This window comes from Rhizobium sp. NLR8a, assembly GCF_019685235.1.
GTDB lineage: Bacteria > Pseudomonadota > Alphaproteobacteria > Rhizobiales > Rhizobiaceae > Rhizobium.
Window position 1 is genome coordinate 1 of record NZ_JABDWI010000014.1, and the last position, 115343, is coordinate 115343.

The 115343-nt window shown below is 62.0% G+C and carries 100 protein-coding genes and 6 pseudogenes (1 of these 106 running past the window's edge); 56 read left to right on the top strand and 50 right to left on the bottom strand.

What is annotated here, in order from left to right:
- From HJC04_RS24645 to HJC04_RS32280, 5 genes and pseudogenes are all read left to right on the top strand, one after another.
- Positions 1–161, top strand: a pseudogene (locus HJC04_RS24645) (S-(hydroxymethyl)glutathione dehydrogenase); the annotation flags it as partial.
- Between the two features lie 2 nt (positions 162–163).
- Entirely contained in the window at positions 164–1000 is an 837-nt protein-coding gene (fghA, locus tag HJC04_RS24650) for an S-formylglutathione hydrolase (RefSeq protein ID WP_210631733.1), read from the top strand.
- Positions 1001–1055: 55 nt separating this feature from the next.
- Positions 1056–1628, top strand: a complete 573-nt coding sequence (gfa, locus tag HJC04_RS24655; RefSeq protein WP_221123450.1) for an S-(hydroxymethyl)glutathione synthase — start codon at positions 1056–1058, stop codon at positions 1626–1628.
- A gap of 444 nt (positions 1629–2072) precedes the next feature.
- Positions 2073–3086, top strand: coding sequence for a GlxA family transcriptional regulator (locus HJC04_RS24665; RefSeq protein WP_221147421.1), 1014 nt, complete (start codon positions 2073–2075; stop codon positions 3084–3086).
- 131 nt (positions 3087–3217) lie between these two features.
- A pseudogene (locus tag HJC04_RS32280) lies at positions 3218–3318 on the top strand (LysR family transcriptional regulator); the annotation flags it as partial.
- A gap of 136 nt (positions 3319–3454) precedes the next feature.
- On the opposite strand, the pseudogene HJC04_RS24675 reads toward HJC04_RS32280, so the two are convergent.
- Positions 3455–5100: pseudogene (locus HJC04_RS24675) on the bottom strand (acyltransferase).
- Between the two features lie 301 nt (positions 5101–5401).
- Positions 5402–5896 carry an Lrp/AsnC family transcriptional regulator gene (locus HJC04_RS24680; RefSeq protein WP_221123449.1) on the bottom strand — a complete coding sequence of 165 codons (495 nt, stop codon included), beginning with the start codon at positions 5894–5896 and terminating at the stop codon, positions 5402–5404.
- A 172-nt stretch (positions 5897–6068) separates the two neighbouring features.
- Between HJC04_RS24680 and HJC04_RS24685 the strand changes: the two genes are divergently transcribed.
- A complete protein-coding gene (locus HJC04_RS24685; RefSeq protein WP_221147342.1) occupies positions 6069–6275 on the top strand; it encodes a hypothetical protein in 207 nt (68 codons plus the stop codon).
- A gap of 27 nt (positions 6276–6302) precedes the next feature.
- A complete protein-coding gene (putA, locus tag HJC04_RS24690) occupies positions 6303–10010 on the top strand; it encodes a trifunctional transcriptional regulator/proline dehydrogenase/L-glutamate gamma-semialdehyde dehydrogenase (protein WP_221147343.1) in 3708 nt (1235 codons plus the stop codon).
- Between the two features lie 167 nt (positions 10011–10177).
- On the opposite strand, the gene HJC04_RS24695 is transcribed toward putA, so the two are convergent.
- Positions 10178–11029, bottom strand: coding sequence for a sugar phosphate isomerase/epimerase (locus tag HJC04_RS24695; protein WP_221147344.1), 852 nt, complete (start codon positions 11027–11029; stop codon positions 10178–10180).
- On the opposite strand from HJC04_RS24695, the gene HJC04_RS24700 reads away from it, so the two are divergent.
- The 5 genes from HJC04_RS24700 (at position 11016) to HJC04_RS24720 (ending at position 15176) form a co-directional block, all read left to right on the top strand.
- Positions 11016–11213 (top strand): hypothetical protein, encoded by a 198-nt coding sequence (locus tag HJC04_RS24700; protein ID WP_221147345.1) that lies wholly within the window; start codon positions 11016–11018, stop codon positions 11211–11213. The genes HJC04_RS24695 and HJC04_RS24700 overlap by 14 nt on opposite strands.
- Positions 11214–11370: 157 nt before the next feature.
- Positions 11371–12258 carry a sugar phosphate isomerase/epimerase gene (locus tag HJC04_RS24705; protein ID WP_210631739.1) on the top strand — a complete coding sequence of 296 codons (888 nt, stop codon included), beginning with the start codon at positions 11371–11373 and terminating at the stop codon, positions 12256–12258.
- Positions 12259–12315: 57 nt separating this feature from the next.
- Positions 12316–13485, top strand: coding sequence for a mandelate racemase/muconate lactonizing enzyme family protein (locus tag HJC04_RS24710; RefSeq protein ID WP_210631740.1), 1170 nt, complete (start codon positions 12316–12318; stop codon positions 13483–13485).
- Positions 13486–13487: 2 nt separating this feature from the next.
- Positions 13488–14180, top strand: coding sequence for a FadR/GntR family transcriptional regulator (locus HJC04_RS24715; RefSeq protein ID WP_210631741.1), 693 nt, complete (start codon positions 13488–13490; stop codon positions 14178–14180).
- A gap of 21 nt (positions 14181–14201) precedes the next feature.
- Complete coding sequence (locus tag HJC04_RS24720; RefSeq protein ID WP_221147346.1) at positions 14202–15176, top strand: NAD(P)-dependent oxidoreductase; 975 nt, start codon at positions 14202–14204, stop codon at positions 15174–15176.
- Between the two features lie 66 nt (positions 15177–15242).
- On the opposite strand, the gene HJC04_RS24725 is transcribed toward HJC04_RS24720, so the two are convergent.
- The 7 genes from HJC04_RS24725 to HJC04_RS24755 all read right to left on the bottom strand — a co-directional run bounded on the left by HJC04_RS24725 (position 15243) and on the right by HJC04_RS24755 (position 21949).
- Complete coding sequence (locus HJC04_RS24725) at positions 15243–16319, bottom strand: ABC transporter ATP-binding protein (RefSeq protein ID WP_210631743.1); 1077 nt, start codon at positions 16317–16319, stop codon at positions 15243–15245.
- Positions 16319–17428 (bottom strand): ABC transporter ATP-binding protein, encoded by a 1110-nt coding sequence (locus HJC04_RS24730; RefSeq protein ID WP_210631744.1) that lies wholly within the window; start codon positions 17426–17428, stop codon positions 16319–16321. Before HJC04_RS24730 ends, HJC04_RS24725 begins: the two co-directional genes overlap by 1 nt.
- Positions 17425–17628: a hypothetical protein gene (locus tag HJC04_RS24735; RefSeq protein WP_210631745.1), complete on the bottom strand. Its 204-nt coding sequence runs from the start codon at positions 17626–17628 to the stop codon at positions 17425–17427. The genes HJC04_RS24730 and HJC04_RS24735 overlap by 4 nt, the downstream gene beginning before the upstream one ends.
- Entirely contained in the window at positions 17625–18584 is a 960-nt protein-coding gene (locus tag HJC04_RS24740) for a carbohydrate ABC transporter permease (protein WP_003572879.1), read from the bottom strand. The genes HJC04_RS24735 and HJC04_RS24740 overlap by 4 nt, the downstream gene beginning before the upstream one ends.
- A 1-nt stretch (position 18585) precedes the next feature.
- Positions 18586–19476, bottom strand: coding sequence for a carbohydrate ABC transporter permease (locus HJC04_RS24745; RefSeq protein ID WP_405047677.1), 891 nt, complete (start codon positions 19474–19476; stop codon positions 18586–18588).
- Positions 19477–19647: 171 nt separating this feature from the next.
- Positions 19648–20958 carry an ABC transporter substrate-binding protein gene (locus HJC04_RS24750; protein WP_210631747.1) on the bottom strand — a complete coding sequence of 437 codons (1311 nt, stop codon included), beginning with the start codon at positions 20956–20958 and terminating at the stop codon, positions 19648–19650.
- A gap of 352 nt (positions 20959–21310) precedes the next feature.
- Positions 21311–21949 carry a TetR/AcrR family transcriptional regulator gene (locus HJC04_RS24755; protein WP_210631748.1) on the bottom strand — a complete coding sequence of 213 codons (639 nt, stop codon included), beginning with the start codon at positions 21947–21949 and terminating at the stop codon, positions 21311–21313.
- A gap of 98 nt (positions 21950–22047) precedes the next feature.
- Here HJC04_RS24755 and HJC04_RS24760 point away from each other — a divergent pair, with 98 nt between their 5' ends.
- Genes HJC04_RS24760 through HJC04_RS24775 form a run of 4 tightly spaced genes read left to right on the top strand, consistent with a single transcriptional unit; the run spans position 22048 to position 25760 of the window.
- Complete coding sequence (locus HJC04_RS24760) at positions 22048–23244, top strand: Tm-1-like ATP-binding domain-containing protein (protein WP_221147347.1); 1197 nt, start codon at positions 22048–22050, stop codon at positions 23242–23244.
- Positions 23245–23256: 12 nt separating this feature from the next.
- On the top strand, positions 23257–24099 hold the full coding sequence (locus HJC04_RS24765; RefSeq protein ID WP_210631750.1) for a phosphoenolpyruvate hydrolase family protein: 843 nt from the start codon (positions 23257–23259) through the stop codon (positions 24097–24099).
- 25 nt (positions 24100–24124) lie between these two features.
- Positions 24125–24538 carry a cupin domain-containing protein gene (locus HJC04_RS24770; RefSeq protein ID WP_210631751.1) on the top strand — a complete coding sequence of 138 codons (414 nt, stop codon included), beginning with the start codon at positions 24125–24127 and terminating at the stop codon, positions 24536–24538.
- 31 nt (positions 24539–24569) lie between these two features.
- A complete protein-coding gene (locus HJC04_RS24775; protein WP_210631752.1) occupies positions 24570–25760 on the top strand; it encodes a Xaa-Pro peptidase family protein in 1191 nt (396 codons plus the stop codon).
- Positions 25761–25828: 68 nt separating this feature from the next.
- On the opposite strand, the gene HJC04_RS24780 is transcribed toward HJC04_RS24775, so the two are convergent.
- The gene (locus HJC04_RS24780) at positions 25829–26422 is read right to left on the bottom strand and encodes a DJ-1/PfpI family protein (protein ID WP_221147348.1); all 594 of its coding nucleotides are present in this window, start codon (positions 26420–26422) and stop codon (positions 25829–25831) included.
- A gap of 48 nt (positions 26423–26470) precedes the next feature.
- Positions 26471–27169 (bottom strand): GntR family transcriptional regulator, encoded by a 699-nt coding sequence (locus tag HJC04_RS24785; RefSeq protein WP_210631754.1) that lies wholly within the window; start codon positions 27167–27169, stop codon positions 26471–26473.
- Between the two features lie 94 nt (positions 27170–27263).
- Here HJC04_RS24785 and HJC04_RS24790 point away from each other — a divergent pair, with 94 nt between their 5' ends.
- From HJC04_RS24790 to HJC04_RS24810, 5 genes and pseudogenes are all read left to right on the top strand, one after another.
- Positions 27264–28298, top strand: a complete 1035-nt coding sequence (locus HJC04_RS24790) for an Ldh family oxidoreductase (RefSeq protein WP_221147349.1) — start codon at positions 27264–27266, stop codon at positions 28296–28298.
- Positions 28295–29524 (top strand): iron-containing alcohol dehydrogenase, encoded by a 1230-nt coding sequence (locus HJC04_RS24795; protein ID WP_210631756.1) that lies wholly within the window; start codon positions 28295–28297, stop codon positions 29522–29524. The genes HJC04_RS24790 and HJC04_RS24795 overlap by 4 nt, the downstream gene beginning before the upstream one ends.
- A gap of 14 nt (positions 29525–29538) precedes the next feature.
- Positions 29539–31026 carry an NAD-dependent succinate-semialdehyde dehydrogenase gene (locus HJC04_RS24800; protein ID WP_210631757.1) on the top strand — a complete coding sequence of 496 codons (1488 nt, stop codon included), beginning with the start codon at positions 29539–29541 and terminating at the stop codon, positions 31024–31026.
- Between the two features lie 10 nt (positions 31027–31036).
- A pseudogene (locus HJC04_RS24805) lies at positions 31037–31950 on the top strand (alpha/beta hydrolase).
- A 222-nt stretch (positions 31951–32172) separates the two neighbouring features.
- Complete coding sequence (locus tag HJC04_RS24810) at positions 32173–34713, top strand: methyl-accepting chemotaxis protein (protein WP_221147350.1); 2541 nt, start codon at positions 32173–32175, stop codon at positions 34711–34713.
- 29 nt (positions 34714–34742) lie between these two features.
- Here the strand turns inward: HJC04_RS24810 and HJC04_RS24815 are convergent, their stop codons facing one another.
- Positions 34743–36068, bottom strand: a complete 1326-nt coding sequence (locus tag HJC04_RS24815; RefSeq protein ID WP_221098914.1) for an FAD-binding oxidoreductase — start codon at positions 36066–36068, stop codon at positions 34743–34745.
- A gap of 236 nt (positions 36069–36304) precedes the next feature.
- Here HJC04_RS24815 and HJC04_RS24820 point away from each other — a divergent pair, with 236 nt between their 5' ends.
- Positions 36305–36781: an Lrp/AsnC family transcriptional regulator gene (locus HJC04_RS24820; protein WP_210632195.1), complete on the top strand. Its 477-nt coding sequence runs from the start codon at positions 36305–36307 to the stop codon at positions 36779–36781.
- Between the two features lie 336 nt (positions 36782–37117).
- Here the strand turns inward: HJC04_RS24820 and HJC04_RS24825 are convergent, their stop codons facing one another.
- From HJC04_RS24825 to ltnD, 10 genes are all read right to left on the bottom strand, one after another.
- Entirely contained in the window at positions 37118–38773 is a 1656-nt protein-coding gene (locus tag HJC04_RS24825) for an ABC transporter ATP-binding protein (RefSeq protein ID WP_210631762.1), read from the bottom strand.
- Positions 38770–39636 (bottom strand): ABC transporter permease, encoded by an 867-nt coding sequence (locus HJC04_RS24830; protein ID WP_210631763.1) that lies wholly within the window; start codon positions 39634–39636, stop codon positions 38770–38772. Before HJC04_RS24830 ends, HJC04_RS24825 begins: the two co-directional genes overlap by 4 nt.
- Positions 39633–40583, bottom strand: a complete 951-nt coding sequence (locus tag HJC04_RS24835) for an ABC transporter permease (protein ID WP_210631764.1) — start codon at positions 40581–40583, stop codon at positions 39633–39635. The genes HJC04_RS24830 and HJC04_RS24835 overlap by 4 nt, the downstream gene beginning before the upstream one ends.
- A gap of 73 nt (positions 40584–40656) precedes the next feature.
- A complete protein-coding gene (locus HJC04_RS24840; protein WP_210631765.1) occupies positions 40657–42267 on the bottom strand; it encodes an ABC transporter substrate-binding protein in 1611 nt (536 codons plus the stop codon).
- A gap of 62 nt (positions 42268–42329) precedes the next feature.
- Positions 42330–43043 (bottom strand): HAD-IA family hydrolase, encoded by a 714-nt coding sequence (locus tag HJC04_RS24845; RefSeq protein WP_210631766.1) that lies wholly within the window; start codon positions 43041–43043, stop codon positions 42330–42332.
- A 221-nt stretch (positions 43044–43264) separates the two neighbouring features.
- Complete coding sequence (locus tag HJC04_RS24850) at positions 43265–44641, bottom strand: aspartate aminotransferase family protein (RefSeq protein ID WP_221147351.1); 1377 nt, start codon at positions 44639–44641, stop codon at positions 43265–43267.
- Between the two features lie 12 nt (positions 44642–44653).
- Entirely contained in the window at positions 44654–45490 is an 837-nt protein-coding gene (locus HJC04_RS24855) for a GNAT family N-acetyltransferase (RefSeq protein WP_221147352.1), read from the bottom strand.
- A gap of 167 nt (positions 45491–45657) precedes the next feature.
- Positions 45658–46935 carry a 3-oxo-tetronate kinase gene (gene otnK / locus HJC04_RS24860; RefSeq protein WP_221147353.1) on the bottom strand — a complete coding sequence of 426 codons (1278 nt, stop codon included), beginning with the start codon at positions 46933–46935 and terminating at the stop codon, positions 45658–45660.
- A 3-nt stretch (positions 46936–46938) separates the two neighbouring features.
- A complete protein-coding gene (otnI, locus tag HJC04_RS24865; protein WP_210631770.1) occupies positions 46939–47715 on the bottom strand; it encodes a 2-oxo-tetronate isomerase in 777 nt (258 codons plus the stop codon).
- Positions 47716–47730: 15 nt separating this feature from the next.
- A complete protein-coding gene (ltnD, locus tag HJC04_RS24870) occupies positions 47731–48675 on the bottom strand; it encodes an L-threonate dehydrogenase (RefSeq protein ID WP_221147354.1) in 945 nt (314 codons plus the stop codon).
- A gap of 228 nt (positions 48676–48903) precedes the next feature.
- Here ltnD and HJC04_RS24875 point away from each other — a divergent pair, with 228 nt between their 5' ends.
- From HJC04_RS24875 to HJC04_RS24890, 4 genes are all read left to right on the top strand, one after another.
- Positions 48904–49902: a LacI family DNA-binding transcriptional regulator gene (locus HJC04_RS24875; protein ID WP_210632196.1), complete on the top strand. Its 999-nt coding sequence runs from the start codon at positions 48904–48906 to the stop codon at positions 49900–49902.
- Positions 49903–49918: 16 nt separating this feature from the next.
- Complete coding sequence (locus HJC04_RS24880) at positions 49919–50587, top strand: aldolase (protein WP_210631772.1); 669 nt, start codon at positions 49919–49921, stop codon at positions 50585–50587.
- A gap of 158 nt (positions 50588–50745) precedes the next feature.
- Complete coding sequence (locus HJC04_RS24885; protein WP_221147355.1) at positions 50746–51414, top strand: haloacid dehalogenase type II; 669 nt, start codon at positions 50746–50748, stop codon at positions 51412–51414.
- Between the two features lie 13 nt (positions 51415–51427).
- Positions 51428–52702 (top strand): FAD-binding oxidoreductase, encoded by a 1275-nt coding sequence (locus HJC04_RS24890; RefSeq protein WP_210631774.1) that lies wholly within the window; start codon positions 51428–51430, stop codon positions 52700–52702.
- Between the two features lie 129 nt (positions 52703–52831).
- On the opposite strand, the gene HJC04_RS24895 is transcribed toward HJC04_RS24890, so the two are convergent.
- From HJC04_RS24895 to argE, 6 genes are all read right to left on the bottom strand, one after another.
- A complete protein-coding gene (locus HJC04_RS24895; protein ID WP_210632197.1) occupies positions 52832–54289 on the bottom strand; it encodes an NAD-dependent succinate-semialdehyde dehydrogenase in 1458 nt (485 codons plus the stop codon).
- Positions 54290–54363: 74 nt separating this feature from the next.
- Positions 54364–55407: a tartrate dehydrogenase gene (locus HJC04_RS24900; protein WP_210631775.1), complete on the bottom strand. Its 1044-nt coding sequence runs from the start codon at positions 55405–55407 to the stop codon at positions 54364–54366.
- Positions 55408–55416: 9 nt separating this feature from the next.
- Positions 55417–56880 (bottom strand): aldehyde dehydrogenase, encoded by a 1464-nt coding sequence (locus HJC04_RS24905; protein WP_221147356.1) that lies wholly within the window; start codon positions 56878–56880, stop codon positions 55417–55419.
- A gap of 179 nt (positions 56881–57059) precedes the next feature.
- A complete protein-coding gene (locus tag HJC04_RS24910; RefSeq protein ID WP_210631777.1) occupies positions 57060–57413 on the bottom strand; it encodes a cupin domain-containing protein in 354 nt (117 codons plus the stop codon).
- Positions 57414–57454: 41 nt separating this feature from the next.
- Positions 57455–58378, bottom strand: coding sequence for a glyoxylate/hydroxypyruvate reductase A (locus HJC04_RS24915; RefSeq protein ID WP_221147357.1), 924 nt, complete (start codon positions 58376–58378; stop codon positions 57455–57457).
- Positions 58379–58402: 24 nt separating this feature from the next.
- Complete coding sequence (argE, locus tag HJC04_RS24920) at positions 58403–59527, bottom strand: acetylornithine deacetylase (protein ID WP_221147358.1); 1125 nt, start codon at positions 59525–59527, stop codon at positions 58403–58405.
- A gap of 261 nt (positions 59528–59788) precedes the next feature.
- Here argE and HJC04_RS24925 point away from each other — a divergent pair, with 261 nt between their 5' ends.
- Positions 59789–60691 carry a GNAT family N-acetyltransferase gene (locus HJC04_RS24925; RefSeq protein ID WP_210631780.1) on the top strand — a complete coding sequence of 301 codons (903 nt, stop codon included), beginning with the start codon at positions 59789–59791 and terminating at the stop codon, positions 60689–60691.
- 7 nt (positions 60692–60698) lie between these two features.
- On the opposite strand, the gene HJC04_RS31940 is transcribed toward HJC04_RS24925, so the two are convergent.
- Both HJC04_RS31940 and HJC04_RS24930 read right to left on the bottom strand, forming a co-directional pair.
- Positions 60699–60896: a hypothetical protein gene (locus HJC04_RS31940; protein ID WP_311044472.1), complete on the bottom strand. Its 198-nt coding sequence runs from the start codon at positions 60894–60896 to the stop codon at positions 60699–60701.
- A gap of 154 nt (positions 60897–61050) precedes the next feature.
- Complete coding sequence (locus HJC04_RS24930; RefSeq protein ID WP_210632198.1) at positions 61051–61362, bottom strand: hypothetical protein; 312 nt, start codon at positions 61360–61362, stop codon at positions 61051–61053.
- A 314-nt stretch (positions 61363–61676) separates the two neighbouring features.
- On the opposite strand from HJC04_RS24930, the gene HJC04_RS24935 reads away from it, so the two are divergent.
- Positions 61677–62582 (top strand): LysR substrate-binding domain-containing protein, encoded by a 906-nt coding sequence (locus HJC04_RS24935; protein WP_210631782.1) that lies wholly within the window; start codon positions 61677–61679, stop codon positions 62580–62582.
- A 56-nt stretch (positions 62583–62638) separates the two neighbouring features.
- Positions 62639–63769 (top strand): HPP family protein, encoded by a 1131-nt coding sequence (locus HJC04_RS24940; protein ID WP_221147359.1) that lies wholly within the window; start codon positions 62639–62641, stop codon positions 63767–63769.
- An 83-nt stretch (positions 63770–63852) separates the two neighbouring features.
- Here the strand turns inward: HJC04_RS24940 and HJC04_RS24945 are convergent, their stop codons facing one another.
- From HJC04_RS24945 to HJC04_RS24960, 4 genes are all read right to left on the bottom strand, one after another.
- Entirely contained in the window at positions 63853–66900 is a 3048-nt protein-coding gene (locus HJC04_RS24945; protein WP_221123434.1) for an FAD-binding and (Fe-S)-binding domain-containing protein, read from the bottom strand.
- A 232-nt stretch (positions 66901–67132) separates the two neighbouring features.
- Positions 67133–67384 carry a hypothetical protein gene (locus HJC04_RS24950; protein WP_210631785.1) on the bottom strand — a complete coding sequence of 84 codons (252 nt, stop codon included), beginning with the start codon at positions 67382–67384 and terminating at the stop codon, positions 67133–67135.
- Positions 67385–67441: 57 nt separating this feature from the next.
- Positions 67442–69070 carry a chaperonin GroEL gene (gene groL / locus HJC04_RS24955; protein ID WP_210631786.1) on the bottom strand — a complete coding sequence of 543 codons (1629 nt, stop codon included), beginning with the start codon at positions 69068–69070 and terminating at the stop codon, positions 67442–67444.
- A 150-nt stretch (positions 69071–69220) separates the two neighbouring features.
- On the bottom strand, positions 69221–69535 hold the full coding sequence (locus HJC04_RS24960; RefSeq protein ID WP_210631787.1) for a co-chaperone GroES: 315 nt from the start codon (positions 69533–69535) through the stop codon (positions 69221–69223).
- Positions 69536–69886: 351 nt separating this feature from the next.
- On the opposite strand from HJC04_RS24960, the gene HJC04_RS24965 reads away from it, so the two are divergent.
- The 6 genes from HJC04_RS24965 (at position 69887) to HJC04_RS24990 (ending at position 74619) form a co-directional block, all read left to right on the top strand.
- A complete protein-coding gene (locus HJC04_RS24965) occupies positions 69887–70177 on the top strand; it encodes a hypothetical protein (RefSeq protein ID WP_210631788.1) in 291 nt (96 codons plus the stop codon).
- 107 nt (positions 70178–70284) lie between these two features.
- A complete protein-coding gene (locus HJC04_RS24970; protein ID WP_210631789.1) occupies positions 70285–70641 on the top strand; it encodes a hypothetical protein in 357 nt (118 codons plus the stop codon).
- Between the two features lie 69 nt (positions 70642–70710).
- Positions 70711–71034 (top strand): DUF2934 domain-containing protein, encoded by a 324-nt coding sequence (locus HJC04_RS24975; protein ID WP_210631790.1) that lies wholly within the window; start codon positions 70711–70713, stop codon positions 71032–71034.
- Positions 71035–71039: 5 nt separating this feature from the next.
- Positions 71040–71459 (top strand): HD domain-containing protein, encoded by a 420-nt coding sequence (locus HJC04_RS24980; RefSeq protein WP_210631791.1) that lies wholly within the window; start codon positions 71040–71042, stop codon positions 71457–71459.
- A 198-nt stretch (positions 71460–71657) separates the two neighbouring features.
- Positions 71658–74024, top strand: a complete 2367-nt coding sequence (locus tag HJC04_RS24985) for a PAS-domain containing protein (RefSeq protein ID WP_409078121.1) — start codon at positions 71658–71660, stop codon at positions 74022–74024.
- Between the two features lie 85 nt (positions 74025–74109).
- The gene (locus HJC04_RS24990; protein ID WP_221147361.1) at positions 74110–74619 is read left to right on the top strand and encodes an HIT family protein; all 510 of its coding nucleotides are present in this window, start codon (positions 74110–74112) and stop codon (positions 74617–74619) included.
- Here the strand turns inward: HJC04_RS24990 and HJC04_RS24995 are convergent.
- From HJC04_RS24995 to HJC04_RS25005, 3 genes and pseudogenes are all read right to left on the bottom strand, one after another.
- Complete coding sequence (locus HJC04_RS24995; protein WP_221147362.1) at positions 74616–75038, bottom strand: type II toxin-antitoxin system VapC family toxin; 423 nt, start codon at positions 75036–75038, stop codon at positions 74616–74618. The two genes, HJC04_RS24990 and HJC04_RS24995, sit on opposite strands and share 4 nt — an antisense overlap.
- Entirely contained in the window at positions 75038–75280 is a 243-nt protein-coding gene (locus HJC04_RS25000) for a type II toxin-antitoxin system Phd/YefM family antitoxin (protein ID WP_210631794.1), read from the bottom strand. Before HJC04_RS25000 ends, HJC04_RS24995 begins: the two co-directional genes overlap by 1 nt.
- A gap of 164 nt (positions 75281–75444) precedes the next feature.
- Positions 75445–75798 (bottom strand): annotated as a pseudogene (locus HJC04_RS25005) (hypothetical protein); the annotation flags it as partial.
- Here HJC04_RS25005 and HJC04_RS25010 point away from each other — a divergent pair.
- Positions 75798–76109: pseudogene (locus HJC04_RS25010) on the top strand (carbohydrate-binding protein); the annotation flags it as partial. The pseudogenes HJC04_RS25005 and HJC04_RS25010 sit on opposite strands and share 1 nt — an antisense overlap.
- Here HJC04_RS25010 and HJC04_RS25015 read toward each other — a convergent pair.
- Entirely contained in the window at positions 76104–77114 is a 1011-nt protein-coding gene (locus tag HJC04_RS25015) for a GlxA family transcriptional regulator (RefSeq protein ID WP_210631795.1), read from the bottom strand. The pseudogene HJC04_RS25010 and the gene HJC04_RS25015 sit on opposite strands and share 6 nt — an antisense overlap.
- Entirely contained in the window at positions 77111–77689 is a 579-nt protein-coding gene (locus tag HJC04_RS25020) for an isochorismatase family protein (protein ID WP_221147363.1), read from the bottom strand. The genes HJC04_RS25015 and HJC04_RS25020 overlap by 4 nt, the downstream gene beginning before the upstream one ends.
- 182 nt (positions 77690–77871) lie before the next feature.
- Between HJC04_RS25020 and HJC04_RS25025 the strand changes: the two genes are divergently transcribed.
- Positions 77872–78540, top strand: a complete 669-nt coding sequence (locus HJC04_RS25025; protein ID WP_210631797.1) for a response regulator — start codon at positions 77872–77874, stop codon at positions 78538–78540.
- On the top strand, positions 78530–79930 hold the full coding sequence (locus tag HJC04_RS25030; RefSeq protein ID WP_221147364.1) for a sensor histidine kinase: 1401 nt from the start codon (positions 78530–78532) through the stop codon (positions 79928–79930). The genes HJC04_RS25025 and HJC04_RS25030 overlap by 11 nt, the downstream gene beginning before the upstream one ends.
- Positions 79931–80011: 81 nt before the next feature.
- Here the strand turns inward: HJC04_RS25030 and HJC04_RS25035 are convergent, their stop codons facing one another.
- The 5 genes from HJC04_RS25035 to HJC04_RS25055 form a co-directional block, all read right to left on the bottom strand.
- Positions 80012–80893: an ABC transporter permease gene (locus HJC04_RS25035; protein WP_210631799.1), complete on the bottom strand. Its 882-nt coding sequence runs from the start codon at positions 80891–80893 to the stop codon at positions 80012–80014.
- Positions 80894–80904: 11 nt separating this feature from the next.
- Positions 80905–81723 carry an ABC transporter ATP-binding protein gene (locus tag HJC04_RS25040; RefSeq protein ID WP_221147365.1) on the bottom strand — a complete coding sequence of 273 codons (819 nt, stop codon included), beginning with the start codon at positions 81721–81723 and terminating at the stop codon, positions 80905–80907.
- Between the two features lie 94 nt (positions 81724–81817).
- Positions 81818–82831, bottom strand: a complete 1014-nt coding sequence (locus tag HJC04_RS25045) for an ABC transporter substrate-binding protein (protein WP_221147366.1) — start codon at positions 82829–82831, stop codon at positions 81818–81820.
- A gap of 268 nt (positions 82832–83099) precedes the next feature.
- Positions 83100–83828: a FadR/GntR family transcriptional regulator gene (locus tag HJC04_RS25050; RefSeq protein WP_221147422.1), complete on the bottom strand. Its 729-nt coding sequence runs from the start codon at positions 83826–83828 to the stop codon at positions 83100–83102.
- Positions 83829–84232: 404 nt separating this feature from the next.
- On the bottom strand, positions 84233–85240 hold the full coding sequence (locus tag HJC04_RS25055; protein WP_221147367.1) for a LacI family DNA-binding transcriptional regulator: 1008 nt from the start codon (positions 85238–85240) through the stop codon (positions 84233–84235).
- Between the two features lie 207 nt (positions 85241–85447).
- Between HJC04_RS25055 and HJC04_RS25060 the strand changes: the two genes are divergently transcribed.
- The 6 genes from HJC04_RS25060 (at position 85448) to HJC04_RS25085 (ending at position 93176) form a co-directional block, all read left to right on the top strand.
- The gene (locus tag HJC04_RS25060; RefSeq protein WP_221147368.1) at positions 85448–86767 is read left to right on the top strand and encodes an alpha-L-fucosidase; all 1320 of its coding nucleotides are present in this window, start codon (positions 85448–85450) and stop codon (positions 86765–86767) included.
- 47 nt (positions 86768–86814) lie between these two features.
- Entirely contained in the window at positions 86815–88035 is a 1221-nt protein-coding gene (locus HJC04_RS25065) for a sugar ABC transporter substrate-binding protein (RefSeq protein WP_221147369.1), read from the top strand.
- 52 nt (positions 88036–88087) lie between these two features.
- Positions 88088–89014: a carbohydrate ABC transporter permease gene (locus HJC04_RS25070; RefSeq protein ID WP_221147370.1), complete on the top strand. Its 927-nt coding sequence runs from the start codon at positions 88088–88090 to the stop codon at positions 89012–89014.
- Positions 89004–89888, top strand: coding sequence for a carbohydrate ABC transporter permease (locus tag HJC04_RS25075; protein ID WP_210631806.1), 885 nt, complete (start codon positions 89004–89006; stop codon positions 89886–89888). Before HJC04_RS25070 ends, HJC04_RS25075 begins: the two co-directional genes overlap by 11 nt.
- A 197-nt stretch (positions 89889–90085) precedes the next feature.
- On the top strand, positions 90086–91015 hold the full coding sequence (locus tag HJC04_RS25080) for a substrate-binding domain-containing protein (RefSeq protein ID WP_210631807.1): 930 nt from the start codon (positions 90086–90088) through the stop codon (positions 91013–91015).
- A gap of 16 nt (positions 91016–91031) precedes the next feature.
- Positions 91032–93176, top strand: coding sequence for a methyl-accepting chemotaxis protein (locus HJC04_RS25085; protein ID WP_221123431.1), 2145 nt, complete (start codon positions 91032–91034; stop codon positions 93174–93176).
- 96 nt (positions 93177–93272) lie between these two features.
- On the opposite strand, the gene HJC04_RS25090 is transcribed toward HJC04_RS25085, so the two are convergent.
- Positions 93273–93641 (bottom strand): antibiotic biosynthesis monooxygenase, encoded by a 369-nt coding sequence (locus HJC04_RS25090; RefSeq protein ID WP_259668942.1) that lies wholly within the window; start codon positions 93639–93641, stop codon positions 93273–93275.
- Between the two features lie 97 nt (positions 93642–93738).
- Between HJC04_RS25090 and HJC04_RS25095 the strand changes: the two genes are divergently transcribed.
- On the top strand, positions 93739–94215 hold the full coding sequence (locus HJC04_RS25095) for a MarR family winged helix-turn-helix transcriptional regulator (protein ID WP_221147372.1): 477 nt from the start codon (positions 93739–93741) through the stop codon (positions 94213–94215).
- Positions 94216–94349: 134 nt separating this feature from the next.
- Here HJC04_RS25095 and HJC04_RS25100 read toward each other — a convergent pair whose 3' ends face one another.
- On the bottom strand, positions 94350–95636 hold the full coding sequence (locus HJC04_RS25100; protein WP_210631811.1) for an ABC transporter substrate-binding protein: 1287 nt from the start codon (positions 95634–95636) through the stop codon (positions 94350–94352).
- A gap of 190 nt (positions 95637–95826) precedes the next feature.
- Here HJC04_RS25100 and HJC04_RS25105 point away from each other — a divergent pair, with 190 nt between their 5' ends.
- Genes HJC04_RS25105 through HJC04_RS25130 form a run of 6 tightly spaced genes read left to right on the top strand, consistent with a single transcriptional unit; the run spans position 95827 to position 103961 of the window.
- Complete coding sequence (locus tag HJC04_RS25105) at positions 95827–98349, top strand: hypothetical protein (protein ID WP_221147373.1); 2523 nt, start codon at positions 95827–95829, stop codon at positions 98347–98349.
- 17 nt (positions 98350–98366) lie between these two features.
- Positions 98367–99461 (top strand): glycoside hydrolase family 105 protein, encoded by a 1095-nt coding sequence (locus HJC04_RS25110; protein WP_221147374.1) that lies wholly within the window; start codon positions 98367–98369, stop codon positions 99459–99461.
- Positions 99458–100822: a glycoside hydrolase family 28 protein gene (locus HJC04_RS25115; protein ID WP_221147375.1), complete on the top strand. Its 1365-nt coding sequence runs from the start codon at positions 99458–99460 to the stop codon at positions 100820–100822. Before HJC04_RS25110 ends, HJC04_RS25115 begins: the two co-directional genes overlap by 4 nt.
- A complete protein-coding gene (locus HJC04_RS25120) occupies positions 100810–101916 on the top strand; it encodes an ABC transporter ATP-binding protein (protein WP_221147376.1) in 1107 nt (368 codons plus the stop codon). Before HJC04_RS25115 ends, HJC04_RS25120 begins: the two co-directional genes overlap by 13 nt.
- 1 nt (position 101917) lies before the next feature.
- A complete protein-coding gene (locus tag HJC04_RS25125) occupies positions 101918–102913 on the top strand; it encodes a carbohydrate ABC transporter permease (protein WP_210631816.1) in 996 nt (331 codons plus the stop codon).
- A gap of 1 nt (position 102914) precedes the next feature.
- Positions 102915–103961 carry a carbohydrate ABC transporter permease gene (locus tag HJC04_RS25130; RefSeq protein WP_210631817.1) on the top strand — a complete coding sequence of 349 codons (1047 nt, stop codon included), beginning with the start codon at positions 102915–102917 and terminating at the stop codon, positions 103959–103961.
- A gap of 137 nt (positions 103962–104098) precedes the next feature.
- Here HJC04_RS25130 and HJC04_RS25135 read toward each other — a convergent pair whose 3' ends face one another.
- Entirely contained in the window at positions 104099–105250 is a 1152-nt protein-coding gene (locus HJC04_RS25135; RefSeq protein ID WP_221147377.1) for an ROK family transcriptional regulator, read from the bottom strand.
- A gap of 168 nt (positions 105251–105418) precedes the next feature.
- On the opposite strand from HJC04_RS25135, the gene HJC04_RS25140 reads away from it, so the two are divergent.
- The gene (locus HJC04_RS25140; protein WP_221147423.1) at positions 105419–106447 is read left to right on the top strand and encodes a helix-turn-helix domain-containing protein; all 1029 of its coding nucleotides are present in this window, start codon (positions 105419–105421) and stop codon (positions 106445–106447) included.
- Between the two features lie 161 nt (positions 106448–106608).
- Here HJC04_RS25140 and HJC04_RS25145 read toward each other — a convergent pair whose 3' ends face one another.
- Positions 106609–107646, bottom strand: a complete 1038-nt coding sequence (locus HJC04_RS25145; RefSeq protein ID WP_221147378.1) for a LacI family DNA-binding transcriptional regulator — start codon at positions 107644–107646, stop codon at positions 106609–106611.
- A 113-nt stretch (positions 107647–107759) separates the two neighbouring features.
- Positions 107760–108392: a TetR/AcrR family transcriptional regulator gene (locus tag HJC04_RS25150; protein WP_210631820.1), complete on the bottom strand. Its 633-nt coding sequence runs from the start codon at positions 108390–108392 to the stop codon at positions 107760–107762.
- Positions 108393–108500: 108 nt separating this feature from the next.
- Between HJC04_RS25150 and HJC04_RS25155 the strand changes: the two genes are divergently transcribed.
- The 4 genes from HJC04_RS25155 to HJC04_RS25170 all read left to right on the top strand — a co-directional run.
- A complete protein-coding gene (locus HJC04_RS25155) occupies positions 108501–109574 on the top strand; it encodes an efflux RND transporter periplasmic adaptor subunit (protein WP_210631821.1) in 1074 nt (357 codons plus the stop codon).
- A complete protein-coding gene (locus HJC04_RS25160; RefSeq protein WP_221147379.1) occupies positions 109571–110656 on the top strand; it encodes an efflux RND transporter periplasmic adaptor subunit in 1086 nt (361 codons plus the stop codon). Before HJC04_RS25155 ends, HJC04_RS25160 begins: the two co-directional genes overlap by 4 nt.
- Positions 110653–113724, top strand: coding sequence for an efflux RND transporter permease subunit (locus HJC04_RS25165; RefSeq protein ID WP_210631823.1), 3072 nt, complete (start codon positions 110653–110655; stop codon positions 113722–113724). Before HJC04_RS25160 ends, HJC04_RS25165 begins: the two co-directional genes overlap by 4 nt.
- Positions 113725–113958: 234 nt before the next feature.
- On the top strand, positions 113959–115343 hold the 5' portion of the coding sequence (locus HJC04_RS25170) for an NCS1 family nucleobase:cation symporter-1 (RefSeq protein ID WP_221147380.1). 67 nt of this gene lie beyond the right edge of the window; 1385 of the gene's 1452 nt are visible here — the first part of the coding sequence; it begins with the start codon at positions 113959–113961; the stop codon falls past the right edge of the window.

Sequence of the window (115343 nt, forward strand, 5' to 3'; positions counted from 1 at the left end):
CGCGCGGCCGCACCGACGTGCCGAAGATCGTCGACTGGTACATGCAGGGCAAGATCCAGATCGATCCGATGATCACCCACACGATGCCGCTCGAAGACATCAACAAGGGCTTCGACTTGATGCACAAAGGCGAAAGCATCCGCGGCGTGGTGGTGTACTGAGAATGAAGACGATATCGGCTGATAAGTCTCACGGCGGCACACAGGGCGTCTATGTCGAACGTTCCGAGGCCTGCGATTGCGACATGACCTTCGCGGTGTTCCTGCCGCCGCAGGCGGCCGAGGGCAAGCTGCCGGTCCTATGGTATCTGTCCGGCCTGACATGCACGCATGCCAACGTCATGGACAAGGGCGAGTATCGGCGGCTTGCCGCCGAACTCGGTCTCGTCATTGTCTGCCCGGATACCAGCCCCCGCGGTGACCACGTTCCCGATGAGGCCGACAACTGGCAGTTCGGCAAGGGTGCGGGCTTTTATGTCGACGCCACCCAGCCGCCCTATTCGGCGAATTATCGCATGTACAGCTATATCGTCGACGAGCTGCCGCGGCTCCTTGCTGCGGAATTTCCGGTCGACATGGAGCGCCAGGGGATCTTCGGTCACTCGATGGGCGGACATGGCGCGATCACGATCGCGCTCAAGAACCCCGACCGTTTCCGCAGCTGCTCGGCCTTCGCGCCGATCAGCCATCCTTCGGTTTCCGGCTGGTCGAGACCGGCCTTCCGAAAATATCTCGGCGCCGATGAAAAGACCTGGCGGGCCTATGACGCCTGCTCGCTGATCGAGGACGGGCATCGGATCCCCGAACTGCTCGTCGACCAGGGAACGGCGGATAGCTTCCTGGAGGACGGTTTGCGCCCCGACGAACTCAGGCAAGCCTGCGAGGCGGCTGATATCGACCTCAGGCTTCGCATGCAGGAAGGCTACGGCCATTCCTACTTCTTCATTTCCACATTCATGGAGGACCATCTGCGCTGGCACGCGCAGAGGCTGGCAAAGTAGTTGCAGAGCTCGGCCGGGCATAATGCAAACGGCCAGGGAGGGAAGGAGAAAAGCAATGACCAGCATAGCCATACATCCCGCAGTGGATTCAGGCTTTCGAGCGACTGACGCTGCTTTCGCAGGCGGAACGCTCGTGTGCAACTGCGCGAGCAACCCGGTCAAGGTGAGGATCAAGGGTGACATCGCCCACAACCACGTCTGCGGCTGCACCAAGTGCTGGAAGCCGAAAGGCGCCGTCTTCTCGGTTGTGGCTGTAGCGCCGACCGAAAGCGTCGAGGTGCTGGAAAACGGCGACAAGCTCGCAGTCGTCGATTCCGCAGCCTTGATCCAGCGGCATGCCTGCAAGGAATGTGGCGTGCATATGTACGGGCCGGTCGAGCGCGAACATCCTTTCCAGGGACTGTCCTTCGTCCACCCGGAGCGCTTCCAGGAGGGCGGCTGGGCAAGGCCGACTTTTGCGGCGTTCGTATCGTCGATCATCGAAAGCGGCTTCGATCCTTCGAAGATGGACGCCGTTAGGGCGCAGCTGAAAGCGTTGGGCCTCGAGCCCTATGATTGTCTCTCGCCCGGCCTGATGGACTATATCGCAACTTGGACCGCCAAGAAGAGCGGCGTCCTGGCTGCCTGAACCTTCCGGGGAGCGCTGGCGTGCCGGCGCTCCCCGATCGAGTTCGGCATCTATTGATCGAGGGCGGCTCTCAATTCGCGGCTTACGGCTCCGGCAATTCGCCTCGACGTCGGCCACAAGCAGTGACCCCGCGATAGTATCAATCGCCGCGGCGGGACCATTGATGTCCCTCGGCCCAGTTCGAGGCATTCGGAATGACATCGGCAAAATGTCTGAATATCTGGGGAGAAATGATCTACGGCGCGATCAGGATGATCGATATCGCGGCTTCGATCAATGCGTCGATCGCTTCGTGGTATTGATTATCGTGATGAACTCTTGGTTCACTTGCGGAGGCTGGGCGCGCGTCATCGGCCACAACACCATTTGTGTTGACGATCGGCACCCGCTGGCGCACGGTTTTCAGATTAGATGAGCGCATTCAGAAACGGTGATGAGATGAATATCCGACCTGGGCAGCATCGGCAGGCAGACGGCGCTGCGAAACCCGCCGCCCGTCTCAAGGTTGGGTTTGTCTTGTCGCGGTCGTTCACGTTGTCCGCCTTTGCGCTGTTCGTGGATACGCTGCGGCTTGCCAGCGACGAGCAGGACCGTTCCGGACGGGTGCTTGCCGACTGGCAGGTGATCGGCAGCACGCGGCACCTGATCACCTCGAGCTGCGGCGTCCAGGTCGCTCCGACGTCGGACTTCGTCGATCCCACGCGCTTCGACTATATCGCCGTCGTCGGCGGCCTTCTGAGCGTGGAGAACCCCGTCGATCAGCAGACCATCACCTTCCTCAAGCAGGCGGATGCCAAGAAGGTGCCGCTGATCGGCGTGTGCACCGGTACCTTCATCCTTGCCGCGGCGGGCCTGATGAAGCGGCATGAATCCTGCGTCAGCTGGCTGCATTATAAGGAGTTCCGCGAGCGGTTCCCCGACCTCAGCGTTCGCTCCGACCGGCTCTTCAATCTCGATCGCCAGCGTGGGTCCTGCGCCGGCGGCAGCAGCAGTGCCGATATGGCGGCGCTGCTGGTCAGGAAATACATCAGCCGCGATGCCGAACGGAATGCGCTTGAAGTGCTGCAGATCGAGAAGGCCCGCGCTCCGGCCGACATTCAGCCCAGGCGTCCGCTCTACGACGATTATGACGACGCCCGCGTCAAGGCGGCGATGATTACCATGGAGCAGTTCGTCGATGGCAGCATGCCGATCGAGAAGCTTGCCGCCATGGTCGGGCTATCCAGGCGGCAGCTGGAGAGGATCTTCATCGAGAAGACCGGAATGTCTCCCGCCAAGGCCTATAATCGAGTCCGCATGGAACGGGCAAAATCGATCCTTGCCCAGTCGAAGGCGCCGCTGATCGAGATCGCGCTCGATGTCGGCTTCGAAAACGCATCGCAATTCACGAGGACGTTCAAGCGCACATTCGGGCAGACACCCTCGCAGCATCGCGCGGCGGCTTTGAGAGCGCACTGAACACGAGACCGTTTCAGATATCCTCCCAGGGAAGCTGTCCAGCCGCTCCGCGCCCTTCGTCGTGACCCTGGGTTTCCAGATTGATGCTCCCGGAGCCGGCTCGTCGATCAGGCTTTCGACATTGAGCATGCGTCACCCAGTCAAGCGTCAGCCGGCAGGTCGCTGCCCTCGAGGAGGAGCTCGGCCAGCCGCTGGTCCTGCGTATCACCGGGCGATCGAGCCGACGGCTGCCTGATCGGCACTTTCCCGAGGACGGAGCCCTGGTGCGCTTCGAGACAAACGAGCTTGCCGCCGAAGATCGCTACAAAGTGATCGTGCGGTCGAGGCCAGGTGCAGCAATGCCCGCAAACTCGCCGCCGCCTGGTTGATTACAGGCCGAGCCCGGGCGTTGCCGTCCGGTGTACGCCCTTGGGAATGAAGGCGAAACGATCCGCAAGGCCGAGGAAATCAGCCGACAGGTGGATGACCGAAAGCCACATCTCCGTTCCCTGCAGGCTCGGCTCGGTACCATCGGCGAACGGGAATCCCTCGCCGTCCCGCCATCTGTCCAGCGCCCTTGCAATGAGATCACGGGCAATCGCCTCACCATCTGCCCGCCGATAATCGGTCTGTCGGGCAATCAGCAGCAGGGGACGATCGTGTCGAGCAGGTTGCAGGCATTATGCTTCGCGCCGACGAAGCCCTTGTGGTTGCGGTAGTTGAGGTGAACCGTTTCGAGGGCGGCGTGGGGGTGCGGAAGCGGAACGCCGAACTGGGCGTAAGTGCCGCGTGTCAGGCGATAAAAACCGTTCACCGGCTGGAGCCATCCCTCCAGCGCCGTCGGCTCGCCCCATAGGCCGGAGACGCTGTTGGCATTGCGGTTCAGCCACTCGAACAGCGGTTGGCGCGATTGCCGGAGGCCGAAATACCGGGCGTTGAAATACATGGCCGTGCCGATGGCGTCGACCGCGCTGCCGGCGTGCCATGCCCTGCTTTGCCAGGGCAGCGCACTCAGCCATTCGTCCAGCTCTCCGGCATCGAGATCGACCGCCCCGACAGGATGCCGCGGATTCGAGCCGAGCAGTTCAAGCGCGTAGCCGACCGAAAGAACATTGTAGAGCGCTTTCGGATCATCCCTCAGCGACGTTCCGTGCACGCCCGTACGGTCTTCAGGAAAAAGGCCTGTGTCGCGATCCTGGAGGCCTTGTAGCCGCTCGATTGTCTCGGACGGATCGAGGCCGGGCGGCAGCTGGCCAAAACCGGCTGCGATCTCGATCGCATCACAGAGATGCCGGATCGCCGGCCTTTTGACGCCATCCGCCTCGAGCGATTCATAGGAAACCTCGGTTTTCCAGCGCGCAAGAATCTCCGGCCATTGCTCCTTCGCCTTCTGTCCGAGCCTGACCAACTGGTCTTCAATGTTTCTCGCTGTGGATTTCGGGGGCGCGCTGCCCCGACGCCGCAGCACCCGCGCAGGGACGCCGCCGGCGATCGCCATGGGGGGAATATCCCCCGTAACGACTGCCCCGGCGGCAATGACGGCGCCTTTGCCGATTGTGACGCCGTCGAGGATCACGCAATTGGCGCCGATCCAGACGTCGTCACCGATGGCGATGCCGAGGCTGATGACGCCCTGGCGGTGTATGGGGCGATCAGGATCGTCGAAGCCATGATTGAAGCCGACGATCGATGCATGCGAGGCAATGCGGACCCCATTGCCGCACGTCACCTTTCCGGAAACGCAGGCATAGGGATTGACGGAACAATCGTCGCCGAGGATGACATCGCCGCGCACGAGAGCGTGCCCCGCAATCCACGACCGCTCGCCCATCGTCAGGCTTTCGGTGAAGATCGCGGCGTTCTCCGCGACATAGGAGGTCTCTGCCAGTTCCGCGCCGCAGGACCGCCTGAGCGCGGCTTTGCGGGCGAGGTGAGTGGGATGGTCGAGGTCCGACGCGATGCGTTCCCAGGGGAGATATCGCAGCCGGCGTGGTTCGTTCTCTTCGCTCGCCGATACTTGCGGGCTGTGATCCATCGTGCTCCTCATTCTCAGATTCCGCCGCCGGCTGTTCGTCTGCCTTGGCGGTCTTGCCTGACTACATCAGATGGCGTGCTTTGTGTGAAAGCAAGACCGTCGAAGGCGCGTTCTGGGGATGTCAGCGCGTCGCCCAGGCATAAGGGGAGGGTGTATCACGGGCGTCGTTCTGCAGCACGAATGAGGTGGTCAGCAGCGCCAGGCCGATCGATGCCGATGAAACCAAGCGCACGCGGCAGGAAACCGAGACACGGCTGCGCGGCCCGCGAGGCAACTGCCCCAACGGCTTAGACGTTCATGATCACGAAAGACTCGAACCGAATTTGTCCCAGCCTTCCTTGATCGTTTCCATCGCGACATTTGTCGAAGTGTTGGCAACATGCGGCAGGGTCGAGATGCGTTCGCCGAGAACGCGGCGGTAGCGGCCGATATCGCGGGTGCGGATCTTCAGGAGATAGTCGAACCGGCCGGCGATCATGTGGCACTCTTCGACCTCCCTGATCTTCTTGATGGCCTCGTTGAAGCTTTTGAGCGCAGCCTCGCGGGTGTCGGAAAGTTTCACCTCGACGAAGGCAATATGGTCGAGCTGCATTTTCGCGGGGTTGAGGACGGCTTTGAAGCCTTCGATATAGCCGTCGTTGATCAGCCGCTTGAAGCGGATCTGGCAAGGCGTCTTCGAAAGCCCGACGCGCGCCGCGAGATCGGTGATCGACAGCCTGCCATCCTCGGCCAGCGCCGCGAGGATCTTTCTGTCGAACTGGTCCAAATCACTAAATGTGTCGGTTTCTGTGGCCATATGAACTCTTGGCGATCGGTTTATAAGTTCATACAGCTTGAAAATGGCTAAAATCAAGTGAGATCGCGATTTGCGGCTGTGATAGATTATGCGTCGGCAAATGGGAGGACGGCGTGAGCGTCTGGCGCATTGCCGGGATCGGCAGCGCCGCCGCACCACAGGGGGATCATGGATGCACGGGAAACAAATCGATGACGATCAGAAGCCGGACTTGCTCGTCCACTACAGGCCGGTGGCGATAAGAGCGGTTGCGGCCGCATTCACCCTCAAGCGCGACAAGCCGGAGGCGCGCCCGCTTCGCGAGACGGAATATTCCGGTCCGGCTTTTCTGGATGATGCACTCTGGGATGACGAGCCAGGTGTTCCATTTATCCGCTAAACAGATTTTGATTGAACAGGGACTCCCATGTTGAACGCAGCGATCGACCCCGCCTCCTCCATTGATCCCGCTGAGGGCGCGCCATTCGCCGCCTTCGCGCCGCCGATCCGGCCGCAATCCGAGCTTCGCCAGGCAATCACGGCCGCCTATCGCCGCCCGGAAACCGAATGCCTGCCGCCGCTCGTTGCCGCCGCACGCGTTTCCGAGGCGAAGCGTTATGATATCCGCAACACGGCCCGCACTCTGATCGAGGCGCTGCGTGCCAAGCACAAGGGCACCGGCGTCGAAGGGCTGGTTCAGGAATATTCGCTTTCCAGCCAGGAAGGCGTGGCGCTCATGTGCCTTGCCGAAGCACTGCTGCGCATTCCCGATACGGACACCCGCGATGCGCTGATCCGCGACAAGATCGCCGAGGGCAACTGGACCTCGCATATCGGCGGCGGCAAATCCATGTTCGTCAACGCCGCCACCTGGGGTCTCGTCGTCACCGGCAAGCTCACCTCGACGGTCAACGACCGCAGCCTGTCGGCGGCGCTGACGCGGCTGATCGCGCGTGCCGGCGAGCCGGTCATCCGCCGCGGCGTCGATATGGCGATGCGCATGATGGGCGAGCAGTTCGTCACCGGCGAAACGATCGAGGAGGCGCTGAAGCGCGCCCGGCCGCTCGAAGCGCGCGGCTTCCGCTATTCCTACGACATGCTGGGCGAGGCGGCGACAACCGCAGCAGACGCCGAGCGCTATTTCAAGGATTACGAGAAGGCGATTCATGCCATTGGCAAGGCAGCGGATGGGCGCGGCATTTATGACGGCCCCGGGATTTCGATCAAGCTTTCGGCCCTGCATCCTCGCTATGTGAGAGCGCAAGCCGGCCGGGTGATGGGCGAGTTGCTGCCGAAGGTCAAGGCGCTCGCCGCTCTCGCCAAGTCCTATGATATCGGCCTCAATATCGATGCCGAGGAAGCCGACCGGCTGGAGCTTTCGCTCGATCTTGTCGAAGAACTCTGCTTTGCTCCGGAGCTTGCCGGATGGAACGGGCTCGGCTTCGTCGTGCAGGCCTATGGCAAGCGCTGCCCCTTCGTGCTCGATTACATCATCGATCTCGCCCGCCGCTCCGGGCGCCGGATGATGGTCCGGCTCGTCAAGGGCGCCTATTGGGATGCGGAGATCAAGCGCGCTCAGCTGGATGGTCTCGACGATTTTCCGGTCTATACCCGCAAGATCTATACGGACGTCGCCTACATCGCCTGCGCGCGCAAGCTGCTTGCCGCCGCCGATGCCGTCTTCTCGCAATTCGCCACCCACAATGCGCAGACGCTCGCCACGATCTATCATCTGGCAGGGCCCGACTTCGCAGTCGGCAAATACGAGTTCCAGTGCCTGCACGGCATGGGCGAACCGCTCTATGACGAGGTGGTCGGCAAGGATAAGCTCGACCGGCCCTGCCGCATCTATGCCCCCGTCGGGACGCATGAGACGCTGCTAGCCTATCTCGTCCGCCGCCTGCTCGAAAACGGCGCCAACTCCTCTTTCGTGCATCGCATTTCCGATCCCAATGTTTCGGTCGAGGCGCTGATCGCCGATCCGGCCGAGACCGTCGCGGCCATGCCCGTCGTCGGCGCCCCGCATGTGCAGATTGCCGCGCCCCAGGCGCTTTACGGCAGCGCCCGGACCAATTCGAGCGGCCTCGATCTCTCGAGCGAAGCCACGCTTTCGGATCTGGCGGAGACGCTGGCTTCCACGGCTGCGATGCCCTGGCATGCGGTTCCGATTCTCGCCGATGGCTCCACGGATGGCGTGACGCGCGATGTCCCCAATCCTGCCGATCACAGCGATGTCGTCGGCACAGTGACCGAGCTGAAGGTCGAGGAAGCCGCCCGCGTTGTTGCGATGGCAGCCGAGTATGCGCCGCAATGGGCGGCCGTGCCGCCGGCAGAGCGTGCCGCATGTCTCGATCGGGCCGCCGACATTATGCAGGCCCGTATCAAGGTGCTGATGGGCATCGTCATGCGCGAAGCCGGCAAATCCGCCGCCAACGCCGTCGGCGAAGTGCGCGAGGCGGTCGATTTCCTGCGCTATTATGCTGATCAGGCGCGCAAGACCCTCGGGCCGTCGCATCTGCCGCTCGGCCCGATCGTCTGCATCAGCCCGTGGAACTTCCCGCTGGCGATTTTCACCGGCCAGGTTGCCGCAGCCCTCGTCGCCGGCAATCCCGTGTTGGCGAAACCTGCCGGTGTGACGCCGATCATCGCTTCGGAGAGCGTCAAGATTCTCCACGAGGCCGGTGTGCCCGTCGGCGCCCTGCAATTCGTGCCCGGCAGCGGCCGCCTTGGCGCCGGCATGGTCGGGGCTCGGGAAACGGCAGGTGTCATGTTTACCGGCTCGACCGAAGTTGCCCGCATGATCCAGGCGCAGCTCGCCGAGCGCCTGTCAGCGACCGGCAAGCCGATCCCGCTGATTGCCGAAACCGGCGGCCAGAACGGCATGATCGTCGATTCGTCCGCCCTGGCCGAACAGGTCGTGGCCGACGTCGTGACATCGGCTTTCGACAGCGCCGGCCAGCGCTGCTCGGCGTTGCGCGTCCTCTGCCTGCAGGACGACGTCGCCGACCGGACGCTCGCTATGCTGAAGGGGGCTTTTCGTGAATTGACCATCGGCCGCACCGATCGCCTGAGTATCGATGTCGGGCCTGTCATCAACGACGGCGCGAAGGCGGAGATCGACCAGCATATCGAAGCGATGCGGGCCGCCGGCCGCAAGGTGGAGCAGCTGCCGCTGCCGCAAAGCGCAGCAAAAGGCACCTTCGTTCCACCGACGATCATCGAGATCAAGTCGCTGTCTGACCTGACGAGGGAGATCTTCGGTCCGGTCCTGCATGTCGTCCGCTTCAAGCGAAACGGCCTCGATCGGCTGATCGACGACATCAACGCCTCGGGTTACGGCCTGACATTCGGCCTTCACACCCGGCTTGACGAAACGATCGCCCATGTGACGAGCCGCATCAAGGCCGGCAACCTCTACGTCAACCGCAACATCATCGGCGCTGTCGTCGGCGTGCAGCCTTTCGGCGGCCGTGGCCTGTCGGGAACCGGTCCGAAGGCCGGCGGCCCGCTCTATATCGGCCGGCTGGTGCAGCGCGCCCCGGTGCCGCCGCAGCAGGATTCCGTTCATACCGACCTCGCCCTTCGCGATTACATCGTCTGGCTCGACAAGAAGGGCCTGACGGTCGAAGGGGAAGCGGCGCGCGGCTATGCGAGCCGATCGGCGCTCGGGCTCGAACGTGAGCTCACCGGCCCTGTCGGCGAGCGCAATCTCTATGCGCTCCATCCGCGCGGCCGTATCCTGCTCGTGCCGCAGACCGAAACCGGACTGCACCGCCAGATCGCCGCGGCCCTTTCCACCGGTAACCACGTCGTCATCGACGCGGGTTCGATATCGAAGCCTGTCCTGGCGGACCTTCCGGCAGCTGTGGCCGGGCGTCTTTCCTGGACATCGGATTGGGAAAAGGACGGGCCTTTCTCCGGTGCGCTCGTCGAAGGGGACCGCGACAGGGTTCTTGCCGTCAACCGGAAGATCGCCGCGCTGCCCGGCCCGCTTCTGCTGGTCCAGGCCGCGACAAGCGAGGAACTGGCGAGCGATCCCGAAGCCTACTGCCTCAACTGGCTGCTGGAAGAAGTGTCGACTTCGATCAACACAGCGGCGGCCGGCGGCAATGCGAGCCTGATGGCCATCGGCTGAGGCACGAGACGGACGCGCTGAAAACGCACCTCTTGCCGGCAAGGGTGAGAAACCGGCGGTCTGCGTGAGCAGCGCGCCCCCCGCATTCCTTCTGGCAGCTCGGCCGTGTCCGCCGTCTGCCGTGCTGTGCAGCCCTGCCGGCACCGAAACCTTTGGTCGGTTGGCGGTTATGCCGCCGCCTCCCATCCGTCGCGGATATGACGGTACCCTTCACGATAAACCGATTCCGGTGTCTCGAAAAAGTCGCGCCAGACCTTCGTTGCGGCGGCGAGCTCCTCGAGCGCCCGACCAAAGGCTTCGATTGTCAGCCATCCGTCGTAGCCACTCGCGCGCAGTGCCCTGAACGTCTCCGCCCAGGGAATGTTGCCACGCCCTGGAACGCCGCGGTCGTTCTCCGAAATGTGGACATGCACGATGCGGTCACTGTTGCGCGTAAAAGCGCCGACAGGATCGGTTTCTTCGATATTGCTGTGAAACGTGTCGTACATGGCACGGATATTCGGATGTCCGACCGCGTCGATATGGGCCGCAAGGTCGTCCATCGTGTTGAACAGGTAACATTCGAAACGGTTCAGCGCCTCAAGTCCTATCGTAACGCCGTGCTTTGCTGCATGATCGCCAATCGCCAATTGCGAGGAAACCGAGCGCTTGAGTTCCGCCGCGCTTGGCCCGCTTCCGGAAAATTTGCCGAGCGTCGAATGCAGCGGCCCGCTCAGCATAGTCGCGCCAAGCGCATTGCTGCAGTCGATTGCCCATTTCACGTAGTCAATGCCGCGTCTGCGGATTGCCGCGTCGGAAGCGATCAGGTTCATCCGGAGGTCGCCCATGGCGGAAACGGCGGTCCGTTCCAGACCGATCCGGTCGAGCAACGCCGCCAGCCGTCGGTAGTCGTCGGGTTTGCCCGAAAAGATCGGGATCTCGACGCCATCAAAACCCGTCTCCTTGATATCGCGTAACAGTGCCTCGTGTTTTGGGCCGACAGCTGTCGTCCAGAGGAACATGCACATGCCGATCTTCATCTCTCCCCCTTGGCACTTCGCCACTGCGTTGCGGCGTCCGCGCTTATCACTTCCCAAATCTGGTCATACCAAAATGGCGGCTCTGGTCAAGCCGCTGCGCTCACCACTGGGAGCGGGGATTCCGCGCATGAGCGGGAAATACAGCGACAAACAACCGAATACGCCGACTTTCTCGACATCTTGAGGCCGTCTTGCGGACGCTCGGGAATTGGGTTAGAGCTTTCAGATAACTAAAATTGGCCAAACCAGATTGCCGCCGGTAATGAGATTGGCCATCATAAGGTGACGTTTCGATGCCAAGCTGCTGTCGAGCTTGGCCGCAACAGTCTAGGAGGAACCTCATGCATCTTTCTACGCACAACTGGATGCGGGCTGAACCGCTCGCCGTCACGCTGAAACGCATCAAAAAATATGGCTACGAGAGTATCGAGATATCCGGCGAGCCGGCACAGTACGACGTGAAGGAGACGCGTGCGCTGCTGAAAGAGCATGGCATCCGCTGCTGGGGCGCTGTTACCCTGACGCTCGGCGAGCGAAATCTTGCCGCCAGGGATGAGGGCCAGCGCGCCCGGTCCGTGGACTATGTCAAGAGCGTCATCACCATGGTCAGCGAACTCGAGGGCGAGATCCTCACACTCGTACCGGCAACGGTCGGCAAGGTGGTGCCGGATGGGACCGAGGAGGAAGAGTGGACATGGGTGGTGGACGCCACCAGGGAGTGTTTTGCTCACGCTCAAAAGAGGGGGGTGCGGATTGCCGTCGAGCCGCTCAACCGTTTCGAGACCTATTTCTTCAACCGTGCCGCCCAAGCGCTGGCGCTCGCCGATGCCGTCAGCCCTGAATGCGGAGTCTGCCTGGATGCCTTCCACCTGAACATCGAAGAGGAAGACATCTATGAGGCGATCCGGCTCGCCGGGAAACGCCTGTTCGACTTCCACGTCGCCGATAATAATCGTTTCGCCGCCGGCCTCGGCCACCTCGACTGGCCGAAGATCATCGGCACGCTGAAGGAGATCGGTTACGACGGCGCCGTCACCAACGAATTCGTCGCTCCGGTTGACCGGACGCCTGCCACCAAATATCCCGACATGGTCGAGCGCAACCCCGTCGACATCCCCCCGGAACAGCTGAAATTTATCCAGGATCACGGCTCGAGCCTGCTCACCGAGAAATTCTACGACGATCAGATGCGGATCACCGCCGAGACGATCCTGCCGCTGATCAAGTAACGAATGGAAGATATCTCCCGCGGCCCACCGCGGGCCTTGAGGAGCGGGGGCAGAGACATGCGTATCAAAAGCGTCGAGGCCTGGTGGGTCAAGATTCCCATCGAGGCGAGCCGTCAGCACCGCAGCGACTTCGGCCGCCTGATGACCTTCGACAGTGCGATCCTGCGTATCGAGACGAACGACGGCATTGTGGGCTGGGGGGAAGGTAAGAATGCCGCGGGCAGTGCCGGCAGCTATGGCACGCTGGTGCACATGATCAATCACGAGGTAGGGCCCAAGCTCATCGGCCGCGATCCTGGCGACATCTTCACCATATGGGAAATGCTCTACAACGGTGTACGCCACGAGACGGCGGCGAGTTCGGGTCACGCCATGCCCGAGATCGCGCGGCGCGGCCTTTCGGTCGCTGCGATCAGTGCGGTCGACATAGCGCTCTGGGACATCCTCGGCAAGTCGCTCGGCGTCCCAGTCTGGAAGCTGCTGGGTGGCCGCAAGGCGGACCGCTTGCCTGCCTATGCCTCGGGCGGTTGGGAGAGCACGGACCGGATCGGCGAGCAGCTCCGGTCCTATATCGCGGCAGGCGGTTTCAAGTCAGTCAAGATGCGCGTCGGCGCGATGGACGGTGCGCCGCATGTCTCGGCAGCGCGCGTGCGTGCCGCTCGCAAAGCTGTCGGCCCCGACGTCGATCTAATGGTCGATGCGCATGGCACATATACTGTTGGCGAAGCGAAGCGCTTTATCCAGATGGTTGCGGACTGCGACCTCGCCTGGTTCGAGGAGCCTGTCATAGCCGATGACAAGCCGGGCATGGCGGAGGTGCGCGCGGCCGGGAACGTGCCGATCGCTGCCGGCGAGAGCGAGGCGACGCGTTTCGCCTTCCGAGATCTTGCGATGCTCCGGGCCGCAGACATATTCCAGCCCGATCCGGCTTTCTGCGGTGGCATTACGGAAGCGATGCGCATCAGTTCGCTCGCCAGCGCCTTCAACCTCCGTTTCGCACCGCATCTTTGGGCTGGGGCGCCCTGCTTCTTTTCCGGTCTGCACGTGTGCGCGGCCTCTCCGGCAAGCTTCGTCATCGAATATTCCCTCGGCGCAAATCCGATGATCCACGATCTTGTCGAGGACGCTGTGTCTGTAAAGGACGGTATGATAGAGATCCCGGACCGACCTGGCCTGGGCTTCACGATCAATCAGAGGGTCCTGGAGACTCACGCGCAAAGACAGTGACGATGAAAGAAAACTCCCTCCTCTCCGATCTCGCAGCTTATCTTTTCTCAAACTCGAGCGACACCGGCCGCACGCCATCGGAGCGCGAGCTTGCAGAACATTTCACCGTCAGCCGGGGCCAAATTCGCGAGGCATTGGCGATCCTGGAGGCAATGCGCATCGTAGAGCGTCGAGCCAAGTCGGGCATCTATTTGACGACCACGGAGGCGAGCGTGGAGGCAATGGCGCTTTTTGCCCGCGCCGGCGTTCCCCTAGACCCCATTCTGATCTACGAGACCGTGGAGCTTCGCAAGATCCATGAGATCAAGGCCGCGGAACTCGCCTGCGGCCGGGCGACGGAGGAGAATTACAAGCGCTTGCGCGATATACTCGCTGCGTCCGAGGCGAAGCTTGCCGCGGGCGAGGGGCTGGCGCGCGAAGACCGGGATTTCCATCTGGAGATCGTTCGAGCCACCAAGAACAGCGTCTTCTATCGGGTGTGCAGCGTCTACTACGTCATGGGCGAACACCGGCTGCCTATCTATTTTGCCGATGCCGCCCGAAGCCGGCGCTCGCATGAGGAGCATATCCGCATTTACGAAGCGCTGCTTGCCCGAGACGGCAATCTCGCCCAGGCGCTGATGAGCGCGCATCTTCAAGGTGCGGAAAGCTATTGGAAGGGTCTTATCGGCGGTCCAGCGACGGCGGCCGGATAGGCGTAACCGGCGGGGAGGCCGATGAGCTTCATCTTTTCCACACATCCCCTGCACCCCGCGGCCAAGGCCGTGCTTGAGGGGGCGGGTGATCTGCGCGTAGCTTCCGCGCCCGATCCGGAAACCTTGCTGCGAGAAGGACGCGGCGCGGGTATTGTCGTCGTGCGCGCGCCGATCCCGCCGGCCTTCTTCGAGGATGCGCCAGCGCTTCGCGCGGCGATCCGCCATGGTGCGGGCCTCGACATGGTTCCAATGGAGGCGGCGACCCGCGCCGGCGTGCTTGTCGCAAACGTCCCCGCTGTCAATGCGTCGACTGTCGCCGAGCACGTATTCTTGGTGACATTGGCCCTGCTGAGACGCTTCCGCCAAATGGACCGGGAACTGCGTCAGGACGGCTGGGCGGCGGGCCGCGCCCAGTCGGATGCGGCCGTCGACCTCGGCGGCCGCACTATGGGCATCGTCGGTATGGGCAATGTCGGCAAGGCGATCTTCAAGATCGCGAAGTTCGGCTTTGGCCTGGAGGTGGTCGCAACGAGCCGGTCGCCGGAAAGCGTGCCTGCGGGCGCGCGCTTCCTGGCGATCGATGAGCTTGTTGAGCGGGCCGACATCGTCGTGCTCTGCTGCCCGTTGACGCCGGAGACGACTGGCTTGCTCAATGCCGGGCGCATCGGTCGGCTGAAGCCAGGAGCAATCCTGATCAACGTGTCACGCGGTCCCGTCATCGATGATGCGGCGCTGATCCAGGCGCTAGGCGATGGCCGAATTCGCGGAGCAGCGCTTGATGTCTTTGCAACGCAGCCATTGCCGCTCGACCATCCCTATTTCGGCTTCGCCAACGTCATCGTCACTCCGCATCTGGCTGGTCTGACGGAAGAGAGCATGATGCGCATGGGGACAGGTGCGGCCAGCGAAGCGCTGCGCGTCATCAGAGGCGACTTGCCCGTCAATTTGCGCAATCCCGAAGTGGTAGAACACTACCGCCGGCGCTTTCCGGCATAGGCCGTCCGACCGGGAACGTTGGTTGCCTGCCGCGCCACCGAGACCATTTGTATTGGGTGGATCAGGTCAGCCTGCGTGCCGCAGGCTGACCCCGCTTCCGGCGTCAAACAGGACGACCTTCTCCGGATTCCACGAAAAGCGAACCGTATCCTCGATCCGCAGCGCCGTTTGCGTCGGCACGGTCGCGTGGATAAACTTCTCGCCGGTGCGCAGTGTCACGATCTTTTCGACGCCATGGTTTTCCACGTCGTGCACCCGTGCTTCCCCCGGCGCGCCACTGTCGAGGAAGATGTCCTCCGGGCGAATGCCGAAGGTGAGCGGGCGGCCGTCCGTCGCAATTGCGTGGTCGCTGCCCAACGGCAGCCGATAGCCCTCGCTGGCCACCGCCTCGCTGCCGGCGAGCGTGCCGTTGATCAGGTTCATCGGCGGTGAACCAACGGCGCGCGCGACGAAGGTGTTGACCGGATTCCGGTAGATCTCCTGCGGTGTCCCGGTCTGCACCAGTTGACCGTTGTTCAGGACGCCGATCTTGTCGCCCATCGACATGGCCTCGATCTGGTCATGAGTGACGAAGAGGAAGGTCGCGCCGAGGTTCATCTGCAGGTTCTTCAACTCCGTGCGGAGTGCTTCGCGAAGCTTCGCGTCGAGCGCCGAAAGCGGCTCGTCCATCAGGAACACGCGCGGCTTGCGCACGATGGCACGGCCGATAGATACGCGCTGCATCTCGCCTCCCGACAGCCGGTCCGTCTTGCGGTCGAGCAGATGCTCGATGCGCAGGGTCTTCGCAACCCGAGCGACGCGTTCCTTGATTTCCTCTGGCTCAATGCGGCGGATGCGGGATTTTAATGGAAATTCCAGGTTCTCTCGGACCGTGTAGCGCGGGTAAAGCGAGTACTGCTGGAGCACCAGGGCCACGTCCCGCTCGGCGGCGCCCCAGTCGGCGACGTCGTGCCCGTCGATGTAGATCTGGCCTGCGGTGGGCTTTTCGAGCCCGGCGATCAGGCGAAGCGTCGTTGTCTTGCCGGCGCCGGTCTGCCCGAGCAGCACGAAGAACTCGCCGTCAGCGATGTCGATGTTCAGGTTTTTCAGTGCCGTGTGGCTGCCGAAAGTCTTGGTAATGCCCTTAAGTTCGATATGCGCCATCAGAGTCTGATCCCGAGCGATGAACCGGTTGCCGTATTGAAGAAATGAGCCTGGGCGGGGTCGATGCGTGCCCAGACGGCTTCGCCTGGACCGGGTACGAAACCGCTTTTGGTTCGCGCCCTGATCATTTGCTGGCCGACCTTCAGGTCAACGATATCGTGTGAGCCGAGCGGCTCGATAATATGCGCCTCGACCGGCACGAAGCCCTCACGTGCTTCCCGTGAAACGATCACGCCCTCGGGCCGAACCCCGAGTGTTAGCTGGCCGTTCGCGGCCTTCGCGTCAGAGAGACGGTTGGCCAGTGCGGCGGGGAACTCAAAGCCCGTTACGCCGTCGCCAACCTGCACGCGCGTATGGTCGCCCGTTTCGCTGACGGTTGCCGGCGCCATGTTCATCACCGGGCTTCCGACAAACTGCGCGACAAACATGTTGGCGGGTTGACCGTAAACCTCTTCCGGCGTGCCGATCTGCTGGAGGATGCCCTCGTGCATGATGACGATGCGGTCGGCGAGCGACATGGCCTCCACCTGGTCATGCGTCACGTAGATCGTGGTTGAACCTTGCTTGATGTGCAGACGCTTGATTTCCGCCCGCATCTCCTCTCTCAGCTTCGCGTCCAGCGCACCGATCGGCTCGTCCATCAGCATGGCCTTCGGCCGTCGCACCAGAGCGCGGCCGATTGCGACACGTTGCATGTCTCCTCCTGACAGTGCCGAAGGCTTGCGGGCCAGCAACTCGGTGATGCGCAGAACCGCGGCGATTTCCCGGACCGCCTTATCGACATCGGCGCGGCTCATCCGGGTGGCGCGGAGCGGGAAGGCGATGTTTTCGTAGACCGTCATGTGCGGATAGAGCGAAAAGGATTGAAACACCATCGCGATGTCCCGGCCGGATGCCTTGATATGTTGCACCGGCTTGCCGTCGATTAGGATGTCGCCTTCGTCGATCGTCTCCAGGCCGGCGACGGCGCGCAATGTCGTCGTCTTCCCGCAGCCCGATTGTCCGAGCAGCACGATGAACTCGTTATCGGCAATGGCGAGATTAAGGTCTTTGATGACCTGGACGGCACCGAAATATTTCTGAATGGCGCGAAGCTCGATCTGCGTCATGACTGACTGCCTTCGTCTGATTGCGCGTCCCGGGGGATTTTGGTCGCCACCATGAAGGCGATCAGTCCGACCAGCGTCATCGTCATGCCGTAGCGGTGCAGGAACAGGTTCCAAGGCTGGCAGAGCGCGATAATGCCCAAGATCATCAGATACTGCGAACCGGGTTCGAGATATTTCTGGTTGAAGGCGCGCAAGGTCATTTGCGGATCGCTCCGAAGCTCATGCCGCGCAGGAGATGGTTCCTGAGCAGGAACGTGAAGATCGCGACCGGTAGCAGGAACAGGAACGTACCGGCCGCAATGACCGTCCAATCCGGCAGGCCGGAGCCGACCTGGCTCGGAATGAAGGGTGGAGCGGTTTGCGCGCGCCGGTTCGTCATGATCAGCGCAAACGCATATTCGTTCCAGGCCGTTATGAAGCAGAAGACGGCGGTCGCAGCGATGCCGGTGGCCGCTTCGGGGATGACGATCTTGAAAAACGCCTCCATCCGCGTGTAGCCATCGACGAGCGCGGCCTCCTCGTATTCCTTTGGGATCTCGTCGATGAAACCCTTCATCAGCCAGACGGAGAAGGAAAGATTGAAGGCGGTGTAGAGGATGATCAGCCCCCAATGCGTGTCGTTGAGGCCGACGGCGCGGTACATCAGGAACATCGGGATCGCCACGACGACGGGCGGCAGCATGCGCGTCGACAGGATGAAGAAGAGAAGGTCGGCCTCCCCTTTCACTCTGAAGCGCGAGAAGCCATAGGCGGTGAAGGTTCCCATGCCGACTGCCAGCACCGTGGACGTGATCGCGACGATCAGCGAGTTCATGAAGCGGTTCGGATAGCCGGATGGCTGCACCTCGCCGCGGCCGGAACGGACGATTTTCTCACCACCGTCGAACACCATCCGCTCCCACCAGGGGGCGGCGGCATATTCTTCGGGGGTCGGCACGCCACGCAGCTGCGAGCGCTTGGTGAAGAGCTTCACGAAAGGCGAGAGCTCCGGCTCGAAGAGCACTGTCGGTGGTATGGTGGTGGCGAGGTTGCGGGGCTTGAAGGCCGTCGAGGTGATCCAGTAGATCGGCGCCAGGAAGATCAGCGTAATGACAAGTACGGCGGCGATTGCCACCCGGTTCAGCGCGCGTTCGGAGCGGGTTTGAACGGCGGCCATCTCAGCGTTCCTTCACTTTGTTGAGGTACTTGACGTAGATATTGGTGATGGCGAGGATCATGATGAGAACGATGTAGGCGAGTGCGCAGGAGCGCCCGGTCTGCCACTCCTGGAAGGCCATTTTATAGAGCCGGATGGAGATCACCTCAGTCGTCGGCTGGCTGGTCAGGATGTAGGCGAGGTCGAAGGTCTTGAAGGCTTCCATCGTACGGAAGATGATTGCGATCATCAGGATCGGCGCCACAAGCGGCAGCGTGATGCGGAAGAAGGTATAGAACGGTCCTGCCCGGTCGATCGCCGCTGCCTCGTAGAGATGCTTTGGCACGGCCGAAAGGCCGGCGAGCGACAGCAGCATCACGAAGGGCGACCACATCCAGATGTCAGTGATGGCAACCGCATAAAGCGCCACATCCGGATTCGACAGCCACTCGAAGGAGCCGAGACCGAGCGTGTAGTTTATGATGCCAAACGAGGGATCGTAGAGCAGCTTCCAGAACAGACCGACCACTGCCATCGATAGCATCATCGGCAGTAGCAGCAGTGTCGTCAGGAGACCCTTCAGCGGAATATCGCGGTTGAGCAACATGGCCGTGCCGAAGCCGACGATCACCTGTCCCGTAACAGAGACGATCACATATTTTGCGGTGATGGCGAAATTCGACCAGATGAACGGGTCGTTCAGCAGTTCGCGGTAGTTCTGCAGGCCGACGAAGTTGGCTGGTGCGTTCGACGAGGCGCGAAAGTCGGTGAAGGAATAGCCGAGCGAATAGATCAGCGGAAAGATGTTGAAGACGATCAGAAACAGGATCGTCGGGATGATGAACAGATTGCGAATGTGAATGTCGCTCATGCCGCGGGATGCGGCACGCGATTTCGTGTCCAGCGATATCATGACTGCGGTGGCCAATCCTCTCCTCCTCCGAGAGTTCGGCGCCTGATGCCGGAAGGCATCACGATGCGCGAAGTGAATGCCGGGCGCCGCGCCCTCTCGAACCGCGCCCCTGGGCGCGAGATGCAGAATGAAACTGGAGGGGCGGCCAAGCCCCTCCGCTGATCGCGTCTGCTATTTGTTGCGTCCGTATTTCTTGAACGTCGCATTCCAGTCCGCTGCCAGAGCGTCGAGCGCTTCCTTCGCCGTGCCTTGGCCGGCCGTGACGAAGGGGTAAATGCGTTGGTTCGCCTGGATCAGCAGCTCGGCGTATTCAGGCGTTGCCCAGAAGTCCTTGACCTTGAACATGGTCTCGTAGAAGGCCTTGTTATAGGGCGTCGCGTTCTGAAATTCCGGGGATTCGAGCACCTTGGCGCTTGCCGTGTAGCCACCGAGTTCAGCCCAGCGCTTCTGGGTCTCGTCCTTGATGAACCATTCGAGGAATTTCATCGCCTCTTCCTGGTTCTTTGAGTAGGAGATGACCGATATGCCTTGTCCGCCGAGTGCTGCGAACTGCTCGCCATTCGGGCCTGCCGGATTGGCAAAGAATCCGGTAACCTTGGCATTCGGGTTCGAGGCCTCATTCACTAGAGCCGGGAAGAAGGCGAAATAATTCATGCTCATCGCGGCCAAGTTTTCGGTGATCGCCTGGTTGTTCTCGACGAAGAAGGACTTGGCCCAGCCTGGAGGCGTAAAGCCGTAGAGCTCGCGATAAAGTTCGAGCGCTTTGACGTTCTTCTCCGAGTTGATGATGCCGTCGACCTTGTAGTTCTGGTAATCGCCGAGTTCGCCTCCAAACGAGAAGATCGCGTTTTCGACCCCCATGACGAGCCCGTCGTAAGAATTGTCGGTGTAGATGGCGATGCCGTAGCGCTTCTGGTCTGGACGGTGGAAGAACTCGGCGATGTCGCGCATCTGGGCCCAGGTCTTTGGCGGGGCGAGATCGTAGCCGTATTTCGCCTTGAATGCCTCCATCTCCTTGGGGTCTTCGAACCAGTCCTTGCGGTAGGACCAGCCGACGGCGTCACCCTCTGCAGGAATTGACCAGTACTTCTTCGAGTTTGCCGGATACTCGGAGTAGTATTTCACCGTTGCCGGAGCCATCACCTGAGTCAGATTGTGCTTGGTGAAAAAATCGGTCAGATCGACGTAATGTCCTGCTTCCGACGCCGCCCCGATCCACTGGCTGTCGCCGACGACCAGGTCATAGGCTGAGCCCTTTGCATTGAATTCGGTGAAGGCCTTGGTCTGAAAGTCGGCCCATGGGGTGGTCTCGACAGTGACCTTGACGCCCGTTTCAGCCTCGTATTCGTTTGCAAGTTCCTGAAGGTAATTTGCCGGGTCCCACTCGGCCCAGAAAATCGTCAGTTCCTGGGCCTGTGCGGACGTTCCGCAGGCCCACATCAATCCGACACCGGCAACGAGACCGGTCATAGTTTTGCGCATAACGTTTCCTCCCATTTATGCACCTTCCCGCGTCGTCGCGGGCCTCCCGATCCGGCTTCTTGATCCTTCTGGGTTGATTTCGTGCTTGAGTCCTCCCCGACCCCAGCGCGTTTCAGATCTCAAGCCTGAATATTATTCCACTGATCTGGTAGTACCAAACTCCATTACCGTCAAGAGCGACCCACGGAGAGCTTTCATCTTCGGTTCTTCTTCCAGACTTCTGGATATATTCCCGTAGCCGCGGCTTACCTAAGCAGTTTTGTCGGGCGGCCTCAAATTCCTTGTCGCAAATCCCGGCCATGATGTAGGACATGTTACTTCATCTGGTCGAACCAGTTGGCGGGCTGCGATGTCATGCACTACCCTCCGCCTGCCGTAGTGCGCTGTCGACGAGCGCCTTGGCGGCCCACTCGGCAACAGATTGCGCGCCTTCGGAGGTCAGGCCCCAGATATCCTTCAACACGATCAGCACCTCGACGCCGAAGACAAGCGAAAGCGCCTGCGCAAGGCGCTCCCGGGACTCCGCTGGCACGCTGCCCTGCAGGGGCGCCGTCACGCACTTCAGCAGGTCGACACGGTGGCCGCGCTTGAACAGCGGTTCGTTGCCGAGCGTGCCCGCCTGGCGCTGCGCCCACTGGTCCAGCGAAAGTTTCAGCGCCGCCTTGAAGGTGGCCTCGAACTCGTCGATCCGCGGCATCGCGGTCGCCAAAAGGTCGGCAACGCGGGTGCGTGCATCCGGACTGTCGGACGACCAGCCGAGTATTGGTCCCAGAGCCTCATCCACCACGGCATGCACGAGCGCGGCCTGGCTCGGAAAGTAACGGTAGGCGGTCGCCCGCGAGACTTCAGCAGCCTCGGCCACTTCGCTGACCGAGGGCGTAATGCCGGACTGCATGAGCCGCGTTGCTGTTTCGAGCATCAGTTTTCGCGTGCGGGCACGCGGGCCTCGCTCGGTCCTGGCTGTTTCGTTCTGTTGACGTGAGACATCCATATCTTTATGATACGCGCGTCTCACAAATTTGCAAGGGCCATCGCTTGCTCCGAACGTGGGATATGCTGGGAGGAAACCCGCCCGGTTGCGGAGGGGAAATGAAGCAGATCTACGTGGTTGGCACGGCTGACACGAAGGGCGAGGAGCTTGATTATCTCGCCGCTTGCATCGAGGCGTCGGGCGGGGCGGTTACCCGCGTCGACGTCGGCATCCGTGAGCCTCGGACCACCGTCGACGTGGCGGCTGACACGGTTGCCGCTTGCCATCCCGAGGGTGCTGGAGCCGTCCTTTCCTGCGAAGACCGCGGAAGGGCGGTCGAAGCGATGGGCATTGCCTTCGCGCGCTTCCTGGTGGCGCGCCAGGACATCGCCGGCATCATCGGTATCGGCGGAGGCGGGGGCACCTCGATTATTACTGCGGGCATGCGCCAATTGCGGCTCGGCCTGCCAAAGATCATGGTATCGACGCTCGTCTCCGGCAATGTTGCTCCCTATGTCGATGTTTCCGACATCGTGATGATGCCTTCGGTCACGGACATGGCTGGCCTGAACCGGCTTAGCCGGGTCATCCTTCACAACGCTGCCCAGGCGATTACGGCGATGTCCAGCCGGCCGGCTGAGGTGACGGCATCGAAGCCGGCGCTCGGGCTCACCATGTTCGGCGTGACCACACCTGCCGTATCCGCCATGGTCGAGCGCCTCCGGCCGGACTATGACTGCCTGGTATTCCACGCGACCGGAACGGGCGGGCGCGCGATGGAGAAGCTTGCCGACAGCGGCCTGATCTCAGGCGTGCTCGACATCACGACCACCGAGGTCTGCGACCTGCTTTTCGGGGGTGTTTTACCGGCCACCTCCGACCGTTTCGACGCGATTGCCCACACGGGTCTGCCCTATGTCGGCTCGGTCGGCGCGCTTGATATGGTGAACTTCTGGGCGCCGGATACCGTCCCCGAACGCTATGCCGGCCGGCTGTTTTACCGCCACAATCCAAACGTCACCTTGATGCGCACGACCTCGGCAGAATGCGCTGAGATCGGCCGCTGGATCGGCGACAAGCTCAATCTTTGCCACGGCCCCGTGCGCTTCCTCATTCCCGAGAAGGGTGTCTCGGCCCTCGACATTGAAGGCGGTGCGTTCTTCGACCCAGAAGCCGACGCCGCGCTTTTTGCCGCGCTCGAGGCGACGGTGAAGCCGACGGCGTCGCGACGTATTGTTCGATTGCCGCTCCATATCAACGATCCGGATTTCGCAGAAGCCGCCGTCGCCGCCTTTCGTGACATTGCCAAACCGTGAGAGACAAAATCGATGCCAGCCATACCCCGCAAGACCATCCTCGAAAAATTTCACGGCATGATCGCAGCCGGCGTGCCGATCGTCGGCGGTGGTGCCGGCACCGGCATCTCCGCCAAGGCCGAGGAGGCAGGCGGCATCGACCTCATCATTATCTACAATTCCGGGCGCTACCGCATGGCGGGGCGCGGCTCGGCGGCAGGACTGCTGGCCTACGGCAACGCCAACGAGATCGTGAAGGAGATGGCGCTCGAAGTGTTGCCGGTCGTGAAAAAGACGCCGGTGCTCGCCGGCGTCAATGGCACGGACCCCTTCGTGCTGATGCCGCGCTTCCTTGCCGAGCTGAAGGCGATGGGCTTTTCAGGTGTGCAGAACTTCCCCACGATTGGCCTCTTCGACGGCAGGATGCGGCAGAGTTTCGAGGAGACGGGTATGAGCTACAATCTGGAGGTCGAGATGATAGCCACCGCCCATGGGCTCGATCTGCTGACCACGCCCTATGTTTTCAACGAGAGCGAGGCTATCGCCATGACCGGCGCCGGCGCCGATATTGTCGTGGCGCATATGGGGGTGACGACCGGCGGCACGATCGGCGCCACATCCGGCAAGTCGCTCGATGACTGCATCGACGAGATCACCGCGATCGCCAAGGCGGCGCGGTCGGTGCGCGACGACGTCATCGTGCTCTGTCACGGTGGTCCCATCTCCATGCCGGAGGATGCGCGTTACGTTCTCGAGCGTTGTGCTGGCTGCCATGGTTTTTACGGCGCAAGCTCGATGGAGCGACTGCCGGCCGAGGCGGCAATCCGCAAGCAGACGGAAGATTTCAAGGCGCTCGCTGTCGGCGCGGTCGTCTGAGGAAGGTCATGGAGGAGGCCGTTTCATGGTAAAGGACAACTACTTTGTCTATCCGCAGGATGTAAGCGCCTTCGGTTTCGACTGGGGCAAGCTGTCGCTGACCGTGGCGCCCGAAGTCAATGGCGCCAGTCGTTTTTCCGGCGGGGTAGTCGAACTGCCAAGCGGCGAGGGCCACTCACGTCACAATCATCCGGGTGCAGAGGAAATCATCTTCGTAATATCCGGCGAGGGCGAGCAGATGGTCGAGGACGAGAACGCAAATCCGGTGACGCGCAAGGTCGCCAGCGGCTGCACGATCTATATTCCCGAAAGTCGCTTTCATTCGACGAAGAACACCGGTGGCGGGCCGATGCTCCTGTTCGTCGTCTACTCACCGGCGGGGCCGGAGCTTGCGCTTCGCGATCTGCCGGACTTCCGCCTGCTGCCGCAGGACATCTGAGGCGGGCATCCATTTTGTGGGAGGAAAGACAATGAACGACAATGCAGGGCAGACAAGGCAGGCCGCCGTGGCGCCGTTCGATACGGCCAAGCTCGACCGCCTCATGGAGGAGGCCGGTATCGACGTCCTGATCGCCACTTCCAAACACAACACGCAATATCTGCTGGGCGGATACAAGTTCATCTTCTTCGCAGCCATGGATGCGATCGGGCATAGCCGGTACCTGCCGATGGTGATCTATGAGAAAGGTGCGCCCGATCACTCCGCCTATGTGGGGAACCGCATGGAGGGCGCAGAGCATCAGAACAATCCATTCTGGACGTCCGCAGTGCATACGGCGAGCTGGGGGACGCAGGATGCGGCCGGGCTCGCTGTCGAGCACCTGAAGAAAATCGGCAAGGCCGGCGGACGCATCGGTGTCGAGCCTGCCTTTCTGCCTTCCGACGCCCGTGATCTTCTTGCCTCTCGGCTGGATAGTGCGCGGTTTGTCGATGCCACACATGTGTTGGAGCGGCTGAGGGCGGTTAAGACGCCAGATGAACTGGCAAAGCTCAAACGCGCCTCCGAACTGATTACCGACTCGATGCTGGCGACAATCGCCGCCGCCCGCGCCGGCTCGACGAAACTGGAGATCATCGAGCAGCTGCGCAGGGAGGAAACCAACCGGGGACTGCACTTCGAATATTGCCTGCTCACGCTCGGCGCCAGCCACAATCGCGCGGGCTCGCCGCAGGCCTGGGCTGAGGGCGAGGTCCTGTCGATTGATTCCGGCGGCAACTATCACGGATACATCGGCGACCTCTGCCGCATGGGTGTGCTCGGCGAGCCGGATGCGGAGCTGGAGGATCTTCTGGCTGAAGTCGAAAGCATACAGCAGGCGGCCTTCGCCAAGGTCAGGGCAGGGGTTGTGGGCAGTGAAATGATCGCGGCGGCGGAAGCCGAGCTCAAGGCCTCGCCATCGGCGGGCTTCACCGACTTCTTCTGCCATGGCATGGGCCTCATCACGCACGAAGCGCCGTTCCTCATGACGAACCACCCCGTCGCCTATGAGGGCATCGATGCCGACAAGCCGCTGGAAGCCGGCAGTGTGATCTCGGTCGAGACGACGATGCTTCACCCGAAGCGCGGTTTCATCAAGCTGGAGGATACGCTCGCGATCACCGACGGGGGCTATGAAATGTTCGGCGAACGTGGCCGTGGCTGGAACCGCGGCGGAGTGTGACTGGAGGCCGGCACAATCAGATGCCCGGCAGACTTCACTACCGGGCATTTTGTCCGGGCGCCGTGGTCTCAGGTGTGGCGGATCTCCGTTCCCAGCACCTTCAGGCATTCGCGCATGAAGGCGGCGAGCGCCGTCCAACCCTTGGCCGAGACCATCGTCCCATCGACATAGGCTTCAGTGGGCGAGAGGTCGATGTAGGTTCCGCCCGCCAGCGTGACCTCAGGTTCGCAGGCCCCGAGCGCACCCACCTTCTTGCCGCGAACGACACCGTCGACTGCGATCAGGATCTGGACCCCGTGGCAGATGGTGAAAATCGGCTTCCGCTGCTCGTGGAAGTGACGCACCATTGCCTGCACCCGTTTGTCGGTGCGGATATATTCGGGCCCGCGCCCGCCGGCGCAGTAAACGGCATGATACTGATCGAGCTGGTCTTCCGCTTCGGAAAACGTCTTGTTGATGGTGACATTGTGCCCGAGTTTCTCGGTGTAGGTCTGATCTCCCTCGAAATCGTGCAGCGACGTCCTGAGAATGTCGCCCGCCCTCTTGTCCGGGCACACCACGTGCACCGTGTGCCCGACCGCCTCCATCGCCTGCTGGAAGACGAAGATTTCGTACTCCTCGGTGAAATCGCCAGTGAGCATCAGGATTTTCTTGCCTGCCATGGGTTCTCCTCCTCGTTGTCACAGGCACGCTCTTGCCTGCGGGTTGAATCAGATGTCGTCGAACGCCGGCAACAGCCGGTCTCGCGAACGTTCAATGTGGATGCGCATTGCGTTCTCAGCAGCGCGGGAGTCGCGCGCCGCGAAGGCGTCGAGTAGCGTCTGATGCTCGCCGAGTGCCTCCTCCGTGACGCGGCGATGAAACATCAGGCGGAAAATGTGGAAATGCGTGTGCTGGAATGCAAGCATTTCTCGGATCAACTCGTTACCGGCAAACTCCATGATGCGGTCGTGGAAAATAGCGTCCTTGCGGGCGAAGGCCGAATAGTTCGCCCGCTCGTCCCTATCGTCGCGACGTGTCATCACGCCTGCGGCGTCCGTGAGGATGGCCAGTTTTTCGTCGTTCATCGCCTGAGCCGCCTTCGCAGCGCCGGCAGGTTCCAGCAGCAGACGAAGTTCATAGAGTTCATCGAAGCGGTGGCGCGTAATCTGGGGCGCAGCGCGGTAGCCGACGAGATGCTGCTTGACGACGAGGCCTTCGCCCTCAAGCCGACCGAGAGCTTCGCGGATCGGAGTGTGGGAGACGTTGAACTCCCTGACCAGGTTGTCGACCGTAATGCGCTCTCCGGGGGCGATCTTCAGCGACATGAGCTGGTTGAAGATTGCCTCGTAGACGTCGACAGCTAAGCCGTTGGCGCGCTGGATCTGGGCCGTTCCCGTTGAGGGTTCTCTAAGTCTCGTCGAAATCATCTGATGCCTTGCCTCTTGACAGGTTCAATCGCTAGCACGATGCTGCGTGTAAGACAATCCTATATCCTATACGATTTAATATAGGGGACAAATCATGCGCGTTTCCGAAGCGGCAGCCCTTGCGCTTGCCACCCGCCTGCTCGAAGAGCGTGGCGCACCGCGTGACCATGCGGCGCTGCAGGCTCGCGTCCTGGTGACGGCCGAGATGAAGGGGCACCCCTCGCATGGCCTGTGCCGGCTCTCGCGCCTCGTCGAAAGGATCAAGCGCGGTGTCATCGACCCACAGACGAAGGGAACGCAGCGCTGGCGGGCGGATGCGGTGCTGGAGGTCGAGGGATCGGCGGGACTTGGCCCCATCGTCGCCATGGCCGCGATCGAGCGGTTGGCGCCTCATATTCCTGATCTTGGCATCGGCCTGGTCGCCGTGCGCAATGCGAACCATCTCGGCATGCTCGCGCATTATGTTGAGGCCGTTGCTGCGATGGGTTTGGTCTGCATCGCGCTATCGTCCAGTGAGGCGCTGGTCCATCCATTCGGCGGTACACGGGCAATGCTTGGCAGCAACCCCATCGCCATTGGCGTTCCGACCGCCGAAGACCCACTTGTGCTTGACCTTGCCACCAGCATCGTGCCGATGGGCAGGATCCATCATCACGCGGCGACCGGCAGACCCATTCCCGAGGGATGGGCGCGCGATGCGGCCGGCAGGCCAACGACAGATCCGAAGCGTGCCAAGGCCGGCGCGATTGCACCCTTCGGCGATGCAAAAGGCTATGGCCTCGGCATTGCCCTCGAGCTGCTGGTGGCGGCTCTTGCAGGCTCCGCGCTCGCACCCGAGGTGCACGGCACGCTCGACAGCCAGTCGCCATGCAACAAGGGCGACGTCTTCATTCTGATCGAGCCCAGTCTGGCGCCGGGTCTTCCGACGCGGCTGTCAGCCTATCTCGCTGCGGTGCGCGCCTCACCATCCGAGATGGCCGGCGAACCGGTTCGCGTCCCCGGGGATCGTGCGCGTCAGCGGCGTGCTGCCGCCAGCCGCAATGGTTTTGAGATCGACCAGCGCCTTTGGGACGACCTAAACGCGCTTTCCCCCTCCCGCATCCTGGCCTTCGAGGGACAAAGATCATGAGCCTGTTTGCCGCCTTGAGGCTGCCGCGGGAAATCCTGTTTGGTGTCGGCCAGCGTCATGCACTACCGAGCGTCGCCAGCAAGACCGGACGGCGCGCTCTCGTCTGCACGGACGCGCGTTTTGCCGCAACGCCCGTCTTCGCGGAAATGATCGCTGCCGTCAAAGCGGCCGGCATTGGCGTCGTAGTGCATGACCAGACGCTGCCGGACGTGCCGCGCGATACCGTAGCTATCTGCGTTGAAGCCGCGCGCGGCTTCGAACCAGATATGGTGATCGGGATTGGCGGTGGCAGTTGCCTCGATATGGCGAAATGCGCCTCGCTCCTGCTCGCTCATGGCGGCGCGCTCACCGATTATTATGGTGAGTTCAAGGTGCCTGCACCGGTCCTGCCGGTCATTGCTGTGCCGACCACGGCCGGCACCGGCTCCGAGGTAACGCCGGTTGCGGTTGTTTCCGATTCCGACCGTATCCTGAAGGTTGGAATTTCCAGCCCATATCTCATCGCCGCAGCGGCGATCTGTGATCCCGAACTCACCTTGTCCTGCCCGCCTGGGCTGACGGCGATTGCCGGTGCCGATGCGCTGACGCATGCCATCGAGGCGTTCACGGCGATGCGCCGCCCCGGCGATGCGGAGCTTGCGCAGCAGCATGTCTTCGTCGGCAAAAGCGATCTCACCGACCAGTTCGCTCTGCATGCCATCCGGCTCCTCAGCCGGAGCCTGGAAAAGGCCTTTGCCGACGGTTCGGACGTCGATGCGCGCGCCGATGTGATGATGGGCGCGCTTGCAGCCGGCTGCGCCTTCGGAACCGCGGGCACTGCCGCAGCCCACGCGGTGCAATATCCGGTCGGCGCCCTGACGCATACGCCGCATGGACTCGGGGTAGCGACCATGCTTCCCTATGTGATGGCATTTAATCGCCGCGTCGCCGTCGCGGAAATTGCCGCGGTCGGTAAAGCGCTCGGCCTCGATCCCAATGGAATAGAGAAGGACGAGACAGTTGCCGATGCCGCAATCGCCGAGGTGAGCCGCCTCTTTGCGGCGATCGGCATTGCGCCGACGCTCGCCGGACTCGGCCTTCCCGAAGACCGGATCGACTGGGCGGCCGGGGAGGCCCTCGGAATCGGCCGGCTGATCAAGAATAACCCACGCCCCCTCGATTCGGCCGCCATGCGCGGCCTGGTTCGGGCCGCCTATGACGGCGACCTGGCCGCTTCCGCCCTCTGACCTCGGAAATCATCATGAACGTCAACCAGCTTTCTCTCCACCCCGACGATGATACCTTCGGGCTCAGCTCGTTTTCCCGTGGTCTCTATATAGGCGGCGCCTGGCGGCCTGCGGCAGGCGAAGGTCGGATCCAGGTGATCGATCCGTCGACCGAGGTGGTCATTGCCGCCGTGCCGGATGCGACGCTTGCGGATGCGGCAGCGGCCGTGGAGGCTGCGGCGAGCGCCGCGGAAAGCTGGCGCGAGACTCCGCCGAGAAAGCGTTCCGAGATCCTGCGCCGCTGCTTCGAACTTATGGTGGAGCGCTCCGAAACGCTCGCGAGACTCATTTCGCTCGAGAACGGAAAGGCTTTGCGCGATGCGCGCGGCGAGGTGGCCTATGCGGCGGAATTCTTCCGATGGAACGCTGAGGAGGCGGTGCGGATCTCAGGTGAATTCGGCATCGCCCCGGCCGGCGGAAACCGGATCGTCGTCGATTACCAGGCTATCGGCATCTGCGTACTCATTACACCCTGGAATTTCCCGGCCGCGATGGCGACCCGCAAGATTGCGCCGGCCCTTGCCGCAGGCTGCACCGTCATCCTCAAGCCGGCGAGCGAGACGCCGTTGACGGCCTATGCGCTTGCTGCTCTCTACGAGGAGGCTGGCGTGCCGCCGGGCGTGGTGAACGTGATGACAACATCGACGCCGAGCCCCGTCATCGCCGCTATGCTGGCTGACCCCCGTGTGCGAAAGCTTTCCTTTACAGGCTCGACGGGTGTCGGGCGCACGCTGCTGGCGGAAGCAGCAAAAAATGTCATCTCCTGCTCCATGGAGCTCGGCGGCAACGCGCCATTCATCGTTTTCGACGACGCCGACGTTGATGCTGCGATCGAGGGTCTGATGGTTGCGAAAATGCGCAATGCCGGTGAGGCGTGCACCGCTGCGAACCGGATCTATGTCCAGTCCGCTATCCACGATGCCTTCGCGGAAAAATTTACCCGGCGCATGGCCGCCCTCGAGATCGGCCCAGGTGTAGATCCGGATACCGAATGCGGTCCGATGATCACACGCAAGGCAGTGGAGAAGATCGACCGTCTGGTTACGGACGCCATTTCAAAGGGGGCGCGCGCGCTCTGCGGCGGACGAACATTGGCAGGGCCGGGCTTCTTCTATCCGCCGACGGTGCTCGTCGACGTCTCGCCGGCCTCAGACATGGGGTGTGAAGAGATTTTCGGTCCCGTCGCGCCGCTCTATCGTTTCGACAGCGAGGCAGAGGTCATAGCTGCGGCCAATGATACCGAGTACGGCCTCGCCGCCTACATCTATACCCGCGACATCAGCCGTGGCATGCGCGTCGCTTCGAAGGTCGAGGCGGGCATGATCGCTCTCAATCGTGGACTGGTCTCCGATCCCGCTGCCCCCTTTGGCGGTGTGAAGCAGAGCGGCCTCGGACGTGAAGGAGGGCAGCATCACGGTATCGCAGAGTTCATGGAAGCCAAGTACATTGCCACCAGCTTCTGAGGAGGAGCGCGTGACCGCCGATCCGTTCCGCATTCGTGATCATGTCTCAGATTTCGACGAGATCGTCGCCGATCTCCGTGCCCGCAGCCTTGCAACGCGGCGCACCGTGACCATGGAGGCCAACATCGCTTACGGGGCTGGGCCAGGCGAGACGCTCGATATCTTCGTGCCGAATGATGCCGACCCTGACATGCCGATACACATGTTCATCCATGGTGGCTATTGGCGAATGTTTTCCAAGGAGGATTATTCCTGCGTCGCTGAGACGATCACAGGCGCCGGCGCGGTCGCAGCCATCGTCGATTATTCGTTGATGCCCGGCGCGAGAATGGACGTTCTGGTTGGTCAGGTCCTGAAAGCCAAGGCTTTCCTGCTGGCCCATGCCGATCGTTTTGGCGCCACACCGCACCGATTCTCCGTCAGCGGTCACTCCGCCGGTGCACATCTGGCAACCTTTCTCTTCCACCGGTCTCCTTCGCCTTCGCGCGTCGTTGCCGCTTTCCTGCTCGGCGGGCTCTACGACCTCGAGCCCCTGCAGACCTCCTTCCTGCGTGACGAGATCGCCTTGAGCGACGAGGAGGTGAGACGGTTTACGCCCATGCGTCACGAGCACGATCCTGCAACGCGCGTCGCTATCATGGCCGGCGAACAGGAAACTGATCCGTTTAAAATTCAGGCAAATGCGTTCAGAAAGATTCTTGCCGCCCAAGGGCTTGATGTGTGGGCATCGCTCGCCGCAGACGGGAACCACATGAGCACGGTACGCGACCTCGCCGTCGCTGGCACACCTGTGGCGGCAGCGTTGCGCGCCGCAATTGCCAATATGCCGGTGAGGAACTGAAGCGACCAACGTTTCCCTATCGCCGTTTGTCGCGATGGTGGCAGTCGAAGAGTGTGCATTGTCATGATCGGACCAATTTGTAGCGACCGGCGCGTTGAAGACAAAATGCCGTGCCCGCTGCGCCGGCGGCAAACAGGGGCTTGTCAGGACTTGAAGATCGTAGGGGTTTTTCTTCACCATCTCCTACGCGCCGGATAACTCGACACCATTGACCATTTTTTTAAGAGTTATGCCTATCGTGATGGCCTCGGACGCGGCCGCCGCCGGAGAAAGAGCCGAATTTCCTGGGCAGGGGCGAACATTTCATGTCGTTGATTGATCGACTGTTGCAGCGCATGCGGATCGTGACGAAGGTTCTCTTCTTCGTCGTCCCTCTGATCGTCCTCATAGCGGGCATCGGGCTTTTCGGCTATTTCACCGCCGGCACGCTCAAGGGCCAGATGACCCTGACGCGGCAGACGATCGACGCGCTTTCCAGTTTCCAGCAGCTGCGATCCTCGCTGACGGCCTTTACCGATCTTCCGACGGCGGCCACGCGCGACCGGCTGATCGCCAGCATCTCCGATCAGGAGAAGGGCGCTACGACGCTCGATGCGATGTTGATCGATCCGTCCCAGAAGCAGCAGATCTCGGCGGTGCGCGACCTCGGCGGCAGGATGCAGGGTAGTGCGGACGCGCTTTGGGCCGTGGCTCAGGAGCGCACGAATACCGAACAGGCGATCGATGCGGCCGTGGCGCAGCTTTTCAAGGAGAGCCAGACCGCCCGCAAGCAGCTCGACGTCCTTCAGGATCAGGCGAACGGAAAGGAAGCCTTCGTCCGGGCGCTTCTCCTCGATGCCTCCGCCTACAAGAACATCGCCCAGCGCATTGCGAAATTGCGCAAGGCGACCGCGCAGGCGACTGCGCCCGCGGATATTGCCGGCGCTCTCGGCAGCCTTCTGCCGCCGCTCGTCAAGGAGGTCGGCGGGAGCGCCGCAGTCGCTTCCGACAAGGCTCAAAGCCAGATTGCCGCGCTGAAGCCGGTATTGGACAAACTCGCCGCGATGGCCAAGGACAGCGCCAACCTGACGCTTGTGGGCTATGCTCCCGTCGACCAGGATCTGCAGGGCTTTGAAGAGAAGTTCGTAAAGCTCGCCTCAGGAAATGCGGATACCGCTATCGAGCGTTTTGTCGGTATGGATGCGAATATCGGCACGCTGCGCTCCATGGTGGCGATCGTCAGTGCCGCGTTCAAATCGATCGACGATCTGCGCCTGCACCTGAGTGAATTGAACAGACGGGTCGATGCCGAAGCGCGGGACGCCGTTCTCGCCGATCTCAAGGGGCTGCGCGAAAGCGCTGGACAGCTCGTGCCCTTGAGCGGCAAAAACGCCGCCTTGCAGGAACTTGCGAAGAAGATAGAGCCATCCCTCGCCACGATCGAGAAGGACACGTCGCTGCTGATATCGGTCGCAGATCGGTGGCGGGCAGAGAGGGGGACGGCGACCGAACTCGTGGCATCGGCAAGCCATACTCTGGAGCAATTCGTCAGCACGGCGCAGGAAAGCGGCAAGGACATCAGCCAGCGCTCGGCCACCATGTCGCTCTCGGCAATGATCGCGGGCACGGTGCTTGCGATCATCGGCGGCGTGATGCTGATCGAAACGCTGCGCGGACCGCTGAAGCGGATCACCCAGACGATGACGAGACTTGCCGCCGGCGATCTCGACGTTCCGATCGGCGACGGCAAGCGCGGCGACGAAATCGGTGATATGATCCGGTCCGTGACCGTCTTCCGCGACCAGGCGCTTGAAAAGACCAGGCTCGAATTGGTGGCTGAGGCTAACAGGGCGCGGGACGAACACGAGCAGGCCCGCCGCGAAGCCGAGCAGGCGCGCATCGAGGCCGAGCAGAGCGAGGCTCTGGACGCCTTGTCCGACATGCTCGGCAAACTCGCCGACGGCAATCTCGCAGCCGTGATGAGCGAGGAGCTGGCCGCCGATTATGTCGCGATGGCCAGGACCTACAACCAGGCGATCGATGCGCTTCGCCGCACGCTCGCCGAGGTCCGCAACACCACCTACGAAATCGCCGAGGGCAGCACCAATCTTTCGGGTGCGGCCGACGATTTGGCGCGGCGCACGGAACAACAGGCGGCCGCTCTCGAAGACAGTTCACGCGTGCTTGGCGAACTCACAGCCAGCGTTCGCACGACAGCGGAAAACGCGCACCAGACATCGGTTTCCGTCGCCGAGGCGCATCGGCAGGCGGAGCATTCCGCGGCTGTCGTCGCCAAGGCCGTTGACGCGATGGACGCGATCAATCGTTCGTCGGACAAGGTCTCCAGCATTATCGGCGTGATCGACGAGATTGCCTTCCAGACCAATCTTCTCGCACTCAATGCCGGCGTCGAGGCGGCGCGGGCAGGAGAGGCGGGCAGGGGTTTTGCCGTCGTCGCACAGGAGGTGCGCGAGCTTGCACAGCGTTGCGCCAAGGCCGCCCGCGAAATCAAGGATCTCATTTCCAACAGCGCGTCGCAGGTTGGCGCGGGCGTCAGGCTCGTGGAGGAGACTGGGGAGGCGCTTTCCGTGATCATAGAGCATTTCACCTCGATCAACGGGCTGGTGCAGGTCATCTCGACCGCCACCAGCACGCAGTACAAAGGGATCGACGAGGTCAACAGCGCGGTTCGCGACATCGAGCATATCACTCAGCACAATGCCGCCATGGTGGAGGAAAACACCGCCGAAATTCACAGGCTTCGGCAGCAGGTGGAACTGCTGAACGAAAGGATTTCCCGATTTCAGACCGCCGACGGCCGCAAGCCTTCCACCGCCGTGAGCCCGCGAATGGCGGCCGCCTCCTGAGTGTCCTTCGCGGCTTCGTGCGACATTGTCTAGAAGTCGGCGACCTTGCCCCAGGCGGATTCCGCGAAGCGGTTGGGATGATAGGGCCTGGGATCGACGATCGGCTCATTGCCGGTGACGATATCGGCAATCAGATGACCGGCGCCGGGTCCGATGCCGAAGCCGTGGCCGCTGAAGCCCGCAGCGAGGATGAAGCCCGGAAGGGTAGCGATCTCGCCGATCCCCGGCACGCCATCTGGCGTGCTGTCGATATAGCCCGCCCAGGCCGCGTTGATTTCGGCGTTCTTCAAGGCGGGCAGCAGCTGGAGCGCCCGTGAATGCGTGAGAGCGATGGTGGTCTTGTCGATGGCCGGGTCGAGGATGCGCATCCGCTCCATCGGCGTCGGCCTGTCGAGCCGCCATCGCGCCAGAGATTCGTGCCCTGAGCGAATTCCTTCCAGTCCGCCGGGTGCGAGGCTGCGCCAGCGCCGGGCGAACATCGGCAGGAACTGCGGCGCGAAACGGAGCTGCTGCGCGGTTGGGTCGACGCGGCCGCGGCCGCTGATCGCCAGCGTGTAGCCGCCGTCGCCGCGGCGTGTCACTGATACCGCTGATGTATGCAGCGCATCCGGCAGGCCGAGTGCACCCGGCGAAACCGACAGGATCGACGAGCGGATCGAAGCTTGCGGAAATCGAATGCCGAGCTGGCGGCAGAAGGACGAGGCCCAGGCGCCGCCGGCCAGGATCGCGATCTTTGTCCCTATGGTGCCGTGCTCGGTGACGACGCCTGAAACCCTGCCGCCTTCAATGTCGACGCCGCGGGCCGCACAGGATTGATGCACCGTGCCGCCGAGCTTCAGGATCGCACGCGCGACGGCAGGCGCGGCTCTTCCAGGATCGGCGGTGCCGTCGGTCGGCGAAAAGACCCCGCCTTTCCATACGGCGCCGGTGGCCCGCCCGCGTTCGGTTGCCTCCGCGCCACTCAACATATGGGTTGTGACACCGACCGATCGGGCGAAATCGCGCCAGCGGGCCCAGCCTGAAAGTTCTTCCTCGCTATTGCTGAGATAGAAGAGGCCGCAGCGGCGGAAGCCGGTGTCCTCGCCTGTTTCGATGGCGAAGCGCTCCCACAGATCGAGGCTCTTGGTCGAGATCGGCAATTCACGAGCATCGCGGTTCTGCTGCCGGCACCAGCCCCAGTTGCGGCTCGATTGTTCTGCCCCGACAAGGCCTTTCTCGACGAGGGCGACCTTCAATCCACGTTTGGCCAGATAATAGGCGGCGAAGACGCCGACGATGCCGCCGCCGATCACGACCGCATCGGCGGCAGCGGGTAGCTGCGGTGTAGTGTCGACGCGCGTCAATGGTGCGGGCATGGCATGGTCTCCGTTTCAGGCCAGTCTAACGGATTCACCGCCACGCCTTTGCCGGAGTTCATCCCACGGCAGCAGAAGATTCCGTCTTGCGGGCCGGCCGGCAGCCATTTGTGCTTCGGCATGTCCCGCAATCCGGTCGACACCCCTTTGTGATGTGTTAAGCTCGACGTTGGAGAGGCTGCAGCATAATCTGCTGCGCCGTTGGCGATCTCGAGCAAGCGAAGGCGCGTGTGATGATGAAACTCGACCGGATCGACATAAAAATTCTCTACGAACTGCAGAAGAATGGCCGCGTCACCAATGTGGAGCTCGCCGAGCTGGTCAATCTGTCGCCGAGCCCCTGCCTGATGCGGGTGAAGAAGCTGCAGTCCGAAGGTTACATCGAAGGTTATTCGGCTCAGATCAACGTCAGCAAACTCGGGCGGACACTGACCGTGTTCACCGAAATCACCCTGAAAAACCATCGGCAGATCGACTTCGCCCGGTTCCTCGCAGCGATCGAGAAGGTCGACCAGGTGATCGAATGCCATCTGGTTTCGGGCGGCTACGACTATCTGCTGAAATTCGTCACCGCCGGAATAGACGAATACCAGACGATCATGGAGCGGCTCACTGACATGGACGTCGGCATCGACAAATATTTCAGCTTCGTCGTCCTGAAATCACCGATCGTCAAGGCGCACATGCCACTGACGACCTTGTTCCCGCATTAGGGCTATTCAAGCAAAACGGCACAGCGGTTTTGCGTCTCTCATCCTGCGTGCATATCGGTTCCCTGTGTCGCAGGTCGTTCCCCCCTTAAATAGAAGCCTTTCAATGGTTGGAAGGACTTGCGACAAAATCTCATCCCTGCCTTCCAAAGCCATGTTGGCTGCCACTTGCTGGGATTCTGCAGTCGAGTCGAGGCTTTCCAGCACGACCCGACCCGGCGTGCGCTCGATTTGGCTAGCGCCTTGCTTTGATTTAAAAGGGTGGATCAGTCGCGCATAGAACGACGGCATAATTCCTGGGGCAAAAACTGAGCCAGGAAATGCGCGTGGGACCGGCCCTCAGTGCCGGCAATAGGCCCGCACTAGTTCCGGATCCTGCTGGAGCTCGTCGAGCCAGGCCGGATCAAGCGTCGGCACCGACGAGAAGAGCAGTTGCGAATAGGGATGCTGCGGCGCCTTCACCTTCGCGGGGCTGATTTCTTCGATCTTTCGGCCGCCATACATGACGACGATCTCGTCGCAGATCGCTTCCACCACCGACAGATCGTGGCTGATGAAGATGTAGGAGAGGCCGAGTTCCCGCTGCAGTTCCTTGAGGAGATCGATCACGGCGGCAGCGACCACGGTGTCGAGCGCCGAGGTGATCTCGTCGCAGAGGATCAGCTTCGGATCGGCGGCGAGCGCCCGGGCGAAGTTGACGCGCTGCTTTTGCCCGCCCGAGAGTTCCCCCGGCCTGCGGTGGCGCAGGTTGCGGGGAAGGCGCACCATGTCGAGGAGTTCGTCGATCCGGGCATTTCGCGCCTGTCGATCCATGCGATGGTAAAAAACCAGCGGCCTGGCGAGGATGTCCTCGACGGATTTTGCCGGATTGAGCGCCGTATCGGCATATTGGAAGACGATCTGCATCTCGCGCAACTGATCACGTGAGCGCTCGCGAGCGCTGCGGCGCAGTTCCGTGCCGTCGAAGATGATCTTGCCGACGGCTGCCGGCAGGATGCCGGCAATGGTGCGGGCGAGCGTCGACTTACCACAACCGGATTCTCCGATGATGCCGAGGTTGCGCCCTTTTTCCACCGTCAGGCTCACATGCTCGACTGCGCGAACCAGGGGAAGGCCGTCGGCTTGGCGCTGTCCGTACCCAGCGACGAGATTTTCGATCGTCAGAAGCGGCGCCGTCGCGGCCTCTATTGCGCCCGCCGTGCCGCGCGATTTCGGCTCGAAGGCTGCAAGCAGTTCTCTGGTATAGGGATGCTTTGGATCGTTCAGAATCTCTTCGGTGGTGCCGGTTTCCTGGGTTTCTCCGCCTTTGAGAACGACGATGCGGTCGGCGATCTGGGCGACGACGGCAAGGTCGTGCGAGACATAGACGCCCGATATGCCGCCTTTTTTCATCACCGATTTGAAAGCGCGCAGAACTTCGATCTGGGTCGTCACGTCGAGCGCCGTTGTCGGCTCGTCGAAGATGACCAGAGTGGGATCGCCGATCAGCGCCATGGCGGCTGCAAGGCGCTGCAACTGGCCGCCGGAAACCTGGTGCGGGTACCGGCTGCCGATCGTCTCCGGTTCCGGTAGGGAAAGCGCCCGAAAGAGCTCGATAGCCCGGGCACGCGCATCTTCCGGCGACATCAGCTGATGAATGCGGGTAACCTCGATCACCTGGTCCATGATCGATGTGGCCGGGTTGAAGGCGGCGGCGGCCGATTGCGGCACATAGGCGACTTGCGTGCCGCGCACCTTGGCGCGCTGCTTCTCGCTGAGGGTGACCATGTCCTTGCCACCGACCGAAACGCTGCCGCCGGAGATGCGGCAGCCCGCGCGGGTATGGCCCATGAGCGTCAGGGCGATGGTCGTCTTCCCCGAGCCGCTCTCACCGATCAGCGCGACGATCTCGCCCTCGGCAATATCAAGACTGACACCCTTGATGATCTCGACGCGTCGGCCGGAATCGGTGGTGGCCTCGACCTTCAGGTCACGAATTTCGATGAAATTGCTCATGACGGGCTCCGGTCGCGAATCTTCTGCGGCAGGTTGTCGATCAGCAGATTGACGCTGATCGTGAGGCTGGCGATGGCAAGTGAGGGGAACATCACCGCCGGCGCGCCGAATGGCAGGCCACCGATATTCTCGCGCACGAGCGCACCCCAGTCGGCATAGGGCGGCTGGACGCCGAGGCCCAGGAAGGACAGTCCCGACAGCAGCAGAACAATGAAGACGAAACGAATGCCGAGATCGGCAAGCACCGGCCCGACGATATTGGGCAGGATTTCCGAGCGAATGAGATAGAGGGTGCTTTCACCGCGGATGCGCGCGACGGTGATGAAATCCATGGTATTGATGTTGACGGCGAGCGCCCGGGCGAAGCGGTAGGAGCCAGGGATGTAGATCACCGACAGCGTCAGGATCAGAACCGGGATCGAAGAGCCGACCGCGGCGACCACCACCAGACCGAAAAGCTTGCTCGGAATGGAATTCATGGCGTCGAGGAAGCGACTGAGGATCGTGTCGAGCCAACCGCCGGCGACCGCCGCGATCATGCCGAGCACCACACCGCTGAAGCAGGCGATCGTTACCGCCGCGAGCGAGATGCCGACCGTATAACGCGCGCCCATCAGAATCCGCGACAGCATATCGCGGCCGAGATAATCAGAGCCCAGCCAGAGCTCCCGGCTCATCGGGCCGAAATAATCGAGATCGACAATTTCGCCGATGGGATAAGGGATAATCAATGGCGCGAAGATCGCGACGAGCGCCCAAGCGAGGATGACGATCAGGCCGATCGCTCCGACGAGGTTGAAGCGATAACCAAGCCGGGTTCCGGGCAGCCGGGCGGAAGTGGTCTCGGAGCTGGTCATGGTCATCGGAGCCTCGGATTGGAAAGAATGGCGATGATATCGGCGATGGTGATCAGCAGCAGATAGCCAAGACAGAAGATCATCGCGCAGCTCTGGATCAGCGGCAGGTCGCGGGTGGCTACGGCGTCCAGCATCAGCTTGGCGATACCGGGGTAGTTGAAGATGGTCTCGACGATGATGACACCCCCGAGCAGATAGGAGAGCGACAGCGCGACAGCATTGACGATCGGGCCGAGAGCATTCGGCAGCGCATGGCGAAAGACGATACGCGGCCGGGAGGCGCCCTTGAGCAACGCCATCTCGACATAGGGCGTGTTGAGCGTCTCGATCACCGCTGCACGCGTCATACGGATCATCTGGGCCGAGACGACGAAGGTGAGCGTGATCACCGGCATGGCATAGACGCGCAACAGGTCGCTCAGACTGTGGACCTCGTTGGCCAAGGAGAGCGCCGGCAGCCATTTCAGGTAGACGGCGAAGATGAGCGCGGCGGAGGTCGCGACCATGAATTCCGGCACCGAGATGACACCGATGGTGATTACGGTGACGATCCGGTCGTAAAGAGTGCCGCGCAGCATTGCCGCGGTGATCCCGAGTGTCAGCGCAATCGGCACGGAGAACAGCGCGGTGACGCCGGCAAGTTTCAGCGTATTAATGAAGCGGCCGGCAATCAGGGCAGCGACCGGCATTTCGTTGGCATAGGACGTGCCGAGGTCGCCCTGCAAAAGACCGATGATCCAGCGCAGGAAACGAAAGAGGGCCGGCTCGTCAAGATGCATGGCCTTGCGCAGCCCTTCGACGGCTTCCGGCGTGGCGGCCTGACCGAGCAGGATCGTCGCCGTATCCCCCGGCAGGAGCGTTGTTGCGAAGAAGACCGCGAAAGAGACGATCAGCAGTGTGATCACCGCGACGAACAATCTGCTCAGCACAAGGGATAAGACCTGGTTGTTCACGGGTGGCTCCCCCTTCGTCTCGGTCGGTTTCGAAAGAACCGGGGCTGGGCCGCAGCCCCGGTTCTTTAATCTATCAGGCTTCAAGCCAGACGTATTCGGCAAAGGCATATCCCATCTGGCCGCCGAGCGGGTTGGGCTCCAGACCCTTGAGTTTGGCAGTGGTGGCGTCGACATTCGAGAGATAAGCCGGAATGATCGTGCCGGCTTCATTGGCAATCATCGCCTGCATCTCGTCATAGATTGCCTTGCGCTTTTCCTGGTCGAGCGACCCGCGTGCTTCGATCAGCATCTTGTCGAACTTTTCCGACTTGTACTGGCTCTCATTCCAGGGAGCCTGCGAGGAATAAAGCAGCGAGAACAGGATGTCGGGGGTAGGACGTGGATTGATATTGCCGAAATGGATCGGCGCCTTGAGCCAATAATTGTCCCAGTAACCGTCGGAGGGAACCCGCTGGACATCGAGCTTGAGGCCGATCTCGGCGCCTGACGCCTGAATGATCATCGCCATGTCGATCGACGAGTTTGCCGCCTCGGAGGCGATCACGGGAATGGATTGACCGAGCACGCCAGCCTTGTCGAAGTGGAATTTCGCCTTGTCCGGATCGAAGGCGCGCGGCTTCAGATCGGCGTTGCGGTAATAGTTGACGGGGGAAACCGGCTGGTCGTTGCCGATCTCACCGAGGCCACGAAGCGCCGATTTGACGATCTGTTCGCGGTTGACGAGATACTTCATGCCCTCGATGAAGTCCCGCTTGTTGCCGGGATTCATGTCCAGCCGCATGTTGAGGTTGGTGTAGTTGCCGGACGTCGTCTTCGACAAGGTGAAGCCGTCACCCTGGGCTTCGACAAGGCGCATCGAGCGTGGATTGATCGAGGCTGCGAGGTGGATATCGCCTGATAGCAGGGCGTTGACGCGGGCATTGTCGTCGCTGATGGCGAAATATTCGAAGGAATCGACGTTGGGGCCGGATTTCCAGTAGTTCTTGTTCTTGATCCCGACGGAACGAACGCCCGGCTCGAAGACTTCCCTGACGAAAGCGCCGGTGCCGTTGGCCTTGGTGAAATCGGTCGTCCCGTCGGCAACGATCATGAAGTGGTGCATCGACAGGATGGTCGGCAGGTCGGCATTCGGATCGGCAAGCGTGATCTCGACGGTCTGCTTGTCGATAGCCTTGAAGCCGGTCATCTGGGCGGCGATCTTGGCAACCTTCGAACCGACGGACGGGTCGAGATGGCGCTTCAGCGAGAAGACGACGTCTTCAGCCGTCAGCGGTTTGCCGTCATGGAAAGTGACGCCCTTCTTCAGCTTGACGGTCCAGGTCTTGGCATCCTTGGATTCGATCGCCTCGGCAAGCTCCATCTGCGGCGTACCGCTCTTGTCGAGGAAGGTGAGGCGGTTATAGAAGGAGCAGCAGCGGACATAGTCGGTAGAGAGCGACGCCTTTGCCGGGTCGAGTGTATCAGCCGTCGACGACGACCAGCCGGCCGCCTTGAGTGCTCCACCGGCAACGGGCGTCGCAGCGAGCGCCTTGCCGGCGCGGCCGAGCACAAGCCCGCCGGCCGACATGGCAACGCCGCCCGCAAGCATCATATGCAGCAATTCGCGACGGGTTGCGCCACGACGGATGGCGGTTTCGATCATGGCGTCGTCGGATCTGGTCCAATTGGTGATCTTGTTGTTCATCTCATTCCCCTTTTCCTCTGTGACGGGCCGCCTTAGTGGCGGGCCCGATCCGGCTTTAAAAGTCAGGCGCGCGCGGCGGCCACGGCCTCTGCAAGGTCGGCCATCGACGTGAAATGATAGTCGGGTGCGGTGAACTCGGCCGGCTCGATCGTGCCGCCGTAGCCCTTCTGGGCATGCCGCCGCTCGATCCAGCAATTGACCAGGCCGAGTTTCCTGGACACCCCGATATCGTGGTACTGGCTCTGGGCGACATGCAGGATTTCATCTTTCGAATGCCCTTCCGAAGCGATGTAGGCGAAGACTTGCTCGAAGAAGGCCGGGTCGGGTTTCTCGGTCCCCGTATCGTCGGCAGTGAAGGCCGCGTGGAAGGGATTGCCGAGCTCCTTCTGGAAGAATTCGAATGCCCAGCGGCGGGCGTTGGTCATCGCTACGAGGCGGTAATCTTTTGCGAGCTCTGCCAGTGCTGTGGCGCTGTCGGTGAAACCCTTCCAGCTCTTTGCCGAGTCCCGCAGTCGTTCGCCGTATTGGCGATCGGCCGGCAGGTCGAGCTTCGGCGCGATCGCGAGATAGACGCGCACGAGATCGTCGGGAAAGAGGTCGGCGTCGTCGGAGTAGCGGACCTCGCGGTAGAGGCTGAGCGCCCGCTCGCCATCGATTTCATTTCCCGTTTCGGCCGCGATCTCGGCAAGACAAGTCTTGAGACCGCCCTCGAAATCGATGAGCGTGCCGACGACGTCGAAGGTCAGGTATTTGAATTCCGAAAGGCTCTTGCTCACGTGAATTCCCCAGTGTTCGGCCCCAATCGGAGCGCGGCTTCTCGAAGAAGAATTTTCTGTTCCGCCGGCGGTCTCGTTGTCCCGCTCTTGTCTGGAACGCTCGCATCCGCCGGTTCCAGGTCTTTTCTTGATTTCAGTTTGTCACCTGCGCTGCGCCGGATTCTCCGAAAAGGCGCCATGAGGCGGCACAAAATACCGAATCTCGCTGTTTCGCGATATTCTCAGGCCCGCAGCGCCCGACGCACATCCGGGTCCTCCAACGTCTCGTCGAGCGTCATACGGGTGCGCTCGACGATTGCGTCGATCTCCGTTTCAGTGCAGCACAGCGGCGGGGCATAACCAAGCACACCATTGCCGAACGCGCGGATGACGAGGCCGTTTTCCCAGGCGCGATCGAAGATGCGGCGCGCCGGTTCGGCCGATGCCGGCAGCGGTGTCTTGTTCACCTTGTCTACCACAAGCTCGATGGCAGCAAGCATACCGCGCCCGCGGACATCGCCGACGAGCGGGTGATCCCTCAGCGAGTCCAGGCCCTGCATCAGCCGCCTCCCGGCCTTGACTCCATTGTCGAGAAGGCCGTTTTCGTAGAGTTTCAACACTTCGAGGCCGACGGCGGCGCTGACAGGGTGGGCCGAATAGGTGTAGCCATGGCCAATCGCGCTGGCACCCGCCCCGTCGGCAATCGTCTCATAGACGTGATCGGCCATGAAAACGGCGCCCATCGGCACGTAGCCTGAGGTGAGGCCCTTGGCGGCTGTCATAAGGTCAGGCACGACCCCTTCCTCACTGCAGGCAAAAAGCGGCCCGGTCCGGCCAAAGCCGGTGATCACCTCATCGGCGACAAAAAGGATGTCGTGCTCGCGGCAGAATTCCCGCATCGCCTTGAGCCAGCCTTTCGGCGGCACAAGCACGCTCCCGGAACCCTGGATCGGTTCGACGTAGAAGGCGGCGACGCGTTCGGGCCCGATCGCCGCGACCTTGCTTTTCAGTGCCGCGAGCGAGGCCTCAATGATCGCCTGCGGGCTGTCGCCGACTGGATTGCGGTAGGCGTAATGCGACGGAATTTTATGCTGCCAGTCGAAAGGAAGGCCGAAGCCGGCATGGAAGGCTGGCAAGGCGGTGAGGCCCGCACCCACCGTCGAGGAGCCGTGATAGCCCTGTTCGACCGAAATGAACTGATCGCGTTCGGGCCGCCCTCGAGCATTCCAGTAGTAGCGGATGAAGCGGATCGTGCTATCCACCGCATCTGAGCCGCCGAGCGTGAAATAGACATGGTTCAGATCGCCCGGCGCCCGGTCGGCAAGCTCTCCGGCGAGTCGGATCGCAGGCTCGGAGCCGAGGCCGAAATAGGCGGTCGCATAGGGAAGCTCCCGCATCTGCCGGGCCGCCGCCTCGACAATGCTCTCGTGGCCGTAACCGGCATTGACGCACCAGAGGCCGGCGAAACCGTCGATCAGTTGTTTGCCCGAGGCGTCGGTGACCGTTGCTCCCTTGGCCGAGGCCAGCACCCGTACGCCATGCTTTTCATGGCTGCGGTAGGATGCCACCGGATGAATGAGATGGGCGCGATCGAGTTCGATGAGCGAATTGCTGTACATGGGATCTCCGGATCAGCCGAGGGCCTGACTGGCAAGGGCAAAGTTGGTAGCGGTCCGGGCGGCGACGTCGCCGGCCGATGGCTTTCTCATAACGATGCCACCGCCGACATGGGCGAGCCCCAGCGTGACCAGCCATGGAGAGAGTCCGGTTTCGGCAGTCGTATCCACCCGGAGGAACCGTCCTGCCCGTGCGGCGATGTGATGTTCGATGAGCTTGCGCGCGTCTTCGATATCCGCGGCGACCACGGGTCCGATCACCTCACCGCGACCGAAGGGACGCAGGCAGGCGAAACCAGAGACACCGCCGTCGCGGCGAATGACGGCGAATTCGCCGATCCTTGCGAGATAGGAGATGAGCTTTTCTCGGTCGGCGCCGAAGGCAAGGCGGTCCACCCCAATGATGGCCGGGAGATCGTCGGCGGTGGCAGCGCTCGTGCCGGCCGGCGCGCTGATTTCTCCGACAAGGCCTTGGTGCTGCAGCACGGTGCCGGTTTCATGAAAGCCGAGCTTCTCGTAGAGCGGTAGGCCCACCGTTGTCGCGACCAGCCGCAGCGGCCGGTCGCCTGCGATCCGCAAGGCGGCTTCCATCAGCCTGCGACCGAGGCCACGGCCGCGCATGGTTTCGTCGACGATGACCATGTTGATGGTCGCGCAATCTTGCCTGTAGGGTGTGACGAGGATGGTGCCGACGACCCTGTGGTCCTCAATCGCGACCACGCCCTCGCTCAACGCGAGCGCCATCTGCCAGTCTTCCCGCCGATGCGGCCAGCCCGCCTGTCTGGAGAGCGCAACAGCGCCTTCCAGATGGTCTGGACTGAATGCAGCGATTTCGATCTGACGAGTTTGCATCGGGCCGTCCTTCATGTCGTGCCCGCAAGTCTGCCGGAACCCCGGCGGGCAGATCGTCTGAAGGCCGCGGTTCAGGCGGTATCTTATGGCTTTACCTCGGCGGACCGCCGCATCTTATGCTGGAGCCGATCGATATATTCCATCGGGATGCTCCATGGCTGGTGGGATTACCTCATCATCGCCAGCGCTGCCTCAAAGAAGTCGTCGCCACCGAAGTTTCCTGATTTCAATGCCAGAAGCATGTCGCCCTGCCGATTGCCGACCGCCCGCAGCACCGGCACGCCGGGAGCAATTTCGGGGCCGATCAGAAATGCCGGAATGGCAAGCCTGTCGACGGCAGCCCCCGAGGTTTCGCCACCAGCGACCACCAGGCGCCGCACGCCTCTTTCAACCAGTTCAGCCGCGATGATCGAGGTCGCCGTCTCGATCGCGTGGCCGGAAGCCTCCCGCCCATATTGCGATTGCAGCCGGGATACGGTTTCCGGCGCCGCGCTCGCGGCGACGATCACGGGACCGGCGGAGATGCGGTCTCCGGCCCAGGAAATCGCCGCGGCGATCTCATCCGGGCCTGATATCAGCCGCTCCGGATCAAGCCGCAGCACAGGCATCGACCGTTCAGCGACCTCGAGCTGGCGTAGCGTTGCTTTCGAACAGCTGCCGGCAATAATCGCCGAAAACCCGCCGACAGGGCGAATGATGTCTTCAGCTGCTGCGCCGCCTGATATGCGGCCGGAACGGACGAGCGCCCGGGCAAGGCCGAGGCCAAGGCCGGACGCACCGGTCGACATCGGCGTTTCGAGTGCGATCTCGCCGAGTGTTTCCAGATCCCTCTCGCAAATCGCGTCGGCAATAGCCATGGTCACCCCTGTCGTGCGCAACGCATCGAGTCTCGCCCTGGCGGCGTCAGGGCCGGCCGCGACGGCTGCCAGGTCGATCAAGCCGACGGCGCCGCGCGATTGGCGGGTGAGAACCCGCACGAGGTTGGCGTCGTGCATGGGGTTGAGGGGGTGATCCTTGAGCGGACTTTCGTTCAAGGGTTGGCCGCCGACGAAGAGATGGCCGAGATAGACGGTGCGGCCGGTTTCCGGAAAGGCTGGTGTAACCAGCACGCTGCCGCCGCCCGCAGCATTGCGCAAGGCCTCGGTGACGGGACCGATATTGCCGGCATCGGTGGAATCGAAGGTCGAGCAGATTTTGTAAAGCACATGGCCCGCGCCCCGATGGCGCAGCCATCGCTCGGCTTCGGTGGCAGCCGTCACGGCCTCTGGGGCCCTGACCGAGCGGATTTTCAGGGAGACGACAACGGCATCCACGTCGGGCAGTGCCAGCGATGGATCCGGGATGCCGACCGTCTGCACCGTGCGCAGGCCATTCTTTGTCAGCGTGTTGGCAAGATCCGACGCGCCCGTATAGTCGTCAGCGATCGATCCGAGTGAAATAGCCATCGTCTAGCTCCGTGCAAAGGGTTTGAACCAGCCTAGACCGTCCAGTGTGTGGCTGCGCGGGATGTATTCGCAGCCGATGAAGCCGTCATAGCCCAGGCGGTCGATTTCGCCGAACAGATAGGGATAGTTCAGTTCCTCCCCATCCGGCTCGTTGCGTGACGGCACGCTGGCAATCTGGATATGGCCGGTGATCGGCAGCAGGCGCCGCAACGCCATGACGACGTCGCCATGGATGATCTGACGGTGATAGATATCGAACTGGAGCTTCAGGTTCGGCAAGCCGCATTCGGCAATCAGCAGTTCGGCTGCGTTGAAGTCGTTGAGGAAATATCCCGGCATGTTTCGCCCGTTGATCGGCTCGAGCAGGAGATCGATGCCCTTTTCCGCAAGCCGCTCGGCCGTATAGGTGACGGAGCGCCGATAACGGGAGGAGGCGTCGCCGTCGTGACGGTCGGCGATGCCCGCCATCAGGTGCAACCGTCCGACTCCCGTCGCTGCCGCAAAGTCCAGTGCCTTGTCGACATCGGCTTTCAGCGCATCGAACCGTTCGGGAAGGGCGGCAATGCCACGTTCGCCTGCTGCCCAGTCGCCCGGCGGCAGGTTGAACAAGGCCTGCTGCAGATTGTTGCGGGCAAGCCGCTCGGCAATTGCCTCCGGCGTGGCTTCATATGGAAAGAGGTATTCGACGGCGGCAAAGCCGGCATCGGCTGCGGCGTCGAAACGATCGAGGAATGCCCATTCGTTGAACATCATCGTCAGGTTGGCGGCGAAAACCGGCATGTCTAGCGTTCCTTTTTACAGCCTCTGCGGCTTCTCGTTGGAACCGGGCAACTCAGCGCCGGAAAGTCTGGCATAGAGCCGCGCGAGCGAGGAGTCGTCGTCCCGGCCCATGCCGGCGCCTGCGGCGGCCAGATACATTTGCAGGGCCGCGGCCGCGAGCGGTGCCGGATATCGTTCGGAGCGAGCCATATCCTGGACGATACCGAGATCCTTGACGAAAATCTCGATGCTGCTGAGCGGCGTGTAGTCTCCGGCCAGCACATGCGGCACGCGGTTTTCGAACATCCACGAATTGCCGGCCGAGGCGGTGATCACCTCATAGACCTTGTCGAGGTCGAGGCCCTGCTTGGCGGCAAAGGTGATGGCCTCGCAGGCGGCGGCGATGTGCACACCGGCGAGAAGCTGGTTGATCATCTTGAAGGCAGCGCCCGTTCCGGCCGTGTCGCCGAGTTCGTAGACCTTGCCGGCCATGGCGTTGAGACCTGGGCGCGCCCTGTCAAAGGCCTGGCTGGAGCCGGATGCCATGATCGTCAATTCGCCAAGCGCCGCCTTGGCTGCGCCGCCGGAAATCGGCGCATCGAGATAATGCAGACCGAGAGCCTCTACTCTTTGCGCCAGATTGCGTGCGACGGCGGGATCCATGGTTGCCGACGAGATGAACACGGCGCCTGGCTTCATCGTGCTCGCAACGCCTTCCGGGCCGAACAGCACGGCCTCGGTCTGCGCGCCGTTGACGACGACGGAGACGACGATGTCGGCATCCTTTGCCGCGCCGGCCGGGGTCTGTGCACCCCGTCCGCCGTCGGCGATGAAGCGGTCCACCGCCGCCGACGTGATGTCATATCCAACGACATCGAGCCCTGCGCGCTTCATCGACCGGGCCATTCCGAGCCCCATTGAACCAAGGCCGATGACGGCCGCGATGAAAGTCGAGCCTGAGTTTTCGGCAAGCGGTGTCATGGGAGTTTCTCCAGTCCTGAAAGAGCCGTGCCCCGGCAACTGCAGCCAAGTTTTGGCAGCGCTACCATTTCCCTACTCCCTTTTGGCAGCGCTGCCAACCGCAGATTGGCAGCGCTGCCAAAAATATCTTGCTTCTGGCCGGAAGTGATGAAAGATGGATGTTGCAGCGAGGCGTCCCAAGGATCGCTTCGCCCTCAAAGATTCCAGATGCCGGGTTCAAAAGCGACCATGGAATTCAAACATCAGGCGACGGTGACCCTTGCAGAGGTCGCGGAAGCGGCCGGAGTCGGCGAGAGTACGGTGTCGCGCGTGCTGCGCAACCACGGTTCGTTTTCCGGCAGAACGCGGGAGCGGGTGATGGCCGCCGTCGAGCGGCTGGGCTATGTCCCGAACCGGATCGCCGGAACGCTTGCCTCCACCGGTTCGCGTCTTGTCGCCTTCGTCATTCCCTCGCTGTCCAACATCGTATTTTCCGACGTGCTGCGTGGAGCGAGCGCCGTTCTGGAAGAAAACCGCTATCAGGCGGTCTTTTCGGTGACGGACTATGATCCGGGCAAGGAGGAGGCGCTCGCTACTGCGATGCTTGCCTGGCGGCCGGCAGCGGTGATGCTGGCGGGGTACGAGCACACCGACGGCACGGTGAAGATGTTGCGCGCCAGCGGGTGCCGGGTCGTGGAACTGCTCGATCTGGATGGCGATGCCCTCGATATCGCCGTCGGCTTCTCGAATCGTGCGGCCGGGCGGGAGAGCGCTGCCTTCCTGCTCAGACGGGGCTACCGAAGGATCGGCTATGTCGGTCACGACCTGGACCGCGACACCCGCGCCGGCAAGCGTTTTTCGAGCTTTTGCGAAACTCTCGACGCCAACGGAACTCCGCTCATTGCTCGCGAAATCCTGGCGGGCGCCTCGTCAGTGGAAAACGGCAAGCAGGGGCTGGAGCGACTGTTGGCACGAGCGACCGATCTCGATGCCGTCTATTTTTCCAACGACGACATGGCGCTCGGCGGTTATTTTCACTGTCTCTCTCAAGGGATCGTTATCCCCTCGCAGCTCGCCATATTCGGCTATAACGGCCTAGATATCGGCCGGGCAATACCGCAACCCCTGTCGACGATCCGGACGCCGCGCGTGGCGACGGGACAGACAGCCGCTGAGTTGGTCGTCGCCAACGCGCCGCCGCAAGCCATCGATCTCGGTTTTGAACTGATCGAAGGCGCAACTGCGTAAGATCGGAGGAACTGCCATGTCCGACGCCCGCCTGCGTGAGGAAATCTGCCGATACGGTCGCTCGCTGTTCGAGCGCGGGCTGACGCCGGGTTCGTCCGGCAATATATCGTTGCGGCTGGAGGACGGCGGCTGGCTGGTGACGCCGACCAACGCCTCGCTCGGCTTCCTCGACCCGGCCCGGATCTCCAGGCTCGATGCGGAAGGCCGGTTGCTGTCGGGCGACAAGCCGACCAAGGAAATCCCGCTTCACACCGCCCTCTACGACACACGCGGCAGTGCCCGCGCTATCGTCCACCTTCACTCGACACATGCGGTGGCGCTGACCATGCTGCCGGAGATCGATCCGCGTGCCGCCCTGCCGCCGATGACGCCATATTATCTCATGCGCGCCGGCGAGACCGCGTTGGTGCCGTATTATCGCCCAGGGGATCCGGCAGTGGCCGACGCGATCCGGGGACTGGCCGGCAGATATTCGTCGGTGCTTCTGGCCAATCATGGACCTGTTGTCGCCGGTGACAGCCTGGAGGCGGCGGTGTTTGCGACTGAGGAACTGGAGGAAACGGCAAAGCTCTATCTGCTGCTGCGCAACCTCAACCCCCGTTTCCTCAGCCCGGCTCAGGTGGCCGATCTCGTCGATACATTCGGCCTCGACCTTCCGTCGCAGCATGGCCACGATCACGATTGAACAGATCCCCGGCGCCCCGGGGAGGCGCAACCTTCTGCCAAACGCCGCTTTCGATACGATAGATTCTGCTTCCGATGCGGCCAATTCAGGCAGCCATGGGCGAAGCGGAGCCTATGATTGTGAACAGGTCCCAGTTCCGATCGCTAAAGGATACGCAGATGACGACGTTCCGTCCGAAATACATCACCTTCGATTGCTACGGCACGCTGACCAATTTTCAGATGGCGGAAGCGGCGCGCGACCTCTACGGCAATCAGCTTGACGAGCCGCGCATGGTGGAGTTCATCAAGAATTTCGCCGCTTATCGCCTTGATGAGATCATGGGCGCCTGGAAGCCCTATGCCGAGGTGGTGCACAATTCGCTCGAACGGACTTGCAAGCGCAATGGCGTGGAATTTCGCCACGAAGCAGCGCAAATGGTTTACGAGCGTGTTCCCACCTGGGGGCCGCATCGCGACGTACCCGAAGGTCTTGCCAGGGTTGCCCGCGAAATTCCGCTGGTGATCCTGTCCAATGCCATGGATGCGCAGATCATGTCGAATGTCGAAAAGCTCGGCGCGCCCTTCCATGCGGTCTATACCGCGCAACAGGCAAATGCCTATAAGCCGCGTTTCCAAGCCTTCGAATATATGTTCGACATGCTCGGCTGCGGACCGCAGGACGTGCTCCATTGCTCGTCCTCCTTCCGCTATGACCTGATGTCTGCCCACGATCTCGGCATCAAGAACAAGGTCTGGGTCAACCGGGGCCACGAGCCGGCCAATCCCTATTACGGCTATGTCGAAATCCCTGATATCTCAGCTCTGCCCGGTGTCGTTGGCCTCTGACGGAGACAAACGGATGCAGTTTCAATCCTACTGGCATGACACAGCCCGCGCTTTTGCCGATGCGGCTCACGGTCCTGTCGAAGGACATTATGATGTGGCCGTCATCGGCGCCGGTTTTACCGGGCTTGCGGCCGCGCGCCAGCTTGCGAAAGCCGGCGTCAAGGTCGTCGTGCTGGAGGCCGAACGCGTGGGCTGGGGGGCGTCGGGACGCAATGGCGGCCATCTCAACAACGGGCTAGCCCATAGCTTCCTGTCTGCCAAGTCAGCACTCGGCACCGAGCGTGCCGTCGCGCTTTATCGGGCGTTCGACGAGTCGATCGACACCATCGAGGCGATCGTCGGCGAGGAGGGCATCGACTGCAATTTCCGTCGCGCCGGGAAGCTGAAGCTTGCCTCCAAGCCGCAGCATTTCGATGCCATTGCCCGCAATTTCGAGGCTGTGCATAGAGAGGTCGATCCGGAGACGGCGCTTCTTTCGGCGGATGACTTGAAGAGTGAGGTCGGCTCGCCTTTCCATGGCGCCATGCTCTCGAGGAAGAGCGCGATGATGCATATGGGGCGCTATGTCGCCGGGCTCGCCGCCGCGGCCGCCCGCCACGGCGCCGTCATTTTCGAAAAGGCCGCCGTGACCGGCCATCGGCAAGGCAATGGACGCCACAGCCTCAAGACGGGGCGCGGCACCGTCACCGCCGACCACGTACTGGTCGCGACAGGCGCCTACACCCCGTCGCTCTTCGGCTATTTCCGCCGCCGGATCATTTCCGTCGGCAGCTTCCTGCTCGCCACGCGGCCGCTGAGCGACGCCGAAATCGCAGCGACGATGCCGGGAAACCGGACCTGTGTCACCTCGCTGAATATCGGAAACTATTTCCGGCTGTCGCCGGACAAGCGGCTGATCTTCGGCGGTCGAGCACGCTTTTCCGCCACGTCGGACCAGCGGTCGGATGCAAGGAGCGGTGATATTCTGCGCGCCGGTCTGGCTGAAATCTTCCCGCAACTTGCCGGCATCGAGATCGACTACTGCTGGGGCGGGCTCGTCGATATGACGAAAGACCGTTATCCCCGCGCGGGCTATGGCGACGGCGTTTGGTACGCCATGGGCTATTCTGGCCACGGCGCCCAGCTCTCCACCCATCTCGGCATCATCATCGCCGATGCCATCATGGGCAAGGCGGACCGCAATCCGGTCAAAGGCCTCGAATGGCCTGCCGTCCCCGGCCATTTCGGCAAGCCGTGGTTTCTGCCGGTCGTCGGGCTCTATTACAAGACACTCGATCGCTTCATGTAAGCGCGGCGTGACGAGAGCGGTTCAGCCTTTCTCAGGCATCTCCCGTAAACTTGCCGCCGTTTGGAAGACAGTCAGAAAAACCATATGGGAAGGCGCCGGCGGAGCTTCCGGCGCCCTTTTTTATGACGGTCAGGAGAGCCCGCCGATGTGGAAGCTCTTCATTTCAAGATATTCCTCAATGCCGCATCGTGCGCCCTCACGCCCGAGGCCGGATTGCTTGACGCCGCCGAACGGAGCGACCTCGGTCGAGATGGCGCCGGTGTTCAGGCCGATCATGCCGAATTCGAGCGCCTCGCCGACGCGCCAGGACCGTTTCAGGCTCTCGGTGTAGAAATAGGCTGCAAGGCCGAAGGGAGTGGAATTGGCGATGCGGATCGCCTCCTCCTCGGTGTCGAACCGGAACAGCGGTGCAACCGGTCCGAATGTCTCTTCGCTGGCGAGCTGCATGTCGGTGGTCGCGCCGCCAAGCACCATCGGAGCGGCATATTGATCGCCTGCAGGCATGGAATCCACAGTGGCGAGGATCTTGGCTCCCCTTTTTACGGCATCCTCCACGTGACGGTTGATCTTCTCGATCGCCGCCTTGTTGATCATCGGCCCGATATCCGTGCCGGCCTCGGTGCCTGCCCCGACCTTCATGGCTGCGACCCGCGCGCCAAGTTTTGCGGCAAAGGCGTCATAGACGCCGGACTGGACGAGAAGGCGGTTGGCGCAGACGCAGGTCTGTCCGCCATTGCGGAATTTCGACGCGATGGCGCCTTCCACGGCAAGGTCGAGATCGGCATCGTCGAAGACGATGAAGGGTGCGTTGCCGCCGAGTTCGAGGCTGAGCCGCTTGACGCTGTCGGCCGCCCCGCGCATCAGCAGCGAGCCGACGCGGGTCGAGCCGGTGAAAGAGATCTTGCGGACGGTCTGGTTCGTCATCAATTCGTCGCCGATCGCGGCCGGCATGCCGGTGACGATGTTGATCACGCCCTTGGGGATGCCGGCGCGTTCCGCCAGTACGGCGAGCGCCAGCGCCGAAAACGGGGTCAGGTCCGATGGCTTGATGACCACCGTGCAACCTGCCGCAAGTGCCGGCCCCACCTTGCGGGTGATCATCGCATTGGGAAAATTCCACGGCGTGATGATCGCCGATACGCCGACGGGCTCCTTCAGAACGATGATCCGCCGCTCCGCGGTGGGCGAGGGGATGGTTGTTCCGCCGATACGACGTGCTTCCTCGGAAAACCATTTGATGAATGAGGCGCCGTAGCGGATTTCGCCTCGCGCCTCCGTCAGCGGCTTTCCCTGTTCCGTGGTCAGGATCAGCGCCAGATCCTCGATATTGTCGAGCATCAGATCGTGCCAGGCCTCGAGCAGGGCGGCGCGCTCGGCATGGGTCTTTGCCCGCCATGGACCAAAAGCCTTTTCTGCCGCCATGATCGCGGCCCGCGTGTCGGCTGCGTCCATGTCGGGCACGCTGCCCAGCACATGCTGCGTCGCCGGATCGATGACCTCGATCGTGCGCCCCGCTGCGCCCCCGCACCATTCTCCGTCGATGAGCCCCTGCTGGCGCAGCAGGCTGCCATCCCTCAATCCGTTCATCTTGTCCTCTTTCATCAAAGCGTCCTCTCCACAATTCCGGGCGCAAAACCGCGGCGCAACCTGTGCGACATGCTCTAGTCGAGTACCGAAAGCACCGATGTCGTGATCGTCTCCGTCTTGTCCTTGCCGGGAACAGCGCCGATGCCGCGCGCCGTCGTCGCCTCGATCGCGGCCATTATCCTTGCGGCAGCAGCCGCCTCTCCGAGGTGTTCCAGCATCATTGCGCCCGACCAGATGGCGGCTATCGGATTGGCAATTCCGAGATGAGCGATGTCAGGCGCGGAGCCGTGGACGGGTTCGAACATGGACGGCGCCGAGCGATCGGGATTGATGTTGGCCGATGCCGCAAAGCCGAGCCCGCCCTGGATGGCGGCCCCAAGGTCGGTCAGAATGTCGCCGAAGAGATTGGATGCGACCACGACATCGAGGCTCTCAGGCGCCATGACCATGCGGGCGGCCATGGCGTCGATGTGGTAGCTGGTCACCTCGACATCCGGATATCCCGCAGAGAGCCTGTGGGTGATCTCGTCCCAGAAGACCATCGAATATTTCTGCGCATTGGACTTGGTCACTGAAGCGAGTTTGCCACGCCGCGCGCGTGCCTGCTCGAAGCCGAAACGCAGGATGCGTTCTATCCCCTTGCGGGTGAAGATCGAGGTTTCCACAGCTACTTCGCTGTCCGTGCCCTGATGGACGCGGCCGCCGGCGCCGGAATACTCGCCCTCGGTATTTTCGCGGATGCAGAGGATGTCGAAGCCCTCGGACCGCAGCGGCCCCTGCACGCCCGGCAGCAGCCTGTGCGGGCGGATATTGGCATACTGAACGAAAGCCTTGCGGATGGGCAGCAGGAGCCCATGCAGCGACACGGAATCGGGCACCTTGCGTGGCCATCCGACGGCGCCGAGCAGGATGGCGTCGAAAGAGCTCAGCGTCTCGATCCCGTCGGCGGGCATCATGCTGCCGTTTTCGAGATAATAGTCGCAGGACCAGGGGTAGCGGGTCGCTTCAAGAGAAAATCCGCCCGATCCGGCGGTCTTTTCGAGCACGGCCCAGGCAGCGTCGGTCACGTCGCGGCCGATGCCGTCTCCTGGCAGAAGGGCAATCCTGTAGGTCTTCATCGCAGCTCCTTAAAGGCTGATGAGCACGCTCTTGCTCTTGCGGTTGGCATGATAGGCTTCGCGGCCGAGATCCTTGCCGATGCCGGACTGCTTGTAGCCGCCGGTCGGCAGGATATGGTCGCGCGAGCGGCCGTAACGGTTGACCCAGACGGTGCCGGCCTGCAGGCGGCCGGTGAGGCGGATGGCGCGCGCGAGATCGCGGGTGAAGAGGCCGGCGGCCAGCCCATAGGATGGGTGGTCGGCCAGCCTCAGCGCCTCCTCCTCATCCTCGAAGGTCTGGATGGTCAGGACCGGTCCGAAGATTTCCTCGAGAACCGCGGGCGATGTTGCCGTCACGCCCGAAATCAGCGTCGGCGCGTAGAAATAGCCCTCACGATCGAGCCGGCCGCCGCCCGTAAGGCACTCCGCGCCGCCGTCGATGGCGGCGCGGATGATGCCATCCATGCGGGCGATCTGGCGTTCGGAGATAACGGGCGAATAATCGGTCGTTTCCTCCCAGGTCGCCCCCGGGCGGATTGCCGCCAGTCTGGCGATGAGGGCCGCTACGAGCGCGTCCGCCACCTTCGCCTCGACGATGAGGCGGGATCCGCATATGCAGGCCTGGCCGGCGTTGGACAAAATGCTGGCGGCGATAGCGCCTGCCGCAAGATCGAGATCGGCATCCGCGAAGACCAGTTGAGGGCTCTTCCCGCCGAGCTCCAGCGTCATCGGCTTCACGCCGGTACGGGCGATATTGGCCATGATCGCCGCACCGGCCGCAGTCGAGCCGGTGAAGCTGACCTTGGAAATCCCCGGATGCCCGGTGACGGCCGTTCCGGTGGTGGGGCCGTCGCCGAGCACGACATTCACGAGGCCGGCGGGCAGGCCGGCCCGCACTGAAAGTTCGGCCATGTAGAGCGTTGAAAACGGCGTCATCTCCGATGGCTTCAACACCACCGCATTGCCCGCGGCCAGCGCCGGAGCGAGCTTCCACCCGGCCATCGACAGGGGGAAATTCCAGGGCGTGATGGCGCCAACGACGCCATAGGGTTCCGTCATGATCATGCCGAAATTCGCGTCGTCGGTCGGGACGAGATCGCCGCCTTCCTTGTCGGCGAATTCGGCAAAGAAGCGGATCTGTTCGGCGGTGACGGCGATGTCGCCGGCAACGAGCTGGCCGACGGGGCGGGTTGAGGAGAGCGCCTCAAGCCTGGCGAGGGTCTCTGCCTCGGCTTCGATCAGGTCCGCCCAGCGCTGCAGCGCCTTGGTGCGCTCGCGCGGGCGCACACCGCCCCAATTGCTTTCATTCAATGCACCCTTTGCCGTTTCCACGGCCTGATCGACAAGGGCCGCGTCGGCAAGCGGACAGCCGGCATAGGCCCTGCCGTCGGACGGCCGATGCATGTCGATGACGGCTTCGGCCGGAACCAGCCGGCCGCCGATGAAATGCCCTACGGGCAGTGAGATCGAGTTCGGATCGAAGCTGAGTGTCATTGCGTGTCCTCGGCATGAGCTTGCTTAAGCCTAGCTTGCGAAACCGAGCAGCATGCATCGACCGATATTGTTGCGGCGGATAAAAATTGCGTTTTCCCCGCCGCCACCAGTCAAATCTACGGCTGGTGTCCGCGCCCGGCGCCGCGCTGCCCGCGCAGAGAGGACAGCCGCCCGCCAGCTCACGTCACTGTCACGTAGATCTTGCGCACCGTCTCGATCGTCTTCCAGACGCCGATAAAGCCCGGCTTCATGACGAAGCTGTCGCCGGCCCTGTAGACCACCGGTTCTCCGCCTTCCGGCGTGAGTTCGACCAGACCGGACAGAATATGGCAGAACTCGAACGTCTCGCCCTTGATCGAACGCGTCTCACCGGGCGTCGCCTCCCATATGCCGGTATGAACCGTCTCTGCGCGAGCGACATCCTGTGCCCAGGTCTTGAAGGTGGGATTGCCCGCGATCAGGCGCTCGGGAAGGGGGCCGGACTCGCGCGGCGGATGGGATGGGTTGGCGTCGATGGTCTTGAGCAAAGACATTGTTTTCCTTTCCGGGGTGCAGATTTGTGTGGCGAGATAGATCAGTAGCCGCGGCTGCGATCGACCAGCCCGATCGGATCGAGGCCGGATTGATGCCGTTTGATGTTGCCGATCACGGCGGCCGCCGCGGTTTCGGCTTGAGTGACGCTGGCGATATGCGGCGTCAGCAGAATTTTCGGATGATTCCAGAAGGCGTGGCCCGGTGGCAGCGGCTCCGGATCGGTAACGTCGACGACGGCGCCGGAGAGATGCCCGGTGTCGAGCGCGCCGACGAGCGCCTGATGATCGAGCTGGGCGCCGCGGCCGGCATGAACGAGTGCGGCCCCGGCGGGAAGCCTGGCGAAGAGCTCGGCATTCAGGAAGCCGCGCGTCTCCTCGGTCAGCGGCAGCATGCAGACCAGAATATCGGTGGTGGCAAGCAGGGTCTGCAGCCACTTGCCGCCGCTGAGGCACCGAACGCCCTCGATCGCGCGCGGGGTGCGGCTCCAGCCGGACAGCGGGAAGCCGAAGGGGCGCAAACTCTCAAGCACTGCGCTTCCCAGCATGCCAAGCCCCAGCACCCCGACGCGGCGTTTCGCGGCCTGAACGGGTGGGATCGGCTGCCAGATCCCGCGCCGCTGCTGGTCGAGATAGGCCGGCAGATCGCGATGGAGTGCGAGGACGGCCAGCGTCACATATTCCTGCATCATCCTGACGATGCCGTCCTCGACCATGCGCACCACCTTGACCTGCGCCGGCACGGCGTCGATGCGGAACTGATCGATGCCGGCGCCGATCGAAAACAGGATTTCGAGATTGCGGTAGCGCGCGAGATCATCCGGCACGGTCCAGGTGATGAGGTAGCGCACCGCCTCCGGTTCGACCGACGCCGGATCCGTGACGAAGTCTATGTCGGGAAGGTCGCGCGCGAAGGCCTCAGCGAATACGGCGCCCCGCTTCGCATCGGAATTGAAGAGAAAGGTCATTGCATCGGCTCCTTGATCTGACGGTCAGGCGATGCAATGTCGGGCGAGTGCCTCGATCATCGCCTGGCAGGCCAGGAGTTCGCCCTTGAGGATGAATTCGTCCGGCCGGTGAGCACGGGCGATATCGCCCGGCCCGCAGATGATCGCATCCATCCCGGCGCGCTGAAAAAGGCCGGCCTCGGTGCCGTAGCTGACGGCGGCGAGCGGCTCGCTACCGGTAAGTTCGCCAAGCAAGCGCGCAAGTGGCGCATCGGCGGCAAGCGACAGCGCCGGATAGGCGCTGAGTTCGCGCCATTCCACTTGGAAGCCGCGTTGCGGTAGCGCCTCGGCCACGGCCCGCAGCGGCGCAAGCAGCGTGGCCGGGTCGATTCCGGAAATAGCCCTGGCCTCGAACTCGGCCTCGCAGCTATCGGGAATGATGTTGACCGCCTGGCCGCCCTTCAATGTGCCGACCTGGAGCGAGGAATAGGGCGGTTCGAACACATGCTCGAACGGACCATGCGTCAGCCGTTCGGCTTCGGCGCTAGCGCAAGCCAAAACCTCGGTCATGGCGTGGATGGCATTCAGTCCCTGTTCCGGGCGCGAGGAATGGCCGGAGCGGCCCATGACAGTCAGCCGAGCGGCTGCCTTGCCCTTGTGGGCCCGGATCGCCCGCATGCCGCTCGGCTCGCCGATGATCGCGCCGAGCGGACGTGCGCAGAGCTTAGGCAGGCGCGCGATCATGTGCGGGACACCGCGGCAGCCTGCCTCCTCATCGTAGGAAAAAGCGAGGTGGATGGGCCGGCGGAGCCCTGCCGCCGCGAGCGCGGGGGCGGCGGCAAGCATGACGGCGAGAAAGCCCTTCATGTCGGTGGTTCCGCGACCGTAAAGGCGGTCCTTTTCGGCGCGCAGGCGGAACGGATCGCTGCTCCACCCGCCCTCGGCGGCGGGAACGACATCCATATGGCCGGAGAGAATGTAGCCGGGGCTCTCCCTTGGGCCGATCGTCACGAAGAGGTTCGACCGGTCCCCCTCAGGGCCGGGAAGCTCGGTGGCGGCAATGCCGTGACTTTGCAGGTACTGCCGGATCCAGGTGACGATTGCGCCGTTGGGTGTGCCGACGATGGAGGAAAAGCCGACAAGCCTTTCGAGGATTTCAATTGCCTGCATGAGCCTCCTCACTGCACGGATGGATCGAATTGCCGCCGGGCTTTGGCCATCACGGCGCCGTCGGCGCTCGGGATCTGGTCAATGACTGTAGAGGCCTGCCCCGGCTTTATTTGCCGAAAGTGCCTCGGATTTGGACGATTGTTGTGTTCGCGCGGGCTTCGCCAGTGAATTGTATCGCACGAACCGTCCTAATCTGGATAACGAAGTTTCAGGAGGGCGCTTTCCCTATGGATTGGCCGGACATGCGCGAGGAGGGCGGGAGTGAGTGCACTGACATCCGAATCCAGATTGGTCGACAGTTTCGAGACGCGCATTGCCGGGATCGACAGTGTCGACCTCGACAAGCTGCATGCGCTGTCGATGTCCGTTGCCTGGCCGCATCGCCGTGAAGACTGGCAGTTCCTGCGGGAATTCGGCCAGGGCATCGCGGCCATAGATGAAATCGGCCGCATCCTCGGCTCTGCGATGTGGTTTCCCTATGATGAACGGTTCGCCACGATCGGTATGGTCATCACTTCGCCGCGCCTGCAGGCCAATGGCGCCGGGCAATGGCTGATGCGCCACGCGCTCGACCAGGTTGCCGGGCGTAATCTTGGGCTGAACGCGACGCGGGCGGCGCGACGCCTTTATTTGTCGTTGGATTTTGTCCGTGAAGCGCCCGTCTTTCAATGCCAGGGTGAAGCGATAGCGCCACCGGATGTGGAGTTGCCGCCCGGTGCCGCGATACGGCCTGTGGAAGCTGAAGATCTGGAGGCGATCGCAGAACTGGATCGCGTGGCCTTCGGCACGGACCGCACGCCGCTTCTGGCTCGGCTCATGGGACATTCCAAGGGCATCGTGTTGGTTCGCGCCGGCCGGATCGAGGCCTTCTCGCTTTGCCGAAGGTTCGGGCGCGGCCATGTCGTCGGCCCGGTGGTGGCCGCCAGTGACGCAGACGCGATTGCTGTCGTCCATCCGCATGCGCTCGAGCATGCGGGGTTATTCCTGCGCCTCGATACGCGCGAGAAAGTCGGGATATTTGCCGATTTTCTCTCCCGCTGCGGCCTTGCTGTCTTTGACTTCGTGACAACCATGTCGCTGGGCGCCCCTTGGCTTCCAATTCCGGGCGGTCATGTCGGGCATCGGCCGAAAACCTATGCGCTGGTCAGCCAGGCGCTCGGCTGACGGGGAATTAAGCGCCGGGATAAATGGGCGTGGCGTCCGCAGCCTTGATACGTTCGACCTCGGGTCGGAAGGAACGATATTGCCACAGTCCTTCCGCCGTTTCCCGCCGGTATACGGTCTCGAGCCAGAACACCGTGTCATCGATTGGCGGGACAGGATGCCAGGCATACCACTCCGACCAGATCCTCTCTCGCTGACTCGATATTCATCGCCCTCTCCCATTCTTGAAGCGATCCGCTTCGAAAAATATTCAGAAGGAGAGAATTATATTGCGAAACTATTCTGTCACGAAGATCGTTGTTGGCGTCGCGCGAAGCTGCTCAGCCATCGTCTCACTGCGGCTGGCGCGCATGACGGCCTCAGCCAATCGAGCGTAGCCCGAGATAGGCGGCCAGGCTAACGGCAGCAAGGGCGATGGTCAGCCTGGGGCGGGCGTCGTCGAACATTGCCGCCAGCATAAGGCAGAGCATCAGCACGACAGATTTTGCCCAGAGATTTTGGTCGGAGACGGTGAAGGCGACTGCCGCCAGAAAGACCGCGCTTGCGACGACCGTCACGGGAGCGGATTTCTCAGCGAGATCGCCGCCGGAAAAATACGGCAGAAGAAAACGCCGCATGCTGAGGCCTGAAGCGACGCTCAGAAGAAGGCAGGTCAGGACTAGGTGCAGCATATGGTCGGCGCCGGTCGTTCTACAGATCAGCATTGAGACGCAATCTCCATGCCAGCCGTAAAACGCCCGGTAGCCGAGCCGATGCAGCGATTGGCGTGGCTATTTCGGCGGCGTCTCGATCTTTTTTTCGGCAATCACTTGGCTGTCTGGCCTGCGGATGGCGCGGACATTTTTAATGAGAAGGTCGAGCCGGGAGCCTTCACGCGCTGCCCCGATTCCGTTGTTTCGCCTGGGCCTAAACCCGCTTGAGCTCGGGTGATGATTTTTATATAGAGAACAATGACTCGCTTTAATTCCGGAAAAGAGATCTTTCATTGGACCTTTCGTCAATCGAGATATTCCTCGCCGTTGCCAGCGATCGCAGCGTTACCAAGGCCGCCAAGGCGGTCGGGCGGGTGCCGTCGAATGTGACGACGCGCATCCAGCAACTGGAGGAGGACCTTGGTGCATGCCTGTTCAGCCGTGACGGCAAGAAGATGACGCTGACACGGGAGGGCGAAACCTTTCTCGCCTATGCCAACCGGCTGATGGCGCTGGCGCTTGAAGCGCGTCAAGCCGTGCGGCCTCTTGCTCCATCGGGAACATTGCGGGTCGGCACGATGGAAAGTACGGCGGCAAGCAGGCTGCCGGCGGCGTTGACGCAATTCAATCAGATGTGGCCCGACGTGTCGCTGCATCTGACGATGGGCGCGTCTCGCGATCTCGCCCGCGATGTTCTGGCCGATGTGCTGGATTGCGCGCTGATTGCCCGGCCACCGAAGGCGATGCGGGAGGAGGATTTGGAGTTCGATGCCGAACTCAAGGCGCTGGAGATGGAGACGGTCTTCGTCGAAGATCTGTTGATCGTGCTGCCGTCCGGGCATCCCGCCATCAAATCCGCGGCCGACATGCGTATCGGGTCGCTCGCGGCTTTGGAACCCGGCTGCACCTATCGCCGGATTGCCGAAGACTGGGCGCGCAAATCGAGCGACCTGCCGACGAGCCAGCACGGTTCCTATCATGCGATCCTGGCGAGCGTTGCGACCGGGAATACGGCGGGTGTGATGCCAAGGTCCGTTCTCGATCTCATGCACTGGCCGACCGCCGTTCAGACCCATCAGCTCGGGCCGGTCGAGACCCTGCTGGTCTACCGCAAGGATCATTGCCCCAGTGCCTTCAGCGCCTTCCATGAGGTGCTTGGTGCAACCAAAGGCAGAGATGTCAGGCTGGCAACAAACTAGCGCCTGGGTCTCTTCCTTCGCCCTCCAGATAATTCTCATTCATCATTGGTCTTCGCATGCAGTTACCCGTTTCACCGAAGGTGGGGCCGAGCCGTTTTCGCCGCTTTCGCTTGTTTTCGCCCATTCTGGCCGGCGCAACGCTAAGAGAACGATTAATTGCCTGTTTCGGCGCCTTGCTGGGCATCGGTCTCACCGGCGTCATCAGCGGTTATCTGTTCGGTCAGGGGCCGCATCTTCCGCTGATCGTCGCACCGATGGGGGCGTCGGCGGTGCTGCTTTTCGCCGTGCCGGCAAGCCCGTTGGCGCAGCCTTGGTCGATCATCGGCGGCAATACGATTTCCGCCACGATGGGCATCATTGCCGCGTATTTCATTCGTGATCCGATCATTGCGACGGGCGTCGGCGTTTCGCTGGCCATCGGGGCGATGTCGTTCACGCGATGCCTGCATCCGCCGGGAGGGGCTGCGGCACTGACCGCCGTGCTCGGCGGCCCCGTCGTTGCCGGCTGGGGATTCGTCTTTCCCTTCGTGCCGGTCGCTTTGAACTCCTGCATACTCGTCGGGCTCGGGCTGCTGTTCCACAAGCTTTTCAGGCGGAACTATCCGCACGTCGTTCCTAAGCCGGCGGAAAACACCCACCAGACGATCGATCCGCCATCTGCTGTGCGGGTGGGCTTTCGCGAGGAGGATGTCGACGCCGCCCTTGAAGCGCTCGACGAAACCTTCGATATCGACCGGGCCGACCTCGGGCGACTGCTGCAGCAGGTCGAGCTGCAGGCAGCCATCCGATCAAACGACAAGATCAGCTGCGCCGATATCATGTCGCGTGACGTGATCGCCATCGGTGAGGCGTCTGGGCCGGACGCCGCGCGGCATCTTCTTTTGAAGCATAATATCCGTACCTTGCCGGTGAAGGATCCGGAAGGCCGTCTGATCGGCACTGTCGGCTTGCGTGAATTGTTTGCTGACGGCGATACGATTGCCCATGCGATCTCCAAACCGGCGACGGCGAGAGCTTCAGATGCGGCTCTGTCGCTCCTGCCAGTTCTGACGGACGGGCGCACCCATGCCGTCATCATTGTCGACGACGACCACCGGATCCTCGGCCTGATATCGCAGACCGACCTTTTGAGCGCCGTGGCGCGGCTGCTGCCGAATGACGGCGACACGATCGCGGCCGTGGCGTGAGCTTGTCGAGCGGCTCGGATTGCCGCCGGAGATCTCGCTGTCACAGGCTGCATGCTGCGTCGTCATTTCCGCGAAGTTGCCGTCTACAACTGCGGGACTTCGGACGTTTCCGAAATGATCCCGGCGATGACCTGGAACGGATGTGGAATGCGCTTCGCGTCAATTTCCTTCACCTGCGACCGGCAGGAATATCCTGTCGCCATAAGGATATCGGTATCGCCGGCCGCATCGACTTCCGGTTTCCAGCTCATCGCGTAGAGGCGTTCGGAGATCGGGCGGTTGCGGGCCTCGTGCCCGAAGGTGCCGGCCATGCCGCAACAGCCGGTTTGCGCAACCTGAAGGTCAATGCCAAGGCTTTCGAAGATCTTTTGCCATTGTGCGACGGAGGCCGGCGCATTGGTGCGTTCGGTGCAATGAGGCATCAAGCGGAAGCTGTTGCCCTTGACGACCGAAGGGGAAGCGGCGAGCCGGTCGAGATTGGCGGCGAGCCATTCCTGGGGAAGAAGGACTGCCGCCTTCAGCATTCCTTTATACTCGCTGCGGAAGGCGAGCGTCATCGACGGATCGAGGCCGACAAGCGTCATTCCGGCATCATCGAGCTGCTGAAGATAGCCTGCTGTCCGTTGGGCTGCATCGGCGAAGCGTCCGAGATAGCCATGCACATGCAGGGCTTTGCCATTGACATGGGAGGCCGCGAGAAGGGGTGAGAAGCCTGATTTCCTGGCGAGAACGATTGCGGCGAGTGCAACGTCAGGATCGAAATAGGCGGTAAAGCTGTCGGCGACGAAGACCACGCTCCGCTGCCTTTCACCCGGCGACAGCGCTTCGATCGTCTGAGCGGTCGCAAGCGGCACGCCGAGGCGGGCGGCTTCCTTTGCCAGTGAGATTTGCGGCAGACGCGGCAGCGAGGTCAGCCCCACCACACGCATCAACCTTCTGCCGACCCGCGTGCCGACGACCATGTTGTAGGCGGGGCGGATGCGCTGGACGAGCGGCAGGGTCGTCTCGATCGCCGCGACCAGCGGGTCCTTCAGCGGACGGAGATAACGTCCGTAGTAGAGTTCCAGGAATTTCGAGCGGAAGGCCGGCACGCTGACCTTCACCGGGCATTGCCCGGCGCAGGCCTTGCAGGCGAGACAGGTCTCCATCGCCGCGCGCACCTCATGGGAAAAATCGTCCCGATTTGCCGGGCTCAGCGAGTTGAAGGCGCGTCGCGCGAGGCTCGCGAGCGGAGCGCTTCGCCGCAGGCGCGTTGCCTCATCGCGGGGATCGATGCCATTTTCGGCAAGCAGCCTCAACCATTCCCGCATCAGCGCGGCACGGCCCTTGGGCGAAAAGCGCCGGTCGCGCGTCGCCTTGTAGGAGGGGCACATCGGGCTCGTTTCGTCGAAATCGAAACAGGCGCCATTGCCGTTGCAATAGGCGGCATTGTCGAAGGCGGAGCGGATCTGGTTGCCGATGATACGGTCGGTATCTCCCCGCAGCGGGACATCGTCGATCTTTGTCAGCGCCTCTGACGAAGGCGTGGCAATCTTGCCCGGATTGAGCCGGTTATCCGGATCGAAAGCCCGCTTGATTTCCTGCAGGCAGGGATAAAGATCGCCGAAGAATTCAGGCACATATTCCGAACGCACCCCTTTGCCGTGCTCTCCCCAGAGCACGCCGCCATATTTGCGGGTGAGCGTCACCGCGGCGTCGCTGATCTCCCGAACCAGCCGGACATGAGCGTCGCGGGTGAGGTCAAGGGCTGGCCGCACGTGCAGCACGCCGGCATCGACATGGCCGAACATGCCGTAGGAAAGGCCAGCGCCATCGAGAAGGGCGCGGAATTCGCGAATATAGGCCGCCAGATTTTCCGGCGGCACGGCCGTATCCTCGACGAAGGCGACAGGCCTGACCGGCCCCTCCACATTTCCGAGCAGGCCAACGGCGCGCTTGCGCATCGACCAGATCGCCTCGACCTCAGCATGGCCTCGGGCAATCGTGTAACCGGCATGGCGGGTGCTTATGCCGGCGTCGAGAGCTGCGGTCACTTCCGAGAGCTTGCGTTCGAGCTCCTCCTCGTCGTCGGCGAGGACTTCGACGATATTGATGCCATCGGTCACCGCGTCCGGTTCATCCGGAAAAAAGCGGGCGATGCCGGTCCAGACGATGTCGCGTCTCGCAAGACCAAGTACTTTCTCATCGATGGTCTCCACCGAGGCGACCTTCAGCGCCGCGAGATCGCGGGCGTCTTCCAGGGCGGTATTGAAATCGCCATAGCGGATATTGATCAGCGCCGCATGAGCGGGGATCGGCAGAAGGTTGAGTTCGGCTTCGGCGATCAAAGCCAGCGTTCCCTCCGATCCGCAGAGAACGGCGTTGAGGTCGAAGCATCCGTCGTCGCGCCTGACATGGGCGAGGTCGTAGCCGGTCATGTAGCGATTGAGTTTCGGGAAAACCTCAGTGATCCGGTCCCGCTTTTCGCGTGTGATCCGCTCCACCGTTCTGTGGATCTCGCCGACGCGGTCCTTACCTGCGACGATCTCATCGAGCGCTTCCGCATCGAGCGGGCGCGACCAAAAATCGGAGCCGTCCACCAGCACGATGCGCAATCCGAGAATATGGTTGCTGGTCTTGCCGTAGAGGCAGGAACCCTGGCCACAGGCGTCGGTGGAGATCATGCCGCCGATCGTGGCGCGGTTGGAGGTGGAGAGTTCGGGCGCGAAAAAGAGACCGTAAGGTTTCAGCGCCTGGTTCAACTGATCCTTGACGACGCCCGCCTGCACGCGCGCGACCCTGCGGACGGGATCGATTTCGAGAATGGACCTCATGTGCCGCGAACAATCCACCACCACGCCAGATGTCAGGGATTGCCCGTTCGTGCCGGTGCCGCCGCCGCGCGGTGCAATACTTATTCCGCGGAACGTGGGTTCTGCCAGCACGGACGCTAGGTGCTGCAGGTCTTCTACGCCTCGCGGAAAAAGGATGCCCGTCGGCTCAAGCTGGTAAATGGAATTGTCGGTCGAAAATACGGTTCGGCTGGCCGGGCCGGTCTCGATGTCGCCCTCGAATCCCGCTTCGACGAGCCGCTGGAAAAACCCTGTGGCGGGGAGGGCGAGGGTAACCTTCGGCTGGAGGCGTGGAATCATTGCGAACCTTCAGAATGCACTCGAACTCTGTCACTAGCGCATCAGCCCCAGAATCGGAATCGATTTCCGAGGGCGATGTGAGGATCAAGTGCCACGGCTCCTTGCAGCGGCTGATAAAACGCGCAACGCCAGTCCCAGTCCCAGTCCCAGTCCCAGTCCCAGTCCCTGTCCCTGTCCGTGTGCGCGGCGGAGGCTGCATTATATCAGCCTTCGCCGTGACGGTTCCGTGCAGTCAGTGAGCAGCCGGTGGGCGTCCGTTTGTCTCGAAGAGACCGCGAGCCGCCTCGACCATCGCCTGCAGATGATTGGGATCGCGCACGCCCTGTCGGTAGAGCTCGATGATGATGCTCGCCATTCGTTCGGCTTCGTCGCTGTCTCTTGCCACTGCGTAATCGGCGCTGAGCTTGTCGAAGACGCGCTGGCAGGTTTCGAGATCGCGGGAGTCCAGCGGCACCTGCGATCGGTTTAGGATCGTTTGAACCATCTTCATTCCCTCGGAAAAGGCCCGCCAGGCGTGTCCAGGCGAGCCTGCGGCCTTGTCTTAAAAGTCCATACCGGCGCCGGGGGGCATCGCCGGAGGAGCATCCTTCTTCGGCTTTTCGGCGATCATCGCTTCCGTCGTCACCAGCAGGCCGGCGATGGAAGATGCGTCCTGTAGCGCGGTGCGGACGACCTTGGCCGGATCGATGACGCCCTGCGCGTAGAGATCGCCGAATTCGCCGGTCTGAGCGTTCCAGCCATAGGAAAATTCGCTCTTCTCGCGCAGCTTGCCGACAACTACCGAACCTTCGGCGCCGGCGTTTTCGGCGATCTGGCGAGCCGGGGCCTCGAGCGCACGGCGCACGATTTCGACGCCGACCCGCTGATCGTCATTGGCAGTCTTCAAATTGTCGAGTGCCTTGACAGCGCGCAGCAGCGCCACACCGCCACCGGGCAGGATGCCCTCCTCGACCGCCGCGCGTGTTGCATGCAGCGCGTCGTCGACGCGATCCTTCTTCTCCTTCACCTCGACTTCCGTCGAGCCGCCGACGCGGATGACGGCAACACCGCCGGCGAGCTTGGCAAGACGTTCCTGCAGCTTCTCGCGATCGTAGTCGGAGGTGGTTTCTTCAATCTGGGCCTTGATCTGGGCGATGCGGCCTGAAATCTCCTCCTTCGAACCGACGCCGTCGATGATGGTCGTGTTTTCCTTCTCGACCGTGATCTTTTTTGCCCGGCCGAGCATATTGAGCGTCACATTCTCAAGCTTGATGCCGAGATCTTCGGAGATGACGGTGCCGCCGGTCAGGATGGCGATGTCTTCAAGCATGGCCTTGCGGCGGTCGCCGAAGCCAGGCGCCTTGACGGCAGCGATCTTCAGGCCGCCGCGCAGCTTGTTGACGACCAAGGTCGCAAGGGCTTCTCCTTCGACGTCTTCAGCGATGATGAGGAGCGGCTTGCCGGACTGAACCACGGCTTCGAGGATCGGCAGCATCGCCTGCAGGTTCGACAGCTTCTTCTCATGAATGAGAATATAGGGATCCTCGAATTCGACCCGCATCTTGTCGGCATTGGTGACGAAATAGGGGCTCAAATAGCCGCGGTCGAACTGCATGCCTTCGACGACCTCGAGTTCGGTTTCGGCGGTCTTGGCTTCTTCAACGGTGATGACGCCGTCATTGCCGACCTTTTGCACGGCCTCCGCCAGGAAGCGGCCGATTTCCGCATCGCCATTGGCGGAGATGGTGCCGACCTGGGCAATTTCGGCATTGTTGGATATCTTGCGGGCGTTGGCCTTCAGTTCTTCGACGATAGCGCTGACGGCGAGATCGATGCCGCGTTTCAGGTCCATCGGGTTCATGCCTGATGTCACGGCCTTGGCGCCCTCCTTGACGATCGCCTGGGCGAGCACCGTCGCAGTCGTGGTGCCGTCGCCGGCGATGTCGCTGGTCTTCGAAGCGACTTCGCGGACCATCTGGGCACCCATGTTTTCGAACTTGTCTTCGAGCTCGATTTCCTTGGCAACCGAAACGCCGTCCTTGGTGATGCGCGGCGCGCCGAACGACTTGTCGATCACGACGTTACGGCCTTTCGGACCCAGTGTCACCTTTACGGCGTTGGCCAGGATGTCGACACCGCGCAGCATTTTTTCGCGGGCTTCGACGCTGAATTTGACTTCTTTAGCAGCCATGTCCTCACTCCTTCATCGGCAGCTAGCGCATGTCGCCAAGTGTACAGCGGTTTTGCGAGAACGACATGCGAAGAAATTAAGATCCAAAGCGCGAGGGACGACCCTCAGAGATCGCAACGCGCTTTAGCGTTGACTTCCGACTTGATGGACTCAGGCGGCCTCTTTCCGCTCGCTCTGAGCTTCGATGATACCCATCACGTCGCTTTCCTTCATGATCAGCAGGTCTTCGCCATCGATCTTGATCTCCGTGCCGGACCACTTGCCGAACAGGATGCGATCGCCGACCTTGACGTCGAGTGCCTGGATTTGGCCGGCATCGTCGCGTGCGCCGGGACCGACGGCGATGACCTCGCCTTCCTGCGGCTTTTCCCTGGCGGTGTCGGGAATGATGATGCCGCCCTTGGTCTTTTCCTCGGAATCGACGCGGCGGACGAGAATGCGGTCATGAAGCGGTCGGAACGACATGTCTTCCTCCATAGACAAACAATGACGACGGTGTCGGTGCTGGCCGGACCGGATTGATGAGATCCGGACGGGTGCAAGTCGCGCGCATTGCGCGAATGATCTGGTTCGAGCGTTTTTCGATTTCAAGAGGAGCAGGAGAAAAATTAGCACTCTCTGCTGTCGACTGCTAGCAACTCTCCCGGGAACAGAAGCCCCCTTCCTGCGTTCGACATAATGAAGATAGTCGTCCCCTCGTCTCGAAGGCGAGTTCAAACTGCACAAGGCTTGAATCCGGATGTCGGCGTTCCTAGCTCTCTGGCGATCGAGGCTCGATGAGCTCGATCACCGTCCCACGTCTTAGGAGTGAGTGACATGGAAGAGAAGACCAATATAATCAAAGACCTCAGTATCGAGGAACGCGAGGAGATCTTCGTCGATATCGCTCGCACGCTGGAGGATACGGCGCGTGAGGCTCTTGTCGAAGGCAATACGCAATTTGCCGTGCTCTCCAACAACATGGCCGAAGCGATCCGCGTCAATGCCGACGAACTCGCCAGGGACGATCCCGAGAATGCCGAGCGCGTGTTGCTCCAGGCAACGGCGATGATCTCGCAGTTCGAGGCCGTGCACCCCTATCGCATGGTAAGCATGGCCGTTCACTGATTGCCGGCAGGACGGCTTGGCTTGGCCGCCCGCTCGAATCAATCGCCAGCATGCGGAACTCTCGCGGCTGGCGGAGGTTATTGGATCACAGCATCGAAAGGTGATCCATGACCACTTCCCCAACCAACATCTCACCCGAGAGTGGAACCGACGATGCGCGCTCCTTCGACACGCAGCAAGCTGAGGCCGATCGCCAGGCGGCATTGGAAGCCGCCCGCTGCAATGTGCGTTCGACGTTGGATCGCGAGAGCGGCACCGAGACCCCAAGCCTGAAACTGGCGAGGGAGTATCTCAGTCTCGGCGGGCGGCGCCGGTCCAAGATCGACGACAACATCACCACTGTTCGTCAATGGAATGAGGATCCCCCGGCGGCCGAACGCTTTTGGAAAGAGCGAGTGGAGACGCTTTCAAAGGATCAGCGCAAACAGGTGGAGGATTTTCTTCCGACCATCAACACGCCTTGAAGATGGCCGCCCGGCTCGTCGCCGCCCGCCAAATTGAGTAGCGAGGTCAGGTCGAAACTGGAGAAGATCATGGCCATAGATAAACACGAGCAGATACGCCGGCGCGCCTATGAAATCTGGGAAGCCGAAGGCCGCCCTGAAGGTTCGGACCTGCGTCACTGGATGCAAGCTTGCGACGAACTGGCTGGCGAAGACGAGCATGAGACGCTGCAAGACCTGCTTGATCAAGACGACAGAGATGATGCGGCCTTGCTGCAAGGAGCCGGGGAAAGCGGTGATCTCGATCCGCCGCGAGCCGACCTTGGTGTTGCCGGCTCCACGACGCCCGATATCGAGATAACAACCGGGGAGAACCCTTCCCGGCGAAAAATCAGAAGGACCGAAGGACCGTAACCGCCATGCAGCATCTCGACCATGCCATGCAAATCGCCTTAGAGGCGCATGAAGGGCAGGTGGACAAGACCGGGCGGCCATTCTTTGAGCATTGCCAGCGGGTCGCGCTTCTCGTGTCGGGAGACGAGGCGCGAACGGTTGCCTATCTTCACGACGTCGCCGAAAAAGGCAGTGGCTGGACGCTCGACAGGTTAAGGGAGGAAGGCTTCCCGCCGGCGATCATCTCTGCGGTGGATGCCTTGACGCGGCGGCCCGAGGAGCCTGACGACGAATTCGTCAGACGCGCCGCATCGAATTCGCTGGCCCTGCCAGTCAAACAGGCGGACCTTGAAGACAATCTCCGACAGGCCGAACAAGCCGGCAAGAAAACCGAAAAATACCAGCGCGGTCTGGATCTCCTGCACGACATCCGGAACGAACGCTAGGTCTGTTCGGGCGGTGCCGGCGAAAGTCCCGAAGAATGTCTGCCGTGCGTCCTCTTGCATCACCGGATATTTTCCGCCTCGCTCGCAACCATTCTTCAACCATAGAAAGCGGAGCACCCTGAGGCCGACCTGAGGTGAGGGTCGTGTTAACCGGTACGACCTATAGTCGCGTCCATGTGGATGAACGAGGGAACGGTCGTGTCCGGCGAACTGCACACAATCTTGGCAATGGATGGCACGTTGGCAGGCCTGCAGGGTGTCGGCGACGCCCTCGAGCGACATGGTATCGTGCTGCGCGTTCACCTCGACCGAGCTGAGTTTCACGAATGCGCCGCCAAACGACCGCTGCCGGCGCTCATTCTGCTGGACGCCCTGTCGCCGGAGGGAGGTGGGCTCGAAGACTGCCGGCGTTTCAAATCAAAGCCTATAACGTGTGATATTCCAGTCATCATTCTGGTCTCGCCGGAGGACGAGGAGAGCCGGATCGGAGGGCTTGCCGCCGGTGCGGTGGATTGCGTTTCCAACCTTGTCTCCGCCGCGGAGCTCGTCGCCCGCATTAAGCGACATATCGAGCTCGGCGCAGTCCACGCGCGCCTGCAGCGGCGCAACGAGCAACTCGATACGGCACTTGCCAGCATGGGACAAGGCGTCTGCCTGTTCGACGAGGCCGGCCGGCTGCTGCTTTCAAACAACCGTTATGCCGAAGTCTACGGACTTGATCCCTCCGTCATCCATCCGGGACAGTCACTCAAGGACATCCTCAACCTGAGACAGGGGGTCGGCGCCGTTCCCGCCACCTCGACCTCGGAATATCTCGCCTGGGCCGAAGCGACCAATAGGGGCGATACGCCTCGGGATTGGATCAAGGAACTCAAGTCGGGCCAGATCATCCGCGGCTATCATCAGCGCACGTCGGACGGCGGATGGGTATCGACCCACGAGGATATCACGCAGGCCTGGCAGGCTGAAAAGGCCCTTGCGAAGGCGCATGTCCAGGCAGAACGCGCCGAGCAGGAGGCGCGGGCAGCGCATTCACGTCTTCTGGCGGCTTTCGAAGTCGTCCCGGAAGGTCTCGTCCTATTCGACGAGGAAGACCGCTTCGTCCTCTGGAACCAGAGATATGAGCAGCTTTACGCCGAAAGCGGCGATATGCTCGTAAAAGGCATGCGCTTCGAAGACCGCCTGCGTGCTGGCCTCGAGCGCGGCCAATATCCGGAAGCGGTCGGACGCGAAGAGGAATGGCTGGCGGAAAGGCTGGCCCATCATGCAAAGCCCACCAGCAAACACGAGCAGCGCCTACCCGGAAACCGCTGGATACGGATCGAAGAACGCCAGATCTCCGAAGGCGGCAGCGTCGGCATACGTGTCGACATTACCGATCTCAAGATGCAGGAGGCATCGTTCAGGCTGCTGTTCGAAGGCAACCCGATGCCGATGTGGGTTTACGATCATGAAACGTTGAGATTTCTCCACGTAAACCAAGCCGCCATCGATCACTACGGCTATCGTCTGGAGCAATTCCTGACGATGCGACTATCCGACATCGAGGCGCAGGAATCCAATCCGCCGCAGGCCGTCGTTTTCGATGTCGAGGATCCTGCTTCGTCCCGCTCTTGCCGCCATCTCAAGGGAGATGGCGCGGCCATCGAGGTCACCGTCTATTCCACCTGCTTGAACTACAAGGGCCAGGCGGCATCGCTGATGGCTGTCGTCGACGTCACCGAGGCCAAGCGCGCCGAAAAGGCATTGCTGCAGCACCGTGACACGCTTGAAGAGATGGTGCGCTCCCGCACGGTCGAACTGGCGCGGCAGACAGAAGAGCTCGAACGGATGCTCGAACAGGAAAAGCAGATCAACGAATTGCAGCGGCAGTTCGTCTCGATGGCGTCGCATGAATTCCGCACCCCGCTTGCGGTGATCGACGGCGCGGCGCAACGGCTCATTCGGCGCAAAGAGGCAGCGACGCCGGAGTTTCTTTGCGAAAAAGCCGATCAGATCCGCAGCTCGGTTTCGCGCATGCTCGAACTGATGGAAAGTATTCTTGCTGCCGGGCGGCTGGACCATGGCAGGATCACCATCGTGCACAAGCCGTGCTCGATCGCGGAAATCATCGAAATCTGCCGCGCCCGCCAGGAGAGCATCCGGCGCACCCACCGTTTTCTGCTTGACCTCGATCGGCTTCCTCCGACCATCTATGGGGATCATCCTGCGCTCGACCAGGTCTTCAGCAATCTCTTCTCGAACGCCGTGAAATACGCACCGGATTCGCCGAACGTCCACGTCACCGGATGGCAGGAAGGGGACAGCGTTTGCATCACTGTCCGCGACGAAGGCATCGGCATCGACGCCGATGACCTCCCGAAGATGTTCCAGCGTTATTTCCGTGCCAGAAGTTCCACGGGCATTGCCGGCACTGGCATCGGCCTTAATCTCGTCAAGCAGATCATCGAGCTTCACGGCGGATCGATAGAAGTGACAAGCAGCCGCGGGGACGGCACGACGTTTACGCTTCGGATTCCGATCGGCGCGGAGGTGCCAGATCAGTTGCGTGTCGCTGCCGGATAGGCAGACGGCATCTTCTCCGAGCGGCGGCGGCCTTCGCTGTTGGTCGCATTGTTTAGCGCTCGCCGCTGGGAGATGGAGGTTCAGAATGATCGATCGCCAACCCTTCGATCTCAAGACCTATGTGCGCGACATTGCGACGCGGCCATGCTTTATCTGCGGCTTGATCGAGAATGATCCGGCTTGTTTTCATCATCGTATTTTCGAAGACGATGAGACGATTATCTTCCTGAGCAAATATCAGACACTGCCCGGTTATTGCCTTGTCTGCCCGAGAGAACATCGGGAGGATTTGGCGCAAGACATGTCGACCGATGAGTATCTTCGACTGCAGGAGAAGGTGCACCTTTTGTCTCGTGCGCTGAAAAGCGTCTTCGATGCTGAACGAATTTACGTGCTTTCGCTCGGCAGCCGGCAGGCCAATAGTCACTTGCATTTTCATGTCGTTCCTTTGCCTGCAGGTCTACCTCTTGAGAAGCAGCAATACCATGCGTTGATGGCGGAACATGGCGTTCTGCAGATGCCCGAAAATGAAATGGCGGAGCTGGCGCGGCGGATCGCTGAAGCATATCACGCAGAGGGGACTAATCGTTGTTAGACTTCACGTCGTTCGAGTGGCCCGAGGATGGTGATGCCTTCGTTGCGCGCCGCGTCCTCCATCTTTCGATCGGCTGTGGCCAGAGGCAGGCCATCCGCTTTCGCAAGGGCAACATAACTCGCGTCATATGCCGTGAGTGCATAGCGGTTTGCCAGATGAAGTATCAATCCGTCTCCTCCTGATCCGGCGTCCTCCAAGGACAGGCCCCGCAATTGCGTCATCAGCAGCACCGCTTCGCCGGATCGAAGCCGTCCACGTCGCTCCGCCATCAGAAACAGATTACGGGTTTCGAACCAGAACAAGGTCGGTACTAATCCAACCGTCGTGTTGAGATCGGACATAAGCCGGTCGGCAGCATCGTGCTGCTCATCAGGGAGAAACCACGCTGCGGCGATCGAGGCGTCAAGGACAAAGGTCATCAGTAACGTCGGCCTTCGTCACGCCACTCGCGGATTTCTTCCTGCGTCGTGAATTGACGGCTGGCACGTTGAGCTTTGATCTCGGCGATCAGTGCAGCGATATCGTTTTCGCGGCGAATGCGCGAAAGCCGAGCAACCGGCTTGTTGCCGCGGGAGATGATAACCTCTTCGCCGGCCTCGACCTTGGCGAGTAGTTCTGACAGATGGGTCTTTGCTTCAGCGACTTTGACTGTGACCGCCATGACGGCCTCCCCTGCTGTTGCGTTTATTGTCGAGCGGGCGCCACAGCGGCCTGCCGATATCTTGAGCGATGATAGGCTTCGAATTGCAACTTGGTCAACCGCAAACCAACCTGCCTCGACAGCCTCAGGCCCGGAGTGCGAGACGGCGGAGGCAGGCTTTGAAGCTACTGCGGCAGAGCGAATGCCGGCACCCGAACGCTCTTCTCGCGGAAGTGCCGCTCCACTTCATCAAGATCCGGGCAGGCCGGCGAATTCTCCAGCGCCAGCACCCAATTCTCCTGAACCGGCAGAGCCAGTGCCGCGGTGACCAGCACGGTAGTTCCTGGGTCGATTTCGCCGTGCAACTGCGGCAGCAGGGTCTTGGCGTGGATGAGGTTGGTGTTGGGTATAGGGCTCATCGCATGGCCGGCTCTCGGGCGAGTCGAGAGATCGACGATAGCGCTGATATCGGTCTGGCCGTACCAGACGGCACGGCCCTCTGCCCGTTCGGATCGGTCGGCGTTGAAATTGGCGCGCTCGGCCGGTGCGGATCGATGAGATCGTCTTCTACCTCCGGGCGGATTTCCCGCATGATTCCTGGTGGGAAAAGGCAAGCGTCACCTTCTCGAACGGCAGGAGCTTTTCATTCCCGCTGGTGAAATCGGGTGCTGCGCAGCGCTTTGCGATAGAGCCGTGCATCATCGAATGGATGGAACTGCACGGCCTTGTAAAGGCTGAGGACAGTTCGCCCTTCCCGGCGCTGACGCAGATCGAAATCTGGGGGACGGAGGTGGCTGCCGTCGTCGCTGTCGAAGACGAGGCCGGGCACCGCCTTCCTCTTACGCTATGAGCCGAGGGCCGGCTTGGGCCGCGCCGCGCTCGGCGGGCTGTCATGCAGTCTGTTCCAGGCGCGACGCAGCTGCCGGGCCGAGCCGAAGCCGGCGCGCATCGCCACGGCCTCCATATCCAGCCGTGAACCGGCGAGCATCTCGCGGGCGAGCGCCACGCGCATACGGTTGACGAAATCCGTGACGCTCATGCCGGTATATTCGTTGAACAGCCGCGAGAGGTTTCGCGGGCTGGCGCCGCTGAGGCGCGCGAGCGAGGCGACCGACCAGTCGCGGGAGGGATCGGCAGCGACTGCGTCCTGGGCGCGATGGATGGCCGGATGGATATGGTTGCGGCCTTCGAGCCAGGGCGAAAGCTGCGGATCCGAGCCGCCGCGCCTGAGATAGACGACGAGATAGCGCGCCACCGCAAGCGCGCAGGCATGTCCCGCCGCTTCGGCAACAATGTGCAGCATGAGGTCTATACCGGCGGTGATGCCGGCGCTCGTCAGGCGCTCTCCATCCTCGACATAGAGCCGGTTGTCCCGGATGCGCGCGGTGGGCGCAAGCCTCGCCAGGTCCTCCATGCAGCCGTGATGGGTGGTGCATTCGCGGCCGTCGAGCATTCCGGCCTCGGCGGCGAGCAAGGCGCCCGAGCAGATCGAGGCCAGCCGAACCCCTGGACGAATGGCCCGCTTCAGCCAGGCGACGATCGCGGCCTGGGCGGCGCGCTCCTCTTCGTCCCACGGACGGTTGTTCTCCATCGGCGCGTCGGCGCTGCCGGCGATGACGACAAGCGCCTGGTCGGGCAATCGCTCCGGCAAGGCGGCGACGCCGGTCACGGCAAGGCCGATCGAGCTGCCGACCGTTGCCGAGGGGCCAATATAGGTGACGCTGAAACGCACCGCCGTCTGTTCGAGGTTCGCCTTGCGCAGCACTTCGATCGGGCCAGCGACATCGAGCAGCAGCACGCGCGGCGGCACGACGACGTAGACGGGAATATCGAAGGGCTGCGCTGTACCAGTCATGCCGCGAGTTGCTCTTCGCGCCCCGCCAGCGCCTGTTCGACCGTGGCGATCCGGGCGAAGCGGCCCGACAGCACCAGTTCCGTGCGGCCCCGGATTTCTCCGGCGCTCCAGGTGCGCCCCGCCGCGTCGGTCATCGGGAAGGTCAGAGTCGCTTCGCCGACATAGTCGACCTGATAGCCGAGATCCGAGGCGTGGCGCGTCGTGGTCTCGCAGCACTGTTCGGTGCGGATGCCGGAGACGATGATGCGACGAACACCATTCTTGGTGAGCCACACGTCGAGCCCGGAACCGACGAGCGCACTATGGCGGCTCTTCCTGAAGGTTGCTTCGGGAGCGATCCTGAGCGGGGCGAGCGTTTTGACGAAGCCGGAGCTTTCCGAAAACGGCCCGCTTCCATCGACATGAAAGATCTGGATGGCGGGTATTCCGTGGGCTGCGGCGCCGTCGATCAGAGACTGCTGGCGTTCGATATAGGCGGGTGCGAGGGCTTCATCCCAATAATCGCGCTGCCGGAAGGACTCCTGCGCGTCTATGACGAGAAGAATGGTTTCATGGCCGGACATTTTCTGCTCCATGGCGGTTAATCATGAAGCCATATTCGACGACATGAAGACAGAGGAAAATGCACGCGCCGGACAAATAGCGGACAGTTCGCGCCAATGGCGGCCGAAGGCGGCCTCGTGCCGGGAGCGGCGGGCGAGACACAACGCCATAGGCACGCTTCCGCCAGGCCCTCTGCCCGTGCTAAGGGGGACGGATGAGACTGCTTGTGGTGGAGGACAACAAGGAACTGGCGGCCTGGCTGGGCAAAGCCCTGCGGCAGGCGCAGTACACTATCGATATTGCCTATGACGGCGAGGACGCCGAGCATCTGCTCAAGGTGGCGGAATATTCAGCGATGATCCTCGATCTTGCGCTGCCCAAGCTTGACGGACTGACGCTTTTGAAGCGGCTGAGGCAATCGGGAAACAAGCTGCCGGTCATCATCCTGACCGCAAATGCGAGCCTGGACGGCCGTGTGGCAGGGCTCGACAGCGGCGCCGACGATTATCTCGCCAAGCCTTTCGAAATCGCCGAACTCGAGGCGAGAATCCGCGCGGTCGTCCGCCGCGGCCAGCACCGGGCGTCCTCGGAGATCACCGTCGGAAACCTGCGCTTTTCCGGCGGCACGCGGCAGTTTTTCGTCGCAGACGAACCGCTGCAACTGACGCCGCGGGAATATGCCGTTCTCGAACAGCTCGTCATGAAGCTCGGCACCACGGTCTCGAAAGCCGCCCTGTCGGAAAGCGTCTTCGGTTTCCATGATGAGGCCGATCCCAGCGCCATCGAAATTTACGTCCACAGGCTGCGCAAGAAGCTCGAAAACAGTTCGGTTCAGATCGCGACGCTGCGCGGGCTCGGCTATCTCCTCAGACATGTCCAATAGCGCCGTGACAAAGGCCGGCGGAACGATCGCGCGGCTCAGCCAGAGCCTGAGGGTGCAATTGCTCTGCTGGGTGCTGCTGACGCTCTTCGGCGCGATCGCCTTCAATCTCTACGACAGTTTCTGGTCGGCCGACGCGACGGCAAAGCTGGTGACGGATCGAACGCTTCTCGCCTCCGCCCGCGTCATCGCCGAGGCGGTACGCGTCGATGAGGGCGGCAATGTTCAGGTGGATGTGCCGCCGGCCGCGCTCGAGATGTTCGATACCGGCTTTGGCGACCGTGTATCCTATCAGGTCATCACCGCCTGGGGCAATCTGGTGAGCGGCTTTCCCGACCTGCCGCGGCCAGCCGTCCAGCGGGCGGGCGATGATCGCGCCTTCCACGGCGCCGATGTGCGTGTCATCATGCTCGACCATCCCGTCGTCGGTCTTCCCGATGACGGCACGATCTCGGTGACCGTCGCCGTGACCCACAACAGCCAGTACGCGATGCGACGGCAATTGTGGCTTTCGGATTTTTCGAAGCAGTTCGTGCTTGTCTTCATCGCAAGCCTGGTGACCATCCTCGGGCTTCAGCGCGGCCTCGCGCCGGCGCTCAGGTTGCGGGACGCCGTGCGGCGGCGCGGGCGCAACCGCCTCGATCCGCTGCCGCCGGAGATGGTCCAGAGCGAATTACGCCCGCTCGTCCATGCGCTCAACGATTACATGGAGCGCGTCCAGAACCAGATGGCCGCGCAGCGGCGGTTCGTATCGAATGCGGCGCATCAGTTGAGGACGCCGCTCGCGCTGATTTCGACGCAGGCGAGCGTGGCATCCCGGGAGGATGATGCGGCCCGCCGCGACGAGGCGCTTGCTGCGCTGCGCACCAGCACACGGCAGATTTCGCGCCTCGCCAGCCAGCTTCTCACCTTGTCGCGAGCCGAGCCCGGCAGCCGGCGCCCCCGCAGCGACGCGACCGATCTCAGCAAGGCTGCCCGCGAGATCCTGGAGGCCTATGCCGAAGAGGCACTCAAGCGCAACATCGATCTCGGCCTGGACGCGGACCGCTCCGCCATCGTGGCGGGTGACGGGACGATGCTGCGCGAAATGCTGGTCAATCTCATCGACAATGCGATCCGCTATAGCAAAGCCGATGGGCGAGTGACCGTCGCCGTCGGGAAGGAGAACGGCCACGCCGTCGTCACCGTCTGGGATAATGGGCCGGGGATTCCCGAAGGGGAGCGCGAGCAGGTTTTTGAACGGTTCTATCGGATCATGGGAACCGAAAGCGAAGGGAGCGGTCTCGGGCTTGCGATCGTTCGGGAGGTCGTCGAAGGCGCCGGAGGTTCGGTTTCGCTGAGCGATGCGGAGGGCGGCGGTCTCCTCGTGACCGTGCGGCTTCCGCTCGCTTGAACCGGCGACGCTCCGAATTGACAAAGGCCGGGCATGGAGCCCGGCCTTCGCTTCGATCTGCCTTGGGAGGAGGCGGATTTTTTACTGCGTGTCGAGGTGCTGCTGCGGACGCCATTTTGCCAGGCGGTTCTCGATCAGCGTCATGATGTATTCGGCAAAAAGCGTGACGACCATGACGAGGAGGATGGCCGCGAACATGCCGGCCGCATCGAATGTGCCCTTTGCAATCGAGATCAACTGACCGATGCCGAAACGGGCGCCGACGAATTCGCCGACGATCGCGCCGATGATCGCGAAGCCGAAGGAGACGTGCAGGCTGGCGAAGATCCAGCTCATCGCTGAGGGAATGACCACCGTGCGCGTCACCTGCCAGTCGGAAGCGCCGAGGATGCGGGCATTGGCAATCATGTTGCGGTCGGCTTCGCGCACGCCCTGGAAGGCGTTGGCGAAGACGACGAAGAACACCATGATGAAGGCGAGCGCCACCTTGGACGGCAGGCCGAGACCCATGATCATGATGAAGATCGGGGCGAGCACCACGCGGGGGATCGAGTTGATTGCCTTGATGTAGACGGAGAAAATGTCCGACAGGAAGCGGTTGCGACCGAGGCCGATGCCGACGAAGACGCCGGTGATCGAGCCCGCAAAGAAGCCGATCAGTGCCTCTTCCATCGTCACCCACAGATTATACCAGAGCGATCCTTCGGTGGTGCCTTCGGTCGCCCATTCGTAAAGCCGCTCAACGACGCCGCTCGGGCTGGAATAGAAGAATGGGTCGATCCAGTTCATGTTGGAGGAAAGCTCCCACATGCCGATCACGAAGACCAGGATGGCGATCTGCCAGAAGCGCACCAGCGTGTTGCGCCGGCGTATCGCCTTCAGCGCGGAGGCTTCGATCTCGGCATCCGACGTGCCCGGGCGAAACAGAGTGGCCGAACCGGCCTCGAATGTGACGTGTGCCATGATATCCTCCGTCAGGCCGCTTCGCTTGCGCGGCGGTAGCTGGTCTCGACCTCTTCGCGCAGGTCTTCCCAGATCGTCTTGCAGTAGTCGATGAAGCTCTGCTCGTAGCGGATTTCCGATACGACGCGGGGGCGGGGAAGGTCGATCGGATAGACCGATTTCACCGTGGCCGGGCCGGCGGTCAGCACATAGACCTTGTCGGCAAGCGCCACGGCCTCTTCGAGATCGTGGGTGACGAACACCACAGACGCCTTGCGCTCGGCCCAGAGCTTCAGCAACTCCTCGTGCATGACCGTGCGGGTCTGCACGTCGAGCGCCGAGAAGGGCTCGTCCATCAGCAGGATTTCAGGTTCGCTGATGAAGGTCTGCGCCAGCGAGACACGCTTGCGCATGCCGCCGGAAAGCTGATGGGGATAATGGTTCAGAAACTTCGACAGGCCGACGCGGGCCAGCCAGTCGCGGGCGCTCTGTTCCGCCTCGGCGCGCGACTTGCCGCGAAACAGCGGGCCGGCCATGACATTGTCGATCACGTTCTTCCACGGGAAGAGCGCGTCGGTCTGGAACGCAAAACCGACACGCGGGTCGATGCCGGTGATCGGCCCGCCCATCAGGCGGACTTCGCCGGCACTCGGGCGTGCGAGGCCCGTCACGAGGTTGAGTGTCGTCGACTTGCCGCAGCCGGTGGGGCCGACGACGGCGACGAACTCGCCGCGGGCGACCGTCATGTTGAAATCGCGCAGCGCAGTGAGCGACTTGCCGGTCGGAGAGACGAAGCGCCGGCTGACATTGATCAACTCGATCGCCGGGGTCTGATTGTTGTCCTGTTGCATGGTGATACCTGAGGCGTGCTTAGGGGCGCGCACGCGATGCCCGTGATCGAACGGACGCCGCTTCCGCTCGGGAGCTGGAAGCGGCGCGGCGGCCTCACTTGACGTTCTTGACGAACTCGGTCGTGTAGGTCTTGGAAAGGTCGATCTGCTTGCCCTTGACGTTCTTGGAGAACTCCGAGAGCACGGCAAGCACGGTCTGCGGACCGTCTTCCGGCATCACGCCGTCAGGCGTGAACATGCCCTTGCCCTCGTCGAGAGCCTTGACGTAGCCGTCCTTGTCGCCGACGTAGAAATCCTTCGGCATCTTGTCGGCGATCTCGGCGGCGGAATGCGTATTGATGTACTTCAGCGTTTTGACGAAGGCGTTGGCAAGTTTCTGTGCCTCGTCCTTATGTTCCTCGACCCACGAAGTTTCCATGTAGAGCGAGGCAGCCGGGTAGGTTCCGCCGAGTGCCTTGCGGGTCGCTTCGACCGTGCGCATGTCGACGAGAACGCTCGCTTCGCCTGTCTTGATCAGGCGCGAGATCGTCGGCTCCGTCGTCATGCCGGCCTGGATCTGATCCTGCTGCATGGCGGCGATGAAGGTGCCGCCGGCGCCGACCGGAATGGTGACGACGTCGCCGGGCTTCAGGCCCGCCTTGGAGGCCATGAAGAGGGTGAGGAAGTTGGTGGAGGAGCCGAGACCGGTGACGCCGAGGCTCTTGCCCTTGAAGTCGGCGGGCGACTTGATGTCGGGGTGCTTGCTCGAAACCATCTCGACCTCGCCAGGCGCCTGGCTGAACTGAACGATGGATTCGACGAACTTGCCCTTGGCCTGCAGGTCCACACAGTGGTCGTAGAAGCCGACGACACCCTGCACGGCGCCTGCCAGAAGCTGGTTTTCGGCATCGACGCCAGCCGCTTCGTTCAGCAGCTCGACGTCGAGACCTTCGTCCTTGAAGTAGCCCAGGGATTCAGCGAGCTTGGCCGGCAAATAGATCTGCTTTTCATAGCCGCCGACCATGATGGTGATCTTGTCGGCCGCGTGGGCGGCGCCTGACGTGAACGAGGCTGCGGCGAGAAGCGCGGAAAAAGCGACGGTGTGAAAAAGGCTGCGTGAAGAACGCATTGATATTTCCTCCTGATGGTTTACCCGCATCGTCGTCTCGTCACCTTGACCCGTGTCTCCTCCACGATGCTGCCCTTTCCTAAGACGTCGAAGCTTTCAACTAGCTTTCAGCCGCAGACAGGTTAACAGCCCGTCCATCCATCACGCCGACATGGGCTGCGCACGTCCCTTACCATAACGCGGCTGCGCAATCGGCCAGCAGATTTGCTCGCGGCAGCCGGGATAGCGGTTGGTCTGGTGATGTCTGCTGCAGCGCTCTGCGCTAGCCTCAGCTCGTAAAACTTCGCAGATCCTTCAGCAGGTTGCGATACCTGGCCTGGCTGCCGACCAGATGCTCACGCATGGCGTTGCGGGCCGCCTGATCGTCCCTGTCGGAGATCGCCACGATGATTGCTTCATGTTCCCGGTGAATGAGCTTGCGGTAGGCGGTCTGTTCGGCCGTCCTTGTTTCCGGAACGACCCTCGATTGCGGGATGATCACCGAGCCTTGAGACTCCAGGAAGTGCTTGAACAGCGGATTGTTCGTCGCCTCGGCGATCGCGACATGGAGTTCCAGATCCGCCTCGCGGATGGACTGATCGGTCTCGATGCAGTGGAGGATTTTCCGATGGCATTCGAAGATCGCTTCCTCCTGCGCCGGCGAGCGGCGCCGCGCGGCGAGCCCCGCCGCCTCGATTTCGACAGGTGTGCGGATCTCCAGCACTTCCAGATCGGAGGCGACGCGGGCCTTGTCGACTTTCCGGCCCGACAGCGCCGCGTCGGGGCTGATCACGAAGATGCCCGCGCCCTGGCGCACCTCGACCAGCCCGTCGGAGCGAAGGGCTGCCACGGCTTCGCGCACCACGGTCCGGCTGACGCTGTGCGTCTCGGTCAGTTCATGCTCGCTCGGAAGCTTGTCGCCGGCGGCGTACTGGCCGCTGAGGATCGCTTGCCGCAGGCTTTCGCCAACCTGTGAGACCAGAGACCCCGAGCCCCCGCTGCGATCCTTCCCCTGCATAGCCACGCCTCGATCCCCGCATCGGCTTCGATCCCGCCGGCCAGGGCCGCGACATCCCGAAATTACGATTCATCACACATGCATGACAAATCTTGTGATCTTTCAATGGACGCACAATTGTGGGTGCTTGCCGATTTTGGCGGTAGGGTGCCCCGTTGCATATGATCTGAGTTATTCGCTATGATTGCGATGGTCGATAAGAGAGCTGCGATGGGAACCAGAATCCCGGCTGAACAGGTTTCGCTTCCGCCTGTGCAGGAAAGCGCCGCAGTTTGACTCTTGAAGCACTGGTTGATGTGGACGAGGGCAAGACTGTCGATCACGGGTTGATGCAAGCATGGGCTGATAGCCTCGATGATGATCGGCCTCTTCCCTGGCCTCGCAAGGAAGTTTAGGCCAGCGCCTTATAGCCGCTTTGTCGACTCCCCACGCACGAATCTCGGCGTCAGGATGAAATCCTGCGGCGGCTGGGCGGCGGCCTCGGGGCTTGCGATCCTGGCCAACAGGCGCTGTGCAGCCAGTTCCCCGAGCTTCTGCGCATCCTGCACGACCATGGTGATGCGCGGCGTGATGACGTTGCTCCAGGGCACGTCGTCGACCATTGCCAGCGATACGTCGTCGGGACAGCGAAAGCCCATCTCCTGCATCACTTGCAAGGTTGCCAGCCCCATCATGTTGTTGGCGCCGATGATCGCGGTCGGGCGATCGCGGCGGGTGAGCAGGCGCATCGCCTGCGTGTGGCCGCCGCTCCTGGTATAGCCGCCCTCGACCACGAGTGAAGGATCGACGTCGACGCCGGCGCCCGCCATCGTATCCATGAAGCCCTTCAGGCGTTCGTCGGCGGTGTGCAGGCCGCTCGGGCCGGAGATGAAGGCAATGCGCCGGTGGCCGAGCTGCAGCAGGTGCTCGGTCAGGATCGTCGTCGTCAGCGGATTGTCGGAGCCGACGAAATCGCGTTCGGCGCCCTCCACCTTCTGGTCGAACATGACGATCGGCGTCTTGAACTCGCGCAGGAAGCTTGCGTACTCCTCGCCGCGCCCGTTTGCCGCCAAAGCGATGCCGGCGATCTTCTGCGCCTGCAGCCGCTCCAAGAGCGCCCGTTCGAGATCGGCCCTGCCGGAGGAGTCGGCGATCAGCACGAAATAGCCGTGGTCGAGCGCCTGGTGCTCGATCTCGCGGCGGATGTCGCCGAAGAACATGTTGCCGAGATTGGCCGACACGAAGCCGATCAGCGAACTGCGCCCGCGCGCCAGCGTCTGGGCCACCGGATCGATGCGGTAGCCGGTCGATTGTATCGCCTGCCGGATGCGGTCGAGCGTCTCGGCGCCGACCCGCTTCGGGCTGTTGAGCGCGAGCGAGACGGTCGAGATCGAAACCCCCGCCAGGCGCGCGACATCTCGTATGGTCGTCATGGTTATCGAACCGGTTCTAAAGCTTTCTTTTGTCAGATTTTATCCGCCGTTGCAACAGAACCTGGCGAAATGACTACTTCTGAGCCGGCTCTTTCGGAGTTTGCGAATTGTGAATTTCGGCTTGACATGCGCTGGATCCAGGACGATGTTCAGTCACCGAACCGGTTCGACATGAGGTGGGGCCGGAAAACAGGGAGGAGAAAACCTGTGACGAGTTCGGAGCGCCAGCCTGAAAATTCGGTGTCGGGAGCGGGTAAGCACGCCTGGTTCAGCCATGATCGTCTTGGCATGTTCATCCATTGGGGTCTCTATGCCCTCGGAGCGCGGCATGAGTGGCTGAAGAACCGAGAAGAGCTGACTGACCACCATTACCAGCGCTATTTCGATAATTTCGATCCCGATCTTTACGATCCGAAGGAATGGGCGCGCCGCGCGCGTCTTGCCGGCATGAAATATGTCGTGGTTACGACCAAGCATCATGAGGGCTTCTGCCTCTGGGACAGCAAGGTGACCGACTACAAGGCGCCGAACACGCCTTGCGGCAGGGACCTGCTGACGCCGCTGGTCGAGGCCTTCCGCGCCGAGGGACTGAAGATCGGCTTCTATTACTCGCTGCTCGACTGGCACCATCCCGATTTCCCGATCGACGTCCACCACCCCTTGCGCAATCATCCGGAAGTCGAGGCGCTGAATGCCGGCCGCAACATCGTCAATTACGCCGCCTATATGCGCGAACAGGTGCGCGAGCTTCTGACCGGCTTCGGCCGCATCGACATCATCTGGTTCGATTTCAGCTATCCCCGCCGTGAATATCGCGGCCTGCCCGGCAAGGGGCGCGCAGACTGGGAGAGCGAACGGCTGCTGGAGCTGGTGCGCGAGCTGCAACCCGAAATTATCGTCAACAACCGCCTCGATCTGCCGCCGGGCAAGCTGCCCGACATCACGACGCCGGAGCAATATACGCCGCGCGTGGCGCCGGCTCTTGCGAGTCAGGGCGTGCTCTGGGAAGCCTGCCACACCTTCAGCGGTTCCTGGGGCTATCATCGCGACGAGGACAGCTGGAAGAGCCCGGAACAGATCATCCAGCTGCTCATCGATTCCGTCGCGCTCGGCGGCAACCTGCTGATGAATGTCGGCCCGACCGGCCGCGGCACGTTCGATGCCCGCGCCATCGCCGCACTCGAGGTCTACCAGATCTGGATGGCGGTCAATGCCCGGTCGATCTACGGAGCCGGTCCGTCCCAATTTCCGGTGCCGGCCGGCTGCCGCTACACCCAGCGCGGCAACCGCCTCTACCTGCATGTCTACAACTGGCCTTACCGCCACATCCATATCGAAGGTCTCGCCGACAGGATCGCATATGCGCAATTCCTGCACGACGCCAGCGAGGTGCGCTGGCTCAGCCACACCAGGGATGTGGATTCCAATATCGGCGTGATGGTGCCGGAAGGCATGATCACGCTCGAACTGCCGGTGCGGCGACCCGACGTTACCGTCCCGGTGATCGAAATCGTCCTCAAGGCGTAGTCGATCGCACTTGCGTGTTCATTGCGTCATGGAGGGAGGAGAAACCCATGAAGGTTCTGCAGAAGACGCTTATGCTTGCCGCAATTAGCGGCAGCCTCTTTGCCACAGCCGCCTCGGCCGAGCAGATCAACCTGACCTGGCAGATGTGGACCGGCTCCGATGCCGATACCAAAGGCTGGCAGCACCTGGCCGACATGGTGAACGCCAAATATCCCGATATCAAGGTGACGCTGACGACGACGGGCTGGGTCGATTACTGGACGCGGCTGCCGGTGCTGGCGGCGTCGGGCCAGCTTGCCGACATCGTTTCGATGCAGTCGCTGCGCATGCCGAATTTCTATTCGCTGCTCGAGCCGCTGAACGACCGGATCGCGGCAGACAAGTTCGACGTCGGGGCCTTCACGCCCTCGATCATCGGCGGCATGTCCGTCGACAAGCAGCTCTACGGCCTGCCCTATGACGTCGGTCCGTGGGTCATCTACTATAACCAGGACGCGCTCGAAGCCGCCGGCATTCCGCTGCCGAAACCGGGCTGGACGCTCGCCGAATTTACCGATACCGCCAAGAAGCTGACGAAAGACGGAAAGTACGGCTTCGGCATCACCCCGCAGAACTATTCGGTCCTGGCCTCGGCCTGGGGCGATAGATACGTCAACGATGCCGGCGAGCTCGACCTCACCAATCGGAGCGCCATTGCCGCTGCCGAGAGGGTGATCGGCTTTGCCGCCAAGGACAAGGTCGCGCCGCTGGTGCCGTCGAGTGCCGATGCCGGCACGGTCGTCCAGGGCCGCTTCTATTCTGGCAATGTCGCCATGTATATCGACGGTCCGTGGTCAATCATCGGCATGAAGGACAAGGTCAAGTTCAAGGTTGGTTCCACCACCCTGCCGCGCGCAGACGGAGAGCTTACGGCCGTCACTGCGGGCTCCGGTTTTGGCATTGCCAGGACGAGCAAGAACAAGGACGCGGCCTGGAAGGCGATCCAGGTGCTGACCAGCCCTGAGGCGCTGCAGTACCTCGCCGAACAGGGCCGGGCGCTGCCGGCGCGTACGGCCTCGCAATCCTCCTGGTACAAGGTGGCGGCCAAGGACATCACCAATGGCGGCGAGGCGCTCGATTATTCGCTAGCGCATTCGGTGCCCTATGCGATCACGAACAACTGGGCGGCCGTGGAAAATCTCTTCAACCAGTATTTCCCGCCCGCCTTCGGCGGTAGCGCCGACGCCAAGCAGACGATGGAGTCCATCCAGAGCCTCGCGCAGCAATAGAGCGTGCCGTGCTAGAGCGCGGCGGCGGGAGCTGCCGCGCATGGAGGAAGAGATGTCGGAAAGCGCCGTTGCCGAAATTGCCCTGCAGCCCGGTCATCCCAGGCACTTCTTGAAACCCGAGACGCAGACGGCCATGCTGTTCCTGCTGCCGAGTTTCCTCGGCTTCATGATCTTCATGGCCCTGCCGATCGCCGCGTCGCTGGCGCTCTCCTTCACCAACTGGCAGCTGATCTCGACGCCATCCTTCGTCGGCTTGCAGAATTACATCAAGCTCTTCACCGTCGATCCAGCCCTCTACACCATATTGCGCAATACGCTGTTCTTCGCCGTCGAGTATCTGGCTGTGAATATCATCGTTTCGCTGACGCTCGCGGTCTGGATATCGAGCCTGAAGCGCGGCAAGGCGATCTTTCGGGTGATCTTCTTTCTGCCGACCTTTACTCCGACGATCGCAGCCTCTGTGGTGTGGCTGCTGATCTTCACGCCGGACGGGCTCGCCGACAGCGTCATCCGTTCGCTCGGCCTCGGCCTGCCGAACTTCCTGCTGAGTTCGAGCTGGGCCATGCAGGCGGTCGTGCTCGTCACGCTATGGGCCAATGTCGGCTACAACGTCGTGATGTTCAACGCCGCGCTCGACCTGGTGCCGAAGCATTATCTCGAAGCGGCGATGATCGACGGCGCCGGTCCCTGGCGGCGCTTCTGGCGCATCCGCCTGCCGCTGATCTCGCCGACGGTCTTCTTCGCCACGGTCATGACGGCCATCACCTCGCTGCAGGTCTTTGACGAGATCTTTGCGATGACGCGTGGCGGCCCGGGCTCGGCGACGGCCACCCTCGGCTTCGCCATCTACCAGAAGGGCTTCACCAATTTCCAGATGGGTTACGCCTCGGCGCTCGCCTGGGTGATGTTCGTCATGATCATGGCGCTCACCATCCTGCAGTTCCACATGCAGCGCAAATGGGTGCATTATGACGACTGACCCGGCCTCGCGGTATCCGCATTCCCAGTCCCGGAACCGGCATCGCATCCTGCGGCGGATCGGCAGCTTCGTCAGCTACGCAGGACTGTCGCTGATCGCGCTGCTCTTTCTCTTTCCCTTCTTCTGGATGGTGTCGAATGCAGTGCGTTCCAACACCGAAGTGCTGGCCGTGCCGGTCCGTATCCTGCCCGAGGAATATCAGTGGGGTAATTTCATCGAGGCGCTGGTGTCGTTGCCCTTCGGCACCTTCCTGCTGAACTCCTTCGTCGTTGCCTGCGGCGTGACCGTGATCGTCATCGTGGTCTCCTGCCTGTCGGCCTACGCTTTCGCCCGCCTGAGGTTCCCCGGCCGTGAAGGGCTGCTGCTCACCTATCTCAGCACGCTGATGATCCCGCAGGTGATGCTGGTCATCCCGCTCTTCCTTCTGGTCAGCAAGCTCGGCTGGATCAACACCTATCACGGCATGATCCTGCCGGTCGCATTCTCCTCTTTCGGCACCTTCTTGCTGCGGCAGTTCATTCTCGGCATTCCCAAGGACCTCGATGAGGCGGCGATGATGGACGGGGCCTCGCGCCTGCGCATCCTGGTCAGGGTCATCGTTCCGCTCGCCATGCCGGCGATCGGCCTGCTGTCGCTCTTTACCTTCATCGCGCAGTGGAAGAGTTTCCTCTGGCCGCTGATCGCCACCAGTGGGCTCGAAAAGGCCACGTTGCCGCTCGGGCTCACCTTGTTCCAGACGCAGCAGGGCACCGCCTGGAACTACATTATGGCGGGCGCCACCATCTCCATGGTGCCTGGGGTAATCCTCGCCATCGTGCTGCAGAGAGTAATCTACAAGGGCATCAGCGTCGGCTCCGGATTCGGCGGAAGATAACGTCAATGAAACAAAGACTTGAGGCATCAGTTCCGAATTTGCCGCAGCGCCTCTCAAGTCCACGTGACCGGAGCCGAAGAAGGGGCTGCCGCCACGGCATCAAGTCCCCCGCCGATACTTCCAGCTCCGGCGCGAAAAGTAAAATTTAACCAAAATTTGAAATAACGCGCTTCTATCCGAATTGCGCAGGGGAATTTATGAAAACGGCCACGCTTGTATCCATCGCCTTGGCGATGTCGGTCTCTGTTGCCAATGCTCAGACGATCGGCGTTTCGATGTCCGATCTCGACAAATTCAGGACAGCGCTTCTCAATGGCGTCGTCACGCACGGGCAGATGGTCTCCGGCCTCAAGCTGGTTACCGAGAACGCCAAGGGCGACAACGAGCTGCAGAAGAAGCAGGTCCAGAAGCTCATCGCCGACAAGGTCGACGCCATCATCCTGGCGGTTTCGGATGGCGATCTCGGGCCGCAGATGACCAAGATGGCGGCGGATGCGGGCATTCCGCTTGTTTACATCAACAACGTTCCTTCCAACCTGCTCGATCTTCCTGAAAATCAGGTCGTGGTCGCCTCCAACGAAAAGGAATCGGGGACGCTGGAGACGAAGCAGGTTTGCGCGCTGCTCAAGGGTAAGGGCCGCGTCGTTGTATTGATGGGCGAGCCTTTCCACGCGGCCGCCCGCGCCCGCACCCAGGATATATCGGATGTCATCGCCACGCCGGAATGCAAGGGCCTGGAGATCGTCGAGCGGCAGGCCGCCTACTGGTCGCGCGATTATGCCGACCAGCAGATGCAGGAGTGGCTTGCGGCCGGCGTCAAGTTCGACGCCGTTATCGCCAACAATGACGAGATGGCGCTCGGCGCGATCCGCGCCATGAAGAAGGCCGGCATGCCGATGAAAGATGTCGTCGTCGCCGGCGTCGACGCGACCGACGATGCGCTTGCCGCAATGGTGGCCGGCGATCTCGACGTCACCATTCTCCAGAGCGCCGTCGGGCAGGGCGCGGCCGCAGTCGACGCTGCCGTGAAGCTCGTCAACAAGGAGAAGGTGTCGCGCGAAAACAACGTTCCCTTCGAACTCGTGACGTCTGAGAACCTTTCCAAATACCTGCCGAAGAGCCAGTGAGCATAAGAGGCCTATAATGTTGCATTTCTGGAATAAATTCGGCATTCGCGCGCAGATCACGGCGGGCTTCGTGCCTTTGATCCTGCTGATGAGCCTGCTCACGGTCAGCGCGATCTCCGGCATGAACGGGCTTGCCGCCATCTTCGCCTCCTATCGCGCCACGGCAGGCCAGAGCCTCGCCATCTCGGATTACAGCGACCAGCTGCACGAGATCCAGTTGTCGGCCGAAGCCTTCCGCTCGACGCCGACGCAGGCCGTCGTCGATGGTTTCCGCGCCGGCGTGAAGGCCTTCGAGGCGGATGACCCGCGTTTTGCCGGCAACAAGGAGCTGCAGTCCGGCCTTGCGATGATCCGCCAGGATATCGCTGCCTACGAAAAGGCCTTCGAACAGATTGTCACCCTTCAGGCCCGGCGCGACCTGCTGATCTCCAAGGTCACCGAATTCGGCCCCTGGACCAGCATCGCGCTCAACGACGTCATGCGCAGCGCCTGGCGCCAGACCGACGTTGCCCTGCTGCACATGACAGCGGAAACGCTGGAGGCCCTGAACCGCAGTCTCTATTTCTCCGAGCGCTTCGTTCACTCCGATGACTTCGCCGCCTATGACACGGCGCAGGCAGCACTTGCCCAGGCAGTGGCGTTGAACGACGCCGCTGCCAAGGCTGCCAAGAACGAGCTGCAGAAGAAGCGCCTGATGGGCGCCGGCCAGCTCATGCAGAATTACACCGCGCGCCTCGGCGACATGAAGGAGGTGCTGCAGGCCTCCGGCAATATCCGCCAGACGCAGCTCAACGTTTTGGCGCCGAAGATCGCAGGCGAATTCAAGGATCTGCAGGCGACGGTGACCGGCGCGCAGAAGAACCTTGATGGCTCGGTCGAAGCAACGGTTGCCTCGGCGACCAGCACGACGCTCGTCATCAGCGGCCTGCTGATCGTCATCGGCCTCGTGCTCTCCTATTTCGTCGGCCGGCTGATTTCCTCGGCTGTCCGGGGCATGGCGCAATCCATGGAACAGCTCGCCCGCGGCGACGACGTTATCGTCATCACAGGCGTCGAGCACCGCCATGAACTGGGCGCCATGGCGCGTTCGCTGAAGGTGTTCCAGGAAACGGGTCGCGCCAAGCTGATCGCCGAGGCCAATGCCGAGCGCGCCCGCCTGGCGGCCGAAGAAGAGCGGCTGCGCCAGGAGGCCGAGCGGCTTTCCGACGCGCAGGTGATGGAACATGCCTTCCGACAGATTTCGCTTGGTCTCGACGCGCTCTCGAAAGGCGACCTCTCCGTCCGCGTCGGCGAAGTGGACGCCCGCTACGTCAGAATCCGCGATCACTTCAACAATTCGGTCGCAAGCCTCGAGGAGGCGGTCGATTCCGTCATCAGCGCGGTTACGACGATCCGCTCCGGCCTTGCGGAAATCTCCACCGCCTCGAACGATCTTGCCCGCCGCACCGAGCAGCAGGCTGCGTCGCTGGAAGAAACCGTCGCGGCGCTTGGCGACGTGACGCGGGGCGTCAACGGGACGGCCGAGGGTGCAAGCCGCGCCCAGGCTGTCGTGGCGACGGCCCGCACCAATGCGGAAAAGGGCGGCGAGATCGTCTCCCGCGCCATCGCCGCAATGACGGAAATCCAGAATTCGTCGTCGAAGATCGGCAACATCATCAGCGTCATCGATGAGATCGCCTTCCAGACCAACCTGCTTGCACTGAATGCCGGTGTCGAGGCGGCTCGAGCCGGTGAAGCCGGCAAGGGCTTTGCCGTCGTCGCCCAGGAAGTCCGCGAGCTTGCCCAGCGCTCGGCCAATGCGGCAAGGGAGATCAAGGAACTGATCTCCACCTCCTCGGCGCAGGTCAAGACGGGTGTCGAGCTGGTCGGCGAATCCGGCGTCTCCTTGGAGCAGATCGTCGAGCAGGTCTCTTCGATGAATGAGACCGTTGCTGAAATCGCGGTTGCCGCCCGCGAGCAGGCGACGAGTCTGCGCGAAGTCTCGGCCGCCGGCGACCAGATGGACAAGGTGACACAGCAGAACGCCGCGATGGTCGAACAGACCACGGCCGCCGCCCAGAGCCTGACCCAGGAAACCGAAAGCCTCGCCGAACTGCTGCGCCGCTTCAAGACCGGCAGCGGCAGGGGGTCGGAGCAGCGATACTACGCATTGGCGTCCTGATGTCCTGCTGATGCAAACATCCAACCGCTCCCGCCGGCAAGCCGGCGGGAGCCGCGTCTACCTTCCTTCACGGGCCCGAATTCCTGGCTCTTTCGGCTAAGCCACGCAGATGCCTGGCACCGCAACCTTCTGAAAGAGGTGCGGCGAGGCGATCGCCGAGGAGGGATAGGCCGAAATCTTGGCCCGGAACTCGGGATGGGTGAAGGCCTCGCGGAAATGTTCGTTCGATTCCCAGACGGCGTAATTGAGATAGGTCGGGTTCTCGCCCAATGCGCGATGCAGCTGGGTGGAGATGAAGCCCGGCTGCTTCTTCATGAAGGTTGCGTCGTCCTGCCAGTTTTCGAGGAATGCCTTTTCATCGGCCTTGTCGAGCGTGAACAGGTTGACGAGTACGACCGGGAACGCATCGATGGCGATCTGGCGCTCGATCGGGAAGGCAGGGTCCATCGGGCGAATGCGTGACATGGTACACTCCATTCTGTATGGTTGCGTGATGTCAATTCGACATAAACGAGACATATGATATTGACATTATGATGTCAAATATATTGCATGGTGACAAATGGATAAACCTGAGCGAACAGCTGCTGGATCCGCATTGACCATTCTCATTCTCGACCTGTTCCGGCTGAACAACCGTATGCTGACGTCGGGCGACAGGCTGGTTGCCGGCCTTGGGCTGACGAGTGCGCGCTGGCAGGTTCTCGGCACGGTCGGCGCGTCGGCGCGCCCTCAGCCGGTCGCTTGGCTCGCGCGTGACATGGGCGCGAACCGCCAGAATGTGCAGCGCATCGTCAACGATCTGGAGAAGGAGGGCCTTGTCGCCTTCGCGGCCAATCCGCATCACCGGCGCGCCCAACTCGTGGTGCTGACGGAGAAGGGCCGCGAGACCTTCAACGCCGCTATGCGCCTCCAGGCCCCATGGGCAAGCGGCCTCGCGGAGGGCCTCGAAATCACCGACATCGAAATCACCCATCGGGTCATGAAGGCGCTTCTCCAGAAGCTGGAAGGAAGCGAAGGCGGCGAGGAGCCGGGTTGACGGCAGTTGACATAACGCTGCCGCCGATCCTCGGAAACGGATCTGTGAGAAAGGGGCCAAAAACGATCAGCCACGGCCCGCTGCGAGGCCGTGGCTGATGCAGCGCGCAATCTGTGGGAGACAGGCGCGGCCGATTACTTGTTGGCGGCAAGCGCTCCGTTGATCTTGTCGACGTCGGCGCTCATGGCCTTGAAGGTGTCGTCGAGGGAAAGCTCGCCGACGATCAACTGGCTCATCCGCTGGACGATAAGCTGATAAATGGCCCCGGATCCCTTGAGGCGTTCCAGGTCGCGGGCGGCCTGCGGCGCACTGTCGCGGGCCGCAAGGAAGACGGCCATGGCTTCCTTGGCGTTCTTGCTCTCGAGCTTGTATTGCGGATCCTTGATGTCGGCGCCGGTCAGGATGACGTAATTTTCGGCGATTTCACGCTGGATCTTTTCAGAGCCGAGGAACTCGATGAACGCGGCCACGGCTTCGGGATATTTGGTGCGCTTGAAGCCGACGATCGCGGTGCCGCCCGGCATTGCATAGCAGCCGGCATCGCCGCACGGCGCGCTGATCGCCGTCCAGTCGAAAGCGTCGGCGATCTTCTTCTGGAACGGATTGACCATCCAGTTGCCAGCAAGATAGGTCACGACATTGCCGTTGACGAACTCGTCACCCATGTTCTTGTACTGGGTTCCGCCGGCCGCACCCCACATTTCCTTGGGGAATGAGCCGTCCTTCGTCCAGTTGTAGAGGTCGGTGATGTAGCGCTTGGCAGCATCGTCGGGGAACGAGAACTTGCCGTCCTTGACGTAGTTCGAGCCGTAGGAGAAGGCAGCGCCCGAGAAGCGATGGCCCGAGCGGTCCATCGTGAAGGGGATCTGCGCACCCGTGGCCTTGGCGACGCGCGCGGAGGCTTCGACAATGTCCCTCAGTGTAGCGGTCGGCTGGGGAAGCGGTTCCTTGGCCTGCTCGAAGAGCGTCTTGTTGACGAAGGGCAGGTTGAAGGTCTGTGACGCAACATAGCCGTTGATCGAGTTCGGATCGTTGACGCCGGGGAAGCGAAGCGTGTTCAGGCTGTCGCCGTGCAGCTTGGCGAAGCCATCCGGATCCTTCATCAGCGGGCGCATGTCGAGGTAATAGGGCGCCAGCTGCCAATCGGTGATCTTGGCGATGTCGGGACCCTCGCCGACGGCAAGTTGTACCGGCAACTGCTTGGCGACCGCATCATAGCCCGATGAGACGAAGTTGACCTTGATGTCGGGATGCGCCGTTTCGAATTCCTTGCTCAGGGCTTCCATCCGCTCGACGTAAGCCTGATCGTCGTCGGTGAATAAGAAGGTGATCGTCTTGGTTTCCGCCATGGCAGTGCTGGACCAAGCGAGGGAAACAGTCGTCAACGCCAGTGCGAAAGCCCCTGATAGATAGTTTTTCATTTTCATCCTCCCATGAAAACATTTTCATCAATCGCGGCCTTGGCCATCGATAAGTCAATTTCATATACTTGACATTCATCTCGTCAAGCTATTTCCTGCAGCAATAGCGGCGTTCTTGAGCAATTTTCAAAAATCACGCACCAAATAACCTGATGAAAATATTTTCATTGGATTGCGGAGGAGGCGATCTGTGAAAACGGAAAGCATCAAGCAGCCGGACGACATGGCGCCAGCCTATGGCGTGGGCCAGAGGCAGACGATAACAGCGTGGGCCGTGTCCGCCCTCATCGCGCGCTATTTTCCCGGCGAGCCCGCGCCCGCCGAAGACCGCGTCGACTATCGTTTCATCAACGGTTTTGTCGATGTCGGCGACCTGCCGTGCCGCAAGGCCTTCTGGTCCACCATGGTCGGCCGCGAGCTTATGCCCGACACATCCTGGCAGACCGAGAGCCTCAATCTTCCCGGCCCCAACCGCCGCGTCGAATTCACCAGCTTCTGGCATGTGCCGACGCATGTCAGGAAATGGCTGAAGGGCACCTTCAGGACGGAGGCGCCCCGCACGCTCAATCTCGCGCTCAAGACCTGCGGCGGCGTTCGCATATGGGTCAACGGGCAGGAGGCGGTGCGCTTCGAACCTTTCAAGCGTAACATCGAGAGCGCAACCGAGATAAGGCTGCAGCTCGAGGCGGGCGACAACGAGGTTCTCGTCCATACCGAAGATCTTGCCGAGCGCGACACGACTTGGTTCTTCGAGCTCGAAATGCTGGACGAGGAGCCGCTCTGCGTGCTGCTGCCAGTATCGCTGGATCAGGACGAGGTGCGGGAGCTGGAAGCGCTTTCGCGCGGCGTGCGCCCGGCCCGCGACGTCTTCGTCAAAGAGCCGCTGGAGATCATCTTCGATACGGCGCCCGAGCGCGACCTGCCGGTGGAGCTCAAGGTGGTCGGCCATGGTCACGAGCGGCCGGTTCTCGCCCATGCGAAGCTGACCCTGCACGCCGGCCAGAACCGGCTGACGGCCGACGATGTCTGCGCCATTGCCGACGGTTATCACGGCATCCATATGACGATCGGCTCCGGGACGGGCTCGGTCACCCGCGTCATCGATGCCGCCTTCATGAGCAGCATCTCGCCATCGCCGGCAGAGGCATCGCTTGCCGCCCGCAAGCGGCAGGCGCTGGAATACAGCGCCCGCTTCGGCGTCAACCGCGCCGGCCGCCTGATCGCCATGATGGAAACCGGCTACGGCGACCAGGAAAGCTTCGACCGCATCGTCGATGCGACGCTCGCCTCCATCGATCAGCGTGAGGATTGCTCGGATTTCATCATGGTGCCGCTCTTGTGGCTGCTTGGCGCCTATGGCGACCGGATGCCCAAGGCGATGGTCGAGCGCATCCGCCATTCCGTTCTCTCCTACCGCTACTGGGTCGACGAGCCGGGCAACGACGCGATGTGGTTCTGGAGCGAGAACCATGTGCTCTGCTTCCATACCAGCCAGCTTCTGGCCGGACTTCTCCTGCCCGACGAAATGTTCTCGGCCTCGGGGCGCACGGGCCGTCAGCAGGCGGCGCTCGCCACCGAGCGCCTCGGGCGCTGGTTCGACAGCGTCGAAGCGCATGGCCTGGCGGAGTGGAACTCGGCCGCCTATTACCCGATCGATTTCATCGGCCTGCTGGCACTGGAGCGCTGGGCGGAGAGCGGGATCGCCGGCCGCGCTCGCGGCCAGATCGATCTCATCTTCCGCATGATCGCCCTTCATACGCTTGCCGGCGTTCCGGCGGGGTCGCAGGGGCGCGCCTATGACAAGGAACTGCGCGCCGGCCCGCTGACCGAGCTTGCGCCCTTCGCCCAGGTCGCCTTCGGCACGGGCTGGCTCAACAACGGCGTCGCGGCGCTGACCATGTTCTGCGCCGGCGATTATGAGCCTCCGGCCGATCTCGCCGAGCTTGCTTCGCTTTCGCGCGGAAGAAGCGTCGAGGCGCGCTACAGCCAGGGGCTCGAGAGCGGCAAGCTCGTGCTCTTCAAGAACGAGGCCGCACAGCTTTCGACTGTCGTCGATCACAAGACCGGCCGGAAGGGGCATCAGCAGCACGTTCTCGATATCCGGCTCGCCGGCCATCCGATGGCGAGGCTCTGGGTCAACCATCCCGGCGAAGACGACCCGTGGGGCAACCAACGACCGTCCTATTGGGCCGGCAACGGCATCCTGCCGCGTGTCGCCCAGCATCGCGACGTCGCCCTTTTGATCGAGGACACGGGTGATGCGCGGCATGCCTGGACGCACGCCTATATCGGCCGCGACGGTCTCGACGATCTGATCGTCGAGGACAAATGGCTGATCGCCCGGTCGGGCAGGGGATTTACCGCCCTCTGGGCCTCGAACGGCCTGGAGCTGATCACCGACGGGCCGACGGCCGGCCGGGAGGCGCGCTCGCATGGATCGCTCTGCGGCTGGGCGGCCATCGTCGCATCCGGCAATGACGATGCTTTCAAGGGCTTCATCGAGCGCCTGTGCCAGACGGCGGTGTCCTTCGATCCGACCCTTCGGCGTCTTTCCCTGACGCCGCCGTGCGGTCCGGCGATCGCTCTATCCTATGCGGAGGGTTTTTCGATCGCCGGTCAGCCCCGGGCGTTCACGCATGATCAGCCGCACCCGATCCTCACCCACGACAGCGCCGCTTGCCAAGCCGGCGCTGACGGGCCGTTCTACTGCTAAAACATAGGTTCTTCAGCATGAACACAGCATCTGTCGACAACGCCGCCCTCCTGACGACGATCGATCGCGTGGCGACGGCTTTCAGCCGGCTCCGGGGCATCAAGGAAGGTCTCGTGACGGACGATGCCGCCTCCGGCATCCAGTTCGACGAATGGGATTGGGAAGTCGGCGTTGGCCTTTATGGATTTCTGCGCCGCGCGATTTCCGCCAATGACCATAAGGCGCTGGAGGAGCTCGTCGCCTGGTACAGCGCACAGATCGAACGCGGCCTTCCGCCGCGCCAGATCAACAGCACGGCGCCGATGCTGCCGCTCGCAATCCTCGTCGAGCATGTCGACCGCCCCGATTTCCGCGCCCTCGTCGAGGACTGGGCCGACTGGCTGATCATGGAATTGCCGAAGACCGAGGAGGGCGGCTTCCAGCACGTCGTCAAGGAACGCCTCAACGACGGCGAATTGTGGGACGACACGCTGTTCATGGCCTGCCTCTTCCTCGCGCGCGCCGGCGTGCTCTGCGAGCGCAACGACTGGGTCGACGAGGCCATCTATCAGTTCGTCATCCACACCCGCTATCTCTCCGATCCCGTGACCGGGCTCTGGTATCACGGCTGGACCTTCAACGGCCGGCACAACTTCGCCAGTGCCTTCTGGGCGCGCGGCAACGCCTGGATCACTGTTGCCATTCCCGAGCTCTTCGATCTCGTGCCGACGCTCAGTGAGAAGGATCGGCGTTACCTCTCGAACGTCCTCGTCAGCCAAGTGCGCTCCCTGAAAGTCTATCAGCGGCCGGACGGCATGTTCACGACGCTTCTGGATGATCCGTCCTCGCCGCTCGAAACCTCGGCCACGGCAGGCATCGCCTATGGCATATTGCGCGCCATCGATGCCGGCATTCTCGACGAGAGCGACAGGGTTCATGCGGAGCGCGCGCTCAAGGCCGTGATGGCGCAGATCGACGACGAGGGCGTCGTCCACGGCGTTTCCGATGGCACGCCGATGGGCCATGACCTCGATTTCTACCGGCGCATCCCGAACCTGCCGACGCCTTACGGCCAGGCGCTGACCATGCTGCTGCTGACCGAAGTCCTGATCGAAGGCGGCCGCCGCCAATGAGCGCCACCTCCCTCGTCGCGATCGAGGCGCTCGACGGTGACAATACCGACGGTCTGCAAGCGGAGATCGACCGTCTTTCGGCGTCCGGCGGCGGACGCCTGGAACTCCTGGCGGGCATCCACCTCTGCCGGGGGCTCCGGCTGCGCTCCGGCGTCGATCTGCATCTTGCCGCCGGGGCGATCCTGCGTCCGGTTCCCGATTATGCCGCGTACGCGCATACGACGGTTTCGGTGATCGCCGAGAAATCGGATCGCGGCATGATCGTCGCCAAGGATGCGCAGCGGATCAGTCTGACGGGGAAAGGGCGCATCGAAGCCGGCTGCGAGAGCTTCATCATTGGCGACGATGAGACTGTGGGAACCTTCATCCCCGCCGAATCCCGCCCCCGCGTCGTCGTCTTCGAAGGCTGCGACGACGTCGAGATCAGTTCCATTCATGTCAGCCGCTCGCCGATGTGGACACTGCATTTCGTCGACTGCACCGATGTCCTCGTCCGCGACGTCACCATCGAGAACGACCGCCGCCTTCCCAATACGGATGGCATCGTGCTCGATGCCTGCCGCGGCGCCGTCATCGAGGATTGCAACATCTCGACCGCCGACGACGGCATCTGCCTGAAAACCAGCATCGGTCCTCAAGGCGTCGCCATCGGCCGGTGCGAGAACATTCTCGTGCGCCGCTGCTCCGTTCAGAGCCTGAGCTGCGCGCTGAAGATCGGCACGGAAACACATGGCGACGTCAGCAATGTCCTGTTCGAGGATTGCAGCGTCTCGGCTTCCAGCCGGGCGCTCGGCATATTCTCGCGCGACGGCGGCCGGATCTCGAATGTGAGGTTTTCCAGAATTTCGGTAGAGTGCCGCGAAACGCCGGATGGTTTCTGGGGTTCGGGGGAGGCGCTGACCGTCAATGTCGTCGATCGCATCGCCGAACGCCCTGCGGGCGCCATCGAAAATCTGATCGTCGAGGATGTGACCGGGCGGATGGAAGGCGCGATCACCATCATTGCGGCGGCGCCGTCAGGCATCCGGAACGTGTCGCTGGCCCGTATCACCGTCGATCAGCAGCCGGGGCAGCTTGGCACCGGGCGGACCTACGATCTGCGCCCGACGAATGCCGACCTCGCGCCGAAGACGGGTGGCGGCGGGCGTGCCAATGCCTGGACCCGAGGTTCGGACGGACGGGTGATCGGCCTGCAGGAGTATCCCGGCGGAATGCCGGCCGTCTACGTGGCCGATGTCGCCGGGATATTGATGAACGAGGTGCGGATTACGAGGCCTGCACCGCTGCCGCAAGGCTGGAACGCAATCGACGTCGTCATGGAAACGGCGGCATCTGATGGGAGTGGGGCATGGCAGAACTGAAACTTTCCACCGTCAACAAGTCGTATGGCGCCGTCAAAATCCTGCATGACGTCGAACTCGACATCAAGGACGGCGAGTTCGTCGTCTTCGTCGGTCCGTCGGGGTGCGGCAAGTCAACCCTTTTGCGCATCATCGCGGGCCTTGAGGAGGTGACTTCGGGCGCAATCGCGATCGGTGGACGCGACGTCAGCGCGCTGTCGCCGGCCGAGCGCAAGATCGCGATGGTCTTCCAGTCCTATGCGCTCTATCCGCATATGAGCGTACGCAAGAATCTTGCTTTCGGCCTGGAAAATTTGAAGTTCAAACGTGCCGAAATCGAGGCGCGCATTGCCGAGGCGGCCAGGATGCTGGCGATCGAACCGTATCTCGACCGACGTCCGAAGCAGCTTTCGGGCGGCCAGCGCCAGCGCGTGGCGATCGGCCGGGCGATCGTGCGCGAGCCCGACATCTTCCTCTTCGACGAGCCACTGTCGAACCTCGACGCGGCGCTACGTGTCCAGACCCGGGCCGAGATCACCAAGCTCCACCGCGACATCAAGACGACGATGATCTACGTTACCCACGATCAGGTCGAGGCGATGACCATGGCCGACAAGATTGTCGTTTTACGCGCCGGTCGGATCGAGCAGGTCGGCGCACCGCTGGAGCTCTTCGATCATCCGCGCAATCTCTTCGTCGCCGGCTTCCTCGGTTCGCCGCGCATGAACATCATCAAGGGCAAGGTCTCGGGCGTCGGCGAAAGCGGCGTCGTCGTCGATGTCGGCAACGGCGGCACAATCGTCAGCAGTGTCGATCCAGCCGGCATTGCAGTCGGTCGGTCGGTTGTTGCCGGTATCCGGCCAGCGCATTTCACCCGCTCCAGCGAGCGCGGCCTGCCATTCGTCGTGCAGTATCACGAAGGGCTCGGGACCGAGACCTATGTCTATGGAAATCTCGCCGGGCAAGACGATCAGATCATCATCCATGAAGCCGGCCATTTCGCGCCGGTTTCCGGCGACCGGATCATGATCGATGCCGATCCGGCCCGCGTTCATCTGTTCGATCCCGAAAGCGGCCTGGCCTTTGGCAGACGGTCCGGGCAGGGGAGGCGCTGATATGGCAGAGCTCACGGCCGGTACGTTGCTGTCTCAGACAGGCGAAACGGCGATGAGGGTGGTCGAGGCGCCGATGAATGCGATCGAGCGTCTGTTCGGCCGCAAGCGGATGCCATGGCTATTCCTGGCGCCGAACCTCATCCTGTTCGCCATCTTCACCTTCCTTCCCATCGCCATCGCCGTTGGCTACGCCTTCACGGGCGGCACCAATCTCTTCGTCTCCGACCGGCCGTTCGTCGGTCTCGACAACTTCCGCACCCTGCTTTCCTGCGGCAATTATCTGCAGCCCGGAACCTGCCAGGAATCGCTGTTCTGGACGGCGGTGTGGAACACGCTTTGGTTCGTGGCCTTCAACGTCATCGCCACATTGCTGGTGGCGTTGATCACGGCGCTGATCCTCAATCGGGCGATCTTGGCGCGTGGCTTCTTCCGAGCGATGTTCTTCTATCCGGTTCTGCTGTCTCCCGTCGTCATCGGCCTGATCTGGAAGTGGTTCCTCGATCGCAACGGCCTGCTGAACGCCTTCTTTCAGATGCTTGGTGTTCCGCCCGAGATCTTCCTGCTCGACGTTGGCTGGTCGCGCTTTTTTGTCGTGGTCGTGTCGGTCTGGTTCCATATGGGCTTTTACACGTTGATCCTGCTCGCCGGCCTCCAGGCGATCCCGAAAGATCTCTATGAAGCCGCGTCCATCGATGCCGCTTCACCGCGCCGCACGCTGTTCAGGATCACGCTTCCACTTCTTGCCCCGAACCTGCTGGTCGTATTCATCCTTCTGATGATCAAGTCGGTGCAGATCTTTGACGAAGCCTGGGTTCTGACCAATGGCGGCGGCCCGGGCACGGCCAACAGCTTCATCGTCCAATATATCTACCAGATGGCCTTCGGCAGCGATCTTCGTCTCTTCGGGCTTGCCTCCGCCGCCTCGGTTCTCATGGGGCTGGTGCTTCTGGTTCTCACCCTCATACAGCTGCGCCTCGGCAAGCGGATGGAGTCCTGAGATGAACCCGATCAGTTTTCTCTCACGCACACGCCGGGCCGGACGCATCGATATCACCGATATCTTGTCATGGGTCTGGCTGATCGGCGGAACGCTCGCCGTGCTCATTCCCGTCGTCTGGGCAGGCCTCTCCTCGCTGAAGCCGGCGGCCGAGATCACCCGCTTTCCGCCGTCGCTGCTTCCGCGGGCCGCCGTGGAGCAGACCGTGCCCGGATTCGACAAGCCTCTCAGCCTTTGGAACGTAACGATTGATGGCCAGCAGCGTGAAATGGCCATGGTGCGGCGCATCGGTCTCAAGGCGCAGATGGTCGATCCTGCAAATCCGGGGCAACCGATCGGTGTCGATGTCAAGGGAATCACGCCGGTGCAGCATCTGACCGTTGCCACCGAGAACTACACCGATCCGTTGACGCGCTTCAACTTCCTGACCTTCCTGAAAAATTCGGTCTTCGTCACCGTGGTTGCGACGCTGCTGACGCTTGTTGTCAACGCCATGGCTGCCTTTGCGCTGTCGAAATACAAATTTCGCGGTGACACGACTGTGTTCGTCATCATCATCTCGACGCTGATGATCCCGCTCGCCGTCGTCATGGTCCCGGCCTATCTCGTCATTGTCGGGGTCGGGCTCGCCGACAATCTCTGGGGTGTCATCCTGCCGACCGTCGCCTCGCCGACGGCCGTTTTCCTGCTGCGGCAATATATGCTGACCATACCGGACGAACTGATCGAGGCGGCACGCGTCGATGCGGCGAGCGAATTCTGCATCTTCTGGCGGATCATCCTGCCGCTGACGGCGCCGGCGCTTGCCGTGCTGGCGATCTTTTCCGTGCTCTGGCGTTGGAACGATTTCCTCTGGCCGCTCATCGTCCTCAACAGCCGCGAGAATTTCACCCTGCAGGTCGGGCTCAACGCCTTCCAGGGAGAGTTCTCGGTGCAGTGGCACTATATCCTGGCGATGACGTTCCTCAGCTTGTTGCCGGTCACCGTCGTCTTCCTGTTCCTGCAGAAATACATCACCACAGGCATTGCCGGTACGGGAATGAAGTGAACGAATCCTGGCGCGCGGCACCGATTGGGGTCGAGGCGAGGAAACCTCCAAGGATTTAAGTCTGCCTTTCCGATTTCGTCGCGCCAGCTTCAGTCCTATTTGGATCGGAGCCGTGCAGGATTAACTGGCAGAGGCCATCACAACACGGTTTCGAATAGCGGGATCAATGCTGCGCCGATCGCGCCGGGGGCATCGATGATCTGGGCCACTGCGAGCTGCGGGATGTCGCGCAAGGCGCCATGCCGAGGCAGATTGTTGAATTCGGTGCGTTTGATCAACATTCTCGCAAGCGAATGTGGAAGCTCGCCGCCAAGCACGATCAATGCCGGGTCGAAGATCGCGCAGATCGCGTTGATGGCACGATTGTGGGCCGGAGTGACGCGGTCGATCCATTCCTCGACACCATCCCACTCCACCATATTTTCGTCCTTCAGATCCCTCAGGGTTAGGCCGCTGCGCCCCTTGCCGCGAAGATGCTCGAGCAGCTGGTTGAGAGCGGGGCGATCATCGTAGTCCTGACGCCCGAAAAGAACGGAGATTTCGCCGGCATTTCCGAAACTGCCGCGAAACGGCATGCCGCCGGAGACAAGGCCGCCGCCATAGCCATGAAGGTGGGCGATATAGGCAAAATCGGCAACGTCACGCCCGACGCCGAAAATTGCTTCCGCCAAGGCCGCAGTCCTGGCGACATTGTCCGCCCAGACCGGCAGGCCAAGCCGCTCCCCAAGCAATGGCGCCAGGTCGATCAGCGACCAATGGGCCAGCGGCAGGGGACAATTGAAAGCCGTATCCAGCATGCGATGGCCGGAGACTGCAAGGCCGACGCCGAGGATGTCGCGCCGCTTGGCGCCGCGCCGGGCGAGGATCTGTTCGACGGCTGCTTCGATCCGCTCCATTTCCAGGGATAGCGACGAGCCGGCCTGGGGAATTTCCATATTGTCCAACGGTTCGCCGAAACCCATGAGGCAAACGCCAATCGTTCCGACGTTGATGGAGATGCCGAGCGTCAGACACCACTCCCTTCGCAGTGTCAGCTCCGGACTTGGTGGACCGGCGCGCCGGTTTTCCGATTGGGAAAAGACGACCATTCCCCGATCATGAAGCCGGCCGACGATTCTGTGCAGCGATTGCTGAGTGAGATCGAGTGGGTCGGTCAGGCTGGAGCGCTCGATGCCGGGCGACTTCCAGATCAACCGCAAAAGGTCCCGTTCGTTACGGGAGGCTACTCTCGCGGGCTCTGTGTCTCGCAGGAAATGTGGGGCAACGTGGTCCAGCGGAGCGTACTTCATTTTCCAAACATATTGATTTACACTGTAAGTGTGAAGCAGGTGGAGGGGACGCTTTGCTTCTGCGGGGCAACGAAATCATCCGTGGTTTTGCCGGTCCTGCTTAACCCATCAAGATTGGCCAGACCAGTCGCGATGATGTCAGGCGGCAGAAGAAAAGAACCGAGCGGCATGGATGCGTTAACACGGGAGAAAATGGCAATTGCCGAGCATCGTGGTTATGGATTCGAGCCCACGCATGGAGGCACCAGCTTCGAATCAATGGTTCAGGCCTTTACGGCTGGTTACGGCGTTTTCGGCGCACAGCCGTTGAAGGATGACCGAAAATTCGCCTGGGCCGCGGATCTGAGAAGGACCGAGGCGCTCACGGTGCTTCATTCGGTCTACCAGAGTTCCTGGACGATTCGGACGCTTGATGACTCTCCGCAGCATCTCGCGTTTTTCATGCCGCACACAGGCTCTTTTCGACTGTCGATAGGAAAGAGAACGGTCGAAAGCGGCGCCGGTTACTTTCTCATGGCCAACAATCACGAAGTCGGCGATCGTGTGGTCCAGGGAGGACCGCACCGCTCGGACGCCCTTTTTCTGGACTGGAAGGTTGTGAAAAGGGTCCTCGCCTCGCTGGTGGAAAAGCCCCTCTCGGAGTCGTTCGATCTCGACCCGATTCTGGATCGCGCGACGCAGTCAGGCCAACTGATCGGCAATCTGCTCCAGACGATCGTGCAGGGCATGCGCGGCGCCGGTCCGTTGCTATCCTCGCCTCTTGCCGCAGCCGCGATGAGCGAAACTCTTGCTCACCTCGTGATCCGATTTGGCCGGCATCGGTTTTCCGATCATCTGGAAAAAAAGAAAGTACAGTTGATTGCACCTTGGCATGTCCGACGCGCTATCGACTACATGCATGCCAATATCGCGGAACCTATCACCATGACGATGGTTGCCGATGGCGTCGGCGTTTCGCTACGGGCGCTGCAAACGGGCTTCAAGGCCTTCAGGGGAACCTCACCGGCCGGCTACCTCCGCACGATCCGGCTGCAGGCGGCCCGCGAGCAGCTGCGGGATCCGACAAACCAGCAATCTGTCCGCGAAATCTGCGCGATCTGGGGTTTTGCGCATGCCGGCAGGTTCTCCATCATCTACCGCAGCACTTTTGGTGAAAGTCCGAGGGATACGCGGTTACGGGCTGAGCGATTGCGGTGAATGAGTTTCTACATTCTCCCAGGTGAGATGATGGAGCCGGCACATACATGAATCCCCGCTCTCCCGGGCAGTCCCTATGGCGTGATGTTTCTTCTCGACGCGGCGGAGCACTCGATGCATTGCTGAGAGGTCGCGCCTTCTGCATTCTCCGACGGCTGGGATCACGGAGGCGGCGCGATGCTGCCGCGCAGGACGAGATGGCAGCCGAGCTCCAGGCGATGGGCCGGCCGTTGCGGATCATTGGCGATCAGCCGCTGTTCGATGAGCGCGAGCGCTGCCGCCCCGAGACGGTCGGTCGGCACGCTCACGGTGGAGAGCGGCGGGCGGCTGAACTCGCCGGGAACGATGTCGTCGAAGCCGAGCACAGATATCGCGTCGGGCACGCGCATGTCGCGATCGGCCAATGCCTTCAGGCAGCCGAGCGCCAGATTGTCGGCCGCGCAGAAGACGGCGGTTGCGCCTTTCAGCGCGGCGTCGCGATCGAGCAGCGCGTTGATGGCCGCTTCGCCATGCCGGGGCTCATATCCCTCGGCTTCGATGATCATGTCCTTCGGCACCGGAAGCTGTGCGGCCAAATAAGCATCGGAAAAACCGTCATACCGGCGCTGGATGGTCGTTCGGCCCTTCCAGGTCAGATGCAGGATCCGGCGGTGGCCGAGCGCCAGGAGGTGCTCGATGCCGAGCCGTGCGCCGAAGCGGTTTTCTGGCGTCACCGTATCGACCAGCATGGCGGGATCCTCGCCGTTGACGATGACGACGGGCATGTCAGCCGAGGCGAGGCTGCGGATGAGTTCGGGCTGATCGTCGTTCAGCACCACGATACCGTCAGCGCGTTCTGCTATCGCAATCTGCCTGACTTCGGCGCCGTCGATGCGCCGGCCGCTGCTGACATAGGGTACGATCCGGATGCCTCGACGCTCGCATTCCCTGCGAAGACCGTTGAGAATCGTCCAGCTCACCAGATTGAGGTCGCTCTCCGGGGCGGCATCGTCAGGAATGGCGAGAAGCAGAACGTGAAAGGCGGCAATCGTCGCCTTTTTTCTGCGGCGATCGAGATAACCGAGCCGTTTTGCCGAATCCAGCACTCTTTCCCGCACCTCGATCGTGAGCGGCGCAGTTCCGTTCAGGGCGTGCGAGGCCGTGCTCAGCGACACGTCGGCATCGCGTGCGACATCTTTGAGATTGACTTTACGTTCCACTTTTTCCGCCGCGAATTCAGATCGTACCTTCGAAGCATAAGCTAACTTGATGTTTTCACATAAAGGACTTTAAAAAAGCTATGTGCTTGCGCCGATATTTTCGTCATTCGCAATCAGCGACGTTCGGCAAGCAGCCCGTTGAACAGCAGGTCGAAATAGGCGCGCATGAAGGCGTCCTTGTCGGGCGTCGGCACCCGGCGATCATCGAATATCAGCCGCAGAACCGTCGTCGTCAGAATCGGCGCAACCACGATATCGGAAAATTCGACAGGAATTTCGCGAAATTCCCCCAACGCAACACCTTCCAGGATGAGAGCGTCGATCCTTGCGATAATCGGCGCGATGAATTCATCGTGGTGGCGATCGATCAGGTCGGGGAAGCGCTGTCCTTCCGAAATGACCAGACGCGTCAATTCGCGGGTTGTACGATCCTCCGCGATTTGGTCGTAAAGCAGACCGAGAATGGACATCAGCCTGTCGGTGGCGCTGCCGCTGAGGCCAGCGGTGATTTCAAGCAGTTCCTGAAAGGGGACGGAGAAGTGACTGATCATGGCTTCGAAGAGCTTTTCCTTCGTCTCGAAGTAAACGTAGACTGTGCCTTTGGTGACGCCGACCCTGTCTGCGATGTCGTCGACGCGGGCGCCCGTGAACCCGTTTCTGACGAATTCCTCGAATGCGGCATCCAGGATCTGGATGGGTCGCAGCGCCTTCTGTTCCGCGCGTGTGAGTTTCTTCTGAGCTGTCATTCGTGCCTCGCCTCCCTTGTTTTGCGCTATCGGTCCTGTGCAAAAGTTTCATTGACTAATCCGTCAGTCAATTATATAGCAGCTGCCGTTGAGAGCAAGAGGTCAACTATGAGAACCATTCTGTTCGCCACAGCGATCGTATGCACGATCGGTCTCGTCTCCTGCAGCGAATCGGACGGGCCGAAAGAACCCGGCGCGCGGCAGGTCGGCGTCGTCGTCGCCAAGTCTGAGCCGCTGAGTGATGGCGGTGCGCTGACGGGAGAGGTGCGCGCCCGGGTCCAGACCGATCTGTCCTTCCGGGTCAGCGGCAAGATCATCGAACGGCTGGTCGAAGTCGGTCAGTCAGTGAAGGCGGGGCAGGTACTGGCGCGCATCGATCCCGAAGAGCAGAAGGCCGATCTCGATGTGGCCGCGGCCAATCTTCAGTCGGCTGAAGCCCAGCAGACCCAGGCACAGCTCGCCTTCGACCGTCAGCAGAGCCTGTTTCGGACGCAGGTGACGACGCGCGCCGCACTCGACCAGGCACAGGAGGCGCTTCTGACCGCGCAGGCCTCGACGAAGTCGGCGCAGGCGCTCTTCGAGACCGCGCAGGACACCCTGTCCTATACGGAGCTGAAAGCCGATGCCGATGGCGTGATCACCGCCCGCAATGCCGAGGTCGGGCAGGTGGCGCAGGCCGCCCAGGTTGTCTTCACCCTTGCCCATGACGGCGACAGGGACGCCGTCTTCGAAGTGGTCGAGAGTGCGTTCCTGCGCCCGATCGACGGCGACGGCACCGTGAACCTGCTTGCGAACCCCTCGCAGAAGATCACGGCGAAGGTGCGCGAGATATCGCCGACGATCGATTCTTCCACCGGCACCATCAGGGTCAAGGTCGCGATATCGAGCGATGCTCCCATTCCTCTCGGCGCTCCCGTCGTCGGAAAATTCAACTACGTTCCGCAGGACGTGATCCAGCTGCCCTGGTCGGCAATGACCTCAAAGGACGGCAAACCGGCCGTCTGGATCGTCGATCCTGCATCCTCTGCGGTTGCGGTGAGAGCGATCGAGGTCGCCCGTTACGAGACCGGCAGCTTCGTCGTCAAGTCGGGCGTGTCGGCGGGAGATGTCGTGGTGACCGACGGGACCAAATTCCTCAGGCCCGGTGAAACCGTGTCTTATGTCAAGGAAGCATCCAAGTGAGTATTCGTCCCAAGATAATCGCCCTGTTGATGGGTGCGGCCCTGATCTCCTCCTGCACGAAGCAGGAGGAAAGCAGGCAGGAGGCGCCCCGTCCCGTGCTGTCAATGACGGTCAGGCAGACGCCCGCCACAAGCCTCGGCCTGACCGGCACGATCCAGCCGACCATAGAAACCGATCTAGGCTTCCGGATCCTCGGGCGGATGATCGCCCGCAACGTCAATGTCGGTGATGTCGTCAAGAAGGGTGACGTGGTTGCCGCCATCGATCCGCTGGCGCTGGAGCTTGCCGTGCGCAGCGCCCAGTCCGATGTAGAGAACAGCGACGCTCAGCTCCGAAACGCCGTGACCACGGAGCAGCGCCAGCGCGCGCTTGTTGAATCGCGCTCCGGCACGGAAGCCTCGCTCGAAGAAGCCGAGCAGGCGAGACGGACAGCCACGGCCGCGGTCGCCAAGGCGCAGGCCAACCTCGACAAGGCCAAGGAGCAGCTCGGCTATGCGCAGCTTCAGGCTGAATTCGATGGGGTCGTCACGGCGACTTCGGCTGAGGTCGGCCAGGTCGTGTCGGCCGGCCAGACGGTCGTGACCATCGCCCGGCCGGACAAGCGAGACGCCGTCGTCGACGTGCCCCAGGCCGCTGCGCAGAAACTGGAGATCGGCGCGCCGTTTGAGGTGACGCTGCAGCTCGAGCCTTCGATCCGCACGAGGGGCGTCGTGCGCGAAATCGCGCCGGAGGCGGAGACCGCCACCCGAACGAGTCGGACCAAGATCGCGCTCGCCGATCCGCCTGAAGCCTTCAGGCTCGGCGCGGTCATCACGGCTTCCGCAACCATCGCTGCCGATCCCGAGATCATGCTGCCGTCCTCGGCGATCCTTGCCGGTGCCGACGGCGCCAGTGTCTGGATCGTCGACGTAGCCGGCAAGAAGGTGACGCTACGGCGCGTCACGATCGACGGCAAGTTAACCGACGGCGGCACCGTTCGCGTCACCGAAGGACTCGCTCCCGGAGAGCGGGTGGTCGTTGCCGGCGTGCATAAACTTCAAGATGGCCAAGCCATCAGCATCGACCAGGAGATCAGCCAGTGAAGTCCTTCAATCTTTCCGACTGGGCGCTCGAGCACCGTTCGCTCGTCTGGTACTTCATGATTGTCTTCATTCTCGCAGGCGCATTCTCCTACCTGAACCTCGGCCGCGAGGAAGATCCGAACTTTACCATCAAGACGATGGTGATCACCGCCCAGTGGCCCGGCGCATCCGCCCAAGAGGTGACGCGGCAGGTGACCGACAGGATCGAGAAGAAGCTCCAGGAACTGGAATCGCTCGACTACACCAAAAGCCAGACTGTTGCCGGTCAGACCACCGTCTTCGTCGAATTGCTGCCGACGACAAAGGCTAAGGATGTCGCGCCGACCTGGCTGCGCATCCGCAACATGATCGCCGACATCAAGGGAGATTTCCCGAGCGGGGTCGTTGGTCCCTTCTTCAATGACCGCTTCGGCGACGTGTTCGGCAACATCTACGCGTTCACCAGTGACGGGCTGACCCAGCGCCAGCTTCGCGATCTCGTGGAAAATGCGCGCTCCGAAGTTCTCACGGTACCCAATGTCGGCAAGGTCGACGTGATCGGCGCCCAGGACGAGGCGATCTATCTTGAATTCTCCACGCGCCAGATCGCAGCGCTCGGCATCGACCAGCAGTCTGTTATCCAGACGTTGCAGGCCCAGAACGCCGTCACCCAATCCGGCTTCGTCGATGCCGGTCCGGAGCGCATCGCATTGCGGGTGAGCGGACAGTTCACCTCCGAGGAAAGCCTGCGCTCGATCAACCTTCGCATCAACGACCGCTTCTTCCCGCTGACCGATGTCGCCACCATCAAGCGCGGTTATGTCGATCCACCCTCGGCTTTGTTCCGCTTCAACGGCGAGCCGGCGATCGGACTAGCCATCGGCATGAAGCAGGGCGCCAATCTGCTGGAGTTCGGCGAGGCGCTCGACGCGCGGATGAAACAGGTCGTCGCCGATCTTCCGATCGGGGTGGACGTCCACCGCGTCTCCGATCAGCCGCACGTCGTCGACGAGGCTGTCTCCGGCTTTACCCGCGCGCTCTTCGAAGCGATCGTCATCGTCCTCGTCATCAGCTTCATCAGCCTCGGCCTGCGCGCCGGCATGGTGGTGGCGATCTCCATTCCTCTCGTGCTGGCAATCACGTTTGTGGTGATGGAATACTCCGGCATTTCGCTTCAGCGCATCTCGCTCGGTGCGCTCATCATTGCGCTCGGGCTGCTCGTCGACGACGCCATGATCGCCGTCGAGATGATGGTGGCTCGCCTGGAGGCAGGTGACGATCTGAGGAAAGCCGCCACCCACGTCTATACGTCGACGGCCTTTCCGATGCTGACTGGAACACTTGTCACCGTCGCCGGCTTCATCCCGGTCGGTCTCAACAGCAGTGCGGCCGGCGAATTCACCTTCACGCTTTTCGTCGTCATCGCGGTTTCGCTTGTGGTGTCCTGGATCGTCGCCGTGCTGTTCACGCCGCTTCTCGGCGTCACGATCCTGCCGAAGACGATGAAGTCGCATCACGAGAAGAAGGGTCGTTTCGCCGCCGTGTTCTCCTGGCTTTTGGGGCTGGCGATGCGCTGGCGTTGGGTCACCATCGTGCTGACGGTCGTCGTCTTCGCCCTTTCGGTCGGGGGCATGGGGCTGGTGCAGCAGCAGTTCTTCCCGAACTCGGACAGAACAGAGCTCGTCATCGACTGGAACCTGCCCCACAACAGCTCGATCGCCGAGACAAACAGGCAGATGGCCAAGTTCGAAAAGGAGATGCTGGCCGATAACAAGGATATCGATCATTGGACAACCTATGTCGGCCAGGGCGCGCCGCGCTTCATCCTGTCCTTTGACGTGCAAACGCCCGATGTCACCTTCGGACAGACCATCATCGTCACCAAAGGCCTCGATGTGCGCGACAAGGTGCGGGCGGAACTGCAGGATTATCTGACGAAGACCTTCCCCGGCACAGACGCCTTCGTGAAGCTTCTCGATATCGGCCCGCCGGTGGGCAAACCGGTCCAGTACCGGATCAGCGGCCCGGATATCCAAAAGGTACGTGATATCTCCCAGCAGTTTGCAGGCGTTGTCGGTACTCATCCGCTGCTGTCGAACATGGTGCTGGACTGGAACGAGCCTTCGCGGGTGGTGAAGGTCGATGTGCTGCAGGACAAGGCGCGCCAGCTCGGCGTCTCTTCCGAGGACATCGCGACCGCCCTCAACGGCATTGTCGAAGGTTCGACCGCGACGCAGATCCGCGACGATATCTACCTGGTCAATGTCATCGGCCGGGCCAGGGCGTCCGAGCGCGATTCCGTCCAGACGCTTGAGAATCTGCAGCTCTCGACCTCCAACGGCAAGGTCGTGCCGCTCTCGGCCGTGGCGAATTTCCGCTTCGAACTTGAGCAGCCAACGATCTGGCGTCGCGACAGGCAGCCCACCATCACGCTCAAGGCGGCCGTCATCGGTTCGACACAGCCGGCTACGATTGTCGATCAGCTGAAGCCGAAGGTGGAGGAATTCCAGAAGAACCTTCCTGTCGGATACAAGGTGGAAATCGGCGGCGCCGTCGAATCCAGCGCCGAGGCGCAAGGGCCGATTGCGGCCGTGGCTCCGCTGATGCTGTTTACGATGGCGACGATCCTGATGATCCAGCTGCAGAGCTTCAGCCGCCTCTTCCTGGTCTTTGCGGTCGCGCCGACGGCCCTGATCGGCGTGGTGGCGGCGCTCTTGCTCAGCAATGCTCCCATGGGCTTCGTCGCCATCCTCGGCATTCTGGCGCTGATCGGCATTCTGATCCGCAACTCGGTCATCCTCGTGGTGCAGATCGAGCATCTGCGTGCCGAAGGTGTGACGCCATGGCAGGCGGTCATCGAGGCGACCGAACACCGCATGCGGCCGATCATGCTGACGGCGGCGGCGGCAACCCTCGCGCTGATCCCGATCTCGCGCGAGATCTTCTGGGGTCCGATGGCCTACGCCATGATGGGCGGCATCGTCATCGGCACGGCCCTCACCCTGCTGTTCCTGCCGGCGCTCTACGTCGCATGGTTCAGAATCCCAAGGGATGAGGGTACTCGGGCCGAAGCCACGGCAGAGGCATGATGCGGTCTTCGATGGCCATCGCCTACGGCCGCCGCGGCAAGGTGAAGCACATCATCCTGTTCGGGCACAGCATGGCCTGGCCGGGCGTGTCCTTCGCCCGCAATAGGCTGATGGCCTGTCCATCTGGTCGATCAGGATTGTGTACAATGTGACTCTTAAATTGTCAGGTGCCCAAATGAGGAGCAGACTTCCGTCTGTGGCCGAGTCGGCCTCAGGGGATATGGGAGGGCATTCATGAGCGTACGAAATCCGTCTCCCTCGTTATATAACGAGGATCTTGCACCCGCCGAGGAGCGTAAGTGGGGTGCATTCAGCATCTTCAACGTCTGGACATCGGACGTTCACAGCCTGTGGGGCTATTATCTGGCGGCGAGCCTGTTCCTGCTCTGCGGCAGCTTCGTGAATTTCGTCATCGCCATCGGCATCGGCTCTCTCGTCATCTTCTTCCTGATGAGCCTGGTCGGAAATGCCGGCGTGCGCACCGGTGTCCCTTTTCCGGTTCTGGCGCGCGCCTCCTTCGGCACCTTCGGCGCCAATGTTCCCGCACTCGTCCGGGCGGTGGTCGCCTGCTTCTGGTACGGCGCGCAGACTGCCGCCGCCTCCGGCGCAATCGTTGCCCTGCTGATCCGCAACGAAAGCCTGCTCGCCTTCCACCAGAACAGCCACATGCTCGGCCATTCGACCCTCGAACTCATCTGCTACGTCATCGTCTGGGCGCTGCAGCTGCTGATCATTCAGCGCGGCATGGAAACTGTCCGCAAGTTCCAGGATTGGGCAGGTCCCGCCGTCTGGATCATGATGCTGATCCTGGCCATCTATCTGGTCGTCAAATCAGGCACCTTCTCGTTCGGTTCCGAAATCCCGCGCGACGTGCTGATCGAAAAAACCAAGGATGCCGGCGTGCCGGGCGAGCCGGGCTCGATTGCGGCGCTTGCCGCGGTGGCCGCCACCTGGATCACCTATTTCGCGGCACTCTATCTGAACTTCTGCGATTTCTCGCGTTACGCGACGAGCGAGAAGGCGCTCAGGAAGGGCAATCTCTGGGGCCTGCCGATCAACCTGCTGGCATTCTGCCTCGTCGCAGGTGTCACGACCACGGCAGCCTTCACCGTATACGGTGAGGTCCTGCTGCATCCGGAAATGATATCGGCGAAATTCGACAGCTGGTTCCTGGCGCTGCTTGCGGCGCTGACATTCGCGGTTGCAACGCTCGGCATCAACGTCGTGGCGAACTTCGTTTCGCCCGCCTTCGACTTTGCCAATGTCTTCCCGCGCCAGATCAACTTCAAGCGCGGCGGATATATCGCCGCGCTGATCGCCCTCGTGCTCTATCCCTTCGCTCCCTGGGAGACGGGTGCTGCGCATTTCGTCAACTTCATCGGTTCGACGATGGGGCCGATCTTCGGCATCATGATGGTCGACTACTATCTCATCAGGAAGAGCCAGCTGAACGTCGAGGCTCTCTACCAGGAGAATGGCGAGTTCCGGTTCCAGAACGGCTGGCACGGCAACGCCTTCATCGCCTTTGCGGTCGGTGCGCTGTTCTCGTCGATCCTGCCGACCTTCACCTCCATCCTGCCGGACTGGTGGGGCACCTATGGCTGGTTCTTCGGCGTCGC

Excerpts from the sequence above, each read along its gene's own strand:
- fghA (WP_210631733.1), top strand. The coding sequence starts at position 164 with ATGAAGACGATATCGGCTGATAAGTCTCACGGCGGCACACAGGGCGTC.
- gfa (WP_221123450.1), top strand. The coding sequence starts at position 1,056 with ATGACCAGCATAGCCATACATCCCGCAGTGGATTCAGGCTTTCGAGCG.
- HJC04_RS24680 (WP_221123449.1), bottom strand. The coding sequence starts at position 5,896 with ATGGCCACAGAAACCGACACATTTAGTGATTTGGACCAGTTCGACAGA.
- HJC04_RS24685 (WP_221147342.1), top strand. The coding sequence starts at position 6,069 with ATGCACGGGAAACAAATCGATGACGATCAGAAGCCGGACTTGCTCGTC.
- putA (WP_221147343.1), top strand. The coding sequence starts at position 6,303 with ATGTTGAACGCAGCGATCGACCCCGCCTCCTCCATTGATCCCGCTGAG.
- HJC04_RS24700 (WP_221147345.1), top strand. The coding sequence starts at position 11,016 with ATGCCGATCTTCATCTCTCCCCCTTGGCACTTCGCCACTGCGTTGCGG.
- HJC04_RS24695 (WP_221147344.1), bottom strand. The coding sequence starts at position 11,029 with ATGAAGATCGGCATGTGCATGTTCCTCTGGACGACAGCTGTCGGCCCA.
- HJC04_RS24705 (WP_210631739.1), top strand. The coding sequence starts at position 11,371 with ATGCATCTTTCTACGCACAACTGGATGCGGGCTGAACCGCTCGCCGTC.
- HJC04_RS24710 (WP_210631740.1), top strand. The coding sequence starts at position 12,316 with ATGCGTATCAAAAGCGTCGAGGCCTGGTGGGTCAAGATTCCCATCGAG.
- HJC04_RS24715 (WP_210631741.1), top strand. The coding sequence starts at position 13,488 with ATGAAAGAAAACTCCCTCCTCTCCGATCTCGCAGCTTATCTTTTCTCA.
- HJC04_RS24720 (WP_221147346.1), top strand. The coding sequence starts at position 14,202 with ATGAGCTTCATCTTTTCCACACATCCCCTGCACCCCGCGGCCAAGGCC.
- HJC04_RS24725 (WP_210631743.1), bottom strand. The coding sequence starts at position 16,319 with ATGGCGCATATCGAACTTAAGGGCATTACCAAGACTTTCGGCAGCCAC.
- HJC04_RS24730 (WP_210631744.1), bottom strand. The coding sequence starts at position 17,428 with ATGACGCAGATCGAGCTTCGCGCCATTCAGAAATATTTCGGTGCCGTC.
- HJC04_RS24735 (WP_210631745.1), bottom strand. The coding sequence starts at position 17,628 with ATGACCTTGCGCGCCTTCAACCAGAAATATCTCGAACCCGGTTCGCAG.
- HJC04_RS24740 (WP_003572879.1), bottom strand. The coding sequence starts at position 18,584 with ATGGCCGCCGTTCAAACCCGCTCCGAACGCGCGCTGAACCGGGTGGCA.
- HJC04_RS24745 (WP_405047677.1), bottom strand. The coding sequence starts at position 19,476 with ATGATATCGCTGGACACGAAATCGCGTGCCGCATCCCGCGGCATGAGC.
- HJC04_RS24750 (WP_210631747.1), bottom strand. The coding sequence starts at position 20,958 with ATGCGCAAAACTATGACCGGTCTCGTTGCCGGTGTCGGATTGATGTGG.
- HJC04_RS24755 (WP_210631748.1), bottom strand. The coding sequence starts at position 21,949 with ATGGATGTCTCACGTCAACAGAACGAAACAGCCAGGACCGAGCGAGGC.
- HJC04_RS24760 (WP_221147347.1), top strand. The coding sequence starts at position 22,048 with ATGAAGCAGATCTACGTGGTTGGCACGGCTGACACGAAGGGCGAGGAG.
- HJC04_RS24765 (WP_210631750.1), top strand. The coding sequence starts at position 23,257 with ATGCCAGCCATACCCCGCAAGACCATCCTCGAAAAATTTCACGGCATG.
- HJC04_RS24770 (WP_210631751.1), top strand. The coding sequence starts at position 24,125 with ATGGTAAAGGACAACTACTTTGTCTATCCGCAGGATGTAAGCGCCTTC.
- HJC04_RS24775 (WP_210631752.1), top strand. The coding sequence starts at position 24,570 with ATGAACGACAATGCAGGGCAGACAAGGCAGGCCGCCGTGGCGCCGTTC.
- HJC04_RS24780 (WP_221147348.1), bottom strand. The coding sequence starts at position 26,422 with ATGGCAGGCAAGAAAATCCTGATGCTCACTGGCGATTTCACCGAGGAG.
- HJC04_RS24785 (WP_210631754.1), bottom strand. The coding sequence starts at position 27,169 with ATGATTTCGACGAGACTTAGAGAACCCTCAACGGGAACGGCCCAGATC.
- HJC04_RS24790 (WP_221147349.1), top strand. The coding sequence starts at position 27,264 with ATGCGCGTTTCCGAAGCGGCAGCCCTTGCGCTTGCCACCCGCCTGCTC.
- HJC04_RS24795 (WP_210631756.1), top strand. The coding sequence starts at position 28,295 with ATGAGCCTGTTTGCCGCCTTGAGGCTGCCGCGGGAAATCCTGTTTGGT.
- HJC04_RS24800 (WP_210631757.1), top strand. The coding sequence starts at position 29,539 with ATGAACGTCAACCAGCTTTCTCTCCACCCCGACGATGATACCTTCGGG.
- HJC04_RS24810 (WP_221147350.1), top strand. The coding sequence starts at position 32,173 with ATGTCGTTGATTGATCGACTGTTGCAGCGCATGCGGATCGTGACGAAG.
- HJC04_RS24815 (WP_221098914.1), bottom strand. The coding sequence starts at position 36,068 with ATGCCCGCACCATTGACGCGCGTCGACACTACACCGCAGCTACCCGCT.
- HJC04_RS24820 (WP_210632195.1), top strand. The coding sequence starts at position 36,305 with ATGAAACTCGACCGGATCGACATAAAAATTCTCTACGAACTGCAGAAG.
- HJC04_RS24825 (WP_210631762.1), bottom strand. The coding sequence starts at position 38,773 with ATGAGCAATTTCATCGAAATTCGTGACCTGAAGGTCGAGGCCACCACC.
- HJC04_RS24830 (WP_210631763.1), bottom strand. The coding sequence starts at position 39,636 with ATGACCATGACCAGCTCCGAGACCACTTCCGCCCGGCTGCCCGGAACC.
- HJC04_RS24840 (WP_210631765.1), bottom strand. The coding sequence starts at position 42,267 with ATGAACAACAAGATCACCAATTGGACCAGATCCGACGACGCCATGATC.
- HJC04_RS24850 (WP_221147351.1), bottom strand. The coding sequence starts at position 44,641 with ATGTACAGCAATTCGCTCATCGAACTCGATCGCGCCCATCTCATTCAT.
- HJC04_RS24855 (WP_221147352.1), bottom strand. The coding sequence starts at position 45,490 with ATGCAAACTCGTCAGATCGAAATCGCTGCATTCAGTCCAGACCATCTG.
- otnK (WP_221147353.1), bottom strand. The coding sequence starts at position 46,935 with ATGGCTATTTCACTCGGATCGATCGCTGACGACTATACGGGCGCGTCG.
- otnI (WP_210631770.1), bottom strand. The coding sequence starts at position 47,715 with ATGCCGGTTTTCGCCGCCAACCTGACGATGATGTTCAACGAATGGGCA.
- ltnD (WP_221147354.1), bottom strand. The coding sequence starts at position 48,675 with ATGACACCGCTTGCCGAAAACTCAGGCTCGACTTTCATCGCGGCCGTC.
- HJC04_RS24875 (WP_210632196.1), top strand. The coding sequence starts at position 48,904 with ATGGAATTCAAACATCAGGCGACGGTGACCCTTGCAGAGGTCGCGGAA.
- HJC04_RS24880 (WP_210631772.1), top strand. The coding sequence starts at position 49,919 with ATGTCCGACGCCCGCCTGCGTGAGGAAATCTGCCGATACGGTCGCTCG.
- HJC04_RS24885 (WP_221147355.1), top strand. The coding sequence starts at position 50,746 with ATGACGACGTTCCGTCCGAAATACATCACCTTCGATTGCTACGGCACG.
- HJC04_RS24890 (WP_210631774.1), top strand. The coding sequence starts at position 51,428 with ATGCAGTTTCAATCCTACTGGCATGACACAGCCCGCGCTTTTGCCGAT.
- HJC04_RS24895 (WP_210632197.1), bottom strand. The coding sequence starts at position 54,289 with ATGAACGGATTGAGGGATGGCAGCCTGCTGCGCCAGCAGGGGCTCATC.
- HJC04_RS24900 (WP_210631775.1), bottom strand. The coding sequence starts at position 55,407 with ATGAAGACCTACAGGATTGCCCTTCTGCCAGGAGACGGCATCGGCCGC.
- HJC04_RS24905 (WP_221147356.1), bottom strand. The coding sequence starts at position 56,880 with ATGACACTCAGCTTCGATCCGAACTCGATCTCACTGCCCGTAGGGCAT.
- HJC04_RS24910 (WP_210631777.1), bottom strand. The coding sequence starts at position 57,413 with ATGTCTTTGCTCAAGACCATCGACGCCAACCCATCCCATCCGCCGCGC.
- HJC04_RS24915 (WP_221147357.1), bottom strand. The coding sequence starts at position 58,378 with ATGACCTTTCTCTTCAATTCCGATGCGAAGCGGGGCGCCGTATTCGCT.
- argE (WP_221147358.1), bottom strand. The coding sequence starts at position 59,527 with ATGCAGGCAATTGAAATCCTCGAAAGGCTTGTCGGCTTTTCCTCCATC.
- HJC04_RS24930 (WP_210632198.1), bottom strand. The coding sequence starts at position 61,362 with ATGCTGCACCTAGTCCTGACCTGCCTTCTTCTGAGCGTCGCTTCAGGC.
- HJC04_RS24940 (WP_221147359.1), top strand. The coding sequence starts at position 62,639 with ATGCAGTTACCCGTTTCACCGAAGGTGGGGCCGAGCCGTTTTCGCCGC.
- HJC04_RS24945 (WP_221123434.1), bottom strand. The coding sequence starts at position 66,900 with ATGATTCCACGCCTCCAGCCGAAGGTTACCCTCGCCCTCCCCGCCACA.
- HJC04_RS24950 (WP_210631785.1), bottom strand. The coding sequence starts at position 67,384 with ATGGTTCAAACGATCCTAAACCGATCGCAGGTGCCGCTGGACTCCCGC.
- groL (WP_210631786.1), bottom strand. The coding sequence starts at position 69,070 with ATGGCTGCTAAAGAAGTCAAATTCAGCGTCGAAGCCCGCGAAAAAATG.
- HJC04_RS24960 (WP_210631787.1), bottom strand. The coding sequence starts at position 69,535 with ATGTCGTTCCGACCGCTTCATGACCGCATTCTCGTCCGCCGCGTCGAT.
- HJC04_RS24965 (WP_210631788.1), top strand. The coding sequence starts at position 69,887 with ATGGAAGAGAAGACCAATATAATCAAAGACCTCAGTATCGAGGAACGC.
- HJC04_RS24970 (WP_210631789.1), top strand. The coding sequence starts at position 70,285 with ATGACCACTTCCCCAACCAACATCTCACCCGAGAGTGGAACCGACGAT.
- HJC04_RS24975 (WP_210631790.1), top strand. The coding sequence starts at position 70,711 with ATGGCCATAGATAAACACGAGCAGATACGCCGGCGCGCCTATGAAATC.
- HJC04_RS24980 (WP_210631791.1), top strand. The coding sequence starts at position 71,040 with ATGCAGCATCTCGACCATGCCATGCAAATCGCCTTAGAGGCGCATGAA.
- HJC04_RS24990 (WP_221147361.1), top strand. The coding sequence starts at position 74,110 with ATGATCGATCGCCAACCCTTCGATCTCAAGACCTATGTGCGCGACATT.
- HJC04_RS24995 (WP_221147362.1), bottom strand. The coding sequence starts at position 75,038 with ATGACCTTTGTCCTTGACGCCTCGATCGCCGCAGCGTGGTTTCTCCCT.
- HJC04_RS25000 (WP_210631794.1), bottom strand. The coding sequence starts at position 75,280 with ATGGCGGTCACAGTCAAAGTCGCTGAAGCAAAGACCCATCTGTCAGAA.
- HJC04_RS25015 (WP_210631795.1), bottom strand. The coding sequence starts at position 77,114 with ATGACTGGTACAGCGCAGCCCTTCGATATTCCCGTCTACGTCGTCGTG.
- HJC04_RS25020 (WP_221147363.1), bottom strand. The coding sequence starts at position 77,689 with ATGGAGCAGAAAATGTCCGGCCATGAAACCATTCTTCTCGTCATAGAC.
- HJC04_RS25025 (WP_210631797.1), top strand. The coding sequence starts at position 77,872 with ATGAGACTGCTTGTGGTGGAGGACAACAAGGAACTGGCGGCCTGGCTG.
- HJC04_RS25030 (WP_221147364.1), top strand. The coding sequence starts at position 78,530 with ATGTCCAATAGCGCCGTGACAAAGGCCGGCGGAACGATCGCGCGGCTC.
- HJC04_RS25035 (WP_210631799.1), bottom strand. The coding sequence starts at position 80,893 with ATGGCACACGTCACATTCGAGGCCGGTTCGGCCACTCTGTTTCGCCCG.
- HJC04_RS25040 (WP_221147365.1), bottom strand. The coding sequence starts at position 81,723 with ATGCAACAGGACAACAATCAGACCCCGGCGATCGAGTTGATCAATGTC.
- HJC04_RS25045 (WP_221147366.1), bottom strand. The coding sequence starts at position 82,831 with ATGCGTTCTTCACGCAGCCTTTTTCACACCGTCGCTTTTTCCGCGCTT.
- HJC04_RS25050 (WP_221147422.1), bottom strand. The coding sequence starts at position 83,828 with ATGCAGGGGAAGGATCGCAGCGGGGGCTCGGGGTCTCTGGTCTCACAG.
- HJC04_RS25055 (WP_221147367.1), bottom strand. The coding sequence starts at position 85,240 with ATGACGACCATACGAGATGTCGCGCGCCTGGCGGGGGTTTCGATCTCG.
- HJC04_RS25065 (WP_221147369.1), top strand. The coding sequence starts at position 86,815 with ATGAAGGTTCTGCAGAAGACGCTTATGCTTGCCGCAATTAGCGGCAGC.
- HJC04_RS25070 (WP_221147370.1), top strand. The coding sequence starts at position 88,088 with ATGTCGGAAAGCGCCGTTGCCGAAATTGCCCTGCAGCCCGGTCATCCC.
- HJC04_RS25075 (WP_210631806.1), top strand. The coding sequence starts at position 89,004 with ATGACGACTGACCCGGCCTCGCGGTATCCGCATTCCCAGTCCCGGAAC.
- HJC04_RS25080 (WP_210631807.1), top strand. The coding sequence starts at position 90,086 with ATGAAAACGGCCACGCTTGTATCCATCGCCTTGGCGATGTCGGTCTCT.
- HJC04_RS25085 (WP_221123431.1), top strand. The coding sequence starts at position 91,032 with ATGTTGCATTTCTGGAATAAATTCGGCATTCGCGCGCAGATCACGGCG.
- HJC04_RS25090 (WP_259668942.1), bottom strand. The coding sequence starts at position 93,641 with ATGTCACGCATTCGCCCGATGGACCCTGCCTTCCCGATCGAGCGCCAG.
- HJC04_RS25095 (WP_221147372.1), top strand. The coding sequence starts at position 93,739 with ATGGATAAACCTGAGCGAACAGCTGCTGGATCCGCATTGACCATTCTC.
- HJC04_RS25100 (WP_210631811.1), bottom strand. The coding sequence starts at position 95,636 with ATGAAAAACTATCTATCAGGGGCTTTCGCACTGGCGTTGACGACTGTT.
- HJC04_RS25110 (WP_221147374.1), top strand. The coding sequence starts at position 98,367 with ATGAACACAGCATCTGTCGACAACGCCGCCCTCCTGACGACGATCGAT.
- HJC04_RS25115 (WP_221147375.1), top strand. The coding sequence starts at position 99,458 with ATGAGCGCCACCTCCCTCGTCGCGATCGAGGCGCTCGACGGTGACAAT.
- HJC04_RS25120 (WP_221147376.1), top strand. The coding sequence starts at position 100,810 with ATGGCAGAACTGAAACTTTCCACCGTCAACAAGTCGTATGGCGCCGTC.
- HJC04_RS25125 (WP_210631816.1), top strand. The coding sequence starts at position 101,918 with ATGGCAGAGCTCACGGCCGGTACGTTGCTGTCTCAGACAGGCGAAACG.
- HJC04_RS25130 (WP_210631817.1), top strand. The coding sequence starts at position 102,915 with ATGAACCCGATCAGTTTTCTCTCACGCACACGCCGGGCCGGACGCATC.
- HJC04_RS25135 (WP_221147377.1), bottom strand. The coding sequence starts at position 105,250 with ATGAAGTACGCTCCGCTGGACCACGTTGCCCCACATTTCCTGCGAGAC.
- HJC04_RS25140 (WP_221147423.1), top strand. The coding sequence starts at position 105,419 with ATGGATGCGTTAACACGGGAGAAAATGGCAATTGCCGAGCATCGTGGT.
- HJC04_RS25150 (WP_210631820.1), bottom strand. The coding sequence starts at position 108,392 with ATGACAGCTCAGAAGAAACTCACACGCGCGGAACAGAAGGCGCTGCGA.
- HJC04_RS25155 (WP_210631821.1), top strand. The coding sequence starts at position 108,501 with ATGAGAACCATTCTGTTCGCCACAGCGATCGTATGCACGATCGGTCTC.